The sequence below is a fragment of the Pedobacter agri genome (assembly GCF_032678665.1).
GTDB lineage: Bacteria > Bacteroidota > Bacteroidia > Sphingobacteriales > Sphingobacteriaceae > Pedobacter > Pedobacter agri_A.
The window spans coordinates 575788-691130 of the sequence record NZ_JAVTSH010000001.1 but is presented as its reverse complement, the minus strand read 5'-3'; the positions used below and the strand labels follow the sequence as shown (position 1 = coordinate 691130).

Below are 115343 nucleotides of genomic sequence, written 5' to 3'. Positions count from 1 at the left end.
GATGAAGTAAAAGTAGATAATCGTGCTTTGAATGGCAGAAGTACAAAATCTTTCCGGGCTGAAAATCGTTGGCAGCCCATACTTGACCAGCTAAAAGCTGGTGATTATGTTTTTATAGAGTTTGGCCACAACGATGAAAAGGTTGATAAACCAACGGTGGGTGTTACCCTGGACGATTTTAAAATTAACCTGGTTAACTATGTAAACGAAACCCGAAGTAAAAAGGCCATACCGGTTTTGCTCACGCCCATCTCGAGAAGAAGTTTCAAAAACGGGGTATTAGTTGATTCTCATGGTGGTTATCCGGCAGTAACCCGAAAAGTTGCAGATTCTTTGAAAGTTCCGTTAATCGATATGCTGTTGAAAACCGAAAACCTGCTTAATCGTTTAGGCGATCAAGGCTCCGTTAAATTGTTCCTTCATGTTGATTCCGGTCATGTAAATTATCCTAAAGGAAAGAAAGATGATACGCATTTAAGCCCCGATGGCGCTAAAGAAATTGCAGGCCTCGCAGTGCAAGGGATGAGAGAAAGCAAATTAGGTTTAGCGAAGCATTTGAAATAAAGACCACGGTATCTTTGGGAGTTCGATGGCTTGAACCGAATTTCACCGAGGATAATGCAAAGCAAAAAGCCACAAATTCGCAGTTTTAATCTGCAAATTTGTGGCTTTATTTATTAGTACACCTTCTAGAAAATATACTTCGTACTTAAGAAATTGGAATCATTTCCATTCACAATTTCATTTAATAACTTCTTGTTGTCATCTGTAAATTTAGTAGCCACTAACGAACGGATGGAGAACGAACGTAAGGCATCTACCACAGAAAGTGTTCCTTCGGCACTATCTTTACGGCCTGTGAAAGGGAATACATCCGGCCCACGTTGGCATTGGCAATTGATATTTACGCGACTCACCTGATTCACCAAAGGATCAATCAATGATGAAATTACCGCAGCGTTGTTGCTGAAAATACTCACCTGCTGGCCATGAGGAGAACCGATGAGATATTCGATTGGCTCTTCCAAATCATCGAAAGGCACTACCGGAACAATCGGACCAAATTGCTCTTCACGATATAATTTCATGTTGCTGTTTACAGGGTAAACAATAGCTGGGTACACAAAAGTTTCGAAAGTTTGTCCACCGTTTTTATTTACCACCTTTGCACCATGAGCAATAGCATCGTCGATACAATCTTTCAGATATTCAGGTTTATTTAATTCTGGCAGCGGAGTGAGGTTTACACCTTTTTCCCATGGCATACCGAATTTTAATTTTTCTACTTCGGCAGATAAACGTTTTAAAAATTCCTGCGCCAAGCTGCGGTGTACATAAACAATTTTCAACGCTGTACAACGCTGTCCGTTAAATGAAAGTGAGCCCAAAACAGTTTCCGAAACGGCTAAATCCAAATCAGCATCTTTAGTAATGATGGCTGCATTTTTAGCATCTAAGCCTAAAATTGCTCGTAAGCGATTTACTTTTGGATGCAGTTTCTTTAACTCATTGGCTACTTTACTTGAGCCAATTAACGTCAACACATTAATCTTTCCAGATTTCATCAAGCCCGGAACAATGGTATTTCCACGGCCGTAAATTGTATTTACAACGCCTTTTGGAAAGCTGGAACGGAAAGCTTCCAATAACGGATAATGCAATAACGTACCATGTTTAGGTGGTTTGAATAAAAGCGTGTTGCCCATAATCAAAGCAGGAATCAAGGTGGTAAAAGTTTCATTCAAAGGATAATTAAAAGGACCCATACACAACACCACACCAAGTGGAGAGCGGCGAACCTGCGCCACAATTCCCTGCTCAATTTCAAAACGTGAGGATTGTCTGTCGATATCTTTCAAGGCATCAATCGTAGCATAAATGTATTCTACCGTACGGTCGAATTCCTTTATTGAATCAGCATAAGATTTACCAATTTCCCACATAATTAACTTGGCAACAATTTCTTTTTGCTCAAGCATTTTGTGCGTGAAATTTTCTACGCAGGTAATGCGGTCTGCCACGCTCATGGTTGGCCATTGCCCACGACCATTGTCGTAAGCAGCTACAGCTGCATCCAATGCTTCAGTTGATTCCTTCTCGGTACATACCGGAAAACTACCAATCCGTTTGCGTTTATAGCCTTCAGGCGTTTTCACGCAAACCGGAGAAAAGACCTCATTGAAAGGCCCGGTCCATGTTTTCATTTCTCCATTGGAGAGAAACTCTTTTTGATTGATTTCTTCTTTGAGCCGAAATTCCTCCGGAATCTGGCTTTCTTCAACGAAAATACTTTCGAGATTTAAAGTTGTGCTCAATTTGGTTGGTTATTAGGTTTATAATTGTGTTAATCCATAGTTTAACTATAGATTTATTTTAAGGCTGAAGATTCGTAGCCAGTTTAGCCCGGATCTTCAGTTATTTTTTAAGCGAGTTCTATTACTTTATATTTTGGTACCAGTGTTTTCATTACCGTCCACCCGATAAGGTAGCATACCGCACAGATTGAAAAGATGATGAAATAACCAGCTTCTTCTCCCTTGAAACCCATAAAAACGATTTCATTTTTGCCGGTGTAATCAAATAGTAAACCTGAGCCTTTATTGATGATGAATGAACCAATACCGCCAGCCATACCGCCAATACCAGTGATGGTTGCAATTGCTTTTTTAGGAAACATATCGCCAACGGTAGAAAAAATATTGGCCGACCAAGCCTGGTGTGCTGCACCTGCGATACCGATGATGATCACGGGAATCCAATAAGTAATGTGACCAAGTGGCTGCGCTGCTAACGCTAAAAGCGGGAAAAATGCAAAAATTAGCATCGCTCTCATTCTACCTTCGTAAGGATTCATTCCTTTTTTATCTACGAAATAGGTTGGCAACCAACCACCGATGATTGAAAGCAAGGTGATCATGTAAAGTACAAACAATGGCAAGGCGCTTTGGGTAGAATCCATCCCGTAAACAGATTTTAAGTAAGCCGGCGTCCAGAATAAAAAGAACCACCAAACACCATCCGTCATAAACTTACCGAAGGCGAAAGCCCAGGTTTGTTTGTATTTAAAGCAATCAATAAAAGATACTTTTTCTTTGGTTTCCTCCACGTAATCGGCCATTTTCCTGTCGTTGATTACATCCTGCTGAATGTAGGCCAATTCTTCCGGACTAACCCTTTTGTGCAATTCAGGTTTGTTGTAAACAAAAACCCAAAGGCCCATCCAAACAAAACCTAAAGCACCAATAATGATGAAAGCCATTTCCCAGCCGTAAGCCTTAGCAATGAAAGGGATTGTAATTGGAGCGGCTAATGCCCCAACGGTTGCACCTGCATTGAAAATACTGGTGGCAAATGCCCTGTCTTTTTTAGGGAAATATTCTGCTGTGGCTTTAATGGCCGCAGGAAAATTCCCGGCCTCTCCAACAGCTAACACAAACCTGGCGAAGATGAATAATGTTACACTTACTGATACCACCATTCCGGTATCGTTGATTTTTTCGATCACATCTTTTGCGCCTTCAAAACCTACAAACCAGTCTCCACTGATAATTCCAGCAGTTGCAATGCCGCAAAATGCGTGTAAACATGCCCCGACCGACCATACACCAATCGCCCATAAAAAGCCTTTTTTGGTGTCTAACTTATCAACTAAACGGCCAGCAAAAAGCATGGATACGGCATAGAAAATGGAGAATAATGCTGTGATATTTCCATAATCGTTATTATCCCAGTGAAATTCCGGTTTAATAAAATCTGTCCATGTTAACGAAAGTACCTGTCGATCTAAGTAATTTATGGTGGTAGCAAGAAACAGGAGTAAACATATCGTCCATCTGTAATTGCCTACTTTAGGTTGGTTCATTTTGGTTAGGTGTATTAGGTTATTTACTTTGCTTTATTAACTCAAGCGCTAGTTTTGTATTTTCGGCCAATTCATCGTAAAGACCTTTTGTCATTACATCTTTGCTGATTAATTTGCTGCCCATACCAACAGCACAAACGCCGGCTTTAAACCAGGTTTTCAGGTTATCCAGATTAATTTCTACCCCACCTGTTGGCATAAATAACTGCCCGGCAAAAAGATCTTTAATCGATGAAATGAACTCCGGACCTAAAATGTTAGCCGGGAAAATTTTGATTAACATCGCTTTGTGCTCCTGAGCAATGCTGATTTCCGTTGGTGTCATGCAACCCGGAATCCAAAGCATTCCAATTTTATTTGCAATTTCAGCAACTTCAGGGTTTACAATTGGTGCTACGATGAAATCGGTTCCTGCCTCGATAAATGCATTCGCATCAGCAGCTGTTTTAATCGTTCCAATTCCTAAATAAAGATCAGGCATTTCGGCATCGCGGATTTCCTTTAACTTTTTAAAGTTTGGCAAAGCCGATTTCCCACGGTTGGTATATTCAAAAACGCGAACGCCGGAATTGTACAAAGTGCGTAATATTTCAATACTTCCAGCTTCACTATCCTGATAGAAAAGTGGAAGCATTCCTTGCTCTAAAATGGCATCTAAAATCTTGTGCTGGTTACTTATCATGGCGTATAATTCTTTTTTCTATGTCTGCTACGGTGCTGGTTGTCGCATCGCTTGCTATGTATAATTTATCGTAGGCAGCTGCAGTTGCGAAGTTTAATGTTTCATCAACGGGTAAGTGGTTGTAAAAACCATAAATCAAACCAGCCATGAAACAATCGCCACTGCCCACTTTATCTAAAATTTCTTCTGAAACATATTCTTCAGATACGGTGAGCTTATCTTCCGTGTAAATTGCGGTGTAATACCTGATGCCTTTTCCATGATCAAAACGGAAAGTATTGGCTACAGCCTTACATGCCGGAAACAAACTTAATATTTCTTTAGCCGTATCCGTTGCCTGTTGCAGTAACGTTTCCTTTGCATAACCTTCGGTAGGTAACAAATCTTCGTGAAGTGCCGTACCCAACATTTTATTGGCTGCCCATACATTTCCCATAATCAAGGTGCAATATTTGGCCAGTTCTGGTAAAATATCAATTGGATCTTTACCATACTTCCAGAGTTTAGCACGATAATTTAAATCCAATGATATCGTAATATTCCGCTCGCTGGCTGCTTTTAAAGCTTCCAGGCACACATCGGCAATGGATTGGTTAATGGCAGGACAAATGGCACTAAAATGGAACCAGGTTACACCATCAAAAACTTCGTCCCAGTTAATCTGGCCAACCTTTAAATCAGCATAAGAAGAATTTGCCCTGTCGTAAATTACGCCGGCATTTTTTAAATCTTTTCCTTTCGGGAGATAATATAAACCCAAACGATCGCCATCAAAAACCATTGGCGAGGTATCGATATTGCGAACCTTTAAGTAATCTTCAATTTCCCGGGTTACAGAATTATCAGGCATGGCCGAAAGATAAGCTGATGGAACGTTCCAAAGTGCCAAAGCTGTAGCCACATTTAGCTCAGCTCCACCTACATAAAACGGCAGTTTACTTTCCTTTAGCCATTGCCCATCCATATCCGGACAGATACGCAACAGGATTTCTCCAAAACTTAAAACTTTTTCTCCTTTTTTTGCTAAGGATAATATTTGGTCACTCATTTTTGTGTTTGATCGGTTTTGCTTTGATGCGTGTTTCCACGAACCATGTATTATTGCGGTTCGTGATGACACGAACCAGGGCAATAACTAAAATGTAAAGTAATTTTTTGCGTTAAAATACGAAATATCCTGCACTATCTTACCTACCCATTCGATATCATTTGGCAATTCGCCATTCTCAACATCTTCGCCAAACAGGTTACAAACGATCCTTCTGAAATATTCATGGCGAGGGAAAGACAAGAAGCTGCGTGAATCTGTAAGCATACCAACCAGACGGCTCAAAAGCCCCATGTTTGATAATGCGTTTAACTGTTTGATCATGCCATCTTTCTGATCTAAAAACCACCAGGCAGAACCAAACTGAACTTTGCCAGCAACAGATCCATCATTGAAGTTACCGATCATCGTGGCGATTAATTCATTATCTGCCGGATTTAAGTTGTAGATAATGGTTTTCGCCAATTTATCCTGGTTATCCAGGCAGTTTAAAAATTTAGAAAGCATTCTGGCCTGACTAAAATCCCCGATAGAATCCCATCCTGTATCTGGACCTAACTGGCGCAACATACGGGCATTGTTGTTACGCAAGGCACCTAAATGATACTGTTGCACCCAACCTTTTTCGTGATCCCACTCGGCAAAATAAATCAGCATGGCTGATTTGAATTTCAGGTTTTCTTCGTAAGAGATATCTTGTTTGCTACGGATTTTATCAAAGATCGAGCTGATTTCTTCGTCAGTATAATCTTCAGCATAAATTTGCTCCAAACCGTGATCGGAAACCGAACAACCGTTTTCAGCAAAATAATCATGGCGGCTTTTCAATGCGGAAATATAATCCTGAAAATTGGAAATGGATGTATTTACAACACCTTCCAATTTATCGATGTATTCATTCAAGCCAGCAACATCATCGCTGTTCATCGCCTTATCCGGACGGAAAGCAGGCAACATTTTTAAAGCCACACCTTCTGCCGCCAGTTGCTGATGAAAGTTTAAACTATCTAACGGATCATCAGTAGTACAAACAGCTTCCACATTCATTTTAGCCAACAATCCACGAACGGAATATTCTGGCGTTTGCAATTTAGCCGAACATTCATCATAAATTTTACGGGCGGTTTTGCCAGATAAAATATCAGTAATGCCGAAATATCTTTGCAATTCTAAATGTGTCCAGTGGTATAAAGGATTGCGTAGTGTGTATGGAACAGTTTCAGCCCATTTCTCAAATTTTTCAAAATCAGAAGCATCGCCGGTAATATATTTTTCATCTACGCCGTTGGCACGCATGGCTCTCCATTTGTAGTGATCGCCCGCCAGCCAAACCTGGGTAATGTTCTCAAATTGCTTGTCATTTGCAATTTGCTCAGGGATTAAGTGATTGTGATAATCGATAATGGGTAAGGATTTTGCAAAATCATGGTAAAGCTTTTCAGCAGTTTCGTTTTGCAAAAGGAAATTTTCGTCTAAAAAAGGTTTCATTCTTTTGAGATTTGAGACATTAAACTGGCGATTGAGTGTTTCAAATCGCCAGTCTTTTATATCTTATTTTTAGATGTGGTTTGTGAAGACACAGCCCACAGATTTTTGTTTTAATTGTACTGTCGTCATTGCGAGAAACTAAGCAATCTCATTCAGTAATAAAGATAACTTCGTCGTACCTCCTCGCAATGACGGTTTGTGAAATTTGGACTTTCGACTCTAGACTTCGGACTCCTGACTCCCAGCTAAAGACTCACGCCTCTTTTCCATGGAATAAAATCATCCTGATTAAGCAAAACTGCTTTTGGAATCACTTCGCCGCTTGCCGCTTTGATGCAATACTCCAAAATATCTTCGCCCATTTGTTCGATGGTTTTTTCGCCTTCAATTACCGGTCCGCAGTTGATGTCGATGATATCGCTCATGCGTTTGGTTAAAGCATTGTTCGTTGATACCTTAATCGTCGGACAAACCGGGTTTCCGGTTGGTGTACCTAATCCAGTGGTAAACAGAATTAAAGTAGCTCCTGAAGCCGCCTTACCTGTAGTGGCTTCCACATCGTTGCCTGGCGTACAAACCAAATTCAACCCTGGTTTTGTAGCTGGTTCTGTATAGTCTAAAACATCTTCAACAGGCGATGTTCCGCCTTTTTTAGCTGCTCCGGTACTTTTAATGGCATCTGTAATTAAACCATCTTTAATATTTCCCGGCGATGGATTCATGAAAAATCCAGAGCCTACATTTTCGGCAGCCTGGTTATAAGCCGTCATTAACTGAATAAACTTACGGGCCGCAGTTTCATCTTTTGTACGGTCGATTAATTGTTGTTCAGCACCACAAAGTTCAGGGAACTCTGCTAAAAGAACAGTTCCACCTAAAGCCACCAATAAATCAGAAGTATAACCCACTGCCGGGTTTGCGCTGATGCCGCTGAAGCCATCGCTACCACCGCATTTTACGCCTAATACCAACTTGCTTATCGGTGCAGGTTGACGCTCAATTTTATTAATCTCTGTTAAGCCAATAAAGGTTTTCCGGATGGCCTCTTTAACCAATTGCTCTTCGCTTTGCGATTGTTGCTGCTCGAAAATAAATAAAGGTTTATCGAAGTTGGGAGAACGTTGTTTTAAGTCATCCACAAAATCTTTAACCTGCAAATTCTGGCAACCCAAACTTAAAACAGTAACTCCGGCCACATTCGGGTGATCGGCATAAGCAGCTAAAAGTTTGCTTAACACCGCTGCATCCTGACGGGTTCCGCCACATCCGCCCTGGTGGTTTAGGAATTTAATGCCATCAACATTTTTGAAAACACGGTTTGCCACCGGGTTTGCCAGTCCGATTGAGCTTGGATCAGCTTCTTCTAATGTTTCACCGTTTTTATAAGCCTCTACCAACTGTTGGGCATAAGATTTATATTTATCGGTTACCGCATACCCCAGTTCATTGTGCAAGGCTTCGCGGATCACATCTAAATTGCGGTTTTCGCAAAAAACGGTTGGAATAAATAACCAGTAATTTGCTGTGCCTACACGACCATCGTTACGGATATATCCATTGAAAGTTCTGCCTTCAAATTTCGATACATCAGGTGCATGCCACTCGTAATGGTACGGACGGAATTCATAAGGATCTGAAGCATGTTTGGTGTTTTCAGTATCCATTAATCCGCCTTTTAGGATAAAGTGTTGTGCCTTTCCTACCAAAACCCCATACATAATGATATGGTCGCCGGCATTCATGTCTTGCATAAAAAACTTATGCTTAGCCTGAATGTCGTCTTGTAAAGTATATTCATGACCATCGTGAATAATCGTTTCGCCTTTTGCCAGGTTTTGCAGGGCAACAAGCACGTTATCGTTCGGATGGATTTTTAAAATTCTAGTAACCATTTTAATTTGTTCTTTCTTCTGTATGCAAGTTACTTAAAGTTTCCTTTGCACCTTTATTTTGTAATAATTCAACATACGATTTAATCGCTGCGTTGAAACCAGGGTAGTTGTTTAAATTTTTATCCCACAAACGTCTATCGCCTAAAGTACTGTCTACTACCGTTTCAGGGTTCTGCCAGTAATGGTAAAGCACATCAGCAAACTCATCTTGCGCCGGGAAAGCTTTGCCATTTACATGGGAGATATATTGATCGCCTTCTTTCTTAACATTCATGAAAACGATGTAAGCGGCAACGCCTAAGGCAGTGAGTTGAGGAACTTCGTTTTTTAACGCGTAATATCTTCTGATTAAAGGCATGTTACGCATCTGCAATTTCTGCGTGTAGTTCAAAGTAATGGCATGCCATTGGTGCGCCAAAGATGGATTACTGAAACGATCGATTACGCTTTCGGCAAAAGCAACGGCTTCTTCTTTTGTAATGTCGCCACTTTCTACCACCGGCACAATTTCTTCTTTCATCAATTTTAACACATGATTGGAGAATTCTTTATCTGCCATGGCTTCTTTAACGGTATGGAAACCTGCTAAAATTGCCAACCCACAGCTAATGGTGTGTGTGCCGTTAAGCAAACGAAGTTTAAGCTCTTTGAATTTATCAATAGATGGAACAATGAAAACACCTTTATCGGCAGATGCGAAAGATAATACTTCTTTCACCTTTTCGCTGGCAGATTCAATGGCCCAAAGTCTGAAAGGTTCAGCCATGATCATCAATCCGTCGGTATAGCCTAATTCATTTTCAAGTGCTTTTTGTGAAGCTTCCGGAAGTCGCCCGGGAACAATTCTATCCACCAAGGTTTTGCAAAAATGATTAGCTGTTCTTAACCAGTTTTCGAAATCCCAGCCCAATTTGTTCTGAACGGCTAAATCTAAAACAATCTCTTTTAATTTATCAGCGTTATCGCTAATCAATTCTGTGGGTACGATTACCATTCCACTTTCTTCTGAACCATTGAAAGCTTTATATCTTTCGTGTAAGAAAGCCAGCAGTTTACCTGGAAAAGATTGCGGTGGTGTGTCTGTAATTTTATCTTCGCTTTTCACAATGCCTACTTCTGTGGTATTTGAAATAACTACTTTAAGTTCAGGCTGATGTGCGGCTTTTAAAATTTCAGCCCATTCTGAAGTTGCAGATAACACACGACTGATTGAAGAGTTGATCATGTTTTCTTCTACCTCAACGCCGTCTTCGATGCCTTTAACACTTAAAGTATACAAATTATCCTGATCAGCGAAATCATCAACGCCAGCTTTAGAAGTGGTTTTAACCACCACGATTCTGCCGTTGAAAATGCCCTGATGATTGGCTTTATCGATAAAATAATCAGGCAAACCGCGTAGTAAAACGCCAGTGCCAAACTGAATTACCTTTTCTGGTAACTCCAACATTTCAGCAGTTGGTTTAATTACCTTTTCTCCGCTGATGTTTTTTAAATTTTCTTTGTTTAAAAGCATGTTAGTGTTGTTTAACCACCAAGGCACCAAGGCACGAAGTGTGATTTAATTATTATTTACCGTTAGCAGCTAACCACTTTGGGTATTCTTTTTCTATAATTTTTTGTCCCCAGTTACCGTACCAGGCATAACCATTTCTTCTCTCCGGACTCAACTCTTCGAGTTTCGTTTTAATGCTGTTATCACGATCGCCAAATATTGGAACGTTTTTCTCCAAGTCGTAAAAACGAGCCCAGGCCATGCTGGTATTGTCGGCGATTAAGGATGCTGTTTTGCCTTTTTCTCTTTCGAAACGATAACCTGATATTTTATAGGTATCGAACCATTTTACAGCAGCAGCAATTGCTTTTTTTACTTCTGGCGTTGGATTTTTAACGTCCATCAGGAAGCGTAGAATTCCCGCTGATTCGCCTGTGGCTAAAGATGCAGGTTCGAATGCCCTCGCCTTTGCAGGCAACATCGAATCTTTATCATATTGTGCCGCCCAGATGGTTGGTTCACCTTTTTGCTTTACCTGCGTTTTTAAAATGCAGTCGATGCCCTTCGACACCGCTTTTTCTGCCTTTTTAATGTATTGCGGATTAACTACTTCAAAATCATTTTTTTGTGTCGCGATATCCTGAAGAATAGTCAGAACATTAATCATTGCATCATCATTGTAGGTGATTTCCGAACGATAGGAAGATTGATCAGGATAATATTGAGGCCAGCCACCATTTGCATATTGCGCTGCCAAAATATAGTCTAGACCTTTTTCTGCTGCCTTTAAGTAGGCTTTATTTTGTGTCTTTTTATAGGCTTTTACCAAATAAACTACCTCTCTACTGGTGGCCTTGTTATCAAAAGTGGCATGCAAATCTTTGGTTGCTTTAATCTTGGCAAGCAATTCTGGCGTTAAACTGGCGCCGTAATTTACCACGCTTTTGTCTTCCAGTTGCTTAGGCCAGCCACCATTTCCTAACTGATAAACCAGCATTTTTTCTGCAGTAGAATCTGTTGGCAGTTGGGCATAACAAGAAATCAGCAAGCTGCTGCAGGCAATAGTGAGTAATGTTTTAATTCTTATCATGTTTGTTAGGTCTTGTTATTGTAAAGCCAATATAAATTCTTTGAATTTGAGTCGGTGGAAATTTAAGTCAATAGCATAATTTTGGCTAAAGCCGATATCCAAATCTTTTAACAGGCAGCTAAAGCAGACTGCAATGAATTCAAGTATTTCTTTATATTGCCGTTGGTTTTAACCAACGGATTATTTTTATTTCTTTCCCGGAACCTGCTTAATCAGCCAGTTCACTAAATCATTTGTGGCTTTATAATTTTCCAGATCCTCCGGTAGTTTTCTGCCGTCGATATATTCATTGTAAAACCATGGATCGCCAACGGCGAAAACTGTTCCTTTACCGTATTTTGCTGTCGCGATAAGTACATCGCCGTTATCTGTTAAAGCGGAAACCGCAGGACTTTTAGCAACTATGGTCGATATCTCTTTGATGTAAACCTTTTTCGCTGTTTTAAAAATTGCGTTTCCTGCAGGGATTTTTACCGCTCCCTGCTCAAAGTTTGTTACCTGAACCTTGTTGCGGCTATCTTCATTAAATTTTATTCCGAACAGTTCTGGCAATACGTTGAATTTGGTGATCTCACAGTTGCCTACATCATTTAACAAAAGCACCAAAACACCACCAGCTTTAACCCATTCAGCAACTTGCTTGGCGTGGTCAGCATTCATGAAGTTCGGGTTAGCCGTTTCCTTTTGCGTATCCGGATCAACAATAATATAAATGTTGCTGCCTTTTAAATTTGCAGTAGTAGGCGCCGTTTTTAGCGTAGCTGTCTTTACGCCGGCATCGTTAAATACTTTTCCAAATAAAGAGAAGCCATTGTTATCATCTTCCTCCCATAAATAGTGGAAAGGAATTTTATCGCCCGCCGGGCCAGTCATGTATTCGTTGTTGAAGAAATTATCAACGGTAACCGTTAATCCTTTTCCTGGTTTCGGCAAAGCCGCAACTTCCATTTCGGCAGCTGCACAAATGAATGCGCCCATGCCTTTCGGATCGTTCGTAATTACTTTCTCACTGATGTAATACTCAAAACTTCCATCGCGGTAACGTGGTTTTCCACCAAGGCCAGAAACTGAAACTGTTTTGGTTAGGTTAATGCGTTCGTTACCCGCTTTTTCAACAAATTCTTTTTTCAAACCTGCATAACCTTTGTTCGCGGCAGCCATAAAAGATTGTGGCAACCAACCATTGCGAACGCCTTTTGCTAAACCATAAACAAACATGCTTGATGCTGAACTTTCCAGGTAATTTCCTTTTCGTGTGGGCATATCTAAAATATCCCACCAAACACCTGATTTTGCATCCTGATATTTTACTGTAGCCGTTGCCGTACGGTTTAAAATCGCTAACAACTCTTTATACTTTGGATGTTCTTTTGGGAAATTATCCAACACATCAACCAAAGCCATGATGTACCAGCCCATTGCTCTTCCCCAGAAATTCGGAGAAAGACCGGTTTTTTTATCTGCCCACTTTTCTTCCCTGCTTTCATCGTAGCCATGGTAAAGTAAACCGGTTTTTACATCACGGGCATTTTTTTCCATCCAGATAAACTGATTAGCGATATCGTCGAAATCAGCATCTTTTTTCATCAGCTTCGCGTATTCTGCATAAAAAGGCTGGCCCATGTATAATCCATCAAGCCACATTTGGTTAGGATAAATTTTCTTATGCCAAAAACCACCTTCTTTTGTACGTGGTTGCGTTTTAATCTGATTGTACAATTTATTAACTGCCAACAGATACTTCTGTTGACCCGTTACTTTATACAACAATAATAAAGCACGGCCATTTTTAATGTTATCGATATTAAAATCTTCTGATTTATAGGTAGCGATGTTTCCTTCCTTATCCAAATAAGCATCCATTGAACTCTGGATGTATTTGAAATATTTCCCATCACCGGTATTGCGCCAAACCGCTGCAGCACCCTCCAAAACTACACCCATGTCATAAGACCATCTTGGACCTTTTGGCCCTTTCAGAACGGTTGTATCCTGCCATAAAGTTTCCATCGCTGTGAGCGTTAACTGCTCAGAGAGTTTCTTTTGGGCAAATAAACTTTGAGCTGAAATGGTAAAACCCAATAATGCAACGGCTGTATATAAAAATGATTTCTTCATGTTCTTATTTTGAAATTTCCAAAGCTTTTTTAGCTACTTCAGTTCCGATGTTTGATTGTTTTTTAGCCTGTGAAACGTTCGTTCCTGAAACCTTAACACCTTTTGTTTTTTCTCCGGTAATATCAAACAATAATGCCGAACCATCTTTGTATTTAAAACCATTAAAGTTGATGTTATTTCCATTCTGGATTTTCACCACTGGGTTGGTATCGTCGGTAATCACGTTTACGTTTTTCAAATAAATGCCAGTTCCCTCAATAATTTCTACGCCCTTCTTTGCCTGAATAGTTACATTTTCCAAATAAATATCCTTGATGTTCATTTCAGGCAATCCACGTACAAAAATTGCTTTTTCAGCGCCGTTGGCTACCACATCTTTGATATAGATATTTTTGAACTGCGGTGTTGCCTCCGTAACCGGAACCACCACGGTTTTAATGGCTTCGCGTTTTTCTCCAGCCAATACAATTGGATCAACCGCAGCGTAATACATGTCGAACAAAATGGCCTCGCCAGGAATATCAATCATGTTGATGTTATTGATGTAAATATCTTCAACCACACCCCCGCGACCGCGGGTAGTTTTAAAACGGATGCCGATATCAGTGCCAATAAACGAGCAATCGTAAACCCAAATGTTTTTGGCTCCACCGCTCATTTCACTTCCCACTACAAAACCACCGTGAGCATGATAAACCACATTATTTCTGATGATTACATTTTCGGTTGGCTTGCCACGTTTGCGCCCTGCTTCATCCCTGCCCGATTTGATGCAGATTCCATCATCGCCGACATCGAAAGTGCTGCCTTCAATTAATACATTTTTGCAGGATTCTACATCAACACCATCGCCATTTTGTGCAAACCATGGGTTTTTAACCTGCAAATTTCTTAAGGTTAAATCTTCACAAAGCAACGGATGCAAGTTCCAGGCAGGTGAATTTTGAAAAGTTACGCCTTCTAAAAGAATCTTTTTGCAATTGGTTAACACCAGCAAGTTAGGGCGAAGAAAATCTTTAATGCTTTCCAAATCAGCAGCACTTTGTCCTGCCGCAACTACGCCTGCATTTTTGGTTTTAGACCCTTTAAAAGTTTTCTCTGATGGATACCACATTTTGCCATCTTCGCTTACCAAACCACCAGAGGAGGTTAATTTTTTCCACTGCGATTCAGTTAACTTATCGCGTTTAACCATGCGCCAGGCACCACCATTTCCATCGATAATACCTAAGCCTGTAATGGCGATATTCTCTAAGTCGGTTCCGGATATAGGACTTTGGTTACGCCATGCCGGCTGACCTTCCCAGTTTCCTTCTACTAACTTATATTGATTGAAATCATCGGTAAACTGAAGCAAAGCATCGCGTTTGAGGTGCAGGTTTACGTTGCTTTTTAATTCGATCGGGCCGGTTAACCATAATCCACCAGGAATTAAAACCACACCACCACCTTTTTGGCTCACTGCAGCAATTGCCTTATTAATGCTTTCAGTATTTAATGAAACGCCATCGCCTTTCGCACCAAAGCTTACAATACTTGTGGTATCAGCCTTAATGTTTACCTGTTGAATAACGGGCATATTGGTTTTCTTTTGTGCGATTGCTGCACCTGCCGAAAACAAAAAAATACATGCAAGGGCTATTTTAGAACGGTATAAATGACCAGAAATATGTTTCATTAGTTGCGCTGTTAAATTATACTTGGTTATCGTAATAACAAGTGTACGTTGTTTGCCGCTAAAAGCGAAGAGAAATCTATGCAAACGTTGCCGGAAAAGAAAGCAGAAATGAATAGCTGAACTGTTATTGATTAACTGTAAATCAGAGCGTTATCAAGCTTATTTTCTTTCCGGATTCCATCCCCGGAAAACGTTTTCCAAAATGTAACTTTTATACTCGTTTTCAGTAAGCTGATGTGACCAGGGAACCCTATTTTTTGGATTTGCACCCTTGCCGCTGCTTTTGTATTCGGCGTAATAGGCTGTTTGCTCATTGCTTTCTTTACCCCAGTTGTTCCAGCCCTCCGGGCGGATTAATGCTGGCAACTCACAATTCAGGAACACAACTTTGGCGAAAGGTCTCCACGGGCGGCCCAGGTAAAAGCTATTTGCGGGGGCATCGCCTTTAATTTTACATTGATTAAAAACGTAACCGTATTTTGTGGTATCTGCTGTTGAAGCTGCTGTAATGTAGCCTTGTTTCTTGCAAAATAGCGTACAGTTTTCAAACCAGGCCGTGGCGGCACCAAAGATGTAATCTACCGTTCCTTCAATGTAACAGTTTTTAAAATACTGGCGATTGTTTGCACCATAGGTATAAAGCGTATCTTGAAAGCCCAGAAACCGGCAATTCGTAAAGGTTGATTTATCGCCGCCTGCCCAAACCGCTACTGCTTGCCCTACCGGACCAGATGAATTTTCAAAGGTGATATTTTCAGCAGAAAAACCTTCGCCATAAATATAAAAGCTTGATGATCCTGATGTTCCTTTTTCCTCTCCAAAGGTATTTTTCTTTTGCGCCCAGTCGTCATAAGTTAAAATGGTTTCGTTCAAACTTTCCCCAATAAATTTGACATTCTTTTTTGACGCGGCAAGAATTAACTTTTCTTTGTAAACCCCTTTTTTAATAAAAATCGAAGTAATTTTATTTCTAAAATCAGGCACTGCATTAATGGCCTCCTGCACCGTTTTGAAATTTCCGGTTCCATCGGCTGCTACAACAAAATCAGCTTTAGTTTCAAAGGCATTTGCCGTGAACGAAACTATCGTAACTAAAAATAAGAGAATTGCTTTCATCAATTTGGTTAGGCTTAAATTAACACCGGCCAAATAAAAGTATAAAACTTCGAAACGCAGTCATCATTTAAGTGATTTGATGAACAAGTTTAAGCATCAAACCTCAGCGAATCACACAAAAAGTATCGCCAAAATGCTGCAAACGACATTGGGAACGTTTGCACTTAAAGTTTTGGCAGAAATTAAAAAGAGGCTTAATCTTGTTAATAAAGCAAAAGTTATCGTGCTTCACAATATCTTGATCGCTTTTCTAACCAATAAAGATTGATCATGAAATTTCTATTTTCTTACATTTTCACCTTTAGCCTTTGCCTAAGCTGTTTAGCGCAAGCTCCTCAACCTAATTATGTTTCAAAAGTTTGGGTTGCTGATCAGGGAAATGGAACCTTTAAAAATCCGGTAATCAACGCTGATTATTCCGATCCTGATGCCATTCGTGTTGGCGATGATTTTTATATGATCGCTTCCAGCTTCGATGCCATTCCGGGATTACCGATTCTGCATTCAAAGGATTTAGTGAACTGGAAAATTATCGGCCATGCCTTAAAACGCCAACCGCCATTCGAGCATTTTGAAAAAACGCAGCATGGAAACGGCGTTTGGGCACCATCTATCCGTTATCGAAATGGAGAATTTTACATCTATTATCCTGACCCTGACTTTGGAATTTATGTTACGAAAGCTAAAACAATTACAGGTGATTGGTCTGCTCCAAAATTAGTTGCCGCAGGCAAAGGTTTGATTGATCCTTGTCCGTTTTGGGATGAGGATGGAAAAGCTTATCTGGCTTATGCCTATGCGGGAAGCAGAGCCGGAATTAAAAGTGTTTTGGCCATTATGCCGCTTACAAATGATGGTTTAAAAGCAACGGAAACCGGAAGAATCGTGTATGACGGGCATGAACTAGACCCTACAATTGAAGGGCCTAAAGTGTATAAACGAAACGGCTATTATTACTTGTTTGCGCCTGCGGGAGGGGTTTCTACCGGATGGCAACTGGTTTTGCGAAGCAAAAATATTTACGGACCGTATGAGAGAAAAGTAGCCATGGACCAAGGAAAATCTGCAGTGAATGGTCCGCACCAAGGTGCCTGGATAAATACCCAAACAGGAGAAGATTGGTTCCTGCATTTTCAGGATAAGGATGCCTATGGAAGAGTGGTTCATCTACAGCCTATGAAATGGATCAATAATTGGCCTGTTATCGGAATAGACAAAGATGGAGATGGTATTGGTGAACCTGCTTCCACTTACAAAAAACCCAATGTTGGTAAAACGTATCCGATAGAAACGCCTGTAGAAAGTGATGAATTTGGATCTTCCAGGTTAGGTTTGCAATGGCAATGGCAGGCTAATCCGCAAGCCACATGGGTTTTTACTGATGCAAACAAGGGAATGCTTAAACTTTATACGGCTAAAGTTCCTGAAGACGCTAAGAACCTTTGGGACGTTCCTAATTTGTTAATGCAAAAGTTTCCTGCAGATGAGTTTTCGGTTACCACAAAGGTTAACTTTAAACCCAATTTAAAACTTGAGAACGAGCAAACCGGTTTGGTGGTAATGGGTAGAAGTTATGCTAAAATCAGTATCAAAAGTAAAAAAGATGGCCTATATCTGATTTTCGGTCTTTGCCAAAATGCCGATAAAGGAGAAGCAGAAAACGAGAAGGAAATCGCAAAGCTGAAATCAGGTAACGTTCAGTTTAGGGTGAGGATTTTAAACGGTGCAAAATGCCAGTTCAGTTATAGCGAGGATGGAATAAACTTTACCAATGTTGGCGATGAGTTTCAGGCAACTGCAGGGCAGTGGATTGGGGCAAAAGTTGGCATTTTCGCAATCAGAGATACCCAAACCAATGACTCCGGCATTGCCGAATATGATTGGTTTAGGGTAGAGAAATGACGATTAAACCTATTGGTTGGTGAGCCGCCAAGCCAACAGGAAAAATTCACTGGTAAATTAGCCAACCATCAACTTAGAGGTAATGGCAATCCTGTTCCAGGCATTAATGGTTACAATGGCCATAATGATTTGAGATAAGGTTTTTTCATCGAAAAAGCTCGCTGCTTTAGCATAAGTTTCATCCGAAACATGGTTGCTGATTAAGGTTACTTCTTCAGTTAAGGCCAGCACCGCTTCTTCTTCTTTTGTAAACAATGTAGTTTCTCGCCAGGCATTGAGCAGATATAAACGCTGTTCGGTTTCGCCAATTTTACGGGCATCAACGGAGTGCATATTTAAGCAAAATGCACATCCATTAATCTGCGAAGCACGCATTTTAATCAGCTCTAAAAGGATAGGATTTACGCTACTGGTTGATAAATATTTTTCTAAACCGTACATGGCCTGGTAAGCTGCTGGTTCTGCTTTTTGGATGTTGATTCTATTTTCCATTTTATTATTTTTTGATTACGATGTAAAGTTCCACATCCTGATAATCAAAAAACTTAATGTAGTTTAAGAAATGATTTTAACTGTAAAGATTAAAGTTTGCGCAGGATTTCTTGCACTTTAGTCTTTACGTTGCTGGTTTAACCTATCTTTTAGCCCTGATTTTACTTAAAAACTCTGGCGTAAAACCCAGGTACGAGGCCAGCATATATTGGGGGACCCGCTGAACAAACTCTGGAAATAACTTGTTAAAGTTGGTATAACGCTCTTCAGCGGTTTGGCTGTATAGGTATTTGATGCGGATTTGCGAAGCCTGATGCAGTTTCTGATAAATGGATCTGAAATATTTTTCCAGCTTGGGTATTTTCTCTAAAATTTCATCGTAGTGCCGATGTTCAATTGCAATTACTTCCGTTTGTTCGGCAGCCTGAATGTAAAAATCTGATGGTTTTTGAAAAATGAAGCTCGTTAAATCCGAAATCCACCAGTTTTCAATGGCAAACTGAGTGGTTTGTTCAGCACCTTTAATGTCAACAAAATAAAGTCGTAAGCAACCTTTCACCACAAAATAATTTGCCCGGCAAATATCGCCAACCTCATGTAAATAGGCTTTCTTTTTAAACGAGAATGATTTGAGTAGCGATGCAAGAATTTCTTGTTCATCACTACTCAAATCGATAAATTTATTAATGTGATTATAAAGTGCGCTATACATTTTTGAATATACAATTATGCTAAATTAACATAATAATAAATCAAATTAGCTATAACGAAAAGGCTTTAAAAATAGGATGTGCATATTCGCCCCAGTTTTTCATCGCCGAAAGTAAAATTGCTTTTAAGCCCTTGTTATCTGTAGGTTTTCCTTTCACTGGTGCAGTTAAATCCTTTTCCGGCACCGTTGTTTCCGTAACTTTTGTGGCAAACCAGGTTACGTTTTCATGAGGTAAAGCCAAACCTAAAATCATGCCCGGCAAACCTGTAAATGTTTCAGGACCACCAGAAACCGCGATTTGGTTAGAGTAATAAGCGACAACGTAAACCGAATCCATAATAATGGCATTTGCCCGGCGACATTCGTAACCGGCGATGTCGCGTGTTTCATCAGTTATTTTCCAGTTGATTTTACGTACACTATCTTTTACCAGGTACACATCCTCATAAACATTTTTCTGTATGATGCTGCTCTGGGAATCGAAGTTTGTAGCAACGGTATTTTTTAAGTCGGCAAGCACATCTGTACTTAACCAATTATTGTTCATGGGTTCATCAACAGTTGGCCATTTATACAAACTTTTGTCTTTATTAAAATTCAGTATGCTTTTGGATACCTTAAACTGGGGATTGTTTTTTTTGTATTGATCAAAGGCTGGATTGAGATACGTTTCGTTATCCTTGTTAATTTTCTTTTTAATTAAGGCATACATGTTCGATCTTTTTTCAAACTCAATGATGCCGTTTTGTACAAAATGTACATTTTGTGCCTGTAGCGTTTTGCTGATGAAAATAACAGCAAATAAGGTGATATATTTAAATGTAGTTTTCATGATGATTATTTTTGAGTTTTAATACCGCCGCCCATTTTGTTGAAATCCCAAATTACGGAGAACAAAAAGTAACGCCTGATGGTGGTGTAGCTGCTCTGCGTAATATTTCCATTGTAAGCTGTTCGGTTGAAGCCAACATTTTGGTTCAGGATGTCGTTAACCGTCATCATCAGTTTCAGGTTTTCTGATTTGAAAAACTTTTTAGTTAATGAGGCATTCCAAAGAAAACGAGAGAAGGTTTCATTGAAAGTTTGTGTGGTTCCGCGGTATTCATATTGTGCATCGGTTGTTATCTCAAATTTGGCCGGGAGTTGAACATTACCGGAAGCATAACCGTTCCAGCCCCAACCATCGCTATTTCCAAAGCTTCCAATACTCGCTCTTGATACGTTATAAGTCGGTCCGCTATTGATGTAGAAACTATACTTTTTCTCTACATACTTGTTCAGATTAATGCCCAGGTTATAGCTATAGTTTTTAGTGTTATTCAATTCCTGGTTGATATAGTTATAAGATGAACTACCATTTCCACTTAAACTAATACCCGCATTTAAATCTATGCCCTTTATTTTTCTACTGGTTTGAGCATAAGCGTAAAAATTTGTAGCCATTTTATCGTTAATGTTTACCGATCTGTATGTACTTCTGCCTGTTAAAGCATCAGTAGACACATCGCTCACAATTGGGTTATCCGTAAAACTGTACGATGCATTTAACCAGATAGATTGATTGGTTAATACTTTGTATGAGTTAAAATTAGCGTTAATGTTGCTTCTAAAAGATGGTCTTAAATCTGGATTACCCAATGAAATATTTAATGGATCGGTGTTCACCCTAACAGGTTGAATCTGATCGAGTGATGGCTGGTTCGTATTACCGTTGTAACTTAACCTAAAAGATTTCTGTTGCGAAAAACGATATTGATAAGATGCCTGAGGCATATAGTTTACAAAATCGCGATCGTAAGTTTTGTTGTTGTAAAGATCGGTTTGCTTGAAATTAACCCCGCTAAACTTGGAACCGAAGTTGATAATGGTTTTACCTTTTTTATAGTTGAAGATGGCACCACCCTGATTGATGATTTGATCCAGTTCATAATCATTACTAAATTCAGTATCTAAGATATCGTAATTGCCACTGCCTGATCTGTTGAACGATTTACGGTCTGATTTTCCGTTCATCAAACTTAAACCATAATTTACAATTACCGTGAAGGTTTTGGATAACGGTTCAGTATAAGCCAGATTAGATTTGAAAGCACTGTTGGTGATATCATTTACCTTATATTGATTGATCAAACTGTCTCTTCTGCCCGTAGTTTCGAAATAACTGTTTGCTGAATTTAAGTAACCATCGCTATTGCTCTTCGTAATGGCCTGGTTAAAGTTAAGTGATAACGTTCTGCCTTTTTTCTGAAAGCGTTTTGTAAATAAGGCATTGGCGTTAAACATCTGTTCATCCACTTTATTGGTAAGTGTTCTGTTGGTGGTATTCAGTAAACTATCGAGCCCGTTTGTGCTTGAGGTATTGTATTGATTATAGGTATTGCTCTTTTTTAAAGTTCCATCAATGTTAACTTTTAAGGTTAAAGTTGAATCTAACTTCACTTCATAGGTTGCATCCAGCTTTTGCCTGAACATATCATTGTCGTTGTATTGATCAGATATGTTATTGATTACGCCAGAACTTAAATTGTTTTGGCTGATGGTATTTCGGTCGCCACTCACCCTGATCGACCCTATTTTATAATTCGTATTGAGTGATTCTTTGTCTTTGTTCCATTTGCTATCGAAATGTAATCCCCCGGTTCTGGCAACTGGCAAACCCTGGCCATTATACTGACCGTCGTAACTGTCGAAATCATCTGAGCCACTGGTGCTAAAGTACATCCCGCCATCGTCGGTCATGGTCATACCGCTTGAACCACCATATTTATCCCTATCATCCCAACCCAAACCCACAGTTCCGGTATTTCCGAAAATACCATAGGCAGAGAATTTCTTTTTACCCCAAAACTTATTGAACATCAATTGGCCGGTATAAAAATCGTCAGTGCCATAACCTGCCTGTGCTTTTCCGAAATAACCGTTTTTCTTATCCTCTTTAAGCTTAACGTTTAGCGTTTTTGTTTTTTCGCCATCATCAATCCCCGTAAAGCTGGCCTGATCACTTGCTTTATCATACAATTGAACAGATTCAACCATATCAGCACGAAGATTTTTCGTTACCAGTGTAGGGTCATCGCCGAAAAATTCTTCACCATCAACCAATACTTTTTGCACAGTTTTTCCCTGAGCGGTAATTTTCCCGTCTTTATCTACTTGTATCCCCGGAAATTGTTTAATCAAATCTTCCACTTTGGAGTTGGGCTCGATATTGTATGCTTTTGGATCAAATTCTGTTGTATCACCCTTAATTTTAATGGCATTGCGGTTTCCTTTAACAATTACGTCGGCCAGGATTTTGGCCATGCCTGTTAAATTTATTTTGCCATAATCTTTTACCTGTGTTGTAGAGTCGAGCGTAAAATGATCAACAAAATCAGCGTATTTTGGATAAGAAACCAGTAAGATAAATTTACCGTTTTTAATACCGTTAAGCTCAAATGAACCATTTTCGGCAGAGCGGGTAAATTTGACTAGTGTTGAATCTTTTGCATTTAAAACAGCAATGGTTGATCCAGATAAGAGCGTTGTTGATGCCGTATCTATTGTTCGGCCTTTAATAATGTGCTGCGCTTGTGCTTTTACGTAAGATGAGATAAAAAATAGAAAGCACACCGAGAGTAGTAGTCTTTTCATGGGAGCGGATTTGGATTAGTTTTGTTTGCCGAAGATAAAACTAATATGTTAGTTGTATGTTATGCCTTAACGTTTTTTAACAAACGTCTCTAAATCATTACAATTTGCGCCACGATTCTCGAAATATCTCGGATGAATTGAGCAATTTCGCTGCTATGATGAAATGAAAATAGACTATTTGAAGAAAGTTTTTATACAAAACAGAAAGAGGTGCTAAAATTAATTCGCACCTCTTTCTATTTATGGATTTGTAGACCAAACTGAAGCATCTTTTATAAAAACTCTTCGGTTTAATTTCAGTTGAGAAACAATAAGTTCAGCCAGATCTTCGGGCTGCATTACCTTGTCAGGATTACCGTCTGTTAATTTTAAATCGATAGCCATATCTGTAGCGGTAGTACTAGGTGCCAAAGCCGTTACGCGAATATTGTGTTTCCGCATTTCTTGCATAAGTGAAACAGACAAAGCATTAATGGCTGCTTTTGATGCCGAATACGCACTGGTTACTGCTGCCGGACTAAATGCCGATGAGCTGGAAATATTGATGATATCTCCACTTTGCTTTTCAATCATTTCTGGCACCACCGCTCGGGTAACATAATAAGTTCCCAATAAATTAGTTTGTATCACGTTTTGCCAATCTGTTGGTTCCATTTCTAAAAACTTCGCAAATTTTCCTACACCGGCATTATTGATCAAAATGTCAATAAACCCCAATTCAGACTGTATCGACTTAACCGCTTCGTTTACAGAATCGATGTTGCTTACATCCATCGTGGCTACTGCAATTTTAACATGATATTGTTTTAGGTCTGCAGCCAGTTCATCCAAACTGCTTTTGGTTCTGGCGACTAAACCAACATTTACGCCTTCTTTAGCTAATGCAATGGCAATCGCTTTCCCGATGCCTTTACCCGCACCGGTAATTAGTGCATTTTTTCCTGATATGTTTTCCATGATAATTTTACTGTTAGTGGAGTTACTAACTTTTTTGAAGTTAGTAACTCTAATTGATTTCAGCCTCGTTATGAAATTTAATATAGCTTTCTTTACCACCAAACCATTTGATTACTCTATCTTTTTGTAGAAAACTAGGCTTGTCGATCAATATCCTATGATAAGAACTCCATTTCCATTTCCTAAAATCTGCGATTAATCCATGTTTTTGAGGGTTAGCGTGAATGTAATGGATAGTTTTTGTAAGGTAGTTTTCTGTATCAATCAAACTTCTCTTAAATGGCTTCTGAAATAATGAGCCTATCCTTTGGTGCTGTTTATTAAACGCCATAGCATAGGATTGAAAAAATTTTTGAAGCTGATGGGCAATGATGTCATGTGCAGACTTCTCTTGAATTTCATTTACAGATGATAGAAATTCCTCATCTTTAATTCTAATCAAAATATGAAAATGATTTCCAAGAAGGCAGTAAGCATATGTGTCAACAAAAGGAGTTAAATATTTGTTGTACTGATTCAAAAAGAATAAGTAATTCTCGTCACTTCGAAACAGCAACTGTTTATCTATTGTTCTGCTATAAATGTGATAAAAAGATCCATATTCTAATTTTTGATTGTAATGTTTCTTATCTGCCATGATTAAAGTTACTAACTTTTTAAAAGTTAGTAACTTACCGTAAAATATTTTGGTTACAAATCAAACTTAATCCCTTGCGCCAATGGCAAAGTATTCGAATAGTTTATCGTATTGGTCTGTCTACGCATATAGGCTCGCCACGCATCCGAACCACTTTCTCTGCCGCCTCCTGTTTCCTTTTCTCCGCCAAAAGCGCCACCAATCTCTGCTCCAGATGTACCAATGTTAACATTCGCAATTCCACAATCAGAACCTTTGGCTGATAAAAATTGTTCTGCTTCCCTTAAATTTAAGGTCATAATGGCTGATGATAAACCCTGTGGCACACCATTTTGTAAAGCGATCGCTTCATCCAGCGTTTTATATTTAATCAGGTATAAAATCGGCGCAAAGGTTTCGTGCTGCACAATTTTAAAATCATTTTGAACCTCGGCAATGCAAGGTTTTACATAACAGCCGCTACTATAATGATTGCCGGTTAATACACCACCTTCTACTACAAATTTCCCACCTTCGGCTTTACATTTTTGTATCGAATCAAGATAGGCTTCAACTGCATCAGTATCAATCAGCGGTCCTACGTGATTATTTTGATCCAACGGATTACCAATGCGCAATTGATCGTAAGCTTTTACCAGCTTTTCCTTAAACGCATCATACACACTTTCGTGGATAATTAATCTTCTTGTTGTGGTACAGCGTTGTCCTGCAGTACCCACAGCGCCAAAAACAGCGCCGATTAAACTCATATCTAAATCTGCATGCTCAGAAATAATGATGGCATTATTTCCGCCAAGCTCTAGTAAACTTTTACCTAAACGGGCACCTACAGCAGCACCAACCTGTTTGCCCATACGTGTTGATCCCGTTGCTGAAATCAATGGTACACGACCATCGTTGGTCATTAATTCGCCAACGGTTCTGTCGCCGATAATAAGGTTACAAACACCTTCAGCTACATCATTGGCTTTAAAAACTTTAGCGATGATATGCTGGCAGGCAATGGCTGTTAAAGGTGTCTTCTCCGAAGGTTTCCAGATGCAAACATTTCCGCAAACTAATGCCAATGCAGAGTTCCATGCCCAAACCGCCACAGGGAAATTAAACGCTGAAATGATCCCCACAATACCTAGCGGATGCCACTGCTCATACATGCGATGGCTTGGCCGTTCACTGTGCATGGTTAAGCCATAAAGCTGTCGCGATAATCCCACTGCAAAATCACAAATGTCGATCATCTCCTGCACTTCTCCAAAACCTTCCTGTAAACTCTTTCCCATCTCGTAGGATACCAAAGTACCCAGGGCGTCTTTATTTTCTCTTAAAGCATCACCAAACTGACGAACAATTTCTCCTCTTTTCGGCGCCGGAACAGTTTTCCAGTCTGCAAAAGCCGACTGAGCCTTAGCAATAATTGTTTCATAATCTGCTGAAGTAGCTATTTTGCTTTCGCCAATAAGCGCACCATCAACCGGAGAAAAACTTTTCAATGTTTCTGCATTCGATTCGCCTCCCCAAATACTTCCAGTGCTGAAAGCGGCATTACTTTCTGCGACGCCAAGTTTGTTTAAAATGGATTGAATATCTGTATTCATATATCTAACGATTTACACAAAAAAACAAAAAATTACCATAAAGCAAGTTACATTTGACTCGATACTTTATCACAATTCTTAATATCTTGCTTTAAACGCAACTGACTTATTAAATTATAAAATATGAATAAAAAATTTTTGGCTTGTAGTGCAATGCTTGTCTCTTTATTTGTGGCAAACACGCTATCTGCACAGGAAAAAGCTGTTGAAAAATCAGCAAAGTTATCTGTTTACCGTGTAACACCAGCGAAAATAAACGACCTCGTTCATACCAAGCTCGATGTATCTTTTGATTACGCAAAACGATATCTATACGGCAAGGAGTGGGTTACACTAAAGCCGCATTTTTATGCCACAGATTCATTAACGCTTGATGCACAGGGCATGGATATTAAAACGGTTGCGCTGGTTGGCGCAAAGGGAAACACACCTTTAAAGTACGATTATCGCGACAACAAACTTTACATCACTTTAAACAAGAAGTACACCAATACCGAAAAATATACCGTTTACATCGCTTACACGGCAAAGCCGGATGAACTAAAAGTTCAGGGAAGTGCGGCAATAACAGATGCTAAAGGTTTGTATTTCATCAATCCTGATGGAACGGATAAAAATAAACCAATCCAGATCTGGACACAAGGTGAAACCGAATCTTCATCGGCCTGGTTCCCAACCATTGATAAGCCAGACCAAAAAACCACTCAGGAAATTTCCATGACGGTTCAATCGAAATATACCACCTTATCTAATGGTAAACTCGTTAGTCAAAAACCTAACGCCAATGGTACACGTACCGATACTTGGAAGATGGATTTACCTCACTCGCCCTATTTATTTATGATGGCGATTGGCGATTTTAAAATCACGAAGGATACCTACAAAGGCAAAGAGGTTAACTACTACCTGGAACCAAAATATGCGCCATTTGCCAAACAAATTTTCGGTAAAACGCCTACCATGATGAAATTTTACAGTGATGTTTTAGGCGTAGATTACCCGTGGAATAAATACGCACAGGTTGTGGCAAGAGATTATGTTTCGGGTGCGATGGAAAACACAACCGCAACACTACATGGTGAGCACATCCAAAAAACTGACCGTGAGTTACTGGATGGAAACGAAGAAGGTACAATTGCGCATGAACTTTTTCACCAATGGTTTGGCGATTATGTTACAGCAGAATCATGGTCTAACCTAACGATGAATGAATCATTTGCCACTTTTGGCGAAATCATTTGGCATGGATATGATGAAGGAACAGATGCAGAAGATAAATCACGTTATGAGAAATTACAATCCTATATCAGCTCTACAAAAAACGGGGAAAGCCCAATTTTAGCCCGTTTTTATTACAATGATAAAGAAGATATGTTCGATAATGTGAGCTATGCAAAAGGCTCAGTGATTTTATATGCCATGAAAAATCAAATGGGCGATGCTGCTTTTTATAAAGGCTTGAACAAATATCTCACCACCAATGCTTTTAAAAACGGCGAAACACATCAGTTGCGCTTGGCTATGGAAGACATTACCGGAAAAGATTGGAGCCCATATTTTAATCAGTGGTATTATGCAGGAGGACACCCAATTTTGGCAGTTGATTATGGTTATGAAAACGGAATGGCTACCATCAAAGTAAAGCAAACGCAGGATACAGCCGTGCAAACATTTACTTTGCCTGTTAAAGTTGTGATTTATGCTGGCGGACAAAAAATAACAAAAGAGATATTAATCAATAGCCGCGAGCAAACTTTTTCTTTTGAGGTGAGCGCCAAACCAGAATTAATCAACTTTGATGCTGATAAAATCATTGTTGGCGAAATTAACGACAATAAGGTTGCAGAAAACTATTATTTCCAATACAAAAATGCACCGACTTATGCCAACAGGATCGAAGCTTTACAATTTATTATGCAGAGCAAGGCCAAAAGTGGTCAGCAGATTTTGTTAGCTGCTTTGAAAGATAAATCTGGTGATTTGAGGGCTTTAAGTATTGAAGGGTTAAACTTAGATGATGCTGAAGTTAAAGCTGCTGCATTGCCTATATTGTTGCAAATGGCAAAAACGGATAAAGATACAGAGGCCAGGGCTGCGGCCATTACTAAACTGGCGGAAACAGGGGAGCAAACTTATAAATCACTACTGCTGGATGGTGTGAAAGACAGATCGTACAGGGTAATTGCAGCCTCGGTTGCTGGTTTAACTAAAATTGCACCGCAAGAAGGATTGACAGCGCTATCTTCATTGGATCAGGATACAAAAGACCATATCGCTTCTTCTATCGCTTCGTTGTACATCAGCGATCCGAAAGATGAACATCAGGCATTTTACGAAAACATCATGGCCAATGGCGATCGCAATAAAATTTTCGCAGTAATTGGCCAATATTTTCAATATCTAAGGGCCAATACCAATCCTGTTGTTACCGAAAAAGGTGTGAATGGAATTAGTGCCGCCATTGAACGTTTGAAATTGCAAAATTATTTAAACAAGCAACTTTCAAGCGCATATACGGCTACTGCCCAGGGTAAATCGCAACAAGCTTCATCGGCAAGCGGAGAAGTTAAATCAAATTTAAATAAGCAGGCTGAAATATTTAAAAAAGCAGCGGCTGAATTAGGTAAGGAATAAAGCTTCTAACCTGCTTTAAATAGAAAAGCTCCACAGATTGAGAATTTGTGGAGCTTTTTAAATATCAGGATGATTTCTTTTCTAGTGTGATTGCACCAATATTATATGCGTAAACTGCCGCAGGGAGAAATGTTAATTCGACATCATCAATTTTTTGGTTCCCTGAAATGTCAATACTGGTAACGAGTGAAGCTTTAAATCCATTCTTTTTGCAGAAAAAGATGAGGCTATTGAGTTCCTTCGTTTTATCAAAATAACGATTACTCCACTTTATCTCAACACACCACTGGGGCTTAAAAAGTTTATTGTCTATTGATACCATATCTACCTCACCCTCCGATCTTCCCATTTTCCATCTCGCATATTTAAGATCCATGTTTTCCCTGTGCATCCACTGAGAAAAGATCGCAGTTTCTATCATATTGCCTGTTTCCTTGTCAGTTTCTACAATAGGAGAAAACAATGCAGTTCTTAGCGATGGGTTAGTTAAATATACCTTAAAACTTGTAATCCTTTTAAATTTCTTTGCGTTGTCATCAACTTTATAAATTACCTTAATTAAAAAAGCAGCTTCAAGATATTCAAGGTATTTCTTAATGATTTCTTTTTGAATCCCACTTTCTTTAGCTATTCTCTCGAATGAAAATTCATGACCTGTATTGTAAGCCAGATAACTAAAAAAGCTATTTAATTCCTGAACATCTTTAATTCCATATAAACTCGGCAAATCTCTCAAAAGTACTTTGTCAACAATATCATTTTTTACATATCTACCCATATCATTTTGGATTTTTTCAGATAATACAACTTCAGGGTAACCACCGAAATTGAGGTAATGGAAAAATTCCTTATTTAAAGCTTTGTTATCATGCGTTGTGTAATAAGGTATCTTTTTTCCGGCATATAATATTTCTCTTAACTGAATAAGATGATTTAGTTCCTTCAAATGGATGTATTCATGGAATGTTAATGGGGGGAGCATAAAGTCAGTAAATCGACCCGCACCACTTTCTGAGCTTTGTATTCGCAAGGCGGCTGCTGCTGAACCTGAAACTATAAATTTTGTTGTCGGATATCTATCTACCAGAACCTTTAAATGGCGTTCCCAATCTTTAAGATATTGAATTTCATCAAAAAAAATAAAACATCCATCAAGTGAATTGAGTTGAACTGCTTTTTGTGATAGAATGAGGAGATCTTCCAGGCCCAAATGCATGTATATAGGATTGTCTATACCAATGAAAACTATCTTTTGAGGGTTTGTTTTTTCTTTAATTAACTGATCAACAGTATGAAACATCATTACTGTTTTACCCACTCGTCGTGGGCCCATAAGCACAAGAGCCCGCTTTATTTCGATTTCTTTTACATAAGGGTAGAACAAATCAAAATATAGGCGCCGTGACATATTTTTATAAATAGCTTGAACTTCTCCAGTTCTCCACCAGGGATTTTCATACTGCAAACGCTCAATTCGCTTTTCTGTTGGAATAGCAAAAGTAAAATCCATAGAAATTGGTTATTTTCACTCAAATGTAATAATAAGTATTTTAAATTACGCTTATAATCACATTTTTGTTTGATTAGTAATGTTTTTACTGCTAAAATAAGCTATTGTCACTTTATAATGAATTTTCTAATGAATGTATGCTTTATTTTCGCTGAGTTAAATGCTCAAATTTTATACAGTCACGATTAGATACGTTGATCGTAGTGCAATCTTATTTAACCAACACGCTACAGTTATCCTTCCTCCTGGTATCAATTAAATAAACAATTTGCCAGCGATTATCTAGCTTAGCCAGCTGAAAAGAATTTACGCCGCAATGGCTAAATTTATCATCGATGTAAAACTTGTAATCGGTCCATACAGTGGCAAGCGGCCCATCGATTAAAATCTTTGAAAATACAATTCTTTCATCAAATTTCTCTTTATGTGGTGAACCAATAAACTTAATAAAATCGTCTATCTGCTCTGTTCGGACCGATAATTTTTCGTTTTTATTTACAATGGTTTGCATGATACAGTTTTTCGCAAATGCTGATCTTGTGAGTGCACTGTCTCCGGTTTTCATTCCCGAAAACAGATGTGTTACAACGGTTTTAATTTTATCCTCCTCACTTTGCGCAAACAATTTTGTACTTAAAAAAAGTACGATGAAAGCTAATATTGTACATCTTTTCATGACTTGTTGATTACGTTTCTCCAATAAATTTATATTATTTTTGTGAAAGAAGGGGAAAGGAACCGCGATGTTGATAAAATACTAGCATAATTCACACATCTTAATCACAAGCAAGAAGCTTTATTTTCAGCCATTTACGTTTGTTTTAACAATGTATGTTAATAATTATTTATAAAATGAATAATTAAAATCGGTAAAATTATAATGTGTTTTTCTGCTTAATGGCACGGTTCTTTAATAGTTATTAGATATGGAAGAAGAATTCTTTTTTGAATCCAACGAAGATGCACAACGCTCTGTAGAACGTTACGAAGAAATGCTCCGTAATCAGGATCAGTATTTTTTCGACGCTGGCGCTTTCGAATATATTGTAGATTTTTACATTGAGAAAAATGATCCGGTTAAAGCATTGCAGGTAGTTGATTTTGCCATCAGCCAGCATCCCTATGCCACTGTTTTTCTTATTAAACAAGCACACCTTTTTATTTTAACCAATAACAATGAGCAGGCGTTCATCGCTTTGCAAAAAGCAGAGTTATTGGAGCCATCAGAACCAGATATTTATCTTTTACGTGGTAATATTTTTCAAAATACCGAACGGTTCAGTGAAGCGTTAGAAAACTATGATAAAGCTCTGGGTTTAGCTGAAAGTACGGATGAAATCCTTTTGCAAATGGCTTATGTATATCAAAGCATGGGCGATTATGAAAGTGCAATCACCTACATCAAACTAAGTTTAGAACAAAACATGGAAAATCAGGATGGTTTGTACGAACTGGCCTTTTGTTATGATGTGTTAGATAAACAGGAAGAAAGCATTAAATTTTACCAGCAATACATCGATACTGATCCTTACTCTTATGCCGCATGGTATAACCTAGGAAACAGTTTCCACAAACTTAATCTTTTCGAAAAAGCGATTGATGCTTATGACTACGCTATTTTGATTAAAGAGGATTTCAGCTCTGCTTATTTCAATAAAGGTAATGCATTGGTTCAATTGGATAAATACGATGAAGCCATTGAGGTTTATAAACAAACTTTTGAGTACGAACAACCTAATGCCGATACCTATTGTGCAATGGGTGAATGTTACGAAAAGTTGGAAAAAATGGATGAAGCCCGTTCTTACTATAAAAAGTCAGTAAAAATGGATCCGAAAATGGCTGATGCCTGGTTTGGAATTGGCGTAACATTAAACCACGAAGAACGCTATTTTGAATCGTTACATTTCTATAAAAAAGCGATTGATTTAGAAGCGGAAAATGCTGATTTCTGGTTTGCCATGGCTGACGCTTACTACAAACTTGGGCAGATTGAAGAGTCAATTGCTGCTTACGATAAGGTTTTAGAATATAATCCTTTGGATATTGAAGCATGGCTGGATTTCAGTACAGTGCTATATGAACAGGGAAAATTGTTAGAGGCATCAGAAACAATGGCTGAAGCAATCAAAAATAATCCTGAAGCTGCAGAACTGTATTATCGAATGGTAGCATATCTTTTTGCAATGGGTAATTATGCCGATGCATTGGGATATTTGGAAACTGCTTTAACTACCGATCCGGATAAACATTATATTCTGTTCGAATATTTGCCACAACTGCAGGATAACAGCGCCATTATCAGTGTTATAAGCCGATATATCAAGTAACAGTCTTGTGAGAAAAATTTAACAAATAAATCTCAAAATTTTTTTCACTTTTGTACGCATATGAATTACCCATTATTAAACGTTCCTGAACGTCCGGAAAAACCACGCCAAAAGGGCTATACAATGGTTATGGACAAGGGATTAAGCCTGCGCCAGGTAGAGGATTTTATTGAAGTCGCCGGCGTATATACAGATATCGTAAAATTAGGTTGGGCAACATCACACGTTACACCAAACCTTAAAGAGAAATTAGCTTTATATAAGAGTGCCGGGATTCCAACCTATTTTGGAGGAACATTATTCGAAGCATTTATCATCAGGAATCAATTTTCAGATTATCAGCGTGTTTTGGATCAATACGGGATGGAATATGCCGAAGTTTCTGATGGGTCGATCGAAATAGAACATGATAAAAAGTGTAATTATATCAGCGAATTATCTAAACAGGTAACTGTAATTTCTGAGGTTGGAAGTAAAGATGCTGCAAAAATTTTCGCTCCATACAAGTGGATTAAGTTAATGCAAGCCGAAATACAAGCGGGATCGTGGAAGGTTATTGCTGAGGCACGTGAAGGTGGAAATGTTGGAATTTACCGTGGAAGCGGCGAAGTACGGGAGGGATTGGTAGATGAAATTTTAACGCAAATTCCGGAGGAAACCATTATTTGGGAGGCGCCACAAAAGGAACAACAGGTTTGGTTTATCAAACTTATCGGATCAAACGTAAACCTGGGGAACATTGCTCCGGCGGAAGTGATTCCATTAGAAACCATTCGTTTGGGCCTACGTGGAGATACTTTCGACTATTTCCTGAATCAAACAAAATAAAATATATCGTTATTGCGAGCCACGAAGCAATCTTACAATGTTAGTTTATTTACTACCGCTGTAAGATTGCTTTATGCTTTATAAAGATACCTTGTGCTTATGAAAACATACGGTCTAATCGGATTTCCACTCTCACATTCATTTTCTAAAAAATATTTCACCGAAAAGTTTCAAAATGAGGGGATCACCGATCGTCAATATGAACTTTTTCCAATAGAAAATATAAAATCGCTTGCAGATTTACTTACTGAAAATCAATCGCTTTGCGGACTAAATGTGACGATACCGCATAAAGTTGGCGTTTTACCATTTCTAAATGAAATTGAAGAAGCAGCGGAGAAAATCGGTGCAGTGAATTGTATTTGTATTAAGCGATTTGAAGGAGAAACATATTTAAAAGGCTTTAATACTGATGCATACGGTTTTGAAGAATCAATGAAACCTTTATTAACGGCCAACCATCGGAAGGCATTGGTTTTCGGCGATGGTGGTGCAGCGAAGGCGGTTAAATATGTACTGCAAAAGTTGGGTATTGAATATCAGGTTGTGGTTCGAAAAGCAACCGACGGAGCTATTTTATACAGCCAGATTACGCCAGAGTTATTAGCTAGCCACAAGCTGCTAATCAACACTACACCGCTGGGCATGTCGCCTCATACAGAAACTTTCCCTGAAATCGATTACACTCAACTCGGAAGCGATCATTTAGCTTACGATTTGGTTTACAACCCGTTGGAAACTGCATTTCTCGCTAAAGCAGCTGAACGCGGTGCGCAAATCAAAAACGGTTTAGAAATGTTGTATAAGCAGGCAGAAAAAGCCTGGGCCATTTGGAATAAATAACATTCATCTGTCGTTATTGCGAAAACGATTACCGATTTTCGATATGGCAATCTTTTAAGCTGGTTATTTTATGAAATTAAAATCTTTTGTCTTTCTCCCATTTTTGCTGCTCTTGTGCTTTTCCGCTTGTCAGAATAATGACTATAGCCCAAAGCCTAAAGGTTATTATAGGATTGAGTTTCCGAAGAAGGCATACACAGCATTCACCAAATCTGTTCCTTACCAGTTTGAATATCCCGTTTATGCCACAATCGAGCAAGATCAAAGCCGCGATGCGAGAGCAAATTGGTATAACCTGCATTTTAAGCAGTTTAATGGCTACCTGCACCTTACCTATTATGATGTATCAGCCAAAGGTGAATATGATCAAATGGTAGAAGATGCCCGGAAACTGGCTTTTAAACATACTATAAAAGCAAGCGCAATTGATCAGCGAATCATCAATTATCCTAAACAAAAGGTTTACGGAATTTATTATGCCATCGAAGGGAATACAGCATCCTCTGTTCAGTTTTTTCTAACTGATAGTGCCAAACATTATTTCAGAGGAGCTTTATATTTTAATGAGCGCCCTCAGTATGATTCCATTGCTCCAGTTGTTAAATTTATCAAAACAGATATCGATACTTTGATTTCCACTTTTAGATGGAAAAATTAGGTATTTACGATTATCTCTATTAGGCATCACACACTATGATTACCATAAAAATATTCACCTTTAACGCTTATAGCGAAAATACCTACGTTCTTTACGATGAAACAAAAGAATGTGTCATCATCGATCCGGGCATGTATGAAGGCTTCGAACAGAATGAGCTGGTTGCTTTTATTAAAGCGCAAAACCTAAAACCTGTTTTGTTATTAAACACCCATTGCCACCTTGATCATGTTTTCGGCAACAAGTTTGTTTTTGATACTTATGGGTTAAAGCCAAAATTTCATAAAGGAGAATTGGTGGTATTGGAAGCCGTTCCAGGATACGCTCCATCGATGGGATTTTACAAATACGAAACTTCGCCCCTTCCGGATGAGTTTCTGGCAGAAACCGGTACCATCACGTTCGGTAATAGTACATTAGACCTAATTTTTGCTCCTGGCCATTCTCCGGCACACTTATGTTTTTACAGCAAAGCTGATGATCTTTTGATCGGCGGCGATGTATTGTTTTATGGTAGCATCGGCCGAACAGATTTGCCAGGTGGCAATCATCAACAACTCCTTCAAAACATTTCTGATAAACTATTTGTATTACCAGATGAAACGAAGGTTTATCCTGGCCATGGTCCGGCAACAACAATTGGTTTCGAAAAACAAAATAATCCGTTTTTTTAAATCTGAGCTGTATGAGCTAATCTGGGCGTTTAAAGTACCGTTTTACATGATACATCTTACATTTTACCTATCTTTGCACCTGTGAATACGCCGCTGTACATTGCCAAACGCTATTTGTTTGCCAAAAAATCTACCAATGCCATCAATCTGATATCTGGAATATCAATGGCCGGCGTAATGGTTGGCAGTGCGGCACTGATTATTATCTTATCGGTATTTAACGGCCTGGAAACAGTAGTGCTGGGGATGTTTGATACGATCACCCCTCAAATTGCAATTACACCTGCAAAAGGTAAAACATTCGATCCCAATACAACCTACTTCAATGCATTAAGAAAAAATAAAGATGTATATGCATTTTCTGAAGTTTTGCAAGAGAAGGCCTTACTAAAATACAATGATAAACAGGCCGTGGGCTTAGTTAAAGGCGTTAGTGCTGATTATTTGAAGAATACCAAGCTAGATAGTACAATTAAAGAAGGGCGATTTATACTGCAGAACAAGAGTGGTTTTAGCAGCGTAATGGGATCAGCATTGCAAAGTTACCTGGCTGTGAACACCTTAGATCCTTTTACCGAGCTAGAAATTTATTCGCCAAAGAAAACGATCTCCGTGAGTTCTTTAAACCCTACTGATGATTTTATTGCTAAAAGCATTCGTGTAAGCGGCGTGTTTGAGGTGCAGCAAGATTTTGATAACGGCATCATCGTTCCGTTGGAATTTGCAAGGGAGTTGTTGGATGAAAGCAAAAATGTTTCATCTATAGAAATCGATTTTAATCAAAATGTAGACGTCGATCAGTACAAAGACGAAATTGCAGAAAAGCTTGGTAGCGGTTATGTTGTTCAAAACCGGGCAGAACAAAATAGTTCGCTACACCATATATTTAATTCCGAAAAAAGTATGGTGTATATTATTTTAACATTCATTTTAATAATTGCTATATTTAATGTAGTTGGCTCCCTAACCATGCTTGTTATCGATAAAATTAAGGATATCGCCATCCTGAGCAGCCTGGGCGCCAGCAAAAAATTAATAAAACGTATTTTTCTTTTTGAGGGAATGATGATTACCATGTCTGGTTGCGTATTGGGTTTAATTATAGGTTTGCTTTTCTATTATGTTCAGCACACATTTGGACTAATTAGCATGGGCGAAGGATCTATGATAAATGCATACCCCATTGGATTAAAGTGGCAGGATTTTGTTTTAGTGTTTATTACAGTGGGTATTTTTTCATTTTTGGCATCTGCTTTGTCATCAAATTTAAGTGTCAAAAAGATCGATCAAATTAATCAATCAATATAGAATGAAGTTATTTAAACAAGCAATTGTATTTGTTGTGCTACTTGGCGTGGCGGCTACCGCTTGTAATAGAACGGAGAAAGCTGAGGGCGAAAAAAGTAAATTAAAAGTGGTTAAAGGGCTTTATAGTTTTGGCCCTGAAATGAAATCTTTTACCCTTTGCGAAGATGGCAGAGAATATTGGGTAACAGACAGTGTTAAAAACCTGGAGCTTTCTTACAGCAATTTAGGCTTCGAAAAACCTTACGAACCTGTTTACGTAGAACTGGAAGGTTATATTGCCAAATCAGATACGGCAACCGTTTCAGCTGATTTTGATTCGACATTGGTGGTTACCAAAGTGATCAAAATCAGTAAAGAAATTCCTGATGGGCCTTGTGCACAATAATTTATTCTTTTTCAGGAACGGTTACCCACCAAACATTTCCCCAGGCATCTTCAAAACCTGCACTTAAGCCATATTCCCTTTGAGCAGGTTCCTGTATTGATGTTGCATTATTTGCAAGGGCTTTATCGTAGAAACTCATTGCATTTGGCGAGTGTATAAACATACCGGCCGGAAACGGCGGGAAATCATCATTTGCATTGGTGAACATCACGGTACCACCCTCAATCACAGCTTCAGCATGCATGATGGTGCCATCCTCCCTGGGTACGACTAACTTTATGTCGGCATTAAAAACTGCCTTCAAAAAATCTATAAATTTCTCTGCATCCTTTACCACGAGGTAAGGCATAATTGTCTGGTAATAATCTGGTGATTTCATGCTAAATTAGTTTATTAGTCATTTGAAACCGCTTTCCGTTTATGTCTATTAGGAAACAAAGGAATATCGCAATTGTTGAGGCGATTTTAATGTGCTAACGTTCGCCGTTTGATTAAAGTTATCAATTTTATCTCAAAGAGTGATAAATAAACACGCTTCAAACTTTGTCTAAAACTTAGCCCACGCTCGTTTCAAAGGAGCGTGAAAATAGCTTTTCGTATTTTACGAATATTAATGGCGATTAAATCGCTTTTTTATTGATGCGCTCGTTTGAAACGAGCGCAGGCAGGAATGCTTCAACCTTTGCCAACGCTTGTTTTAAACGAGCGCTAGCAGGAAAGTATTTCTAAAAAAAAGGCTTCCTGGTTTTACCAGAAAGCCTTATCTACATTATGTTTTTTATCTACCAGAAGATAGAATAAAGTGCTACCAGAATACCACAAACCAATAATGATCCAACGGCGAAACTAGGATGAACTTTAAACATGCTGGAATCAATTTCTAAACCATTTGATTTATCACCTTTACTATTTTCGATCATACTGATCGCAAACATCACTACGATACAAATCACGAAAACGAAGCCCATTCTATCTAAGAAAGGGATTTCATAAATACCTTCTGCGTTCGCTACTGAGAAACCGAAATCATGTAAGAATGATAAATCCATCATTCCAGGTAAAAATTTAAGTAAAACGGATAAACCAAAGCCGCCAATGGTAGCAAATAATGCTGCATTGGAAGTGGTTTTTTTCCAAAAGAAACCTAAAATGAACATGGCAAAAATACCCGGACTCACAAATCCTGTGTACTCCTGAATAAATTCAAATCCACCTTTTTTATCGATACCTAAGAATGGAGAAATTGCAATTGCAATGGCCATCGCAACAATAACAACCAATCTACCAGTTCTTACCAGGCTTTTCTCAGAAGCTTCTTTTCTGATGTGTTTCTTAAAAATATCTAAAGTGTAAATGGTTGAGATACTATTTATTTTACCAGCAAGAGAAGCTACAATCGCCGCAGTTAGTGCTGCGAATGACAAACCTTTTAATCCTGTGGGTAAAATATTTAATAAAGTTGGATAGGCACGATCGGGGCGAAGTTCGCCACCTGGCATCATTGAATTTACATCAATACCGGTTTTTTCCTGATATAACATGTAAACGGCAATACCTGGTAAAACCACGATTAATGGCATTAAGAGCTTCAAAAATGCGGCGAATAAAATACCTGCTCTGGCAGTTTTTAAATCGGCACCTAAAGCACGTTGCGTAATATACTGATTACAGCCCCAATAGTTTAAGTTTACAATCCACATACCGCCCAATAAAACCGTCATACCCGGTAGGGAAGCATAATTGGCACTGTCTTTTTTGAAAATCATGTGGAAATGGTCTGGAGCTTTTTCTCTCAAAAATGCTAAACCATCTAAAACACCATCTCCGCCAAAGTGATCACTCACTAAATTCAGCGCCAGATAAGTTGTGGCTAAACCTCCAAAAATTAAGAAAGCTACCTGGATAACATCAGTATAACCGATAACTTTCATTCCGCCTAAAGCAATAATCACGGCGAAAACGGCTAAGCCAATCATACAATACCAGAAACCAATGCCAGATATACTACTTACGGCTAAAGCACCTAAATAAAGTATCGAGGTTAAGTTTACCACCACATATAATAATAACCAAAACACAGCCATAATCATGGCAACTGTACCATTATACCGCTGACTCAAGAATTGAGGCATGGTATAAATTTTGTTTTTGAGGTAAACGGGGATAAAAAATGTAGCCACAATAACGAGTGTTGCAGCAGCCATCCATTCGTAAGTGGAAATGGCTAATCCCATTTTAAACCCATCACCACTCATGGCTACAAACTGCTCAGCGCTAATGTTCGAGGCAATTAATGATGTACCTATGGCCCACCAGGTTAATGATCCTTCAGCAAGGAAGTAATCCTTACTGCTCATTTGTGCTTGCTTTTTACGGTGGTAAATCCAGAAACCATAGATTGCCACAACAGCAAAATAGGCTAGAAAAATAATGTAATCTGTTACTTTCATTTAAGTAAGTTATTTGGTTTAGAAGGCTAAATGTAGTGAAATCAAAAATTAAATTTTAATTTTTTTAACTTAAAAATGTTAAAACGACATTTATTATTTTCCAATGCTGCCAATTAGATATATCTGTTGATCAAATTCTCCAGATATTCCTGTTTTCCACTTCTCATTTCAGGTTCTCCATTTTCGGCTGCGAAGTTTCTCAGGTCTTCTAAAGTTAATTTGCCTTGCTCAAATTCTGCTCCTTTTCCACTATCAAAGGATGCGTAGCGATCGGCTCTGATTTTTTTGTAATCTGATTTTTGAAGAATGGCATCTGCAGTGATTAAAGCCCTCGCGAAAATGTCCATTCCGCCAATGTGGGCATAAAATAAATCTGCAGGATCTGTGGAGTTTCTGCGAATTTTTGCATCAAAATTTACACCGCCACCCTGTAAGCCGCCGCCTTCCAAAATAATCAGCATGGTTTCTGTTAATTCATTGATGTCATTTGGAAACTGATCGGTATCCCATCCATTTTGGTAATCGCCACGATTGGCATCTATGGAACCCAACAGTCCGTTATCAACTGCTACCTGTAGTTCGTGTTGAAAGGTATGGCCAGCTAAAGTAGCATGGTTAACCTCCAGGTTCAGTTTAAAATCATTTAATAAATCGTACTGCTGTAAAAAGCCTTTTACCGTAGCCGCATCATAATCATATTGGTGTTTAGATGGTTCGCATGGTTTAGGTTCAATAAAAAAAGTGCCCTTAAACCCTTGTTGACGGGCATAATCTTTGGCGGTATGTAAAAACCTAGCCAAATGTTCCTGCTCACGTTTCATGTTGGTATTCAGCAAACTCATATAACCTTCTCTACCTCCCCAAAAAACGTAATTTTCACCGCCAAGAGCAATCGTGGCATCTAACGCCGCTTTCACCTGTGCAGCGCCATGTGCCAGTACATGAAAATCGGGATTAGTGGAAGCCCCGTTCATGTAACGTTTATGACTGAATAAATTTGCAGTTCCCCAAAGTAACTTTACGCCGCTATCTGCTTGTTTTTGCTTAGCATATTCTACCAACGTTTGTAATCTACGCTCGTTTTCCGCTACATTATCGCAATAATCAACAACATCAACATCGTGAAAACAGTAGTAAGGCAATTGCATTTTTGTGATAAATTCAAAAGCGGCATCCATTTTATCTTTTGCCCGTTCAATGACATCGCTTTTTTCATCCCAGGGAAATATGTGCGTGGCGCCACCGAAGGGATCAGCTCCGTTTCCGTTAAACGAGTGCCAATAAGCACATGCAAATTTGAAATGCTCATTCATGGTTTTACCAGCAACAATCTTGTTGGCATCGTACCACCTAAAGGCTAATGGGTTATCACTTTCTAAACCTTCAAATTGAATTTGGTTTATCCCTTTGAAGAACTCTTTTGCTCCTGTTACTACTTTTGTCATTGTATATTTTTTTTGTGGTTCTATTTTAAAGTTTTCATTAGTAACGATTTCCATTCCTGGTAGATCGGCTCATAATCTGCAGAATTTTTTGGATCGAGTGTGGTAACCACTTCGTGATGCGTAAATGCATCTTCCGCAGATTTGAAAATGCCTGCACCAATGCCCGCTCCTAATGCTGCGCCGACACTACCATCATTTTCGTAAAGTTCGATCCGAACGCCGGTAACATCAACAAAGGTTTGTGCAAAGACATCGCTTAAAAAAAGATTGGCCCTGCCTGCCCGGATTACTTTCGGCTCCATTCCAATTTCACGCATAATATCCAGCCCATATCTAAATGAAAAGGCTATGCCCTCCTGTACGGCCCTGAAAATTTCTGCCTGGCTGTGAATATTTAAATCGATACCTGAAAGCTGGGCACCCGTGTACTTGTTATTAAGCATGCGTTCTGCTCCATTTCCAAATGGCAATACGTTTAGGCCTTTGCTGCCAATAGGAGCTTTAGCTGCTAAAGCGTTTAACTCCTGATAATTTAAATGAGGGGCAAAGGTGTTTTTTGCCCACCGGTACATACTACCGGTACCATTAATGCAAAGCAATACACCAGTATTTTTTTCTTCGGGAGAATATGTTACATGCGCAAAGGTATTTACACGCGACTGCGGGTCGTATGTCAGGCTATTACTCACGCCGTAAATCACACCCGAAGTGCCAGCTGTTGCAGCAACTTCGCCTGGCTTCATTACATTTAAAGATAGCGCATTGTTAGGTTGATCTCCTGATTTATAAGTCACCGGGATTCCTGCAGTTAAGCCTAATGATAACGCAACCTCTTCAGTTACTAATCCGTGTGAGGAAAACAAATCCGTTATTTCAGGAATAAAATCATCGTCCAAACCATAATAATCCATTACCGCTTTGGAAATTTTGTCTTGTTGAAAATCCCAGAAAATACCTTCAGATAATGCTGAAATACTCGTGGTAATATTGCCGGTCAATTTCATCGAAATGAAATCTCCGGGTAGCATGATTTTATCTATCTTTTGATAAGTATGAGGTTCATTCTGTTTGATCCAGGCGAGTTTTGATGCCGTAAAATTACCCGGAGAATTGAGCAGGCTGCTTAACGCATTCTGGTGGCCAATCTGATCAAAAGCTTTTTCACCTATTTCTACGGCCCGGCTATCACACCAGATGATGCTGTCACGCAATACGTTTTGATTTTTATCAACCACAACTAAACCATGCATTTGGTAAGCAATGCCGATAGCCGCAATATTTTTCGGGTTAAATAAATTTGTTGCGTTAAGCTTGATAATTGCCTGCTTGGTATTTTCCCACCAATCTGCAGGAGATTGTTCTGCCCAGCCAGGCTGAACAGATTTAATTTCTGTTTCCTCTTCGGGATATTGAACGGTTGCAATGCTTTTCTGTGTTTTTACATCAACAACTGCAACTTTGATAGATGATGTGCCTATATCAATACCTAATAAATACATTTGGAGGGTTTAAAATATCTGGTTATGCAAACGGTTGCATAAATATAGGCCTTAAATTCAAAAACGCAAATTTTTGTCTGTTACATTAAGGTTGCAGATCAATCGATAAGCCTGCAAACATTAAGGCTGCATTAGCTTAAAACCTAGCCGGCACCATACAATAATTGAAGCATAATTGATACTTTAGCTGCATAAAAATCAAAATAAGAAATAATGGAAGTAATTACATGGGATGATTTTGAGAAGGTAGAACTGCGTGTGGGAACTATTATAGCAGCCTTCGAGTTTCCGGAGGCCAGAAGGCCCGCTTATAAGTTAAAGGTTGATTTCGGGAGTTTTGGGATTAAAACGAGCAGCGCTCAAATTACCAAACACTATACGCTGGAGGAGTTGCCGGGAAAACAAATTGTGGGGGTAATTAACTTCCCGAAGAAACAAATTGGCAAGTTTATGTCAGAGTTTTTAGTAACAGGTTTTGCTGATGAAAATGGTGATATTATTCTGACAGCTGTAGATAAAAAAACGCCCAACGGAAGTAAACTGATTTAGGTTGTCAACGGAATTAGCGCTGTAGCGGGGATTGGTTTCTTGCTGATCCTTTGTTTTTAGCCCTGATTGAAATGGCAGCCCCCGATTTTCTCGGGGCTATAATGTAAAGCAGGAGGACAGTTTCCAATAAGCAATAGCGCTGCGCTCCCCTATGCTCTTAAGCAAATTCAATAGCTAGCGACTCCTAAATCTGCATGAAAACCGTTCTAATTTGCGTTAGATTAAACAATAGTGGTTTCATGCCTTTCGTTATCTTTGCGCTATGAGTTTTTACAATTTCGAAAATACCAACCCCGAGGAAGAAGATATTCACTACATGAAACTGGCTTTGGAAGAAGCTAAGAAAGCGCTAAGTGAAGATGAAATTCCGATTGGTGCGATTGTGGTAAGCAAAAACCGCATTGTTGGCCGGGGTTATAATTTAACCGAGAAATTTAACGATGTAACAGCGCATGCTGAAATGCAGGCCTTTACTTCTGCAGCTCAAACTATTGGTGGGAAATATTTGAGAGATTGTACATTATATGTTACCATTGAGCCCTGCGTAATGTGTGCCGGAGCCAGTTACTGGACGCAAATAAGCCGCATTGTTTATGGCGCCAGGGAAGAAAAACGTGGATTTATTTCGAAAAACGCAAATCTATTGCATCCAAAAACGGAGCTCAAAGGTGGTGTTTTGGCAGAAGAATCGGCCTTGCTTATGAAAAACTTCTTTGCAAAAAAGAGATAGGCCTAAATGGCTTGTTAATTGGAAACTTTTCGTGAAAAAAGATTTGATGATAATTACATGAACAAATCTTAACCTACGAATGTTATATTTGCTATTAGAAACATTTTAAAATCTAAAAACATAATACTATGGCTTTTGAATTACCTGCGTTACCGTACGCAACCGATGCATTAGAACCGCATATTGATAAAACTACCATGGAAATCCACCATGATAAACACCATCAAGCTTACGTTACTAACTTGAACAAAGCTGTTGAAGGTAAGCCTGAAGCAAGTTTAAGCATCGAAGAAATTGTAAAAAACATTTCTAAATATCCTGCTGCTGTAAGAAACAATGGTGGAGGTCACTATAATCACTCTTTATTTTGGAAAGTTTTAGGTCCGAATAAAGGAGGTGAGCCAACTGGCGATTTAGCAAAAGCGATTAATGAAACATTCGGTTCATTTGCTGAATTAAAAACTAAATTACAAGATGCTGGTGCAACTCGCTTTGGTTCTGGTTGGGCTTGGTTATCTGTTGGTGCTGATAAAAAACTTCAGGTTTCATCTACACCAAACCAGGATAATCCGTTAATGGATGTTGCAGAAGTAAAAGGTACACCAATTTTCGGTATCGATGTTTGGGAGCACGCTTACTATTTAAAATATCAAAATAAACGCCCTGATTATTTAGCGGCTATCTGGAATGCAGTAAACTGGGATGCAGTTGCAGAACTTTACAAAAAAGCTTTGTAAGCAACCTTTTATAAAATTTAGAAAGTCCCGTTGAAAATCGGGACTTTCTTGTTTTAAGATAATTAAGTAACTTCGCAGCTATTAAAATGTTCAAAATGAAGCGGATTATATTTTTATTTTTAATGGTGTTCGGTTTAATTAACCTTGTAAATGCTCAGCAAAACAAAATGCCGACGCCAGATGAGATTGCAAAGAAAAATGTAGAGGATTTGGATAAACGATTGAAGCTGAACGATACGCAGAAAAGTGTAATCTATCGTTTCACTTTTAATCAGGCTAAGGAACAGGCAGACTTAATAAAAAGGCAACAAGCTGGTAATTCTAGGGAAGAGGATGTAGATAAATTTTATAAACTTCAGAACGAAACCTCTAAAAATATCCGTAACGTATTAAAGGGAGAACAGCAAACCGAGTACGACAAAGTGATTGAAGAGCGCCTAAGCGGAAAATCGAATAAAGACAAAAAGAAAAAGAAGAAAAAAGGCGAGGAAGAAGAAGTTGAAAGTGATATCAAAGGTTTACTTTCTGCACCACCGCTGGTTCCTCAAAAACAATAATTTTTCACCATGCCTGAAATTATTCTCGGCACAATTGTGCTGGGTTTATTGTTGTCGCCACAGTTACTGGCTGGTTTTTTAGCTAAACGCACCGGCAGAAATTTCTGGTTCTGGTTTCTGATTTCTTTTTTAATTCCAATTATTTCTTTGGTGATTCTTATTTTTCTGGAAGATAAAAATCCGAAAACAACAAGTTATCAATTGGCTGACCACGTAGATAAAAAATAGGAAGATTAATAACGCTAGTTCTTAGATCCCAACAATATCTTTCTTCTTTTTCTGCTTCATTGTTTTGGGGATAATGGCCAAAATTTCTTCTTTTAAAGCATTTAACATTCGCTTTTTGATGAAGTTTTTATGCGTAACCAAACTGATTTCCCTAACCGGTTCAGGAGATTTAAAGTGACGGATTTTGTTGGTTTGTTTGGCATTTAATTCTGCAATGGCCAGCTCGGGTAATAAAGTAGCTCCACCGTTTAAATCAACCATTCTTACCAGGGTTTCTACACTTCCGGTATTATATTCTAAACCTTGCAGTCTGTTATTTTTAGTCGAACGGCAGATATTTAATACCTGGTTTCTCATGCAATGCCCTTCATTCAAAAGCCAGATATTTTCGTCATTTAAATCTTCCGCATCAACTGCTTTCTTTTTATAAAGCTTGCTGTTTTTGCTGATATAACTTACAAAGTTTTCATAGTACAATGGCGTCTCTGAAATGTTAGCATCCGTTAACGGAGTAGCTAAAATGCCACAATCTAACACGCCGGTTTTTAGATGATGAATAATGTCTTCAGTAGTGTATTCCCAAATTAGAAGTTTGAGTTCGGGATATTTTTCCAGCATCGCCGAAATCACCTGTGGCAATAAATATGGTGCTACCGTTGGAATTACACCTATTCTCAGTTCACCCAATACATCCTGCTGCTGGCTACTGATGAGTTCCTTTACCTTTCCACTTTCCTGTAAAATAATTCTCGCCTGAGCAATAATTTGAGAACCAATCTCTGTTGGAGATACAGGCTGTTTGCTTCTGTCGAAAATTTTAACGCTCAGTAATTCTTCCAGCTTTTGAACTTGCATACTTAGCGTAGGCTGAGTGACAAAACATTTTTCAGCAGCGGTAACAAAACTTCTGTAAGTATCTACAGCAACAATATATTCGAGTTGAACTAAAGTCATATAGCTAAAATTGATTTATCTTTTCAAATATATAAATTTTAACTATCTTATTTTAATATCTGCTTTGGAAATCCTGGTAGGCTAATTCAATACCTTCTTTTAGCTCAATTTTATGTTTCCAGCCCAGGTTGTGCAGCTTGGTTACATCCATTAATTTTCGAGGTGTACCATCGGGTTTTGTCGTGTCGAAAACGAGTTCTCCTTCAAATCCCAACACATCTTTAATTAATAAAGCCAAATCTTTTATGGTCAGGTCGTGTCCGGTACCAATGTTAATCAGGTTTGGCTCATTATAGTTTTGCATCAGGAAATAACATGCATCAGCCAAATCATCGGCAAATAGGAACTCCCTTAGTGGCGTTCCTGAACCCCAAACGGTTACCTGCTTTTCATCATTCACTTTAGCTTCATGAATTTTTCTGATCAGTGCCGGTAATACATGCGAATTTTGCGGATGATAATTATCGTTATAACCATAAAGATTTGTCGGCATTACCGAAACGAAATTACATCCATATTGATCGCGGTAAGCATCACACATTTTAATGCCGGCAATTTTGGCAATAGCGTAAGGCTCATTAGTATGTTCTAAAAGTCCTGTTAACAGATAATCTTCCTTTAAAGGTTGTGGAGCTAATTTTGGATAGATGCAGCTTGACCCTAAAAACATCAATTTTTTGACGCCTGTTAAATAAGATTGATGAATTACATTGTTTTGAATGGCAAGGTTTTCGTAAAGGAAATCGGCTCTGTAGGTATTATTGGCAACAATACCGCCCACTTTTGCAGCTGCAAGAAAAACATATTCCGGACGTTCCTGTGCGAAAAAATCGGCAACAGCTTGTTGACTTCTTAAATCTAATTCTTCGGATGTTTTGGTTACTAAATTTTCGAACCCTTCTTTTTGAAGCTTACGATAAATTGCTGACCCAACCATGCCGCGATGACCTGCAATATAAATTTTGGCGCTTTTTTCCAATGTGATGTTTCTTTAAATCGATTGCAAAAATACAATTGATTAACTAAAAACTGGCAAGATAGGCATGCAAAAACCTGCTTTCATAATTGATTTAATTGTAAATTTGCGGAAAAAAAACTTTTGGGTAAAGATAAACTTAGACGTTTCGCCGAGATAGAGACCTTTGCAAACGTATATCAATTAGATCAGGGGAAAACCCTAAAGGGCAAATGGGCTGCTGAACATTTTAAAAATTCAAATCCGGTTGTGTTGGAGTTGGCTTGTGGAAAAGGTGAATATACCGTAAACCTGGCCACATTATTTCCGGATAAAAATTTTATTGGCGTGGATTACAAAGGGAACAGAATTTGGCGTGGGGCAAAAACAGCAATTGAAGATGGGATTGACAATGTGGCCTTTTTAAGAATTCAGATTGAAAACCTATTGGATTATTTTGCTGAAGGCGAAATCGATGAAATATGGATCACCTTTCCAGATCCTCAGCCACAAGATAGCAGAGAAAAAAAACGCTTGACTTTTCCAGTGTTTTTAGAGCGTTATAAAACGGTATTGAAGCCTGGAGGCAAGGTAAACCTTAAGACAGATAATGATCAGCTTTATGCCTATACTTGTGAGAAAGTTGAAGCGCTTGGTTTAAAGGTTCATAAAAATACAGATCATTTATATACATCGGATTTAGTTGATGAAGTGTTATCGATTAAAACCTATTATGAGAAGAAATACCTGCTTCACGATAAAAATATCAATTACATTCAATTTTCGTTTGAATAATAATGAATACCAACTTTTACGAACAGGTTTATGAGGTTGCCCGGTTAATTCCGAAGGGAAGAGTAACCTCCTATGGTGCCATCGCTAAAAGTTTGGGAGCTGCCAAATCATCAAGAATGGTAGGCCATGCAATGGCTTATGCAGGAACGGCTCATCCGAAAGTGCCTGCGCACCGGGTGGTAAACAGTAGTGGTTTACTTACCGGGAAATTTCATTTTGAAACACCAGAAACGATGGCTGAACTTTTATCAAAAGAAGGCGTTGAAGTTAAAAATGATAAGGTTGTAAATTTTAAAAAGGTGTTCTGGAATCCAATGGAAGAAATTAATTTTGAGGATTAAGGGCGTAAAAATTTCGGGCTTAACGCCAACTCATTCATTCATTCACTCATTCAAAAATCACTCAATCAATAATTAATTAATATGGGAAAACTAGTAGAAGAATTTAATGGCTATCGTGAAAAAATGAACGATAGAATTATGGAAACTGCGAATACCAATATCAAACGTTTTTTTGCGCTTGACACCACTTCATATGCCGATGGTGCCCTGGATGTAAAAACAAAAGAAATGCTGGGATTGGTGGCGTCGATGGTTTTACGTTGTGATGATTGCATCAAGTATCATTTGGGTAAATGCCACGATGCAGGCGTAAACAGCGATGAAATGAATGAAATTTTTATGATTGCCAATCTGGTTGGGGGAAGTATCGTGATTCCACATTATAGAAGAGCGGTGGAGTATTGGGACGAGCTGTTGGCTGGTTAGGAGTTTTATTGAACAATCTGCTTCCGTTCGTCATGCTGAATTCATTTCAGCATCTCTTGCAACTAATTAAGATCTTGAAAGAAATTCAGGATGACGACAGCTTATATCATATCATTTTCTTAAGTTTTATAATGCAGACTCCAAACTCAAAACGCCAAACTCAAAACTCAATTCGTTGCTCCTGGGCTGGCTCCGATCCGCTCTACATTAAATACCATGATGAAGAATGGGGAAAACCGGTTCATGATGATAAAACCTTATTTGAGTTTTTAATTTTAGAAGGTGCTCAGGCAGGATTAAGCTGGATCACTATTCTTCGCAGGAGGGAGCATTACAGAAAGGCTTTTGCTGATTTTGAAGTGAGTAAAGTTGCCGCTTTTAATGATGAGGACATTGATCGGTTAAAAAATGATGAAGGAATTATCCGGAATCGCTTAAAAATAAATGGCGCCATCACTAATGCTAAATTATTTATCGAAATTCAGAGAGAATTTGGTAGTTTTTCCAAATACATTTGGGCTTTCATTCCCAATGGGAAACCCATTGAAAATAAAATTGAAAAAATGAGTGATGTTCCGGCCCGAACAGCATTATCAGATCAGATTAGCAAAGACATGAAAAAGCGGGGTTTTAAATTCTTTGGCACCACCATCTGTTATGCTTTTATGCAGGCCACCGGAATGGTAAACGATCATTTACTAAATTGCTGTGCGAGATAATCAAAACAAAAAAGAAAACTGATTTACTTTCATTTAAATCAATTAATCCTCCATAATCCTGGTTTATTTTTTTGCCGCATTGTATTCCTTTACCCACTCAATTACCTCCCGACTATTAAACTCAGTACCACTTTCCACTTTGGCTTTCAAGCTCAAATTATCGCTCATTTTTTGAAGCAAGATTGCTTTAACACTCTCTTTCTTATCTTCATCGGTTATAGCTTTCATGGGCACCTCTTGTAGAGGACCTGTCCCAGGTTTTTCAATAAAATAACGAACAACAGGAGCTCCGGCAGGGCGTTCTGGCTCTGCACTTCTTCCACCTCCAATACTAATTCCGCCGCCCATTCCCATTCCGCCAAAACCACCGGTTCCGGTGCCAATACCAACTGAAGGCCTGAACTTCACCTTTTTCTCCTTAACTGCGGGAACAAGCGTTCCGCCACCAAAAGAATATAGGTTTACTGTTCCCATCTCGATCAGCTTTACAAAACGGTATTCGAAATTTTTTCCGTTTGCAAAACCTTTGCTTACAAAACTGTTTCCATTCCAAAAGAAATTTTTCACATCTTTTGCAGGAAGAATTACATCTGCTTCGTCATTAGCACTGATATAAACCGAAAAATAATCGGTTCCTTTTATGGTTCCGCGAATTACATCATCATTATTTTTAACAATAAAATCCTGAGCAAAACCCAAATTAACGAAAAGAAAAAGTATGAATGTAAAAAATGGAAATTTCATATCAATAAGGCTTAATACAAATAACGCAACAAATTTTTAAATCTTGCTAGTTCAAATTAATTTTGATATTTCCAACTTCTACATCAGGATGCTTTTGCTGAAATTTTAAGAAATCTGATTTCATTTTGTTATAAGCGTATTGCGACCCATCGCATAAAACTTATGTAAAATGTAGGCATTAAAAAGATAGTTTTTTAAATCATTACTGGCCTGGGTATCCGTCATCATTTTGCGAAGATGTTCTTTATTAACAAGGGCACCAATACCGAATTTCATTGCGACGTAATTCATTTCCTGTTTCACAGCTTCCCGTTCCAGATAAGGATCAGATGATGCATTAAGTTCTTCTATTTTTTTAAGGTGAGGAGCAATATCTTTGGCCAAACTTTCTTTGTTTACCAACACCAATCCTTCTGGTATATAGAAAGCGGAATCTAAGTGATAAGGGTCGACAAAAATTGTTACCACCGCTTTAGTGGAAGGATTTGTCAAGGTATAACGATCAACAATTCCACTTTTGCCACTGGTACTGCTTCTTTTCGAAAAATCAATTGCTGAGCCGTCAGGCCATCTGAAAGAATTTTCCAGCTTTGCCATACGAAATTTGTAGCGCACCGCGATCTGCTAAATTTACAAAGGCACCAGAACCAACCGGGCGATCTATGGAAGTGCCGTATCCTTTACTATAACCCTTCAGGTTTTCGAAGGTGATGTAGGTAATTAAGGTGTCTATTGGCTGTTGGGCTTTCGCGAAGCTTAAAACTAAACAGAAGATAATGGTGTAAAATGTTCTCATTAGGCGTTTTAGTTTGATGATGATGAAAATACCAGAATTCAATAATTAATTTTAGTTTTTTTGTTGAAAAAGCAATTTAACCTTATCGCTAACTTTAGCTACTTTTATCACATGAATAAAAAACTCTTTCTTCTAGATGGAATGGCGCTCATGTACAGGGCACACTTTGCATTAAGTAAAAATCCTCGTTTTACTTCTACTGGGATTAATACATCGGCAGTAATGGGCTTTACCAATACTTTGCTCGATGTGCTGAAGAAAGAAAAACCCTCGCATATTGCTGTCGTTTTTGATACAGAAGCACCTACTGAAAGACATACTTCTTTCGAAGCGTACAAAGCACATAGACAGGCAATGCCTGAAGATTTGGCTGCTGCGATGCCATATGTGATTAAGTTAATCACTGGATTTAATATTCCGGTAATCACTTCAGATGGTTACGAGGCAGACGATATTATTGGTACGCTTGCAAAAAAAGCGGAGGCGAAAGGTTTTCAGGTGTATTGCATGACACCGGATAAGGATTTTGCCCAACTGGTTTCTGAAAATATTTTCATTTATAAACCTGCCCGAATGGGTAACGATATGGAAATTTTGGGCGTGAAAGAGGTTTTGGCAAAATGGGAAATTGAAAACGTATTACAGGTTATCGATATTTTAGGTTTATGGGGCGATGCCGTGGATAACATTCCTGGAATTCCGGGGATAGGTGAAAAAACTGCAAAAGCTTTAATTAAACAATACGGTTCGATGGAGAATATCATTGCGCATTCTCATGAACTTAAAGGAAAACAGCGGGAAAATGTAGAGAACTTTGCGGAGCAGGGATTAATTTCAAAAAAGCTGGCAACCATTTTATTAGATGTTCCGGTAGAACTTGATGAAGCAAGTTTGGAACTTTGCGATCCAAGTCGTGACTTGTTGGAGCCACTTTTTACGGAGCTGGAGTTTAGAACATTAGGTCGCCGTGTTTTTGGCGATGAGTTTTCTGTTACCACAGCCCGATTTGGAGAAGGCACACAAACCGATCTTTTTGGAAATCAGTCTGGCGAAACCATTCAATATACCAATACCTTAGAAGAAGAGCCTGCTGAAAAATTACCTGCCAAAACAATAGAAAATACTGCGCATGATTATGTTTTAGTAGAAACGGCAGCGCAACGTACTGATTTAATAAAGCTATTGCTTACGCAGGAGAAAATATCATTTGATACAGAAACCACAGGAACTGATGCGAATATGGCAGATTTAGTGGGCCTATCTTTTTCAATAAAACCAGGAAGCGGCTACTATATTCCGGTTTCGGAAATAAGAGAAGAAGCTCAGGCAATCGTGGATGAATTCCGTGTTGTACTTGAAAATGAAAATATTGAAAAGATTGGTCAGAATACCAAATACGATATTTTAGTATTGAAATGGTACGGGCTTCAGGTAAAAGGCAAACTTTTCGATACCATGCTGGCACATTATCTGATTGATCCTGATACCCGCCATGGCATGGATGTACTTTCAGAAAACTATCTGGGTTATTCACCAATATCAATTACTAAACTGATTGGGGCAAAAGGCAAAAATCAATTAACCATGCGTGATGTTCCTGTAATTGATGTAGTTGATTACGCCGCCGAAGATGCGGATGTAACCTTGCAATTGGCTCATGTTTTTGAACCAAAATTAAAGGAGTTAAATGCTGCTAAATTGGCTGATGAGATTGAAAACCCATTGGTGTATGTTTTGGCCGACATTGAAAAGGAAGGTGTTCGCATAGATATTGAAACACTGAAAGCATATTCCAAAGAGCTGGAAACTGATATTGTTAAGTTTGAACAGAATGTTTATGATAAGGCTGGCATCAAATTTAACCTGGCATCGCCGAAACAACTGGGTGAAGTATTATTTGATAAACTTCAGCTCGATCCAAAAGCAAAAAAAACCAAAACCGGACAGTACCAAACCGGCGAAGATGTACTAACGGCTTTGGCAAGCAAAAGTGATATCGTTCAGGATATTTTGGATTTTCGCCAGTTGCAGAAACTAAAATCTACTTATGTTGATGCTTTGCCACTGATGGTGAACCCAAAAACTGGTCGTGTTCATACTTCCTACAATCAGGCTGTAGCTGCCACGGGTCGGTTAAGTTCAAATAATCCTAATTTGCAGAATATTCCAATCCGTACCGAGCGTGGAAGGGAAGTGCGCAAAGCCTTTATCGCAAGAGATGAAAACCATATTTTGTTATCAGCCGATTATTCGCAAATTGAACTGAGGATTATTGCAGAGATTAGCAAAGAAGAGAATATGCTTGACGCTTTCAGCAAAAACATCGATATCCATACCGCCACGGCAGCAAAAGTGTATGGCATTGCCATTGAAGATGTAGATAGTACACAACGTAGAAATGCAAAAGCCGTAAACTTCGGTATCATTTATGGTCAGTCTGCCTTCGGGTTATCTCAAAATTTGGGCATTCCACGTAAGGAAGCGGCAGAAATTATTGAACAATATTTCGCTCAGTACCCAGGCATTAAGCGTTATATGAGTGATACAATGAACTTCGCCCGTGAAAACGGATTCGTAGAAACGATTATGGGCAGGAGGCGCTATTTAAGAGATATTAATTCGGCTAATCAAACGGTTCGTGGTTTTGCGGAACGAAATGCCATTAATGCACCTATTCAGGGTTCAGCTGCGGATATGATTAAAATAGCAATGATTAATATTCACAAAGAAATGAAAGCACAAAACCTACAATCAACGATGACCATGCAAGTACATGATGAGTTGGTTTTTGATGTAGTAAAATCAGAAAAAGAGGTTATGAAAGCAATTATTCAAGATAAAATGGCCAATGCAATTAAATTAACCGTTCCAATTGTAGTTGAAATTGGTGAGGGAGAAAATTGGCTGGCAGCACATTAAAATGAAAATAATTTTAATATTTATTTTAAGCATACTTTCATTTAATGCCATTGCTCAAAAAAGCGATACGTTGGTTACCTATAGTTTGAATGGAACATTAACTAAAAAAGCAGATAAAGCCACTTTAATTTATAAGGTTTTTAAAAAAGATAGTGTAAGTTGGGTTAGGATCACATCAAACAAAGATCTCATTCCTATTTTTAAAGAAAGTTTTTCTGACTCATTACTAACCACGTTAAATGGAATTTACCTTGAGTACGAAGGTGGGAAAATCTATAGAAAAGGATTTTACTTAAACAATGAACGGGTAGGAATGTGGATAACGTATGATACTATTGGAAGTGCGACAAGTTCAAAAATGTATGCTTCAAATAATCTAAACGGACTATTTACAACTTATTGGGATAACGGCAATATTCAGGAACAGGGAAATTATGTTGATGGGAAAAAGGTTGGGGAATGGAGGATAATTTACCAAACAGGTGAAATTGCACTAAAAGAAACTTTTGACTTAAATAGTAAAATTGTTGATAGTGCTTATCTGGATTTAAATGGGAAAGCCATCTCGAAAGATAGTATTTTCAAAGCACCATCGTATCCTAAAGGCATTCAATCTTTCTATAAATATCTTGGTAGTAGTGTTAGGTATCCAGTTCAGGCAAGACTAAATAACATCCGGGGGAAAGTTTATTTGCGATTTACGATTAACAAACAGGGAGAAATTGTAGACATTATGGTGGTATCTTCGCCTGATCGTTCCCTGAGCGAAGAAGCCATCCGGGTTTTGCAAAGTTCCCCAAAATGGATTCCAGGACGTGTATTTAATAAACCCACAAATGTAGAATATGCCATAAATATTAATTTTTGGTTTAATTAAAATAAATGAATTCCCTATCTTCATTGAAACTTCATCCCGATTAATCAATTTTATATTAACAAATTTAAAAAACGAGTATGAAAAAATTATTGAGTTTAATCGCAATCGCAGCATTTGGTTTAACCACGGCATTTGCACAAACACCAGCAACAACAGCACAGGCTAAACAAGTTGTTAAAAAGGAAGTGAAAACAACTACTGCGCCAGTAAAAGCGAGTGCAAAACAAGAAGCAAAGAAAGTTGAAACAAAAACAACCACAACGGCTGCAAAACTGAAAGCAGATGGTACGCCAGATATGCGTTTCAAAGAAAATAAAACAAAGGCAGTAACTAAGGTTGTAGGTCCTACAAAAAAAGACGGAACAGCTGATATGCGTTACAAAGCAAACAAAGCGGCTGCTAAAAAGAACTAGGTTTAGATTTATAGTTTTGGAAAAGGGGATGATGTGAATCAATCCCCTTTTTTGTTTTATAGTGCTATTGTTTCACCAATTTGAGGGAGCCACAGCGTTTTACTTTCTCGTTTAAACTTTGCTGTAGCATCTTCGGTATCAATACTAATCGGTGGGAAAGTATTGTAGTGAACTCCAATAATCTGATCGCAATCGATATATTTCGAAGCAATAATCGCATCATCAACGTCCATGGTGTAATGCCCACCAATTGGTAAGATGGCGTAATCTAAATTGTATAATTCAGCCAATAGTTTCATTTCAACTGTTAAAGCCGTATCTCCGGCGAAATAAACTTGTTTGCCTGCTAGTTCCAATACAAATCCGGCTGGATTTCCACCATAACTACCATCGGGATTTGAGCTGCTGTGCACTGCCCATACTGTACGGAGTTTGCCGAAAGATAATTTTTGCGTTCCAAAGTTGATGTCTGTTACTTTTTCTACCCCCTGTTCTTTAATCCACTTGGCAACCTCTACCATGGCAATTACTTCAGCATTGGTTTGTTTGGCTAACTCAACCAAATCTGCAACATGGTCACCATGGCCGTGGCTAACCAAAATATAATCAGCTTCAATTTTAGAAGTATCTACATCTTTCGCCAGTGGATTTGATTTAATAAATGGATCGAACAGGAATTTCTTGCCATCTGCCTCAATTAAGAAGCACGATTGGCCATAATAAGTATATTTCATGTTATGTTTTAAGATTGAATAATTGAATGAGCAGATAAAGGGAATGCTTATTGACCAAACATTCCGCCTAAACCGCCTAACATATCTTTCGCAGAGGCTTGCATTTCTGTAGCGCTCACTTCTTCAGCATTTGCCAGGGCTTTGTTTATCGCAGTTTGTAGTAATTCTTCCAGCTCTTCTTTATCAGCATTTTTAAAAAATTCTTCATCAATTGAAACTCCTGTAATGGCTTTGTTAGCAGTAGCGGTAATTTTGATGGCCCCGTTTTCAACCTCGCCAAATACCGAGATGGTATCTAAACGTTTCTTAATCTCTTCGGCTTTTTGTTGTGCCGCGAATAATTTATCGAACATAATTTGTTGTTTTTATTATAAAACGAATTTAAGCTAAATTGTTTTTTACTAAGGTGTTTTTATGTAGATCAATATCACTTAAAATAGAAAAAACCTCGAAAATCAAATCTTCGAGGTTTATATTTTTTAGTCTTCATCGCTTCCCGGTAAACTTCCATTTCCGTGGTAAGCTCCTTTGCGGATAATTGGCATATTTAAATGTTTATACAAATCATCAAGATGCATCAAACTTCCATTGGTTAAGTTACCCAAGAAAATTACGATAATATTTTTATCTAAATCGCGTACGTAAATATGGCGGAAACCATGCCACCAACCCGTGTGGTAAACAACTTTATCCATTTTCTCGCCATCAAACATTCTCCAGCCATAACCATAATTAAAATGACCATTCACGGGTTTGTTGCGGCCCACATAAGATGAATCTGTGCTTTTTTTGGTTAGTAAACGACCATTTTTTAAATATTTATCATAAAGTACCAGATCATGAACAGTACTGTAAATTCCTTTATCGCCTACAGGTCCATCCAGAAAATTTTGGGCTACAGAATACCTCCAGGTGCGGTCATGGCCAACCACATCAACCGGAATTTTTTCGTATTCGGTGGTGCTGTAAACATGGGTATGTTTCATGCCTGCTGGTTTAAAAATATGCTCCATCATATACTGAGAGAAACGTTGACCAGTAACTTTCTCAATAATGGCGCCCAATACCATGAAGTTAGAATTATTGTAATGAAAGCGGTTATCGGGTTTTACGTAAGGATTAGGTTTGCGTTCGGCAATTACATTCATCACCTCCTGGTTGCTTACGCCCTTTTTCATATTGCGTTTCTCTTTCCGCCAGATGTCATCAATGAAATAAACATAATTCATCATTCCACTACGGTGCGTGAGCAAAAGTTTAACCGTTATTCCATCATATGGGAAATTTGGGAAAAATTTCTTTACATTATCATTCAGTGAAAGTTTACCTGCTTCTACCAATTGCATAATGGCCGTTCCGGTAAAAGTTTTGGTTATGGATGCCAGTTCGAACTCAGAAGTGATTTTTAAGCTATCGCGATGAAGATAATCGGCCCACCCAATCGCTTTTTCATAAAGAATTTTGCCATCTTTAGCCACCAGCATATTGCCATTAAACCCGTACTTTTTATGAAGATTTTGTACAAAATCGGCTATCCATTTATCTCCCTTAGCTGGATCGTAGGCGATTAACAGACTATCCGCTTTGTCATCTTCTTTAACACGGATTTTGGCGTCAGCTGCTTTTTGCTCTTCTGCTTTTTTGCTGTTGCAAGCGGTGAAAACTGTTAAAGAGAGTGCTAATGCTGAACATATAAATCTAAAATTCATTAATTATAAGGATAGTGTATTTAAAACCCGAAAATTAAAGAATTTTAGACGGTTAAATGGAAAGAGTTTTAAACATTTGCGCAATTTTGCTTGTACCAGCACTCAAACAAATGACCTTTACTGCCGTACACAGGATCATTATCGGGGTTTTTCACCTTGGCAATATCTTCATCAGCTTCCGGACGTTCCTCTGCTTTGCCATATTTCAGGTTATAGTCTGATCCATTAGGATAAGCACCAACAACGGTAAAATCATCGCTTGAATTTAATTTCATATGTGCTACGCCAGCTGGAATTACTACAACATCGCCCTTATCTAATTCTATGCAAACCCCATGATCGCCACCGAATTGTACATCGGCCTTGCCGCAAAATACCCCCATCACTTCATGCGTATTGCTGTGGTAATGTTGGTAATCAAAAATGCTATCAACCCAGGCATTGGTATAGCCATTCTGAGCGAAAACTTTTTTAATTACTTCTTCTGTTTCATCAGGATGAATTAAGAACGCACCTTTGTAAATCATCAAAGGCAAATTGGGATTGTTGGGAAAATTTCCGTTCTCTTCTATTTTATGTGAAACAAGGTAAGCCTCTTGAATTAATTTTTCTTTGTCCATGATTGTGGGGTTTCAATATTAACAAAGTATTAGGGAAAGGGTTTAGGATTTGTTTGTTTCCAGAGTTGAAAGATTACACAGGCTCTATTGTTGTTTATATTACTATGGTAATTCAAAGCTTTTTCCTCCCGCAGATCCATTAGATTTTCGCAGATTTTTCTTAATTTGGTATAATCATCCGAATGCGAAACTAATTATTCAGCTATGGATGAAAATGAAATTTCTTATATCATTAGAGGTGCAATATTTACCACCTATAATGCTCTTGGTCCCGGATTATTAGAATCAGCTTATGAAGTGGTTCTTTGTCATATCTTACTAGAAAAAGGCTTAACTGTTAAAAGGCAGGTTCCAGTACCAATTATTTTTAATGGTATGAAGCTCAAAGTTGGCTATAGAATTGATTTGCTGGTTAATAACCTGGTCATAATTGAATTAAAATCTATTGAAATGCTGGCCGCTGTACATCACAAACAAGTGCTAACCTACTTAAAATTATCAGGCATTAAATTAGGTCTGCTTGTTAATTTTAATACTGTGAACATTGCCGAATCTATTCATAGAAAAGTGAATGGACTATAGCTATAATAATCAATCAGCGGAAATCTCCAAGATCTGCGGGAGTGTCTTTTACGCAATATTTATTTAGTTTTAATGATCAATTTAGCACCAAAATCTGGCTCAATCCGTAATAATGGACTATAAAAATATTATGATCAATTGGCGAAAATCCTCGAAATCTGCTTGAAAACCTTTTAACCAAAAATGCCACTCCTTTTCAGGAATGGCTTTAATATTATTTAAAATCCTTCGACAAGCTCAGGATGACAGCTTATTAAGCTAATAGTCTAATCGGCTCTTCTAATAAACCTTTTAACGTTTGTAAGAATTGTGCTCCGGTTGCACCATCAACCACACGGTGATCGCAACCCAAAGTCAATTTCATTACGTTACCAGGAACAACCGCACCATTTTTAACAACAGGAACTGCCTGGATAGCACCTACTGATAAAATTGCACCATCAGGAGAGTTGATGATTGATGTAAACTCATCAATACCAAACATACCTAAATTAGAAACGGTGAAAGTAGAACCTTCCCAATCTGCAGGTTGTAATTTTTTAGCTTTTGCTTTACCACCGAAATCTTTTACTTCAGCAGAGATGTGTGATAAAGATTTACCATCAGCAAAACGAACCACAGGTACTAATAAGCCATCTTCAACAGCCATAGCAACACCAATGTTAGTATGTTCGTTGAAACGGATTTTATCGCCACCCCATGATGAATTAACCGCCGGGTGTTTTTTCAAGGCAACAGCAACCGCTTTGATTACTAAATCGTTGAAAGAAACTTTAACAGGAGCAACTGCATTGATTGCCGTACGGGCAGCCATTGCGTTATCCATATCAATACTTACGGTTAAATAGAAATGTGGCGCAGTAAATAAACTTTCAGCCAAACGTTTTGCAATTACTTTACGCATTTGCGAAACAGGTTGTTCCGTAAATTTAACCTCACCTACAAATGTTGGAATTACAGGCGCAGCAGCTGAGCTACCAGCGCTTTCAGTTTTAGGTTTTGCGCTTTCTGCTTGTGCAGCAGCTGGTTTGAAGTTTTCAATATCTTTTTTAATGATACGGCCACCTTCTGCACTACCTGCAACTTGCGATAAATCAATTCCCTTATCTTTAGCAATTTTTTTAGCTAAAGGCGAAGCTTTCACACGGCTATCAGAAGAACTTTCTGCAACAGGAGCAGATGAACCAGCATCAGCAGTTGTTTTAGGCGCTTCTTCACTTTCAGCTTTAGGCTTTTCGCTTTCAGCTTTAGGAGCAGAACCACCCGCTAAAATTCCACTAACATCAGTTCCTTCAGGACCAACAATAGCAATAATGCCGTTAACCTTAGCCGCCTGACCTTTTTCTACACCAATGTGTAATAAAGTTCCGGTTGCATAGCCCATTACTTCCATAGTCGCCTTGTCGGTTTCTACATCAGCTAAAACATCATCATCCTTAACTTTATCGCCAACTTTTTTATGCCATTCAGCAATAACGCCTTCAGTCATGGTATCGCTTAACAAAGGCATACGAATTACCGTAACACCTTTTGCTGCTAATTCTTCTTCACTTAAACCACCACCTTGAGCAGGAGCAGCTTCTTCTTTTTTATCTTCGGCTTTAGGCGCTTCGCTTTCAGCTTTAGGCTTTTCGCTTCCAGCTCCTTCAGCATCTAAAGCAGCCTGAAAATCTTCACCCTCTTTGCCGATAACGGCCATTACAGCATCAACCGGAACAGCTTCACCTTCTTTTACACCAACGTATAAAAGTGTACCATCCCAATAAGATTCCATGTCCATTGTTGCTTTGTCAGTTTCTACTTCTGCCAAAACATCGCCGCTTTTTACTTTATCACCCACTTTTTTATGCCACTTCGCCAAAACCCCTTCGGTCATGGTGTCGCTCATTTTGGGCATTTTAATTACATCAGCCATTATATCTAATTAATTGAAATCTTTTTAAAATTAGTCCATTACATAAGGGTAGTTCTCAGTCATGTATACATCTTTGTATAATTCAGATGCATCTGGCCATGGAGACTCTTCAGCGAATTTCACCGCCTGATCTACAGTAGCCTTAACTTTAGCTTCTACTTCTTCAATCCAGGCTTGGTCTGCATACTTTTCTTTAAGAATCGTTTCTCTTGCAAGTTCAACCGGATCTTTTGCTTTATAATCTTCTAATTCTTCTTTAGTACGATATTTTGCAGGGTCAGACATTGAGTGACCACGGTAACGGTAAGTTCTCATCTCTAAGAAAGTTGGTCCTTCACCTTTACGGGCACGTTGAATTGCCTCATCCATTGCATTGTGTACGGCAACCGGGTCCATACCATCAACCGGAGCACATGGCATATCGAAACCTAAGCCGATTTTATAAATATCAGTCATGTTGGTAGTACGTTGTACCGAAGTACCCATTGCATAACCATTGTTTTCGCAAACAAAAATTACCGGCAATTTCCACAACATGGCCATGTTAAAAGTTTCATTTAATGCACCCTGGCGTACAGCGCCATCGCCCATATAACAAATGTTAACATTATCAGTTCCTTTGTATTTTTCTGCAAAAGCAACACCAGCACCTAGTGGAATCTGACCTCCAACAATTGCATGGCCACCATAAAAATTATGTTCTTTGCTAAACATGTGCATTGAACCACCTTTGCCTTTAGAGCAACCAGTAGCTTTACCATACATTTCTGCCATAATGCTATCGGCACTAACACCTAAAGCTAAAGCATGAGCGTGATCACGGTAAGTAGTAATCATCGAATCGCCTTTTTGCATTGCAGAAATTGCTCCTGCAACCACAGCCTCTTGCCCAATGTATAAATGACAAAAGCCACGAATTTTTTGTTGTCCGTATAATTGGCCAGTTTTCTCTTCGAATTTGCGCATCAGCAACATCGATTCGAACCATTTTAACCAAGTATCTTTATTTATTTCTACTGCACTCATTTTAGGATATTTGTTTTTTTGCGACAGCAAATCTAATTTTTTTATTGTAATTTTTGGCACTTTTCAGTGTAAAAACATCATACACTTTCATACAATTGTAGAATTAATAGTTGTTTTGCCGAAAAAACTTCTTCACCCTGCCTATTTCACTTAAAACGTCGATTTCACATATTTTAATTTCACAGTTTATCAAAGTAATGGTTTCTATAAATGATGAAATATAATTCTGTAAAATAGCCCATTACCGTAATTTATATATTTTTATTTGGAAGGCAATTACAGTAGCTTCTATGTTAGCGCAGTCCCGCCATTCGCATTATCTTTTTTGTGAATTTCTTCTGAAATTGAAAGATCTTGCAACAAAAAAGGATAATTGCTGCTGTCGGGCTTAAGTTACCAGGGTCATTGCGAGTGATTAACTCTGGTTTAACCACCCCCGGCCCCTCCTTGAAAATAAGGAGGGGAGCAGGTTCTGCAGAACAAATTTATATTTGAGCTTTTATTTATCGGTTGGTATCCTACCAAACGAAATAGAGAATGGTTGGTGAAGACACCAACCATTAAATAGAGTTGCTAGGGTCATTGCGATTGATTAATTCTGGTTTAAACCACCCCCGGCCCCTCCTTGAAAATAAGGAGGGGAGCAGGTTCTGCAGAACAAATTTGGCGGGGTTGGTTATGTTCCCAAGGACAACAAGCCAATAAACTTAAACCTGATGGGACGAAAATACTTTTGAGGCAGATGCTTTTAAGCTTGGAATTAACGATCGCAAAAGATTGCAGGGATAGCAGGACTTTCGAAACCGATAGTCACAGACACTGATTTTCGAAATAATATTTCAATCTAAATTTCGTTTCCTAACAAGTCGAAATCGTTAAAATGTTAATAACTTTCACTTTTTAACAGGTAACATTTGGATAACATTTGTATAATCAATACTTTTGGCAACCAACAATAAGCCCATGTGGTTTACGTTACTGTGTAAGTGAATACCCAAACATAACTGTATAACATGATTAAAAAATTTTTGTTTTCATCCCTAATCGCTATTTGCACGCTCTCAGCCGCATTTGCGCAAACAAAAACAAAAGAATCTGGTAAAGAATTAAATGATCCCGACAACTTAGCCTCTCAATACTTCTCGCAGGTAATGGGTGTTGCCGTTGATGCGACTTCAAACTTGAAATTATATAAGTTTGTGTACGAATGGATCGGAACGCCATATAGCTACGGCGGATCGAGCAAAAAAGGGATTGATTGTTCGGCTTTTACAAAGGCGATTTACGACAAAGTTTTCAACACCACCATCAGAAGAAATTCACGCGATATTTTTAGTATGGTTGACCCACTAGCTAAAGATGATTTGAAAGAAGGTGATTTGGTTTTCTTCAAAATAAAAAGCAGAAGTATTTCTCACATTGGTATTTACCTGGGAGATAACAGATTTGCTCATGCATCCAGCTCACGCGGTGTGGTTATTAGTAATTTAAATGAACCTTATTACAGCCGCTACTTTTATAAAGGCGGAAGGATTTTAGAATCGTTTAAAAAAGAATTTACTGTAGAATAAGCCAATTTGCGATTGTAGGAATACGATTTTAGATTGAATAGATATAATCCTCCTTAAGCAATTTTGGAGGATTTTTTTTACCATAAAAGTTATAAATGAAATTAACCAATAGCATAATCTTATCCTCCCTTATTGTAATCGTATTTTTAAGTTGTACCAGTAATAGCGCTCAAGTAGCAGCCCCTGCTGAAAAACAAGATACCGTTATCAGAAAAATAAAAGATACGATTTCCATCACCGCTGTTGGCGATATCATGTTGGGTTCTGCATTTCCATCTAAAACGAATTTACCACCAGATGATGCTGTAAATAGTTTTCAAGCGGTAGACAGTTTGCTCAAAGGAGATATTGTTTTCGGAAATTTAGAAGGTTGCTTTTTAAACTCAGGAAATTCAAATAAGTGCAACGGCATTAACCCAAATAATTGTTATGCTTTTAGAATGCCCGAACGTTATGCCGGAATTTATAAAAAGGCAGGTTTTAATGTGTTAAGCATTGCCAATAACCATGTTGGAGACTTTGATGCTAAAGGCCGGAAAAATACGACCCGAATTTTGGATTCACTACGAATTCATTATGCCGGACAACTGAACAAACCCTTCGAAATATTTGAGAAAGACAGTGTTAAATACGCTTTCTGTGCTTTTGCTCCAAATGAGAACACGGTTTCAATTAATAAAATTGATAGTGCCAAAGCCTTGGTTGCCCGCCTGAAAAAACAGGTAGATATCGTGATTGTTTCCTTCCATGGCGGTGGAGAAGGCGCCAGATTTGAGCATGTACCACGCAAAAATGAAATTTTTTACAACGAAAACAGAGGAAATGTTTACAAGTTCGCTCATGCAGTTATTGATGCAGGCGCAGATGTGGTTTTAGGCCATGGTCCTCACGTAACCCGGGCTGTTGAGGTGTATAAAAACAAATTTATCGCTTACAGCCTTGGTAATTTTTGCACCTATGGTATGTTAAGCTTGAAAGGCAATAACGGCATTGCACCGCTGCTTCAACTCAAAATCAATGCAAAAGGTGATTTTCTTTTTGCTGATGTGGTTTCGGTACAGCAGGATAAAATTAACCGTTTAACCGTGGATGGAAATAACAGGGCCTTTAAGCGCATAAAAGAATTAACGAATATCGATTTTATCGGCCATCAGCTTCAGTTTGAGGATAACAGAATATCAATGAAAGAACAATTAAGCTCAAACGGTGAACCTCAACCTTAACCTCAGTCTCAGCCTCAACCTTAACTTTAGCCTCAATCTCAAATGAAAAAAGGATTAATTCTCCATTATATTATTGCCATTTCTGCAGCAATCTTAGTGTTGGTTGCAGCCTATTACATCAATGAAAACCCAAAAAATATCTGGTCTGCTGGAATTATAATATTGGCTGGATGCCTGGTGGCTTTCAGCCAATATCAAATTATAAGATATAAGAAAAAGCAGTAATTTGCCTGTTAACTTTCATCTTTGGTATTTTTAACCAAGCCAATTCCCGATACGAAGAATATCAAACCGATTACACCGTATACCAGCAATCCTCTGGTTTGTTGGCTGTGATTTACAAAGCCCCAGCCTGCATAAATTAGCCCAATAATGCCTAAGATGGTAAGTACTGTTCCGAAAGTGCGTTTTACATTCATGATTAGATTTTTAAGTAGTATATAGACAAAAAATAAATCCTTTTGTTTTGCAGCGCTTTAAAGGGTGATGTTTGTATTTTATTTTTTATAACTTCATAAAAAAATCTAATTATGCAATACACTATTTACATTCTCGGTTTTCTCCTCCTCATTATTCTGTTAAGCTCCTTTGTTACGGTTAAACAAGGTACGATAGCGGTGGTAACAGTTTTTGGAAAATACCGCAGACAACTTCGCCCGGGACTAAACTTTAAGATTCCTCTGATTGAACAAATCTACTCCCGCATTTCTATTCAAAACCGTTCGGTAGAATTATCATTTCAGGCCGTTACTCAAGATCAGGCCAATGTTTACTTCAAGGCCATGCTGCTATATTCTGTGGTTAATCAGGATGAGGAAACCATTAAAAATGTAGCTTTTAAGTTCGTAGATGCAACTAATTTAATGCAGGCATTAATCAGAACCATTGAAGGCTCAATTCGTGCTTATGTGGCTACGCAAAAACAAGCAAATGTATTGGCGCAACGTAATGAAATTGTATTACACGTTAAAGAGCAAATTGATCAGGTTTTAGATGGATGGGGTTATCACTTACAGGATCTTCAATTAAATGATATTACTTTCGATGAAGAAATTATGCGTTCGATGAGTCGCGTGGTGGCATCCAATAACTTAAAAGCGGCTGCCGAAAATGAAGGTCAGGCATTATTAATTACTAAAACCAAAGGTGCTGAAGCAGATGGTAATGCCATCAAAATTGCGGCAACGGCCGAGCGTGAAGCTGCACAGCTTCGTGGCCAAGGTATTGCTTTGTTTAGAGAAGAGGTGGCAAAAGGTATGACCAATGCAGCGCATGAAATGCAACAAGCCAACCTTGATACTTCGGTAATTTTATTCACCATGTGGACAGAAGCCATTAAACAGTTCGCTGAGTATGGTGAAGGGAACATCATCTTTTTGGATGGAAGCACTGAAGGCATGAATAAAACCATGAAAGAAATGATGGCCATGCAATTGAGCCAGAATCCTATAAAGAAAGATTAATAGCTTTTTTACTCGCTAAAAGACTGTTGCAAACAAAAGCAGCGGTCTTTTTTTGTTTTAAACGATAAGCGATTTGGCTAAATCAAAAGTAGATTAGCCTAAACTTCTGCAATTAAATTGGTTGAATTTTGTATGGTGATGTAGATGAGCATTCATCTACAATCGAACATAAATATTTAATCATTAATAATCAATTATGAAAGTTTTTGTAACAGGGGCAACCGGATTTGTAGGTTCAGCCGTAGTAAAAGAATTAATCAATGCTGGTCATGAAGTGTTAGGCCTTGCCCGAAATGAAAAAGCAGAAAAGGCATTATTGCTGGCAGGAGCTGAAGTACACAAGGGAGATCTTGAAGACCTGGAAAGTTTAAGGCAAGGGGCAAAAGCTGCCGATGGTATCATTCATACCGGATTCATTCATGACTTTACCCGTTTTGCAGCAGTTTGTGAAATTGATCGCATCGCAATAGAAACCATGGGAGATGCATTAGCAGGAACTGATAAGCCTTTCATTGTAACTTCAGGAACACTGGTTGTTAATCCTGGTCATTTGGCAACTGAAGAAATGTTGCCAAATTACAACGGACAAAATCCCAGGCTTGCATCAGAAAAAGCGGTAGATAAGCTTGCAGAAAAAAATGTTCGGGTAGCAGTAGTACGGTTGTCGCCATCTGTTCACGGTGAAGGAGATTTCCATGGTTTCGTACCCATGCTCATTGATATTGCTCGTAAAAAAGGCGAATCAGCCTATGTTGGCAAGGGAGAAAATCAATGGACGGCAGTTCACCGGCTTGATGCCGCCGTACTTTACAGGCTGGCTTTAGAACAAGCGACACCTGGTGCCCGTTATCATGGAGTTGCTGAAGAATCGATTACGCTTAAATCAATAGCAGAGGCCATTGGTAAACAACTTAACTTACCTGTGGTGTCTAAATCAGGAAATGAGGTAACTGAGCACTTTGGTTGGTTCGAACATTTTGTGAGTGTAGACGGGCCTGCATCGGGGCAACTAACCCGTAAACGTTTGAACTGGGAACCTAAACATTCTGGTTTGATTCATGACTTGGAGAATGGTGTTTATTTTCAGTAAATTGTAAAATGGAAGCTTCAAACCGATATCGTTTCAAAACCATATCAGAATATCATAAACTCGCCGGGCTGCCCAAACCAGGGCATCCGCTGGTGAGTGTTGTGAATATGGACGATGTGCGCATGCCGTTTAATGGTCGATCAAGAACAATGATTTTTGATTTTTACTCCATTGCGCTTAAACGTGTGCCGGATGCGAAAATAAAATACGGGCAGCAAATGAGCGACTTTGAAGATGGCGTTTTATTTTTCATGGCGCCCGGACAGGTTTTTACCGTAGAAACTAATGAAAATAACGTACATCATTCAACGGGTTGGATGATTCTCTTTCACTCCGAATTTTTATGGCATACACCATTAGCCAGAACAATTAAGAATTATGAGTTTTTTGATTATTCATTATTTGAAGCTTTACATGTATCCGAAAATGAAGAAACCGTTTTAAATGCAATTGCTCAACTAGTGAAAACCGAAACCAATAGTAATATTGATCACTTTACTCAAAATGTGGTGATTGCGCAACTGGAGCTCCTGCTCAATTACGCTCAACGTTTCTACGGCCGACAGTTTATTACACGCAAAGCTATAAACCACCAGCTATTGGATCGTTTGGAAGATATTGTGAAAGAGTATTTTGAACAGGACGACTTAGTGAAAAAAGGATTGCCAACCGTGGCGTATATCGCCGAAAAACTTAACGTTTCGCCAGGCTATCTTTCAGGTTTATTAAAAACACTTATCGGGCAGAATACACAACAATACTTACATCAAAAACTGATTGATTTGGCAAAAGAAAAACTATCAACAACAAATCTTTCTGTGAGCGAAATTGCTTACGCGTTAGGCTTTGAACATTTACAATCCTTTACCAAATTATTTAAATCTAAAACCAATCTCACACCTTCCGCTTTCAGGCAATCTTTTAATTAAATTCATAAACAATTGTCTATAAAAAAAGCGAGCCACCTGATTACAGGTGGCTCGCTTTTTTTATAAATGTATTAATTAAAGCTTAGGTGAGGTTGCAAGGCCCAAATTCATTACGTAATTACCAGATTGTTGCATGAAATCGCCCATTACTTTTAATGATTCATCTTCAATAAAATCAAATGAGTCCTGTTTAGTAACCTTTTCACCTTTTTTAATGGCAGGTAGACCTCGCAAAGCTCTTAATTCGTTCTGTCTGGCTAACGATTTTGCCTCTTGTGCATCACGCTCTGATTTTAATTTGTTCTCGTTTAAAGTAACTGAAACTTCAGTATCGCGTTTTTTCAACTCCGCAATGTCTTGTTTTACATATTTAAAATCCAAAGAATTAGCAATACGTTGCTCACTATTCTTAATTAAACCTGCTTTAATTGCGTTTAAATTGGCAACAGCTTTAAAATTGGAACTTGGAATCACATCCCAAGGTAGAGCAGATGGTTCCGTATCTTCTCCGATTTTATCCATTGGATAAAGTGATGGGAAAACGATATCAGGTGTAACGCCTTTGTGCTGTGTACTGCTTCCGGCTACACGATAAAATTTAGCCATTGTTAAATTAATCTGGCCAAGATTAATATCGGCAGGATTAGCGGTACTGGGCGAAGTTCCAATAGTTTTATCTCTGGTAACTAAGCCGGCTATTTTTTGAAGCATGCCTGGGTTAACCAGTTTATTTAAATCGATAGAAGACTGAACGGTTCCTTTTCCATAACTCTGGCTACCCATCACAATGCCCCGGCCATAATCCTGAATTGCACCAGCGAAAATTTCAGATGCAGAAGCACTTAAACGGTCAATCATCACGCCAAATGGACCATCCCATGCTACGCCTGATGTTTGATCTTCATCTACTTCAATTTTTCCTCTTGAATCTTTCACCTGTACCACAGGTCCTTTATCAATAAACAATCCTGTAAGTGAAATTGCTTCAACCAATGAACCACCACCATTGCCACGTAAATCCATCACAATTGCATCAACTTTATCGATGTTCTTTAACGAATCAACAAGCTTTCTTACGTCACGTGTGGTGCTTTTATAGTTTTTATCGCCAGCATTTGCGGCTTTGAAATCTGCATAAAACGCTGGTAACGAAATGATGCCGATTTTATAATCTTTACCATTTGTATTGATGGTTTTTACTTTTTTCTTTGCTGATTGATCTTCCAGAATGATCTTCTCTCTAACCAATTCGATAATTACCGGTTTAGAAGACATTTCTTTTCCAACTGGAATCACTTTTAACCGCACTTTAGTTCCCTTTGGGCCTTTTATTTTGGTAACGGTAACATCTAATCTCCAGCCAACCACATCAACAAATTCTCCATCAGCTTGCGCAACCGCAATAATTCTATCGCCAGCACTTAATTGTTTTCCTTTAAAAGCAGGACCACCTGGAATAATTTCTGATATTTTAACCACTTCATTTTCCAGCTGTAATCTGGCACCAATACCTTCAAATGAGCGAGACATTTCCTCGTTAAATTCAGTAGCTCTTGTTGGTACGAAATAATTGGTATGTGGATCTACAGACTCTGTAAAAGCATCCATCAAGATTTGAAATACATCCTGATTATTGGTTTTAGAAGTTTGCGATTGGAGATTTTGATAACGTTTGGTGAGTGTTTCTACATTTTTATCCTGAGCCGTTCCTGCTAAATTCAGGTTGATCAATTCGTACTTTACTCTTTTTTTCCAGGTTTCGTTTAAGGCTGTTGATGACGCTGCCCATGGTAATTTCTCCCTATCGTACACGTAGGTATCGTTTTGGTTGAAATCGAATTTGCTTTTAATCTGTACCAATGAATATTTAAAATAATCATTTAACCTTTTAGCATAAACGTTGTAAATATAAAATGGACCACTTAAATCACCATTTTTGAAATCGTCATCAAGTGTAGTTCTGTATTTTTCAAATTCTTTAATGTCAGACGCCAGAAAATAATTTTTCCCCGGATCTAAGGATTTGATGTATTTATCCAGAATTAAAGATGAGATAGAATCGTTGATTTGGATTTTTTTATAGTTGTAACTTTCAATGAGATTTACAACTTCCTTAATTACCAACTTTTGTTGCTCATCAGGCATCACATTTGTAACGCCCTCCACAATAGGTTGTGGCTTAGGTTCAGCATGGCAGGCAAGTACTGCTGCTGTAAAAATTACAAAAAATATTCTCTTCAACATCTCTTTAAACGATTTAAAATCCATTTTCAATTCTATATAGCCAATATGATACCATTTTAACGAAAAAACAAAAAAGAGACAGCATTATTACTGTCTCTTGTTAAAATTTTATCAAATCTAGCTAAAAGCTTTTTATTTAACAATTCTTGAAATTTAACGAAATATAATGGCTTTTGTTTTGACAACATCGCTGTAAGCTATTCTGAAATAGAATATTACAATTGCATTATTTACCAGGAGGGAAAGGGATTAAACGAGGTAGTGGGCCTTTTTAAGATTTTTTTAGTGAAGTCTTATTTGCAATGGCTTCCCTGGCATCACTTATTTGTCCTTTGTATTGCGTAGATTTAATTGAGCTGGCCAGCCATTCAGCCGTTTTCAAATCTCTCAATGCAAGGGTAAAATCTTTCTTTTTAATTTTAACCTGAACAATACCCAAAATAGATTCTATATATGAATTATTGCTTTTTAGTTGTTTTGCCAAAATACCCTGTTGGGTATAAAACCACATCGATTGGGTAGATTTATTATTAGCGAGGTAAACTTTCCCCAAAAGGTTATAGGTATTCATCAAGCCACTCCTGCTACCCATTTTCGAGTAATTTTTAAGGGCAACATTAAGCAGAATTTGTTCGGCATCACTGTAACGGCCTAACTGGTAATGCATGTTGCTCATTTTAATAATCGCCTGACCGTATTTATTGAAGTTCTTAGCTGCATTATACTCAAATGCTGCTTTACCAAAAAGGGTAAGTGCTTCGTTAAAATCACCTTTTTTTTCTAAATCTTCAGCATCTTCAAAAAATGAATTTCCTTCTTCCAGATCGAACTTAGAAACAGAGATTGTAATCGCACTTCCTCCGTTTGGCTCCTGGAAATCAGCTTTATCAATGTTTTGCGCTTGCAGTTGAAATGAGGCAAAAAGGCTTACCAAAGCCAATACATATTTGGACATGCAACAAAAATAATACTTTATATTCAATTTTAGCTAAATACCTGTAAATTAACGTCGAAAGATGCCCAAACCATATACGGATGTGAATCGCAGTGGTAAATTTCCCCTAATGATGAAATGCCCACAACCCCTGCAAAACCGTCAAAGGCTTTAAGTTCTGTAAACGTTTTATCACAAGCATCTTTTAAAGAAAATCCATCCGTTACCCGGGTTACAATTTTAGCGGCGGTGGCGTTACTCACAATATCTTCGCCCACACCTGTACATGAAATTCCCGCGTATTGGTTGGCATAGTTGCCAGCAGCTGTAGCAGAATCACTTACGCGACAAGGAATTTCAAAGCCTTTGCCACCTGTTGAAGTTGCTGCTGCAAGGTTACCCTCATCATCCAAAGCAACACAGCCAACGGTTCCTTTATTATTTTGTTGATTTAACTTGGCTTCGTATTCCGATTGGCGTTGTGCCGTTATTGGATTAAAGAACACATGCCCGTTTTTTCGGGCGAAGTTTTGAGCACCTTCTCCACTTAACACACGGTCATCGTAATTGATTAAATCTTTTGCAATTTCAATAGGGTTTTTCACATCTTCCACATTGATAACGCCGCTAAACTTCTCCGTTTTGCCATCCATCAGCGATGCGCTTAAACGAACTTTGCCGTCACTTTGAATTTGTGAACCAATACCGGCATTGAAAAGTTCATTATCTTCCAGTAAGGCAACGGTGTAAACTACTGTTTCTAAGGCACTATGTGTTTTTAAATATTCATATCCAAGGGTAACAATTTCAGCTAAAGCATCTTGCTTTGCCTTTTTTGTCTCCTGGTTGGTAGATGACTCACTGAAAAAGCCACCGTGTATAATTAGTTTCATTTTTTTAGTATCAAGGTTCAAAACTGAAAACTCCCTACTGGAAACTTATATTATCCTATCGGAACAACTTTTGGATGGTGGATCACCAGGCTATGGTCTGTCAAATCATAAACATCGCCATCGCACATCACGTGTACTACCATGTTTTTGATAGATACGGGCTGCCCCATCTCTACATCAGTAAGATTGGTATCGGCCATTTGACGACCATCTACCAAAATCACCATCCCAGATCCGATGGCTTCCATCACATGTCCGTCAGAAATAAACAAGCCAGTATCTTCACCTAAGCCAATTCCTAAAATACCTGGATTACTTGCCGCAGCATATAATAAACGGCCAATTCTTCCGCGTTGAACAAAGTGTGTATCAACAATCACATCGTCGATAAAACCTAATCCACCGGTAATTTTTACTTCGCCTTTAAGTAACGCATCTTTACTACTGCCCTGATAGATCATGTTTTTTGAACTTGCAGCGGCTCCGGCAGATGTTCCTGCAATAACCACAGGTTCATTTTTATATTTCTCCAATAAAATTTGATGAATTTTCGTACCACCGAAAATCGATGATAAACGCAGTTGGTCTCCACCGGTGAATATAATTACTTCGGCGGCAGCAATACGGGCGCAATTCTCATCAGAGTTTGCCTCTTCTCGGTTGGTGATATTAAGAACGCCTAAATTATGTACATCTAGTTGAGCATAAGCTTTAATGTATTCTTCGCCAACTTTTTCAGGCATCAAAGAAGCCGTTGTGATAATTTCAAAACGCGATTCGATGTCTTTTACCGATTCTGTGGTAATCCGTTTCAGAATGCCACGTTCGAAAAAATTCATGTTCTCAGGCAATCCAAATTGCGTTTCAGCAAAGCTGCCTGTGTTTATTGCTCCACCAATGATGATAAGTTTGCCCTTTGGAACCATTCTTTGTGTATTATTATTGTATCAAAAAGCCCAAATATATCAGCTTAAGATAAAAAACACGACTTTTTTTGTCAATAATTACTCAATTATTAACAATCGTTGAAATAATTATTAAGAAAATCGGCTATTCTACAGGCTGATATTAAAACAAATACCCTTTTATTTTGATTTAGCTATTTGTGATGTCAATTTTAAAAATAAATGTATAATTTACAATCATCAATTTTATTCTTAAAAAATTGAATTAAATGGCCATCCCAACGCTTGTTTAACATAAAAAACGACAAAATATTACATGAAGATATCAAACATACAAGTACTAAGAGGGCCAAATATATGGTCGATAAGTCGCAAAAAACTGATTCAAATGCGCCTGGATTTGGAAGATTTGGAGCAGCGACCAACCAATACCATTGAAGGATTCAGTGAACGCATTGAAAAACTTTTGCCAAGCATGTTCACACACCGTTGTTCTAAAGGTGTTGAAGGTGGTTTTTTTACGCGTGTAAAAGAAGGCACATGGATGGGGCATGTAATTGAACACATTGCTTTAGAAATCCAGACCATCGCGGGAATGGAAACCGGGTTTGGACGTACCCGCCAAACCAAAACCGAAGGCATTTATAACGTGGTGTTCAGTTATTTGGAAGAAAAAGTTGGTGTTTATGCAGCAGAGGCAGCAGTGCGAATTGCAGAAGCTTTAATCGAAAATCAGGAATATGATTTAGAGCATGACATCAGAAGAATGAAAGAAATCCGTGAATTGGAAGCTTTAGGTCCAAGTACGGGGTCTATTGTGCAGGAAGCGGTAAGCAGAAATATTCCCTGGATCAGGTTAAATAAAAGTTCGTTAGTACAATTAGGTTATGGCAAAAACCAGGTACGTTTCAGGGCTACAATGACTGAAAAAACGAGTAGCATTGCTGTTGATATTGCCAGCAATAAAGAAGAAACAAAACGTTTGCTAACGGAGGCAGCCATTCCGGTTGCTTCGGGTGTTACCATTTCCAACCCTGATGATTTAGAGGCATCAGTTAATAAAGTTGGTTTTCCATTAGTTTTTAAACCATTAGACGGGAACCATGGAAAAGGTGCAACCATTAACGTGAAAACGATGGAAGCGGCAAAAGCAGCTTTCGAATACGCCAAAACCTACTCACGCCGGGTGATTATTGAGAAATTTATTACCGGATACGATTTTCGTGTTTTAGTGATCGACCATAAAGTGGTTGCAGCTGCACAACGTGATCCTGCCCACGTTATGGGTAATGGCATTCATACTATTCAGGAACTGATTGATAAAGAAAATGAAGATCCACGTCGCGGTTATGGCCATGAAAACGTGCTGACTGAAATTTCTGTTGATCGGGATACTTTAGATTTGTTAGCCAAAAAGGAATACACATTAGAAACGATTCCTGAAAAAGGTGAAATTGTTTATTTAAAATCTACGGCCAATTTGAGTACTGGTGGAACGTCAATTGATGTTACCGACATTGTTCATCCGCAAAATATTTTTATTTGTGAGCGAATTTCAAGGGTAATTGGTTTAGATATTTGCGGTATCGATATTATGGCCCAAAATCTTACCCAACCACTTACTGAAAATGGTGGAGTAGTTTTGGAAGTAAATGCAGCACCAGGTTTCAGAATGCACCTTGCACCAAGCGAAGGTTTGCCTCGAAATGTTGCCGCTTCGGTTGTAGATATGTTATACCCGCAAGGCAGATTATCGCAAATTCCAATTATTGCGGTAACCGGAACGAACGGAAAAACAACAACCACACGATTAATAGCCCACATTATCCGCAGTAATGGTAAACGCGTTGGCTTTACCACCAGTGATGGCGTATATGTTCACAACACGATGTTGATGAAAGGCGATACTACCGGGCCAGTAAGTGCCGAGTTTATTTTAAAAGACCCGACTGTCGAATTTGCGGTGTTAGAAACTGCCCGAGGTGGTATTTTAAGAGCCGGTTTGGGATTTAATGCTTGTGATATCGGCGTGGTAACCAATATTCAGGAAGATCACCTGGGTATTTCTGATATTCATAACCTAGATGATTTAACTCGGGTTAAGGCTGTAGTAATTGGTGCGGTTAGAAGGAAAGGCTGGGCGGTTTTAAATGCCGACAACGGTTACTGCGTAAAAATTGCCCGTGATGCCCGTTGTAATGTGGCTTATTTCAGTATGGATGAAAATAATCCGGTGATTAAAGACCATTGCAAAAAAGGAGGAATTGCTGCCATTTATGAAAATGGTTATATCACCATTAAAACCGGCGATTGGAAATTGAGGGTTGATAAAGCTACGCACATTCCTTTAACCTTTGGAGGATCAGTGAATTTCATGATTCAAAATGTGTTAGCTGCAACATTAGCCGCCTATTTATGGGGATATAAACCTGAAGATATTCGTTTATCACTGGAAACATTTATCCCTTCCGCAGCACATACGCCAGGACGAATGAATGTGTTTAGATTCAAAGATTTCAAAGTGCTTGTTGATTTTGCGCATAACCCTGACGGCTTTAATGGTGTGAAAGCTTACCTTGCCAGTGTTGAATCTACCGAACATGTTGGAATTATTTCCGGAACTGGTGATAGAAGAGATGAAGACATAAGGGAAACAGCCCGAATTTCTGCTCAAATGTTTGATAAAATCTATATCTGCCAGGAAAAATATTTACGTGGCCGCGATCAGCAGGAACTGATAGATCTTCTGGTGAGTGGTATTAAGGAAGTGGATCCAAACAAAGAAATTATTATCAATAATAAGAGTACAGCTTGTTTGCAAGACGCAATCGACAACGCAAAAAAAGGTTCGTATTTAACTATTCTAAGCAATACGATTGACAATACCATTCAACGCGTTACGGAACATTTAGACAGAGAACTGGAATCATAAAACAACCAGCTGTTAAACGAAAATGCTCTTGATAGATTTTATCAGGAGCATTTTTTATTTTAAATTAAGCTAATCCTAAGCTTGAGAATCACGCAATCTTTTAATCTCATCATGCGATACTCTTAACGATGCTTTTTGATCAGCAATCAGTTCTCTGATGTTTGAAGGTAAATCTTCTTCTTCCAAAGCCATTTTATAGGCATTTTGCGCTGCATCTTCCCCAAACTCGCAATTGTTCAAAACAGTTTGACGATCGTGACCTGTAAATAAAGCTTTCACATCCATCCAGCCTCTGTAAATTTTACCAGATGTAGTGGTGCCGGTTTCAATATCTTCGCCAGAAGCTGCAACCTCTGTTGCTAAAGCCATTTTATATTTTTGGCTTTCTTCAATCATATTTAAGAATAACGATTTCAGATCTGCATCACCATCTTTTAATTCTTTACGTGCTTTTTCATATCCTTCAATACGGTCATTATTAATTTGAACCAGGTCGTTTAAAACCTCTGCTATTGCTGTTGTAGTTTTCATGTTTTTATAAGTTTTGATGTTATTATTTCAACATGAGCAAGCTTAAAAGGTTTGGCTTTTTTGATAATATATTGCTTTCTCCATTTAAAAGAAGGTGTGTGTCAAGAGCAGCTGTTAAAGGTGTTTCCTCAACATTAAGCCTAAGTCGCAAAGTTTTTACGCAAAGAATACTACAATCACCTTCGATTTTAGTTTTATAAGTGCAGATTGCAAACTCAAAAGATTAATAAATATGAGCGCTTTAATCCAAAACCCTCCTGATGGCGGAACAACTTACACAGAAACGAATTTGGATAATTTATTTCCAGAGCCATTAAACACCATTACAAGTTTTTTCTTTTTGATGATTGCGATTTATTGGACATTCAAATTGTGGGGGAACTATAAAAAACACACATTTCTAAGTATAGCGTTGGTGCTTCTTTATATCGGTGGAATTGGCGGAACAACCTATCACGGTTTGAGGCGATGGCCAATATTTATTATGATGGATTGGATGCCGATTATGTTGCTTTGTCTTTCGGCAGGAGTTTACTTTTTAGCCAAATTAACCAAGTGGTATTATGCTGTTTTGATTGTTGTGGTTTATGCTTTCTTCCAATTCTATGTCAGAAGGCTTTTTTCAAACGGTGATTTTCAGATTTTCATTAATATTAACTATGCATTTATGGCTGCATTGGTGTTGTTCCCGGTTTTTGGCTATCTTATGAAAACCGAATGGCGTAATGGAAAATGGGTAGGCTTTGCGTTACTGGCTTTCATTTTTGCGCTAACTTTTCGTATTGCTGATAAGTGGGAAATTTTAGACATTGGCACCCATTTTTTATGGCATACTTTTGGCGCAGTGGCTGCCTTTTGCATGCTGAATTACATTTACCTTGTTAATTATAAAGTGGCTGATCATTAAACTTTGATTCCAATGGCGTAAATGTATTGCCCTGATTATTATATGAATTGTTTAAGCTGCTGATAACTGCGAGATTCATTTACACATTGAGAATACAGCCATTACTTTTTCTTACCTATTGCATAGGTAATGCCACCATAAAGATGCTTGAGAAACGTTTCATCTGTCCAGGTTTCTTTTAAATGCCCCATAGATGTGTAAAATGCCCTCCCGCCATCATAATCATGATACCAGCTAAACGGGTGAATTTTTCCGTTTTTCCCGCCCTCATATGAGCTTTCGTCGATAGTTAAAAGCACCTTAATGTCAGGGTTAATATTTTTAAAATTGTAAAGCTCGTCTTTGTGCATCCAGATTGAATCTGTAAAGAAACTGGTAGAGGGATGTTTTTTATCCTTCACTACAAATCGGGCCTGCTGAACAACGGGGTGACTGATGAAATATGCGCCTGCTAGTTTTCCATACCAGGGCCAATCATATTCGGTATCGGTAGCTGCATGTATACCTACGTAACCGCCTCCGGCTTTAATATAACTTTCAAATGCGGTTTGCTGTTGATTATCTAAAACATCGCCAGTAGTGTTTAAAAAAACAATCGCTGCATATTGTTTTAAATTGTCGCTTGTAAAAAGAGCAGCATTTTCGGTTGTATCAACAAGAAATTTCTTTTCTTTTCCCATTTTCGCAATGGCTATTTTCCCGGCATCGATAGAATTGTGCCTGAAACCCTTAGTTTTCGAAAAAACTAAAACTCGCGGAACTTTTTTTAAAATCGTATTACTTTGAAATACTAAAAATGCTGCAATAAGGATACAAAAGGAAAGCGCTTTCTTCATTTTTTAATGGTTTGGTTAGTCGTTTTATAACGGTCACTAAATTAAGAAAGTTGTTTGATAATTTCTTTACATCTGTCTTCAACTTGTTTACAAACAGGTTCAAATAAGTGATTATCCCAGTATGGGTCAGTTACTTCGTCTTCCTCCAAAAATAACCTTACTTTATTTCGCTCTGCATCAGTTTTAGCTAAATGTTGAACGTCTTTTAAGTTATTTCTATCCATAACCAAAATGAGGTCGAACTGGGCAAACATACTGTGATCAAATTGCTGCGCCCTTTGCCCACTAATATCATAGCCCAAAGCACTGGCTGCAGAAATGCTTCTGGAATCTGGCATTTTACCAATATGCCAGTTGCCGGTGCCAGCAGATGCAATTTCCCAATTGAGCTTACCTTGTTTTACGAGGTGACGCATGATACCTTCTGCCAGTGGAGACCTGCAGATATTGCCCAAACAAACCATTAAGATCTTCATTGAAATTTATTTCGCTCCATAAATACGTACCAATGTATAGGTACTGCCTCCAGATGTAAACGTTGTAATTTGAATAAGTTTATTTCCTTTAAGAGTATATGGCGCACCTGGTGCCGAAGAAACTTTTATTTGATCGTTTTCACGCGTCCAGGTTACTGACTTTCTATTTGGATCATAAAACATATCACATAAGGCACCGTTTGCGCTAATATTAAATATGCCATCTTCTGAAAACGTTAAGGTTGTTGTGGCTTCGCAACTTGCAGCACCCATTTAGCTCCAAATAATTGGTGCCCGATTTTGATCCGATAGTGATTGCTGGATTGATTGTTGCCGATTCAATTTTCCAGTCATTGCTGGATAGTTTTTTGTCTAAATCTTTCTTGCAGGAAAGCATAAAACAAAGTGCGAACATTAATAATAAATTTTTCATCATATTTTTTAAATGATAACGATTGAGAAGATAATTTCGCTACAGTTAAAGTATAAATTTTCTATAATACAAAAGCCCCATAATTTGCATATGAGGCTTGTAAATTAGTAGGTTTCGCTATCTGGCGGAATGCCATAATCAACGAATTTCTTTGCTTTTTGTACTTTCTTTTTGCCAAACCAGCCTTTAACTGAATTGAAAATTGCTGACAGATGTTCGGCATCAAGTGATTTGCCGACTTTACCTGATACCAATCCAACAGCGGCTTTGGTTAAAAAGCCCGCACCTCTAAAAAGTGTTTTGTTCATCACCATTGGAAGAAGCAATGACATTGCTGTGCCACTAATGTTCAGCTTCTCATCTGCCTTAAACAGATTATTTGGTGTAGCATATTTTTTAATCAGGGCGCCGATAGTAAATTGCTTTAAAAATGTTTTTCCATCACTTTTAAGCATATTCTGTTTAAGGGTATATTCTACTTTCAGCTCTAGCTTAGCGGCCTTCAAATCTTCCAGAGTTCTGATGTTATACTTTCTCATCTTCTTCCTCCTTATCTGCAAGTTTGTCGAAATATTTTCTAATTGCAACGTTTATAATTGCTTTTTCAATGTATTTATCTTTTGTTAGATAAACAATAACAGCAAGTAAAAGGTAAATGCCCGAAACGCAGCCAAAACCTCTGGTATAACTACCTAAAACATCTGATAAAAAAAGTGCTAAAGTTACGCTACCAAACAAAAAAGCCAATATGAAACATACAATCACCGCAGTGTTTGTAACTAAATCGGCAAATATTTTGGATACCTTTTCTACAAGGTAAAGTCTTGTATATTCGATTCTTGCTTCTAAAAACCCTTTGGCGTCTTCAACAAGATCTTCAATACTTTTATCTTTATTTTCTTGCATAGTTTAGATGGAGTTTAACTGAGCACAGTAATGTGCTCAGTTATTATTTATTTTTAAGCGTGCTCAACGTCATCACTGTATTCTTCTTCAACACTTCTCAGTTTAGTTTTGATAGAGCTTACCACTTTATCTTTAAGGCTTGATAAATTATTAATTTCATCTGCTGCCTTATCTTTAATAGAATCGCCCAAATCTTTCAGAGATTGACTTAATTTGTCGCGTGTTTCTTCACCTTTATCAGGTGCAAATAAGATACCTAAAGCGGCACCAGCAGCTAAGCCTGCCAATAGAGCAACTACAACTTTTGAGTTATCATTCATAATAATGTATTTTAAGGGTTTAACATTCACAATATAAGAACTACTATATTATTTTATTGTTAAGCTATAAATTATAACTCATTATGCTCATTATTTGTTTTAATTCTTTCCAATCTTTCTGAAGCCAGTGTACTGGTTTCGTAAATTTTAACAAGCAAAATAAAATAAGATATGAGTAATGGGCCAAAAACCAGGCCTAAAATTCCGAATAAAGGAATACCAATAATTACGCCAATTACCGTAATTATGGGATGTATGTTGCCAACTTTTTTCGCAATGACAAATCTTAGCACATTATCAATATTAATAATTACCACGAAACCAAAAATTAACATTGCCCAACCTGCAAAATTATTTCCGTTTGCAATTTGCAGAATCGCTGCCGGCACAAACACTACCGGCGGACCCAGGATAGGAACAAAGGAGATGAATGTTGTAATTATGCCCCAAAATACCGGGTCTTTATAGCCTAAAATATAAAAAGATAAACTCACCAAAGATCCCTGAACCAGGCAAATCAATCCCTGTCCGAGCACATTTGCGTATGTGGTATTCCGCATTTCATCTCCAAAACGAAGCGCATTTTGTTCTCTCAGCGGCGCATACTTTATCAGCGACCGTTCAAATACCTTGCGTTCGATGAGCATAAAGTATAGTAAAAAGTACATCACTAAAAGACTAAGTATAATATTTACCGCACTGGAAATTAATGAAGGAAACAAATCGGTCGCCCAGCTGCCCAGGCGATTTAATCCATCCTGTATCAGGTCTTCGTTAATTTTAAATGGTACTAAGTGTTGAAGTTTTACCAGTAAGTTTTTAAAGAAAATTTCATTGTTTTTAAGCTCTGATATTTTGCTGATTACCATACTGCTTAATGCATAAAACGGCAATACAATTAATACAATACTTATCGTAATAAGAAAAATGGCTACAAACCTTTTATTCCAGCCTTTTACTTCAGCTAAATGAATATAGGCTGGCCGCATGATGGTGTAAAGTACAAGCGTACTTAAAATGGCACTGAAAATTCCCTGTAACGAATATGCAATTAATAGCCCAAGTGCTATTATGATAAGCAAATTAATGTTATTACGCTGTTTGTAAGAGAATACCGACATAAAATAGATGTTTGGTAATCTTCTAATGTTAAAACGTATGCTTTTGTTTTCTCAGTTGCAGAAAATATTTCTATTCCTCAAATTTAATGGCTTTTATTTTGTTGTAAAGCGTCTTTCTATCAATTTTTAATATTTGGGCCGCTTTTGTTTTATTAAAGTTTACCTCTTTCAGTACTCTTAAAATGGTATCATACTCAGCCTCCTGAGCTGCGTTCTTTAAATCCTTAGGTTTGTCGACTGCTTTAGGTTTCATTTGTTTTAAAGACTCTTCATTGTCGAAATCTTTAATATAATTTGATAGTTCGAGCGGCAGCACATCAACCTGGATTAAGTTGCCATCAGTAAGTAGTGCAACTCGTCTGATGACGTTCTTTAATTCACGTACATTTCCCGGCCAGCTGTAGTTCAGAAAGCAATTTTTCACTCCTTCAGAGAAACCTCTGATATCTTTATTAAGTTCTTGATTTGCTATGGCTAAAAACTTATCTGCAAAAATAAGAATGTCATTTCCACGTTTTTTTAAAGATGGAAGGTGAATGGAAAATTCATTGAAGCGGTGATATAAATCCTCCCTAAAAGTACCTTTACCAATATTATCTACTAGATTTTCGTTAGTGGCAACAATAATGCGAACATCTAAATCAATTTCTTTTGTACTGCCAATACGCTTCACTTTACGTTCCTGAACAGTTCTCAGTAACGTTGCCTGTATTTCGTAAGAGAGGTTTCCGATCTCATCTAAAAACAGTGTGCCCCCGTTTGCTTGCTCAAAGTGACCTATTTTTGTGTAAAGTGCACCCGTGAAAGAGCCTTTTTCATGGCCGAAAAACTCACTTCCTGCTAGTTCTTTAGTTAATGAACCGCAATCCATCGCAATAAATGGCTTATCTTTTCTTAAGCTGTTCAAGTGAATCGTTTTGGCCACACACTCTTTCCCTGTACCACTTTTTCCTGTTAAGATAATACTGTAAGATGTTGGTGCAATTAACTGAATCTGTTTTAAAAGCGTAGCCGAAACCTCGCTATTTCCATCAATGTATTCCGTGAAGTTTACATATTCAGAATCAGTTTCGTTTCTTTTGCCTGAAGAACCCTTGTTTTCATTTAAGGCTCTTTGGGTTTCGAGTGCCTTATTAATGGTATTTAAAATTTCATCAGGGTATAATGGCTTCGTGATATAATCGTAAGCGCCTAACTTAATGAGTTCTACCGCTAGTTTTATATCAGAATAACCAGTAATGATGATTACTCCGGTGGTGGGATAGTTTTCTTTTACCTTAATTAATATTTCGCGACCATCAGTATCATCTAACCTATAATCGCATAAAATTAAATCGAAGGTTTCATTCGACATAATGTCTAAAGCCGAAGAACCGGTAATCGCATTTTCAACTTCAAAACCATTCCTGGTTAAAAATTTAGAAAGCAATAAACCAATGTTTACCTCGTCGTCGACTATGAGAATCTTCTTTTTCATTCAGAATAACCTATTTAATAAACTATAGAATCCCCGAAATCAACAAGAAAATGCACTTTGCAGAGAGTAATATAGACAGTACATAATTAATTAAAATTTTTGAAAACGGGAAATTTTTTCTACAGTTATTTTTCCCGTCTATAGAATTAATTAGACTTAAGTATCACTTTCCGGAAAACTTTGGCGATCTTTTTTCTATAAATGCCGATACGCCTTCTTTGAAATCATTAGTCTCAAAACAGTCTCCAAACGCTTTTATTTCAGTCTCGTAGCCCATATTGCTATTTACAGATGCATTTATCGATTTGATAGCTGCGCTTATAGCAAGTGGAGCCCTTTGTTTCACTAAATCTAAAATCTCTTTGGCTTTACTCATTAAATCGGCTTGAGGTACAGTATAATTTACTAAGCCAATTTTTTCAGCTTCAGTTGCGCCAATCATGTTAGCTGTGGTAATCAGTTCAATCGCTTTACCTTTTCCAACCAACTGCGTTAATCTCTGTGTACCGCCATAGCCCGGAATCAATCCAAGTGTTACTTCTGGTAAGCCTAATTTTGCATTGTCAGATGCAATCCTGATATGGCAAGCCATTGCCAATTCCAATCCTCCGCCCAATGCAAAACCATTAATGGCTGCAACAAAAGGTTTAGCAGCATTTTCTATTGCATTAAAAACATTTTCTTGTCCTTTTCTGGCTAATTCTTCTCCTTGTTTTCCACTGTAATCAGAAAATTCCTTAATATCTGCACCGGCTACGAAAGCCTTTTCTCCAGCTCCAGTGATGATTATGCCCCTAACATCGTCGGTTTTACCGGCGAAAGCAATTACATCAGCCAACTCTGTAAGCGTAGCTGCATTTAACGCATTTAATGCTTTTTCTCTATTGATGGTAACATAAAGTATGTTTTCCTTAATTTCTGATAGTATGTTCTGATATGCCATGTTTTAAAAATTTCTGTTTTCTGTAACCCAATTTTGAATATATTCTACAATGCTGGCCATAGTTGTTCCTGGCGGAAATAACGCTCCAACACCCAAAGCGGCAAGTTTAGCCCTATCGGCCTCCGGAATAATTCCACCGCCGGTTAATAACACATCATCAAGCTGTTTTTCTTTCATGAAATGAATAATTTTAGGAAAAACAGTCATGTGTGCGCCTGACAAGATCGAAATTCCTATGGCATCAACATCTTCCTGTAAAGCAGTATTTACTACCATTTCAGGCGTTTGGCGAAGGCCTGTATAAATTACTTCCATGCCTGCATCCCTAAGAGAAGTTGCAATTACTTTGGCGCCCCGATCATGGCCATCTAAGCCAACTTTAGCTACCAATACACGTATTGGCCGGTTTAATACTTTGCTCATAATGAATATTAAGTTGAAGTAAATGTATCGAATTTTATTTTTAGGAAATAGAGAATTGATTTTGAAGTTATCTGTTGATGTGAAATATGAAATAGGGAATTGATTTTGAGGCTACCGTTAATTAGTGTTAACGGGGAAAAGAAATAGGGAATTAATTATGTGATCATTCTTATGGCTTAAAAAACTGTGCAATGGGAATACAAAAGAGGTTTTTCTCCATTTCCAATTTCCTATTGTCATAGCACAAGGTGAAACAGAAATGCATCATTTCATCGATTACCCATTCCCAATTTTCTATTCCTCTATTTCCCACTATTCTATTTTCTAATCGTTACTTAATTACGCTCAATCTTTTTACCTTTGCATTCCTAATTTACAGGTTTTTATGAGTGAAGAAAAGTCATTGAACTTTATTGAAGAAATTGTTGAGAACGACTTAAATAGTGGTAAGTATGAAACTTTGGTTACGCGTTTTCCGCCTGAACCTAATGGTTACCTACACATTGGCCACGCCAAAGCAATATGCTTAAACTTCGGACTAACACAGAAATACGGCGGCTATACCAACCTGCGTTTTGATGATACCAATCCGGTAACAGAAAAAACCGAATACGTAAACAGCCAGCAAGAAGATATTAAATGGTTGGGTTTTAACTGGAAAAATGAGTTATATGCATCAGATTATTTTGATGAGTTATATTCTTTTGCCGTTAAGCTGATTGAAAAAGGTTTAGCTTACGTTGATGAAAGTTCTGCAGATGAAATTGCAGCTTTAAAAGGTACACCAACAGAACCTGGTCAGGATAGCCCATACCGCAACCGCAGTGTTGAAGAAAATCTGGACATTTTTACTAAAATGAAAAATGGCGAATTTGCTGACGGTGCATATATTTTACGTGCTAAAATTGATATGGCCAGTCCGAATATGTTGATGCGTGATCCAATTATTTATCGCATTAAACATGCTGAACATCATCGTACCGGCAACAAGTGGTGCATTTATCCGATGTATGATTTTGCCCACGGACAAAGCGATAGCATCGAAAACATCACACACTCCATTTGTACTTTGGAATATGTTTCGCACCGCGAATTGTACGACTGGTTTATTGAACAGTTAGAAATTTTTCCATCTAAACAATATGAATTTGCCCGTTTAAACCTTACTTCTACCGTAATGAGTAAACGGAAGTTGTTACAATTGGTGAATGAAAATCTGGTGAGCGGCTGGGACGATCCACGCATGCCTACCATCTCGGGTTTGCGCAGAAGAGGTTTTACGCCAAAAAGTGTTCGCGAGTTTTGTGAGCGCATCGGTATTGCCAAACGCGAAAATCTGATAGAATTGAGTTTGTTGGAATTCTGCATCCGTGAGGATTTAAACAAATCAGCAAATAGAGTGATGGCTGTATTAGATCCAATTAAATTGATCATCACCAATTATGATAAAGGAACGGAAGATTTAATTGGCGAAAATAATCCCGAAGCAGAAGATGGAGGCGGTACACGCATTATTCCTTTCAGCAATGAACTTTGGATTGAGCGTGAAGATTTTATGGAAGTTCCGGCGAAGAAATGGTTCCGTTTGGCACCTGGCGCAATGGTTCGTTTAAAATTCGCTTACATTGTAAAATGCGATGATTTTGTGAAAGATGAAAACGGTAACGTAACCGAAATTTATTGTACTTACATCCCCGAATCGAAAAGCGGAAACGACACCAGCGGCATAAATGTAAAAGGAACCATTCATTGGGTGAGTGCACAACATGCAAAGACTGCTGAAATCCGTTTGTACGATCGCTTATTTACATCAGAAACACCAGATGCAGAAGAAGGCGATTTTAAGGATTACCTAAACCCTGAAAGTTTAACTGTTCTGCCGAATGCTTATATCGAGCCAGCTTTAGCAGATGCGGATTTAGACAGTCGTTATCAATTTATTCGTAAAGGTTATTTCTGCCTTGATAAAGATTCAACTGAAGATAAATTGGTTTTCAACAGAACGGTTACCTTAAAAGATACGTTTAAGAAACCCAACTAAGGAGCATTTTTTAAACCAAAGCAATTAACACGGATGAATGTATTTATCCGTGTTTTTTTATGCTTAAAATTTTCTTTGCTGGCTTTAAGGCATTAAAACGTTTAGCATTTTTTAACAAATAACTAAACGTTAGTTGATTACCTTGCATTAAATAATCATTATCTATGAAAAACATCTCAACCGCTCTACTCCTGTTTTTAGGATGTACGTGTTTCGCCCAATCGCAGCGACAAATTGAAAATCAAATGGCCTTTGCTAAATTTTACGGTTACGTAAGGTATTTTTATCCGGGCGATGATGCGGCAAAAATCGACTGGGATAAATTTGCCATCTATGGTGCTCAGCAGGTAGATCAATGCAAAACAGATGAAGCGCTTAAAGAAAATTTAAACGCGATGGCGCAGATTTTAATGCCAGGCGTAAGTATAGTGCAAGGCAATGAAAAAATTGTTTTCCCCGCTAACTTGAAACCAAAAAATTTAAACGGTTATCAGGAGATTACCTGGCAACATTTAGGTGTTGGTTTATTGAATGATAAAAGAAGCTTATATCAAAGCGCCCGAACAAATAGAAAAACCGTTTTTAAAAATAAATTTACAGGCTTTGGTAATTTAAGTACACTATTGCCCGCTAAGGACATTAAGGGAAAAAGCTTCGTTTTATCAGGCAGAGGAAGAATGCTGAGTGATGATGGTCAAGGACAATTCTGGCTTAGGGTTGACAGAGAAAATGGGCAGATGGGATTTTTTGAGAATATGGATAGCCGCCCAATCAGAAGCAAAAGCTGGCAAAATTTCGAAATCAAAGGCACAATTAATGAAGATGCAAAGCAAATCCTGCTGGGTGCTTTTTTAGTTAACCGCGGAAAATTTGCGATAGACGACTTGATCTTAAAAGTTGATGGAAAAGAAATTTACCACAGGGATTTTGAGGATGAAACAGTTGGCAGCGAGCCAAAAACAATTTCGGTTTCTACAGGCAGGTCGAGTGTTGAAAATGCTAAATATGTATTTGCCGCGAATGTAGCGCAACAAAATAAGTTTGTTGAAGTTGCCAGTCCAACAATTGTTGAAAGCGAAAGCCTGGACATCAAGCCTTTTGGGCGGCGTGCTCAGTTTGGTGAATATATTGAAAAACCAATTAGTAGTAATTTAAAAGTATTTGTGCCAATTGTACTCTACGGTACCAAAACCCAAACTTTTCCTTTCACGGATAGTGTAAAAGTAAATAAACAATTATCAGCAATAAATTCACTATCGGCAGATAAATTAACAGTGAATAACCTTTACATGCGAATAGGAAATATTACCAATACATGGAACATATTTTAACATTTCTATCCTTATTTCGATGTCGCAAAAACCAACTGGACTGCTGATTTGGAGCAATCGTTAAAGGCAAGCTATCAAAGTACTTCAGACGCAGAATATGCCAATATCTTGAAAAAGATGACTGCAAAATTGAAGGACGGGCATATAAGTGTTTGGTATACCGGAAATAAAAGCCAATATTATCCTCCATTTTCATGGGATTGGATCGAAAACAAGTTAGTGATCAAATCTGTAATGGATTCTACACTAAAGCTTAAAAAAGGTGATATCGTTGAAAAAATTAATGGCCAGGATGCCGGTAACTATTTTCAGAAAATATATGAACATATTTCTGCTGCTACTCCTGGCTACCTCAATCACCGGGCAAAAACCGAATCGTTAATAGGAGAAAAAGATACACCATTCAATATTGTTCTTGCAGGCGGGCAGCAAGTAAATACTTCTCGAAAAATTCATGCGTCTTCTTATAACGCTGATGCTTCCAGGCAGGAAGCCATAAAATCATTAGGTAACGATATTACCTACATCAGTATTAGTAATGCAAAGATGAAAAAGATTGATGAATCGATTGAGTTGTTGAAAAGCAGTAAGGCCATTATTTGCGACTTACGGGGTTACCCGACTGACAACACTGGTTTAATCGAATACCTGATGGTTGGTGACGATACCTCATCTAAATGGATGCAGATTCCTCAAATTATTTACCCAGATCAGGAAAAATTAATTACCTATCAAAACGAGCGGTGGCCACTAAAAGCCAAGGCCCCTCACTTAAATGCCAAAATATTTTTCCTTATTGATGGCCGAGCGATCAGCTATGCAGAAAGTTACATGAGTTTTATTGAACACTACAAACTGGCTACAATTATTGGGCAACCAACTGCTGGTACAAATGGTAATGTGAACTCCATAAACCTTCCTGGTGGTTTTAACATGTGGTTTACCGGGATGAAGGTGTTAAAACACGATGGTTCACAGCATCATGGAGTTGGCATTATTCCAAATATTTATGTGAATCAAACCGTAAAAGGGATAATTGAAGGCAGAGATGAAATATTAGAGCGGGCGATTGCCGAGGCTTCTAAATAGAAATAACGCCCTTGAATTATCTTCAAGGGCGTTGTTTGTTTAATATTTTGTGTAAACGTTGTACAATACCAAAATATCAACAGGTGTTAGTTTTGGCGTGATATCAGTTTGAATAAAATGGCGTTTAAAAGCTGTAATGGTTGCGCCAATGTCGCTCGTATCGTAGCCCATCAGTTTTAGCGCATTTGTAGTATCAAAATTCGCAGGCGGATTTTTTAGTATATCATCATACCAAAAACCAAAGCCTTTTAAGGCAAGTTTCTTCCATGGAAATTTATTTGGATCAGGTTTACGCTTTGGCGCAATATCAGAGTGACCAATAAAATTTGCCGTTGGTATGTTATATTTCTTTTTTAGCGTGGTTAATAATTTGATCAAACTATTAATTTGCGCATCCGTCCAGATATCGGTAGTGCCATTGTTATCCAATTCAATACCAATTGAAGAAGAGTTCAGGTCTGTATCTTTACCCCATTTGCTTACACCGGCATGGTTTGAGCGTAGGTAATCATTCACCATTTGTACCACTTTTCCATCCCTGCTCACCACATAATGCGCACTGGTGCCTGCTCTGGTGGAATGAAATGTTTTAACGGTTTGCGCCAAACTATCTTGTGCGGTGTGGTGCAGAATAACAAAATTTGGCTTGCGTATTCCAAAATTTACAGAACCAATCCATTGCTGGTTTGTTGGGTTTAAAGTGTCGTAAAGCTGACCCTGTGGCGGTGTGCTGGTTATAATTTTTGCGAACTCCTTGGTTTTTTCTTTGTAGATTTTCTCGGTGGCGGCATATTTATTCGAACTACAGGAAGAAATAGTAATCACCGTTCCAAACAGAAAAGCAGTTTTAAGGCATGTTGATTTAACTGAAAACATGTTTTGATTTAAGTTGATGGATTACAAAGTTAGGTTAAATTCATTCATTACATCAAACTTTATACAAAGCCTTCAAATTTTACTAATTTAGTCGCGATATACATTAATAATGAAGAAACTATACAAATCCCTCTCATATTTATCTGCATTGGCTATCTCGGCAGGATTATTATCTAGCTGCACCAATACCGATAAAGCAGAAAATAATAATAAAGCCACTGTTCAAACCGATAGTTTAATTGATTACGTAGCACAACGTTTGCCTATTTATGAGAAGGTTAAGCTTTCCACAAACCTGAATCAACTTAGCATTAACGATAGAAAAATTTTACCATTGCTGATACAGGCTGCCGAAATTATGGACGATTTGTATTGGAAACAGGCTTATCCGCAACGCGATAGTTTGCTGGCAACCATTAAGGATGAGAAAACCAGGGAGTTTGTAAACATTAACTACGGTCCATGGGATCGATTAAATAATGAAAAACCGTTTGTTGCTGGTGTAGGTGCCAAGCCAGAAGGTGCTTCATTTTATCCTTACGGGATTACAAAAGCTGAAATTGAAAAATCTGATTTGGCTGATAAATTTGGTGCTTATTCTGTAATCCAAAAAGATACTGCAGGTAAGTTAACCACTGTTCCTTACCATGTTTTATTTGCTGCAGAATTACAAAAAGCAAGTTCTTTGCTAAAGCAGGCAGCATTAATTGCGGAAGATGCTGGTTTGAAAAAATACCTGAACTTAAGAGCTGATGCTTTGGTTACCGATAATTTTACCGCAAGTGATTACGCCTGGTTAGATATGAAGACCAATGGTTTGGATATCATTATTGGGCCAATTGAGAATTATGAAGATAAACTTTTCAATGCCCGAACCAGTTACGAAGCTTATGTACTGATTAAAGATAAAGAATGGAGCAAGCGTTTGGCGAAATACGTAAAAATGCTTCCAGAATTGCAGAAAAACCTCCCTGTTGCGGCTAAATATAAAACCGAAACACCAGGAACAGATTCTGAACTGAATGCTTACGATGTGGTTTATTATGCCGGTGATTGCAATGCAGGATCGAAAACCATTGCGGTAAACTTGCCAAATGATGAAAAGATTCAGCAGGAAAAAGGAACGCGAAGATCACAATTGAAAAACGCGATGCAGGCTAAGTTTGATAAAATTCTGGTTCCCATTTCGAAAGAGTTAATTGATGCTGATCAGCAGAAATATATCAAGTTCGATGCTTTTTTTGCCAATGTGATGTTCCACGAAGTAGCGCATGGTTTAGGAATTAAAAAAACCATTACCGGAAAAGGTTTCGTACGTGAGGCTTTGAAAGAACAATATAGCTGGCTGGAAGAAGGCAAAGCAGATGTTTTGGGATTATATATGGTTACTGGCCTTTTGAAAAAAGGAGAGTTAACGGGCGACATTAAAGATTATTACACCACATTCATGGCTGGCATTTTACGCTCCGTTCGTTTTGGAGTTTCTGAAGCACATGGCAAAGCCAACATGCAATGTTTTAATTATTTTCAGGAGAAAGGTGCTTTTGAACGTACGAGCAAAGGAACTTACAAAGTAAATTTTGAAAAATTCGCAACAGCCATGAATGAGCTAAGTGCTTTCATTATCACCCTTCAAGGTAATGGTGATAAGGTGGCCGTAGAAAAAGCACAAAAAGAAAAAGCGGTTATCTCTGCAGAACTTCAAAAAGACCTGGATAGATTGACCAGAAAAAATATTCCTGTTGATGTTGTTTTTGAACAGGGAGTTGATGTTTTAGGCGTGAAATAGAGCTTCGGTTTTATAAAATATAGCCGCAGATTCGCAGGATTTTTTCTGTTAGTCTGCGGTTTTTTTGTGTACTGTTTTTTGTTTCATAAGCCTGACAGAAACGAAAATACTTTTAAAAGGTTGCACTACTTTCGTTATCCCTCAAAGGTCACCTTTTAAAAGATTGTAGTAAATGGCAGGGCTACAGCGGCCATTTTCAGTGCCTTTAACTTTCTAATCATTAAAGCGCTTTTAGCTACGCTATTTTCACTTTTTTTCATCCTGCTGTAACCTTTCCAAAAAACCATCGTCTTACTGATAACTAAACAATGGGAACCGTTCGTTTCCGAACTAAACTTTAAAATAAGAAGGCAAAATTTGAAAAGCGCTAAATAAGTGGCTATGGAATTCTTTTGCCCAAATTTTAAACTATTTATACTAGAAAAGATGAAAACCTTTTACAAATTATCACTTATCATATTAGCCATTTTTACTTCTTTTGAGGTTACGGCACAGACTACTCCTAAAGCAAATATTACCGGAATTATTCTTGATGAAAATAAAAAACCTGCCGATTATGTTACCGTTGTGCTTTTTAAAGCAGCTGATTCAAGCATTGTAAAAACAGCATTTACCGATCAAACCGGGGCTTTTGGTTTTGCAGTAAATACGAAAGGCAATTACTTTTACAAGGCGAGTAGCATGGGTTACAAAACCTTAAAAAGTAAAGTTGCAACACTTGATGATAGCCAGAAAATTGATTTTGGTTTAGCCCAGCTCAGCGCTGCCAGTCAAAGTTTAAAAGAGGTTACCGTTGCGGCCAATGTTCCATTGGTAGAACGAAAAATGGACCGGACGGTGATGAATGTGGCCAGTAGTTCAATTGCTTCGGGATCTACTGCGTTAGAGTTATTGCAGAAAGCACCCGGTGTAAATGTTGACCAGAACGATAACATTTCGATGCAGGGCAAACAAGGTGTGTTGATTCAAATAGATGGAAAACAAACTTACATGAGCAGCGGCGATGTGGCTAATTTACTTCGGGGCATGCAGAGTTCGGAGATTGAAACCATTGAATTGATTACCAATCCATCGGCAAAATACGACGCTGCGGGCAACTCGGGTATCATTAACATCAAAACCAAAAAGAACAAAGGTGGCGGCACCAACGGAAGTTTAACAGGTGCTTTTGGTCGCGGTACAAAATTCAGATCGAGTGCGGGTGGAAGCATCAATCACAGAACAAAATCTTTGAATTTATTCGGGAATTATAACTATTATCAAAGAGATCGGGAAACCTTTATGGAGATTGACCGGATTGCAACCGTATCGCCGAGCAACCGTTATTTCTCTCAAAGAAGTGATTTTAGTAAACGAAACCATGGGCAAAATTTTAAAGCTGGTGTAGATTATTTCATTAATAAAAATAACACGATTGGCGTTTTGGTAACTGGTTATGAAGGCAGCAATAAAGAATTTTCGGTTAACAGAACCCGCATTGGCGGATCTTTTACTCAACAAGATTCTTCAGTGTTGGCCAACAATATCATCAGGAATAAATACAATAACTTATCTTATAATTTAAACTATAAATCAGTTTTAGATAGTGCCGGACAGGAATTAACCATTGATTTGGATTATGGAAGATACAAAGGCAACGATGATGCTGATTATGTGAGCGATTACTTTTTTAATAACGGAAGTTTGATTCGGCCAACAGTAATTACCAGAAACATTACCCCATCTGTAATCAACATTAAAGCATTTAAAATTGATTATGCACTTCCGTTAAAAAAACAGATGAAATTGGAGGCCGGCTTGAAAAGCAGTTGGGTAACAACGGATAATAATTTAATTGCCGAGCAGTTTTTAAATAACAACTGGCAAAACAATAAGTTGCTCAGCAATCAGTTTGTGTACGATGAAAATGTAAATGCAGCTTACGTGAACTTTAACAAGCAGTTCAAAAAAACCAGCGTTCAGTTGGGTTTACGGGCTGAGCAAACTACATCAAAAGGAAATTCGATTACCACGAATAAAGTTATTGAGCGGGAGTATTTAAACTTCTTCCCGAGTGTATTTGTTAACCAGACTTTGGATAAAAATAACGACATCAGTCTTTCGTACAGTCGCCGGATTGACCGCCCGAGCTATGATGCGCTAAACCCTTTTGTTTATTTCCTGGATCAATATACCTACAGCCAGGGAAATCCATTTTTAAATCCTCAATACACGAATAATTTTGAGTTTACTTATTTGCTGAAAAAGAAATATTCGGTAACCTTAAATTATAGCAGAACGATTGACGTAATTACAGAAGTAATTTTGCCTGATAACGAAAAACAGGCTTTGTATCAAACCAATCAGAATATTGCTACACAAAATGCATATTCAATGGTGATTAATGTACCGGTAAGTTTAACGAAATGGTGGAGCAGCAATAACAACCTGAATTTATTTCATATTGGTTTTAAAGCGCCAGATATTGCCGGGCAAAAGCTGGATAACAAAAGCACTTCATTTCAATTTAAATCACAGCATAGCTTTAAAATCCAGCCTGGTTTATCAGCTGAATTAAATTTTAGCTATGATAGTCCGGTTACTTTTGGCGTAATGGAAATTGGAACGCGTTATGGATTTGATGCAGGGGTTAGCAAGTCGCTACTAAATAAAAAAGCAAGTTTGAAGCTTGCTGCAAATGATATTTTCAATACGCAGATTAACAATATTAACAGTGCATTTCCCGGTTTATATTACACACTATACGGTGTTAACGATAGACAATACGTGAGTTTAACATTTACTTATCGTTTTGGTAAAAATGAAATCAAGCCTGCCCGTAACAGGAGCACAGGTTTGGAAGCCGAGCAGGGAAGAATGAAGAATTAGACTGATCCAATCACGAGCCACCAATTAATCATTGGTGGCTTTTTTGTGGAATGTAATGAATGGTTTCATCATAAATTTGAAAACAAAATACAAAGCATTAACTTCATGCCATGGAAACCGATTTAATCATTTCAGCGATTGATGCATTACATAAACAAGAAGACACAGCTTTACAGGCGAAAGATGCAGATGGCTACTTTTCTATTTTTGATCCTTCCTTTCAATACACGGGTACAAATTCGGTCACATTAAATTTGAGGGATTATAAGGCGGATATTCAGCGCCTTTTTAGAAATTCAAAAAGTATTGAAACAAGTCATTACCGGATAAAATCATCTTTCGAAAACGAAATTTTTACCGAAAAAATAGCCCGTAAATCAATCATCATTAAACCTAATTTATTGATCTTCTCTAAAAAGCAAACCATCCAAACGGAAGAAATTTATCAATGGAAAAATATTGGTGGCGAATGGAAGGTGTTGGCTATTGAAATAGTTTTGGAGGAAAAGTATTAAAGTTCCAAATCTTCTAAGCCTGCCGTCATTGCCAAGATATTACGGATTTTTCATTGGTAATATTTTCGCAATCTCTTTTGATTTGTGATCGAAAAAGAGTCCAGATCTAGTTGCTTTCAATAGCATCCATAAATTGTGATTGATTTAATCAGCTAAAAATTTCATTAAATCTTCTTTTAAAAACTTTAAAACAAATTCGGTATTTTTGCCGCTTAATTTAGATTACAATATATGTTAAGAACAGTAACTTGTGGTGCACTTACCCTCAATAACTTAGGCGAAAGTGTAACCCTGTGTGGTTGGGTACAGAAATCAAGAGATTTAGGCGGTATGACTTTTATCGATATCCGCGATCGTTATGGTATTACACAACTGGTTTTTAACATGGATGATAACCGTGAACTTTGCGAAGCAGCACGTTCATTAGGTCGCGAGTTTGTAATTAAAACTACGGGTACTGTTGTAGAGCGTAGTAACAAAAATCCAAAAATGTCAACCGGTGACGTAGAGATTAAAGTTTCTGCTTTGGAAATTTTAAACGCTGCAAAATTACCTCCATTCATGATCGATGATGAAACGGATGGTGGCGACGAGTTGCGCATGAAATACCGTTACCTGGATTTACGCCGTAACCCTGTTCGTAATAACCTGGTTTTGCGTCATAAAATGGCACAATCGGTTCGCCGTTATTTAGATGCTTTAGATTTTATCGAGGTTGAAACGCCTGTTTTAATTAAATCTACACCAGAAGGAGCAAGAGATTTTGTGGTGCCTAGCCGCATGAATGAAGGCGAATTTTACGCCTTGCCTCAATCGCCACAAACCTTTAAGCAATTGCTAATGGTTTCTGGTTTCGACCGGTATTTCCAGATTGTGAAATGTTTTAGAGATGAAGATTTAAGAGCCGATCGCCAGCCTGAGTTTACACAAATCGACTGCGAGATGTCATTTATCGAGCAAGAAGATATTTTGAATACGTTCGAAGGTTTGATCCGTACTTTATTTAAAGAAGTGCGCAATTATGATTTACCTGAAGTGCCACGTATGCAATACGCTGATGCAATGCGCTTGTATGGATCTGACAAACCAGATACTCGTTTTGCCATGCAGTTTGTAGAACTGAACGATTTGGTAAAAGGTAAAGGCTTCCCTGTTTTCGATAACGCTGAATTGGTGGTGGGTATCAATGCAAAAGGAGCAGCAAATTACACCCGTAAACAATTAGATGAGCTAACCGACTTTATCAAACGTCCGCAAATTGGTGCTACAGGTTTAATTTATGCCCGTCATAATGAAGATGGAACCATTAAATCTTCGGTTGATAAATTCTTCAATGAAGATGACTTGAAACAATGGAGTGAAGCATTTGCTACTGAAAAAGGCGACTTGCTTTTAATCCTGGCGGGTTCAACAGATAAAGTGCGCAAGCAATTAAACGAACTTCGTTTAGAAATGGGTAACCGTTTGGGTTTACGCGATAAAAATACATTCTCGGCACTTTGGGTGTTAGATTTTCCGTTGTTGGAATGGGATGAAGAAACAGAACGCTACCATGCCATGCACCACCCGTTCACTTCACCAAAACCAGAAGATATTGCTTTGTTAGATACCGATCCGAAAAATGTTCGTGCGAACGCTTACGATATGGTAATTAACGGAACTGAAGTTGGTGGAGGCTCCATCCGTATTCATGATCGGGAATTGCAAGCTTTAATGTTCAAACATCTAGGCTTTAGCGCAGAGGAAGCACAAAAACAATTTGGTTTCTTAATGGATGCTTTCGAATTCGGTGCACCTCCACACGGCGGTATTGCATTTGGTTTCGATCGTTTAACGTCGATTTTTGCCGGTTTGGATTCGATTCGAGATGTAATTGCGTTCCCTAAAAACAATTCTGGCAGAGATGTGATGATTGATAGCCCAAGTACAATTGATGATAAACAATTAAAAGAATTGAAGATCAAAACTGATTTATAACAATACTTAAGTCGTCACCCTGAATTTAGTTCAGGGTCTTAATTAGAAGGGATGCTGATCCCGTACATACGGGATAGCATGACGATTTGCTTAATAAAAAAGAGCCCTAATTAACATCTATTAGGGCTCTTTTTTTATCCGTAAATATCATTCAGCATTTTCGCTAAACGAACGCCACCTTTCAGTAATTGCTGATTTAAGGTATCAACCCAGTCGAAGTTGTAACGGTAACTTAATTTCGAATCTGGCTTTGTGGTTTCGTAAATTTTATTGCAAACCAGATAAGATTCGTAAACATTTTCTTTTAAGCTGGTATTTTGCCAGTTGTACAACTGCACTGCAGAAGGATGATTAATCGCTTTTGCGTATTCCGTATAACTTAATTGTTGATACTCGATCAATTGTTCATCCCAAACACGGTGTAAATTCGATTTCTCGTTAAACCATAACACAGAAACCCTGTTGCCGCCTAAATCTTCTTTACGGGCAACATGCATCGGTTGGCATAAATCACCAGCCATGTGTACCAACATGCGTAATGCCAGTTTCTTTTCATCAGCTGTGCTGCTTGGCTTTTTCAAAACAGCGGTTAACTCCAAAATTTTGTTATATAAGTTTGGCGATTTTTCTGTTTCCAGGAAGTTAAAAATTCCTTCTTTGCTTTGTCCGGCTGGTAAGTTTACAAAGTGCCAGTTATATAAGTAGTTGTAGGTAGAGTCTGATTTAATAAAATCGCCCCAGTTTGCCGACATGGCAAGCGTTTCTGAACCCAAAATTGCCTGGATGGCTTTGCGGGTTTTGGTTTTCAAATAGCTATCGGCAATTTCGCCCACTACGCGGTGGCCAATCATGCCCCAGGCGTTTGCCTGCATTGGTAAATAAGCCAACAGACCTATGGCAGCGGCAGTAGCCAACTTTTTTTTAATTGATGTAAATTTCATTTTATAATTCTTTTTGTACGCAGGTAACTTTTTCTTTTAGGGATAATGTAATTTCTCGCTGATCGCTCATGCTTTCTAAAACCAAGGTATCAGCAGATTTTTTTTTGATCAGGAAATTTCTCTCGTATCTACCGATGCGATAGCAGCCTGAAATTTTTTGTTTGTAATTGGCATGGGTAAAGGTAGCGCCCACAATTAAAGTATCGCCTTTAACCCCATAAACACCTTTCGCATATTCTTTCCAAATGCCGTTGTTGTAACAAGAATCTTCGTAAAAATTCACTTTGCTGTGGGTTTCAAAATCAATGTAAACCGAATCGCAGCTGAACTTAAAATGATGTTTGGTGTAATTGCTTAATTTGTTGCTGTAGGCTACAGAATCCTGATTCCACACACCTTGCATAAAAGCTTCTCCCTTGCCCTGAACATTTGGCAAGCGGGTACAGGCGGCTAAAAAAGATAAAAGGTATAAGGCGAAAGGTAAAAGGTAAATACGCCTTAATGGAATAAATCCCCTGTTATTTTCTAGTGGATTAAATGTGATATTTGTGAGCATACTATTTAAACTCATTCGGGGGGAATTTACTTGGAAAGTTTTTATTGGCGTTTAAAGTATTGTTAATTAACATGAATAAACCCACTGAAAAACATATCCCGGCGAAAAAGCCAATTACTCCGGCAATGGTATAGTAACTTGTGACATCAACCATAGAAAGACCATTATTCTGCGTGAAATATGGCATCACAAAGTGGTAAAATATTGTTAATAACAATGATATGCCAGATCCAATAATCAGCAGTATCGAATCGGCTTTTACCTGCTTCGAAATGTAATAGCAGCAAGCAATAAAACCGATTATTTGTGGAACAATCGAAATGAAACTGAATAGTGTTGTGGTAAATGAACTTCCCATATTTTTAACTTGTTTCGTTTGCGCCATACAAACTGAGTTTGAATTGCTGTATTGTGTTAAATAAACCCGATTGACGCGGAAAGCTTTTTGTATTTAAAAGTTACTAACGCTACGCTGCAATTGGCCCATTAGCGTTAGTAACTTTACAAAAACTTGTAGCAAAAGCGGGGCTTTCGTAACCGATGCACTAATGGCCCTGCTTTTCTAAATGTTATTTTAAACTACCAACCATATCTTCCGGACGAACCCACTCATCGAATTGTTCGTTGGTTAATAGGCCTAATTCAACAGCCGCAGCTTTTAATGTTTTATTTTCTTTATGCGCTTTCTTTGCAATTTTAGCAGCGTTTTCATAGCCAACATGTGGATTTAAAGCCGTTACCAACATTAACGAATTTTGCAAATGTTTCTCAATTTCTGGCAAGTTAGCGGTAATGCCTTCCGCACATTTAACCGTGAAAGAAACGCAGGCATCGCCAATTAAACGGGCCGACTGTAAAACGTTTGCCGCGATTAAAGGTTTAAAAACGTTCAACTCAAAATGGCCAGACATGCCGCCAACTGAAACCGCAACATCGTTACCAATTACCTGAGCACAAACCATAGTCAACGCTTCTGGTTGTGTAGGATTCACTTTTCCTGGCATAATTGATGAACCCGGTTCGTTATCTGGAATTACAATTTCACCGATACCACAACGCGGACCAGAGCTTAACATGCGTACATCATTCGCCACTTTCATTAAAGCAACTGCAGTACGTTTTAAAGCACCCGAAAGTTCAACCATTGCATCATGCGCAGCTAAAGCCTCGAATTTATTTGGAGCCGTAACGAAGGGTAAACCTGTTAAATCGGCAATTTTTTGTGCCACTAAAACATCGTAACCTTTTGGTGTATTTAAGCCAGTTCCTACAGCTGTACCACCCAAAGCCAACTCAGCAACCATTACCAAAGCATTTTTAATGGCCCTGATGCTGTTGTCGATTTGCTGAACATAGCCAGAAAATTCCTGTCCTAAAGTTAAGGGCGTAGCATCCATAAAGTGGGTACGACCGGTTTTGGTAATGCCAGAAAATTCCTCAACTTTTTTAGCCAAAGCATTACGCAATTGCTCTAAACCAGGAATGGTATTTTCTACCGTTAATTTATATGCTGCAATATGCATTGCAGTTGGGTAAGTATCGTTTGATGATTGAGATTTGTTCACATCATCATTCGGGTGAAGCACTTTTTTATCATCAGCCAATGCACCGCCGTTGATGACGTGGGCACGGTTTGCAATTACTTCGTTTCCGTTCATGTTACTTTGCGTACCAGAACCGGTTTGCCAGATTACCAGTGGAAATTGGTCGTCTAAATCGCCGGCAATAATTTCATCGCAAGCTTTAGCAATTAAATCAGCTTTATCTGCAGAAAGTACGCCAAGTTCGGTATTTGCTAAAGCCGCAGCTTTTTTCAAGTAGCCAAAAGCATGAATAATTTCTTTAGGCATTGAACCTTCAGGACCGATTTTGAAGTTGTTGCGTGAGCGTTCGGTTTGTGCACCCCAATATTTGTCGGCAGGCACCTGAACCTCGCCCATGGTATCGTGTTCTATTCTGAAACTCATTATAATTTGATTTTTGTTGTCGCAAATTTAAGTTTTTTGCCTATAAAGCAAGGTATTATATTCGATATTTACTTCAGGCTAGTGCCTTCGGGTTGATTGCACAGATTTAGGGATTACACAGATTAGATTTGGAAAGGTGCTGAAGTATTTCTGGCGTTGGTTCGGTCCCGCTGATTCGCTTCAATCTTTTTAATTAGCTTTTGTCATGCTGAGGTACGAAGCATCGTTTTCATCGGTTGCAGATGCTTCGTGCCTCAGCATGACAATATTTTGAGTTGCTGCGAATTAAAAAGTATTTCCGCTGCCATCGGGTTTAGCTACTTACTGTTGTAGTTCTTGGTTGTGGCTTGTTTAGCGAGTGCCATATTCTGCACACTTTCCATCATTGCGAGGAACGAAGCAATCTCATTAGTAAAAAAGGAGATTGCCGCAGTCGTGAAATACTCCCTCGCAATGACGACCGCCTTCTAACCATGGAAATTTAAATACTGTCCGAAACCATTCAAATGCTAGGTTGATGGTTTCATTTACTATTTTGGGGTTTTGTAAACCAGCTTTTAAGCGGAGGTTTATGAAAAATTAAAAGTTATGAAAAAGTTAACCTTAACATTTCTCAGTTTCATTTTTGCGATATCTACAACTTATAGTCAAAAAGGCATAGACTTTAATAAGAAATATCCCGGCGGAGGAAAATTACTCATGTCAGTTGATAGCTCAGCCAAAAATATCTTTTATTCAATTGTATTTCCAAATCAACCAAATGCAACATTTAATTATTTGCCAGAAGTTAACAATATAAATTTTCAAATAAATTTTAGGAAGACAAATAATATAGAAAATTATCGGTACACAATTTTAATAGATGATAATCCCATAGCCGTAAATAAATCGATCAACAAAGCACAACTCATCGAAACTCATGCTGGAGGAGATGAAGAAGTATTCAATTCGCTAACACTTGGTAATTTCCCAATAAAAGGCAAAGTGATTACCGTATTGGTATACAGTGTGGAAAAACCATTAGATATCGATAAATCTGTTTTTTATGCAAAGCCGATTCCTAAAGCTAAAATCAAAAGTTTTTCAAAGCGTTTTAAAACTGATAAAGGTGTGGACTATAGCTGGATTCCCAACCCAAAAGAAAATACTGATCTTACTTTTTCGGAAGAAGATGATGAACTAACCATAGTAAAAGAAAGATCAGAGATAGATTATATTTATAGCACATCAATAAAAGATAAACAAACAAATAAAATAATTTTCAATTCTACAACTTGGCAATATGGAGGTATTGTGGAAAGAAATGACTTTTTACCATATTTAAAAATCGATAGAAGTCTCTTTAGGGAGTCAGGTGATTATGAAATCATTATTCAGCCCTCGATAAAATTGGATGGTTGCCTTAATTGTGATATTTCTGCAAAGGAAATCGAAGAATATACGGCTAGATATAAGCTTTCTGTAACTTTAGAAGAGGAAAAATTTTTCTCCACTAAACAACTCTTTACTTACCTTGGCTATTTTGGTGCACTAATAGGGTTAGTAGTTGGTCTGATTGGTGTATACATTAAGCGCAAAAACAAACGTAAAGTAAAATACGAACAACATCAAAAGGAATTAGCCCAACTCAAACTCGATTCCGTTCGTTCGCAGTTAAATCCACATTTTTTGTTTAATGCTTTGGCTGGCATTCAGAACCTGGTGAATAAAAATGAAATCGATCAAGCTAATCGTTACCTGAGCAAATTCGCCCGATTAACCCGCAATGTTTTGGATAGTAAAGAACTTATCAGTTTAACAGAAGAAAGAACACTTTTGGATGATTATTTACAGATGGAACAATTACGATTTGGCTTTCAGTACAAAATAAATGCTGCTGCAGGATTAGACACTGATAATATCGAAATACCAGCCATGCTTCTGCAACCATTTGTTGAAAATGCAGTTAAACATGGCATAGCAGAGAAAGGAAATGAAGGTAAAATTGAAATTAGTTTCGAGAAAAATGAAGCAGACTTAATTTTGAAAATAACTGATAATGGAAAAGGTTTCGATACCGGCCAAACTTACAATGGTTTAGGTTTGGCGCTAAGCAAAAACCGAATATCTTTACTGAATACGATTTACAAAGACACGCCTTTTGTTTTAGGTATTCAATCTAATTCCAGTGGCACAACAATAACAATTACATTAACACAATGGTTATAAAATGAGGGCGATTTTAGTAGATGATGAGCTGGCGAATTTAGAGAACCTGAAGGTTTTGCTGGCAAAGCATTGCCATGAAGTTAAAGTAGTCGCTATTGCCGATAATATTGATGATGCGTTTGAAAAAGTAAATTTGCACCATCCAGATTTACTGTTCCTGGATATTCAAATGGGGAAAAAGACGGGGTTCGATTTGTTAAACCAGCTAGGCGATAAAACTTTCGAAGTTATTTTTGTTACAGCATACGACAGTTATGGGATTCAGGCTGTAAAGTTTGCCGCATTGGATTATTTGCTAAAACCTGTCGACCCCGATGAATTAATAACAGCGGTTTTGAAAGCCAAAGAGCGAATTGCAAATAAAATGAATGGCGAGCAACTGAGTTTTCTGCTCAATCAAATCAAAAGAAGTGAACCTGCCGTTCCAAAAATTGCATTACCGCAGCAACATGAAATCCGTTATGTTTCTATTGATGATATTATACGTTGCGTTGCAGATAATACTTACACCTTTTTCTATCTATCTAGTGATGAAAAAATTTTAATCTCCAAACCGCTAAAAGAATATGCTGATCTGCTGAAACCGCAGGGCTTTGTTCGGGCGCATCAAAGCCATTTGGTTAATCCCAAATTTGTAAAAAGCTGGTTGAAAGAAGACGGCGGAATGTTGTTGATGAATAACGGAGATAAAATCCCCGTTTCAAAACCGAACAGAGAAATGGTAAAAGCTGTATTGGGGAAATAAATGGTTTTTCGGCAGGTGAGGACACCAGCCGATAGATGAATCTTTTTTTGATTGTCAGTCTGGACCTGCCGAAAACCTGAAACAAAAAGTATTTCCGCTGCCATCGGTTTAGTTGGCATCGAAACTGCTACGATCAACACTTGCCAAGTGCAGATTTTGGCTAAAGCCTATACAGTTGGATTTTAAAAACCGTTGGTTGAAACCAACGGCAAGGAATAAAACATTGCATATCTGCGTCAAGCTTATTCATTGCTGTTCGGCTTTAGCCAACGGTACTGGGTGTGTTAAGTCTGTTTTAGGGAAGTGAGATTAACTCACGTTTCAATTTATTCATTATATTTAAATCATGAAAACGCTAAAATCGCTCTATTTAACTTTCTGTTTAGTTTGCTTAATAAACTTCGCTTACGCAGCAATGCTGGGCACTCCCGAAATAATCATACTTCTTGTGGTTTGCATTTTATTAATGGTTCCAGTCGGATTAATCGTTTGGTTGATTGTTTATCTTGTGAGAAGGAACAACCGCTAAAATATTCATATTTTCCGATTTCTTTATGCAATAACATTACCGTCATTTCCACCGAAGCGGAGAAATCTTTGTCATTAGCATTGCAAATCATTGCGATCGCATTAGGATTGCTTTCCCGAAAAATCGGGATAAACTGTGCTTTGCAATGACGATTGCTTCCACCAGGCGATAAAAATATTATTAGCTAGAACAAACCTTGCAGGTTTTGAAAACCTGCGAGGTTTAAACATACATTTTTGTACTTTTGCGGCTATGTCAGTTATTAAACCCTCATTAGCAAAAGGTACCCGCGATTTCACACCCGTTGAAATGGTAAAACGCAACTTTATTTACGATACCATTAAATCGGTTTTCAGGAAATATGGTTATGCGGAAATTCAAACGCCAAGTTTTGAAAACCTTTCTACCTTAACCGGGAAATATGGCGATGAAGGCGATAAACTGATATTTAAAATCCTGAATAGTGGTGAGTATTTAAAAGATGCCAAAAAGAAATCCTTCGATTTCGCTCAGGATGATAATAGTAATACTCTCATTCCGCTAATTTCCGAAAAAGCACTTCGTTACGATTTAACTGTTCCCTTCGCTCGTTATGTAGTGATGCACCAACATGAAATCACTTTACCTTTTAAACGTTTTCAGGTACAACCGGTATGGAGAGCCGACCGGCCGCAAAAAGGCAGATACCGTGAATTTTATCAATGCGATGTTGATGTAGTGGGTTCTGAAAGTTTGCTAAACGAAGCTGAATTTATCCTGATTTACAATGAAGCCTTGGCCAGATTAGGCTTGAAAGATTTCACCATCAAAATTAATAATAGAAAAATTCTATCAGGCATCGCCGAGATTATAGGTAAACCTGATTTAATTATCGACATGACGGTTGCCATCGATAAACTCGATAAAATCGGTTTGGATGGTGTGAGTAAAGAGTTATTGGAACGTGGTTTCACAGAAGATGATTTAGAAAAACTTCGTCCGGTAATTTTATTGGAGGGAAGCAATGAGGAAAAATTGGCAAGTTTAAAAGAAGTTTTAGCAACTTCTGAAACTGGCTTAAAGGGTATTGCCGAAATTGAACAGGTTTTTGAATATGTAGAAAGTTTGATTTCTTACGGTTTACCATTAACCGCAAAGCTTGAACTGGATATTACTTTGGCTCGTGGCTTAAACTATTATACTGGCTGTATTTTCGAAGTTAAAACCAATGAAGTAGCCATGGGCAGTATTGGAGGCGGCGGTCGGTACGACGATTTAACGGGCATGTTTGGCTTGAAAGATTTAACAGGGGTTGGGGTTTCGTTTGGTGCTGACCGGATTTATGATGTACTGGAAGAACTGAATCTTTTTCCTGCATCAGCAGAAGTAGGAACGAAAGTTTTAATCAGTAATTTCGATGCTGAAGCTGAAAAATATGCCCTGCCGATTTTGCAGCAGCTTAGAAATGCCGGTATTGCGGCAGAACTTTATCCATCATCAGCAAAGCTGAAAAAACAAATGGCTTATGCCGATGCTAAAAATATTCCTTATGTTATTTTAATTGGTGGCGATGAAATTGCGAGCGGCGAATTAACCTTAAAAGATATGCAAAGTGGTGAGCAAAAGAAGCTGACGGTTTTGGGTATTTTGGATGTGTTGAAATAGGGGTATAACCGCAAAGGACGCCAGGTTTTCCGCAAAGAAACGCAAAGCTGAAAGTAAAAACTAAACATCTAACTTTGCGTTTCTTTGCGCTTTTATCTTCCTTTCCTTTGCGGTTAAACCTATCTTCCTATCCGCAACAAGATCGGGAAATGAACATCCTTAACCGCATCATTACCCCAGGCTTCCTTTAATTCTGTAAACATATACTCCAAAGGGTTTCTGTCATTTGCTTTTTTATAATGCTGCAATGACGACCATGTATTCAAATATCCAATCATCTGGTTAAAATTCCATGATGTTTTAATTTGGAAATGTGGTGCAGTAATCTCCTCGAAAGGAAATGGAATGGTTTTATAACCTTCTTCAATATAACGGCGTTCGCTATCCCAGTATTTCCCCAAAATATCTTCATATAATTTATGGATTGCCTGGTCAACTTTTTTATCAATAAACATCAGGCCGTAACCAATAACTGCTATCACACCATCTGGTTTTAGCGTACGCTTTACTTCTCCGTAAAAGGCATCAAAATTAAACCAGTGGATAGCTTGCGCAACCGTAACTAAATCGAAGCTTTGATCAGGAACATTTGCTTTTTCTGAAGATTCTACCTGGTATAAAATGTTAGGCAGTTTCAGCGCCTGGTTCAATTGTTTCTCGCTGATGTCAGTTGCATAAACACTTTGAAAATGTTGCGCTAAAACCCGGGCAACCTGACCGTTCCCTGTCGCACAATCCCATGCAGCATCCTTATTTTTTACTAAAGAAAAAAGATAATCATACAACTCTTGTGGGTAAGTTGGACGGTAAATGGCATATTCGGCCGCTTGAGTAGAAAAGTTATCTTTCATGTTACAGGATTGAATTTGAATAAGTGATTTTTTGAATACGATCTTGCAAATCAATTAATCTAGCACTATCTTACAAATAAACAAAACTTATCTATTAGTGTTTAAATCACTTAAAAAATCAATTTTCTAAAACGCATGAATAAAACCTCGAAAGATTTTAAGCCAGATGAAATGAGTGATGTGAAATATAGGCTAAAATCCATTTTTGGAGGCTCGGTGGGCAACCTGGTAGAATGGTACGATTGGTATACATATTCGGCATTTGCTTTATACTTTTCGCCTATCTTTTTTCCAAACAGTAATCCAACGGCCCAATTACTAAATACAGCCGGGATTTTTGCGGTAGGGTTTTTAATGCGGCCAATTGGCGGATGGCTCTTTGGCAGCATAGCTGATAAAAAAGGCAGAAAAAAATCGATGGCGCTTTCGGTATTAATCATGGCAATCGGCTCGTTAATTATTGGCTTAACACCAGGCTACAAACAGATCGGAATTGCCGCTCCTTTGTTATTGGTATTTGCCAGGTTAATTCAGGGTTTAAGCACCGGTGGTGAATATGGTACTTCAGCCACTTACTTAAGTGAAATGGCCAGCCAGAAGCATCGGGGTTTTTATTCGAGTTTCCAGTACGTAACATTAATCGGCGGGCAATTATTAGCCTTAGGAATTCAATTGATCTTACAAAACTGGTTGCTCACGCCAGAAGAACTAAGTGCCTGGGGTTGGAGAATACCTTTCTTTATTGGTGCAATTTTATCCTTCATTGCATTGTATCTAAGAAGGCACATTGCTGAGACGTCGGCCTTTAAAAGCAAAGATAAGGAAGAGAAAAAAGGAGGGATTGCAGTGCTCATGAAATATCCAAAAGAAGTTTTTACTGTTGTGGGATTGACCTTAGGCGGAACCATCGCCTTTTATACATTCAGCACTTACATGCAGAAGTTTTTGGTCAATACCGTTCATCTCAGTAAAGAAACCTCAACAACGTTATCATTTATCTCGCTCCTGGTTTTCGCAGTTCTACAACCACTATTCGGTTTATTATCAGATAAAATCGGCAGAAAGCCTTTGCTGGTTGGTTTTGGGGTATTGGGTACGTTGTGTACTGTTCCTATTTTAACGGGCCTTGCAACTGCCACCGATACCACCATTATTTTCTTGTTGATGATTGGCGCACTGATTATTGTAAGTGGATATACCAGTATTAATGCTGTTGTCAAAGCAGAGTTGTTTCCTGCCGAAATCAGGGCTTTGGGTGTGGGTTTGCCTTATGCGTTAACCGTTGCCATTTTCGGCGGCACCGCAGAATATTTCGCTTTGTGGTTTAAAAATATTGGTCACGAAAATTATTTTTATTGGTACGTTACTGCCTGCATTTTAATTTCTCTAATTCTATATACCACTATGAAAGATACCAAACACCATTCGAAAATAGAGGATTGATTTAGGATTATAATGGCCGGATTAATTATGTCAAAGGAAACATGTAAACATCGATAAGTTTGGTTGGAGAAACTCAGATTTTGAAGATATAAAACTTCAATACCACATTGAGTTTTCTGGCTAAAATTTGTAGCAAAAAGCAGCTTTTAGAACCTCAATTTTTCTATCTTTACCATTATGCAAAATCAAGCTCCATTAGCCGAAAGAATGCGCCCTCAAAATCTGGATGAATATGTAGGGCAAAAACATTTGGTTGGAACTGATGCCGTTTTGCGTAAGGCGATTGAAAGCAGTCAGCTCCCGTCAATGATATTTTGGGGGCCTCCGGGTGTTGGGAAAACAACCCTTGCCTATATTATTTCTCAGGCTTTAGATCGGCCATTTTTTAACTTAAGTGCCATCAACAGTGGTGTAAAAGATATCCGCGAAGTAATCGATCGGGCAGCCCAGCTTAAAGATAGTTTTTTGGGCTTGCCGATTTTATTTATCGATGAGATTCATCGTTTCAGTAAGTCGCAGCAGGATAGTTTGCTCGGTGCTGTAGAGCGGGGCTTAGTAACGCTGATTGGCGCTACCACTGAAAATCCATCTTTTGAAGTCATTTCCGCTTTGCTTTCCCGCTGCCAGGTATACATCCTCAAATCCCTCACGGAAGATGAGTTGGCTGGATTACTTCAAACGGCGATAAAGAAAGACTCCGTTCTGGCGCAAAAAAACATCACCATTAAAGAACATGAAGCATTAATCCGATTGAGTGGCGGTGATGCCCGCAAACTTTTGAATGTTTTAGAAATTGCGATCAATGGAATTGGCGGGAGTAAAATTGAACTGACCAACGAAAATGTTCTTGCACATGCGCAACAAAATCTGGCACTATATGATAAGGCTGGTGAGCAACATTACGACATCATCTCGGCATTTATTAAATCCATTCGCGGTAGCGATCCTAATGCGGCAGTTTACTGGCTAGCCAGAATGATTGAAGGTGGTGAAGATCCGTTATTTATTGCCCGCAGACTACTCATTTTATCATCAGAAGATATTGGTAACGCCAATCCGAATGCTTTGCTTTTGGCCAATAATTGTTTTACTGCCGTAAATGTAATTGGTTATCCCGAAGCCAGGATTATCTTATCGCAATGCGTTACCTACCTGGCCAGTTCTGCAAAAAGCAATGCATCTTATGAGGCCATTAATCATGCTCAGGCACTAGTGAAGCAAACAGGTAATTTGCCGGTTCCACTTCACATTAGAAATGCGCCAACCAAACTGATGAAAAATATTGGTTATGGAAAAGATTACAAATATTCTCATGGTTATGAAGGAAACTTCGAGGCCCAGGAATATTTTCCTGATGAGTTAAGCGGAACAAAATTATACGATCCGGGAAAAAACCCTGCAGAAGAAAAGCTGCGTGAAAAGTTAAAACAAAACTGGAAAGACAAATACAATTATTAGTGTAACATTTCGCTGCAAATGGCTACTAATAAAAAGAACTAATACTAAACTTGTAATATGCTGAGTACTTTTTTAAGCCATCAAAGGAAATCTTTCTGGCGTTCGCGAAACCGGGGTGGCAGTATTGTTGCTCAGGTTGTTCTGGGCTTTTTTATGCTTTATTTCCTGGCTGTTGCCGTTGGAGTGGGTTTTGGAATGTCGGTTTTTTTGCCAGAAATTTTTAAAGGTGTTGATATTCTAACCAGTTTTAATGGAATCATTTTATATTATTTTGCGTTCGACTTTGTAATGCGTTTACAGCTTCAGGAGCTCCCGACTTTAAGCATCATTCCATATTTGCATTTAAAAGTTCCAAAAGGTAAAATCATCAGCTTTTTAAATATAAAGGCACTTTTTTCAGCTTTTAATATTTGGCCGATTTTTCTGTTTTTTCCTTTCATTTTCATGGAGATTATTGATGAGTATGGCGGTTTTGCGGCTATTATGTATATTGTTTCCATCATTTCGATTACTTTATTTAACAACTACCTTATACTTTATATCAAGAGAAAATCGATCACAAATGTGTTTTACACACTAGGAGGTTTTATTATCATCGCCATTTTTGCCGCCCTGGAGTATTTTAAAGTTATTTCGTTAATCAACGTATCTGATTTTGTTTTCCGTGCCATTGGAGAAAGGCCTTATTTAGGATTTGGCTTTACGTTGGCGGCTTTTGCTGTATTTTATGTCAACTCCAGTTTTTTACGAAGTAATTTATATATCGAAGAGCTTGGTTCAAAAAAGGAGAAAAAAGTGAGTACAGATTATGCTTTCTTAAATCGTTTTGGTAAAGTTGGGGAGTTAGCAGCATTAGAATTAAAACTGGTTATTCGCCATAAGCGCCCACGAAATTCGGTACTCATGGGATTTCTTTTTCTGTTCTACGGGTTTTTCTTTTACAAAAAACCGATGATTGATGCCGACTCTTTCGGGATGATGATTTTTGCAGCAATTTTCATGACCGGTTTCTCAATCTTAACCTACGGACAGTTTATGTTTGCCTGGCAAAGTGCTCATTTCGATGGCTTGCTCGCTAATAAAATCGATTTAAAAAATTTTATAAAAGCTAAGTTTTTACTCTTTACAATTGCATCTACCGTAATTACATTGTTGGCGAGTTTTTACGGATTTGTAAGTCCAAAACTATTATTGCTGCATCTGGCTGCCTTCTTATACAACATTGGTTTTGGAACGGTCATCGTGTTGTACTTCGCTACATTAAATTACAAGAGATTGGAAATTAATAAAAGCGCAAGTTTTAACTGGCAAGGTGTAGGCGCCACACAGTGGATATTAGGTTTTCCATTCCTATTGTTTCCCATATTGATTTATCTGCCATTTGGTTTAACAGATAAACCCTATTGGGGCTTGTTTGCAGTTGGAATATTTGGATTAATCAACCTATTCATGCGGGGTTTCTGGGTAAACCTGATTACAGCAAAATTTGAAAAACAACGTTATAAAATAGCCGAAGGCTTTAGAGAATAATTATGATACTTGAAATAAAAAGTTTGAAGAAAGTTTACGGCGATAAAACAGTTGTAAACATTGATCATCTACAAATTCAGCCAGGTGAAACGATTGGTCTGGTTGGAAACAACGGCGCCGGAAAAACAACATTTTTCAGGATGTTGCTGGATTTGATTCGCCCGACAGATGGTGCCATTTTATCAAAAGGTGAAAACGTAATGAATGGTGATGGCTGGAAAGATTATACAGCTTCTTTTTTGGATGAAGGCTTTTTGATCGATTACCTAACACCTGAAGAATATTTCACATTTATTGGCAGCTTAAATAATTTAAGCGTAGCCGATGTAGGGACTTATTTGACTCAATATGGGGAGTTTTTTAATGGTGAGATATTAAATAGTGGGAAATATATCCGCGATTTTAGCAAGGGCAATCAAAATAAGGTCGGTATTGCTGCAGCATTGATGCAAAAGCCCGAACTGCTAATTCTGGATGAACCATTTGCCAACCTCGATCCAACAACGCAAATCAGATTAAAAAAATTATTAAAGGAATATCCCGGCAACATGACCACCTTTATCTCCAGCCACGATTTAAATCATGTAACCGATGTGTGTAACCGAATAATTTTGGTTGAAAAAGGCCGGATCATTAAAGATTTTGCAACAGATGAAAATACACTTAAAGAATTAGAGAGTTATTTCTCTGCTTAACATTTGTACTAAGAATGATACAATCTAGAAGAGCTTCAATTAACGGAGGCTCTTTTTTTATGCGCAACAACTTTTTTGAGTACGCCGCAACATTAAAATTTAATTAAAAATTCAACAGTGGGTTTTTTGGCATTGTGTTTGAATACGAGTTGTAGAATTATAAATCTAGATTATTATGAGTATTTCAAAAGTAAAAATAGCAACATTAAGTATAGGATTAGCAGTAGGTTCAATGGCATTCCAAAGTTGTGATAGTTTAACTAAAACACAAAAAGGTGCGGGTATTGGTGCTGCGGCAGGTGGTGTTGTTGGTGCATTAATTGGTAAAAAAGCTGGTAATACGGCTGTTGGTGCATTAATTGGTGGTGCTATTGGCGGTACAGCTGGAGCTTTTATTGGTCGTAGAATGGACAGACAGGCTGCAGAAATTCAAAAAGCAATTCCTAACGCTGAAGTTATTCGCGAAGGAGAAGGTATTATTGTAAAATTTGATAGCGGTATTTTATTCGACTTTGATAAAACAGCACTTAAAGACGCTGCGAAAACAAACGTTCAGAGCTTAGCTGCTTCATTAAATCAATATCCTGATACTGATATTAAAGTAATTGGGCACACAGATAGCCGCGGTACTGAACAATATAACCAGGGATTATCAGAAAGAAGAGCAGCAGCAGTTAAAGCTTATGCGGTTTCACAAGGTGTACCAGCTTCAAGATTGGTAACCATTGGTAAAGGTTTTGCAGAACCAATTGCTGATAATGAAACTGATGCAGGTCGTGCAGCTAATCGCCGTGTAGAAATTGTAATCGTTGCTAACGATGCTTTAAAAAACACAGCAAAAACACAAGGATAATATTAAAAAATTCCCTCTACCTATGAGGTCATTATATATCCAACCCTGGTGCAAAACACCAGGGTTTTTTTATTTTCGGTGCCATCCAAGGCAGTAAAAAAATTATCCAGTCATTTGTATAAAATGATTGTTTCAGGGGCAAAAAATAGGGTATAATTTTTATCTTCGCATGCACAACGAAGGTTTCCCCATGTCCGAAAATTACATCGCCGAACAAACATTTGATAGAGAAGATTTCACCATAAGGCCTTTACCAAAGGCAGAATATGAAAACTGCAAGTTCATCAATTGTAATTTTTCTAATGCTGATTTAAGCGGCATAAAGTTTCTTGATTGTGAATTCAGTTCCTGTAATTTAAGTATGGCGAGTTTAACCAAAACTGCGCTAAACGATATTTATTTCAGCGATTGTAAAATGTTAGGCCTACGTTTTGAAAATTGTAATGATTTCGGTTTAGCCTTCAGTTTCAATCACTGCAAACTTGATCATTCTTCTTTTTACAAACTCAAACTGAAGAAAACTGCCTTTCAAAATACGCAGTTGCACGAAGTTGATTTCTCTGAAAGCGATCTATCCAACTCATCTTTTGAAAACTGCGATTTATCGGGAGCAACTTTTGATAGGACGATTTTGGAAAAAGTTGATTTTAGAAGCGCTATTAACTTTTCTATCGATCCAGACAAAAACCGGATTAAAAAAGCCAAATTTTCGCAGGCAGGATTGGGTGGCTTGTTGCACAAGTATGATATCGTGATTAGTCAATAGTGTCTTTCTAACTGGCTCAAACGCTATTATCTTTCTTCCCTAAAAATGTTACACTTCTTTTGATGTAATCCTAAAATATTGTAAGTTTAGAGTTTTTTAAGCGGTTAGCTTATAAAAATTTTATTCCCCATCAATGTTACGCGTCGATAGTTCTAAAGCTTGTAAAGTGGTGTACTCCTTGTGCAAACATGAGTATTTAGGCTATTTAATTGAACCTCACATTGTTCAGTTAAATCCACAAGGTGATTTTTCATTTACCTATCAACGGATTTTTACGCATACAGCTGAAGAATTCGGCGCTTGTTTAACAGATACCGATTACAAGCTGATTAAAATTTTAGACGATATTGAACAAGATTCGATCATCAAAAAATATTATAAAAAATTAATCAGGCCAACGGAGTTCTTTACAAAGATTTTCGACACCAAGTTTTATGAAAACGTAAGGCCGAAAATTGAAAAGAAACTCGCGGAAGCACTTGAGATACTTAAAATCAAAAATGAGCTTTATGTAATGGATAAAGACGGCTGGCCGGTGGAGCGTAAAATAGAACTGGCAACCGAACCCGCGTCCATCCTTTTTCATTTCCGCAGAAACGAGACCGAAACGAGGTATTTCCCTACCATCAAATATCAAAACCTGCGGATCGAATTCATGTTTAAGGAAGCGCAAATCATTAGCAATAAACCAGCCTGGTTATTATTAAATGATGTGCTTTACTTTTTTGACCAAGATATTGAGGGGAAAAAACTTCAGCCATTTTTAGCAAAACGATATATTGCGATTCCAAAGTCAACTGAGGCAACTTATTTTGAGAAATTTGTAGCGCCATTGATTGAAAAGCACCATGTTTATGCCGAGGGATTTGAAATCAGAACAGAGCAGTTTGAAGCTACACCGGTAATCAAAGTTTTGTATGTAGATGGTGGGCTATCGCAAATACAGTTATTCTTCAAGTATGGAGAATATACTTTCCCTGTAGAAAATGCACATAAGGTAACGGTACGTTTAGAAAAAACTGCTGATAATTATATTTTCCACCGCATTAAAAGATCGGCAGACTGGGAAAAGAAACAATTCAATTTGCTCTTATCGCTTGGGTTAAAAAAGACAAGTTCGCTTTTTAGCAATCTGGAGGTTGCTACCGAGGAAGAAAATCCAAGTTATGCCGCAATTAACTGGGTAAACGAACATATTGAAATACTGCAAGCTGCAGGTTTTGAAATTGAACAATCAACTGGCCAGAAACGCTTTGTTTTCGGTGCCAATAAAATAGATTTAGAAGTTAAAGAAGGTAACGATTGGTTCGATATTAATGCTGTGGTGTGGTTTGGTAAATACCAGATTCCGTTTTTATCTTTAAAACAACATATTTTACATAAACGCCGTGAGTTTTTATTGCCCGACGGCGAGGTGGCCATTATCCCGGAAAAATGGTTTACGCAATATGGTAGTTTGTTTAGTCTTGCCGAAACGGGTGCTAATCTGAAGCTTAAGAAACACCACATCGGTTTAATTAATGACCTGGCTGAAGATAGTTTGGCCAATGTGACTTTAGAACGTAAACTTCAACGGTTAACTGATTTTGAGGACATTGCCGATACGCAGATGCCCATCCATTTTAAAGGCAGTTTGCGTGATTACCAGAAAGCAGGTTATAACTGGTTTAGCTTTTTACGGGAATATAATTTCGGCGGTTGCCTGGCTGATGACATGGGTTTGGGTAAAACCATCCAAACTTTGGCTATGCTGCAAAAAGTGAAAGAAGATGACCAGGCTAAAGGTTTGCAAGCAACTTCGCTGATTATTATGCCTACTTCTTTAAT

The 115343-nt window shown here is 38.1% G+C and carries 105 protein-coding genes (2 of these 105 only partly in view); 48 read left to right on the top strand and 57 right to left on the bottom strand.

Annotated features, from left to right (window positions below; all coding sequences use genetic code 11):
• A protein-coding gene (locus tag R2Q70_RS03145; protein ID WP_316806204.1) for a rhamnogalacturonan acetylesterase crosses the window boundary here: on the top strand, positions 1-564 show its 3' portion. Its footprint begins 174 nt before the window's first position; only the last 564 of its 738 coding nucleotides appear in the window; its start codon lies off the left edge, out of view; its stop codon occupies positions 562-564.
• A gap of 125 nt (positions 565-689) precedes the next feature.
• Here the strand turns inward: R2Q70_RS03145 and R2Q70_RS03140 are convergent, their stop codons facing one another.
• The 11 genes from R2Q70_RS03140 to R2Q70_RS03090 form a co-directional block, all read right to left on the bottom strand.
• The gene (locus R2Q70_RS03140; protein ID WP_316806203.1) at positions 690-2315 is read right to left on the bottom strand and encodes an NADP-dependent glyceraldehyde-3-phosphate dehydrogenase; all 1626 of its coding nucleotides are present in this window, start codon (positions 2313-2315) and stop codon (positions 690-692) included.
• 107 nt (positions 2316-2422) lie between these two features.
• The gene (locus R2Q70_RS03135; RefSeq protein ID WP_316806202.1) at positions 2423-3862 is read right to left on the bottom strand and encodes an MFS transporter; all 1440 of its coding nucleotides are present in this window, start codon (positions 3860-3862) and stop codon (positions 2423-2425) included.
• Positions 3863-3881: 19 nt separating this feature from the next.
• Positions 3882-4544, bottom strand: a complete 663-nt coding sequence (locus R2Q70_RS03130; RefSeq protein ID WP_316806201.1) for a bifunctional 4-hydroxy-2-oxoglutarate aldolase/2-dehydro-3-deoxy-phosphogluconate aldolase — start codon at positions 4542-4544, stop codon at positions 3882-3884.
• Positions 4534-5592, bottom strand: coding sequence for a sugar kinase (locus R2Q70_RS03125; protein WP_316806200.1), 1059 nt, complete (start codon positions 5590-5592; stop codon positions 4534-4536). The genes R2Q70_RS03130 and R2Q70_RS03125 overlap by 11 nt, the downstream gene beginning before the upstream one ends.
• 87 nt (positions 5593-5679) lie before the next feature.
• Complete coding sequence (uxaC, locus tag R2Q70_RS03120; protein ID WP_316806199.1) at positions 5680-7080, bottom strand: glucuronate isomerase; 1401 nt, start codon at positions 7078-7080, stop codon at positions 5680-5682.
• Positions 7081-7325: 245 nt separating this feature from the next.
• The gene (locus tag R2Q70_RS03115; protein WP_316806198.1) at positions 7326-8972 is read right to left on the bottom strand and encodes an altronate dehydratase family protein; all 1647 of its coding nucleotides are present in this window, start codon (positions 8970-8972) and stop codon (positions 7326-7328) included.
• 1 nt (position 8973) lies between these two features.
• Complete coding sequence (locus tag R2Q70_RS03110; RefSeq protein WP_316806197.1) at positions 8974-10488, bottom strand: tagaturonate reductase; 1515 nt, start codon at positions 10486-10488, stop codon at positions 8974-8976.
• Between the two features lie 52 nt (positions 10489-10540).
• Positions 10541-11557 (bottom strand): pectate lyase, encoded by a 1017-nt coding sequence (gene pelA, locus R2Q70_RS03105; RefSeq protein ID WP_316806196.1) that lies wholly within the window; start codon positions 11555-11557, stop codon positions 10541-10543.
• A 186-nt stretch (positions 11558-11743) separates the two neighbouring features.
• Positions 11744-13675, bottom strand: coding sequence for a glycoside hydrolase family 88 protein (locus R2Q70_RS03100; RefSeq protein WP_316806195.1), 1932 nt, complete (start codon positions 13673-13675; stop codon positions 11744-11746).
• Between the two features lie 4 nt (positions 13676-13679).
• A complete protein-coding gene (locus R2Q70_RS03095) occupies positions 13680-15353 on the bottom strand; it encodes a glycoside hydrolase family 28 protein (RefSeq protein ID WP_316806194.1) in 1674 nt (557 codons plus the stop codon).
• 159 nt (positions 15354-15512) lie between these two features.
• Complete coding sequence (locus tag R2Q70_RS03090; RefSeq protein ID WP_316806193.1) at positions 15513-16469, bottom strand: pectinesterase family protein; 957 nt, start codon at positions 16467-16469, stop codon at positions 15513-15515.
• A gap of 270 nt (positions 16470-16739) precedes the next feature.
• Between R2Q70_RS03090 and R2Q70_RS03085 the strand changes: the two genes are divergently transcribed.
• A complete protein-coding gene (locus R2Q70_RS03085) occupies positions 16740-18371 on the top strand; it encodes a glycoside hydrolase 43 family protein (protein ID WP_316806192.1) in 1632 nt (543 codons plus the stop codon).
• Positions 18372-18428: 57 nt separating this feature from the next.
• Here R2Q70_RS03085 and R2Q70_RS03080 read toward each other — a convergent pair whose 3' ends face one another.
• The 7 genes from R2Q70_RS03080 to R2Q70_RS03050 all read right to left on the bottom strand — a co-directional run bounded on the left by R2Q70_RS03080 (position 18429) and on the right by R2Q70_RS03050 (position 26397).
• A complete protein-coding gene (locus R2Q70_RS03080; RefSeq protein WP_316806191.1) occupies positions 18429-18863 on the bottom strand; it encodes a carboxymuconolactone decarboxylase family protein in 435 nt (144 codons plus the stop codon).
• A gap of 142 nt (positions 18864-19005) precedes the next feature.
• Entirely contained in the window at positions 19006-19575 is a 570-nt protein-coding gene (locus R2Q70_RS03075) for a Crp/Fnr family transcriptional regulator (protein WP_316806190.1), read from the bottom strand.
• 49 nt (positions 19576-19624) lie between these two features.
• Positions 19625-20407 (bottom strand): GLPGLI family protein, encoded by a 783-nt coding sequence (locus R2Q70_RS03070; protein ID WP_316806189.1) that lies wholly within the window; start codon positions 20405-20407, stop codon positions 19625-19627.
• A 5-nt stretch (positions 20408-20412) separates the two neighbouring features.
• Positions 20413-23208, bottom strand: coding sequence for an outer membrane beta-barrel family protein (locus tag R2Q70_RS03065; RefSeq protein WP_316806188.1), 2796 nt, complete (start codon positions 23206-23208; stop codon positions 20413-20415).
• Positions 23209-23448: 240 nt separating this feature from the next.
• Positions 23449-24165: a 3-ketoacyl-ACP reductase gene (locus R2Q70_RS03060; RefSeq protein WP_316806187.1), complete on the bottom strand. Its 717-nt coding sequence runs from the start codon at positions 24163-24165 to the stop codon at positions 23449-23451.
• Between the two features lie 49 nt (positions 24166-24214).
• On the bottom strand, positions 24215-24802 hold the full coding sequence (locus R2Q70_RS03055) for a hypothetical protein (protein WP_316806186.1): 588 nt from the start codon (positions 24800-24802) through the stop codon (positions 24215-24217).
• Positions 24803-24855: 53 nt separating this feature from the next.
• On the bottom strand, positions 24856-26397 hold the full coding sequence (locus R2Q70_RS03050; RefSeq protein WP_316806185.1) for an aldehyde dehydrogenase family protein: 1542 nt from the start codon (positions 26395-26397) through the stop codon (positions 24856-24858).
• A gap of 123 nt (positions 26398-26520) precedes the next feature.
• Between R2Q70_RS03050 and R2Q70_RS03045 the strand changes: the two genes are divergently transcribed.
• The gene (locus R2Q70_RS03045) at positions 26521-29031 is read left to right on the top strand and encodes a M1 family metallopeptidase (RefSeq protein WP_316806184.1); all 2511 of its coding nucleotides are present in this window, start codon (positions 26521-26523) and stop codon (positions 29029-29031) included.
• Positions 29032-29095: 64 nt separating this feature from the next.
• Here the strand turns inward: R2Q70_RS03045 and R2Q70_RS03040 are convergent, their stop codons facing one another.
• Positions 29096-30541: an ATP-binding protein gene (locus tag R2Q70_RS03040; RefSeq protein ID WP_316806183.1), complete on the bottom strand. Its 1446-nt coding sequence runs from the start codon at positions 30539-30541 to the stop codon at positions 29096-29098.
• A gap of 211 nt (positions 30542-30752) precedes the next feature.
• Positions 30753-31217 (bottom strand): nuclear transport factor 2 family protein, encoded by a 465-nt coding sequence (locus R2Q70_RS03035; RefSeq protein WP_316806182.1) that lies wholly within the window; start codon positions 31215-31217, stop codon positions 30753-30755.
• A gap of 250 nt (positions 31218-31467) precedes the next feature.
• Here R2Q70_RS03035 and R2Q70_RS03030 point away from each other — a divergent pair, with 250 nt between their 5' ends.
• The 7 genes from R2Q70_RS03030 (at position 31468) to R2Q70_RS03000 (ending at position 37567) form a co-directional block, all read left to right on the top strand.
• Positions 31468-32871 (top strand): tetratricopeptide repeat protein, encoded by a 1404-nt coding sequence (locus R2Q70_RS03030; protein WP_316806181.1) that lies wholly within the window; start codon positions 31468-31470, stop codon positions 32869-32871.
• Between the two features lie 60 nt (positions 32872-32931).
• Positions 32932-33699: a phosphosulfolactate synthase gene (locus tag R2Q70_RS03025; protein ID WP_010602940.1), complete on the top strand. Its 768-nt coding sequence runs from the start codon at positions 32932-32934 to the stop codon at positions 33697-33699.
• A gap of 99 nt (positions 33700-33798) precedes the next feature.
• Entirely contained in the window at positions 33799-34542 is a 744-nt protein-coding gene (aroE, locus tag R2Q70_RS03020; RefSeq protein ID WP_316806180.1) for a shikimate dehydrogenase, read from the top strand.
• 70 nt (positions 34543-34612) lie between these two features.
• Positions 34613-35200 carry a gliding motility lipoprotein GldD gene (locus R2Q70_RS03015; protein WP_316806179.1) on the top strand — a complete coding sequence of 196 codons (588 nt, stop codon included), beginning with the start codon at positions 34613-34615 and terminating at the stop codon, positions 35198-35200.
• Between the two features lie 35 nt (positions 35201-35235).
• A complete protein-coding gene (locus R2Q70_RS03010; protein WP_316806178.1) occupies positions 35236-35874 on the top strand; it encodes an MBL fold metallo-hydrolase in 639 nt (212 codons plus the stop codon).
• A gap of 81 nt (positions 35875-35955) precedes the next feature.
• A complete protein-coding gene (locus R2Q70_RS03005) occupies positions 35956-37182 on the top strand; it encodes an ABC transporter permease (RefSeq protein ID WP_316806177.1) in 1227 nt (408 codons plus the stop codon).
• Between the two features lies 1 nt (position 37183).
• Positions 37184-37567 carry a hypothetical protein gene (locus tag R2Q70_RS03000; RefSeq protein WP_316806176.1) on the top strand — a complete coding sequence of 128 codons (384 nt, stop codon included), beginning with the start codon at positions 37184-37186 and terminating at the stop codon, positions 37565-37567.
• 1 nt (position 37568) lies between these two features.
• On the opposite strand, the gene R2Q70_RS02995 is transcribed toward R2Q70_RS03000, so the two are convergent.
• From R2Q70_RS02995 to R2Q70_RS02980, 4 genes are all read right to left on the bottom strand, one after another.
• A complete protein-coding gene (locus R2Q70_RS02995) occupies positions 37569-37946 on the bottom strand; it encodes a VOC family protein (protein WP_316806175.1) in 378 nt (125 codons plus the stop codon).
• Positions 37947-38349: 403 nt separating this feature from the next.
• Positions 38350-40017: a sodium/sugar symporter gene (locus tag R2Q70_RS02990; protein ID WP_010600482.1), complete on the bottom strand. Its 1668-nt coding sequence runs from the start codon at positions 40015-40017 to the stop codon at positions 38350-38352.
• A gap of 113 nt (positions 40018-40130) precedes the next feature.
• Complete coding sequence (gene xylA / locus R2Q70_RS02985) at positions 40131-41462, bottom strand: xylose isomerase (protein ID WP_316806174.1); 1332 nt, start codon at positions 41460-41462, stop codon at positions 40131-40133.
• 20 nt (positions 41463-41482) lie between these two features.
• Positions 41483-42961, bottom strand: coding sequence for a xylulokinase (locus R2Q70_RS02980; RefSeq protein ID WP_316806173.1), 1479 nt, complete (start codon positions 42959-42961; stop codon positions 41483-41485).
• A 213-nt stretch (positions 42962-43174) separates the two neighbouring features.
• Between R2Q70_RS02980 and R2Q70_RS02975 the strand changes: the two genes are divergently transcribed.
• The 5 genes from R2Q70_RS02975 to R2Q70_RS02955 all read left to right on the top strand — a co-directional run bounded on the left by R2Q70_RS02975 (position 43175) and on the right by R2Q70_RS02955 (position 45762).
• Positions 43175-43510, top strand: coding sequence for a tRNA-binding protein (locus R2Q70_RS02975; RefSeq protein ID WP_316806172.1), 336 nt, complete (start codon positions 43175-43177; stop codon positions 43508-43510).
• A 262-nt stretch (positions 43511-43772) separates the two neighbouring features.
• On the top strand, positions 43773-44240 hold the full coding sequence (locus R2Q70_RS02970) for a nucleoside deaminase (RefSeq protein WP_316806171.1): 468 nt from the start codon (positions 43773-43775) through the stop codon (positions 44238-44240).
• Positions 44241-44368: 128 nt separating this feature from the next.
• Positions 44369-44977 (top strand): superoxide dismutase, encoded by a 609-nt coding sequence (locus R2Q70_RS02965; protein ID WP_316806170.1) that lies wholly within the window; start codon positions 44369-44371, stop codon positions 44975-44977.
• A gap of 95 nt (positions 44978-45072) precedes the next feature.
• Positions 45073-45534, top strand: a complete 462-nt coding sequence (locus tag R2Q70_RS02960) for a hypothetical protein (RefSeq protein ID WP_316806169.1) — start codon at positions 45073-45075, stop codon at positions 45532-45534.
• Between the two features lie 9 nt (positions 45535-45543).
• The gene (locus tag R2Q70_RS02955) at positions 45544-45762 is read left to right on the top strand and encodes a hypothetical protein (RefSeq protein WP_316806168.1); all 219 of its coding nucleotides are present in this window, start codon (positions 45544-45546) and stop codon (positions 45760-45762) included.
• Between the two features lie 21 nt (positions 45763-45783).
• Here the strand turns inward: R2Q70_RS02955 and R2Q70_RS02950 are convergent, their stop codons facing one another.
• Positions 45784-46716, bottom strand: coding sequence for a hydrogen peroxide-inducible genes activator (locus tag R2Q70_RS02950; RefSeq protein WP_116168935.1), 933 nt, complete (start codon positions 46714-46716; stop codon positions 45784-45786).
• A gap of 52 nt (positions 46717-46768) precedes the next feature.
• Positions 46769-47695 carry a GDP-L-fucose synthase gene (locus tag R2Q70_RS02945; protein ID WP_316806167.1) on the bottom strand — a complete coding sequence of 309 codons (927 nt, stop codon included), beginning with the start codon at positions 47693-47695 and terminating at the stop codon, positions 46769-46771.
• 120 nt (positions 47696-47815) lie between these two features.
• On the opposite strand from R2Q70_RS02945, the gene trmB reads away from it, so the two are divergent.
• The 4 genes from trmB to R2Q70_RS02925 all read left to right on the top strand — a co-directional run bounded on the left by trmB (position 47816) and on the right by R2Q70_RS02925 (position 49952).
• The gene (gene trmB, locus R2Q70_RS02940; protein WP_316806166.1) at positions 47816-48466 is read left to right on the top strand and encodes a tRNA (guanosine(46)-N7)-methyltransferase TrmB; all 651 of its coding nucleotides are present in this window, start codon (positions 47816-47818) and stop codon (positions 48464-48466) included.
• Between the two features lie 2 nt (positions 48467-48468).
• Positions 48469-48807 (top strand): MGMT family protein, encoded by a 339-nt coding sequence (locus tag R2Q70_RS02935; RefSeq protein ID WP_316806165.1) that lies wholly within the window; start codon positions 48469-48471, stop codon positions 48805-48807.
• Positions 48808-48888: 81 nt separating this feature from the next.
• A complete protein-coding gene (locus R2Q70_RS02930; RefSeq protein WP_231425795.1) occupies positions 48889-49233 on the top strand; it encodes a carboxymuconolactone decarboxylase family protein in 345 nt (114 codons plus the stop codon).
• Between the two features lie 131 nt (positions 49234-49364).
• On the top strand, positions 49365-49952 hold the full coding sequence (locus R2Q70_RS02925; RefSeq protein WP_316806164.1) for a DNA-3-methyladenine glycosylase I: 588 nt from the start codon (positions 49365-49367) through the stop codon (positions 49950-49952).
• Positions 49953-50015: 63 nt separating this feature from the next.
• Here R2Q70_RS02925 and R2Q70_RS02920 read toward each other — a convergent pair whose 3' ends face one another.
• The 3 genes from R2Q70_RS02920 to R2Q70_RS02910 all read right to left on the bottom strand — a co-directional run bounded on the left by R2Q70_RS02920 (position 50016) and on the right by R2Q70_RS02910 (position 51492).
• Positions 50016-50696 carry a hypothetical protein gene (locus tag R2Q70_RS02920; protein WP_316806163.1) on the bottom strand — a complete coding sequence of 227 codons (681 nt, stop codon included), beginning with the start codon at positions 50694-50696 and terminating at the stop codon, positions 50016-50018.
• 120 nt (positions 50697-50816) lie between these two features.
• Positions 50817-51293 (bottom strand): hypothetical protein, encoded by a 477-nt coding sequence (locus R2Q70_RS02915; RefSeq protein WP_316806162.1) that lies wholly within the window; start codon positions 51291-51293, stop codon positions 50817-50819.
• The gene (locus tag R2Q70_RS02910) at positions 51259-51492 is read right to left on the bottom strand and encodes a hypothetical protein (protein ID WP_316806161.1); all 234 of its coding nucleotides are present in this window, start codon (positions 51490-51492) and stop codon (positions 51259-51261) included. The genes R2Q70_RS02915 and R2Q70_RS02910 overlap by 35 nt, the downstream gene beginning before the upstream one ends.
• A 111-nt stretch (positions 51493-51603) precedes the next feature.
• Here R2Q70_RS02910 and polA point away from each other — a divergent pair, with 111 nt between their 5' ends.
• The 3 genes from polA to R2Q70_RS02895 all read left to right on the top strand — a co-directional run bounded on the left by polA (position 51604) and on the right by R2Q70_RS02895 (position 55701).
• The gene (polA, locus tag R2Q70_RS02905) at positions 51604-54411 is read left to right on the top strand and encodes a DNA polymerase I (RefSeq protein ID WP_316806160.1); all 2808 of its coding nucleotides are present in this window, start codon (positions 51604-51606) and stop codon (positions 54409-54411) included.
• Between the two features lies 1 nt (position 54412).
• Positions 54413-55288 (top strand): TonB family protein, encoded by an 876-nt coding sequence (locus R2Q70_RS02900; RefSeq protein WP_316806159.1) that lies wholly within the window; start codon positions 54413-54415, stop codon positions 55286-55288.
• Positions 55289-55365: 77 nt separating this feature from the next.
• Positions 55366-55701 carry a hypothetical protein gene (locus R2Q70_RS02895; protein ID WP_316806158.1) on the top strand — a complete coding sequence of 112 codons (336 nt, stop codon included), beginning with the start codon at positions 55366-55368 and terminating at the stop codon, positions 55699-55701.
• Positions 55702-55757: 56 nt separating this feature from the next.
• Here the strand turns inward: R2Q70_RS02895 and R2Q70_RS02890 are convergent, their stop codons facing one another.
• From R2Q70_RS02890 to R2Q70_RS02875, 4 genes are all read right to left on the bottom strand, one after another.
• Positions 55758-56435, bottom strand: a complete 678-nt coding sequence (locus R2Q70_RS02890; RefSeq protein ID WP_316806157.1) for a metal-dependent hydrolase — start codon at positions 56433-56435, stop codon at positions 55758-55760.
• A 47-nt stretch (positions 56436-56482) separates the two neighbouring features.
• Positions 56483-56788, bottom strand: a complete 306-nt coding sequence (locus R2Q70_RS02885) for a YbaB/EbfC family nucleoid-associated protein (RefSeq protein ID WP_316806156.1) — start codon at positions 56786-56788, stop codon at positions 56483-56485.
• 126 nt (positions 56789-56914) lie between these two features.
• Entirely contained in the window at positions 56915-58144 is a 1230-nt protein-coding gene (locus R2Q70_RS02880) for a serine hydrolase domain-containing protein (RefSeq protein WP_316806155.1), read from the bottom strand.
• Between the two features lie 68 nt (positions 58145-58212).
• Positions 58213-58764, bottom strand: coding sequence for a cupin domain-containing protein (locus R2Q70_RS02875; protein ID WP_316806154.1), 552 nt, complete (start codon positions 58762-58764; stop codon positions 58213-58215).
• Between the two features lie 204 nt (positions 58765-58968).
• Between R2Q70_RS02875 and R2Q70_RS02870 the strand changes: the two genes are divergently transcribed.
• Entirely contained in the window at positions 58969-59346 is a 378-nt protein-coding gene (locus R2Q70_RS02870) for a GxxExxY protein (RefSeq protein WP_316806153.1), read from the top strand.
• A gap of 253 nt (positions 59347-59599) precedes the next feature.
• Here the strand turns inward: R2Q70_RS02870 and R2Q70_RS02865 are convergent, their stop codons facing one another.
• Positions 59600-61261 carry a pyruvate dehydrogenase complex dihydrolipoamide acetyltransferase gene (locus R2Q70_RS02865; protein ID WP_316806152.1) on the bottom strand — a complete coding sequence of 554 codons (1662 nt, stop codon included), beginning with the start codon at positions 61259-61261 and terminating at the stop codon, positions 59600-59602.
• 30 nt (positions 61262-61291) lie between these two features.
• A complete protein-coding gene (gene pdhA / locus R2Q70_RS02860; RefSeq protein ID WP_010600503.1) occupies positions 61292-62287 on the bottom strand; it encodes a pyruvate dehydrogenase (acetyl-transferring) E1 component subunit alpha in 996 nt (331 codons plus the stop codon).
• Positions 62288-63300: 1013 nt separating this feature from the next.
• Between pdhA and R2Q70_RS02855 the strand changes: the two genes are divergently transcribed.
• The 3 genes from R2Q70_RS02855 to R2Q70_RS02845 all read left to right on the top strand — a co-directional run bounded on the left by R2Q70_RS02855 (position 63301) and on the right by R2Q70_RS02845 (position 65306).
• Positions 63301-63858, top strand: coding sequence for a C40 family peptidase (locus R2Q70_RS02855; protein ID WP_010600504.1), 558 nt, complete (start codon positions 63301-63303; stop codon positions 63856-63858).
• Between the two features lie 95 nt (positions 63859-63953).
• A complete protein-coding gene (locus R2Q70_RS02850; RefSeq protein ID WP_316806151.1) occupies positions 63954-65081 on the top strand; it encodes a CapA family protein in 1128 nt (375 codons plus the stop codon).
• A 42-nt stretch (positions 65082-65123) separates the two neighbouring features.
• Entirely contained in the window at positions 65124-65306 is a 183-nt protein-coding gene (locus R2Q70_RS02845) for a hypothetical protein (protein ID WP_316806150.1), read from the top strand.
• Between the two features lie 8 nt (positions 65307-65314).
• Here the strand turns inward: R2Q70_RS02845 and R2Q70_RS02840 are convergent, their stop codons facing one another.
• Positions 65315-65500 carry a hypothetical protein gene (locus R2Q70_RS02840; protein WP_010600506.1) on the bottom strand — a complete coding sequence of 62 codons (186 nt, stop codon included), beginning with the start codon at positions 65498-65500 and terminating at the stop codon, positions 65315-65317.
• Between the two features lie 111 nt (positions 65501-65611).
• Between R2Q70_RS02840 and R2Q70_RS02835 the strand changes: the two genes are divergently transcribed.
• The 3 genes from R2Q70_RS02835 (at position 65612) to R2Q70_RS02825 (ending at position 68563) form a co-directional block, all read left to right on the top strand.
• Positions 65612-66544: an SPFH domain-containing protein gene (locus tag R2Q70_RS02835; protein ID WP_316806149.1), complete on the top strand. Its 933-nt coding sequence runs from the start codon at positions 65612-65614 to the stop codon at positions 66542-66544.
• Positions 66545-66740: 196 nt separating this feature from the next.
• The gene (locus tag R2Q70_RS02830; RefSeq protein ID WP_316806148.1) at positions 66741-67634 is read left to right on the top strand and encodes an SDR family oxidoreductase; all 894 of its coding nucleotides are present in this window, start codon (positions 66741-66743) and stop codon (positions 67632-67634) included.
• A gap of 8 nt (positions 67635-67642) precedes the next feature.
• Positions 67643-68563 (top strand): helix-turn-helix transcriptional regulator, encoded by a 921-nt coding sequence (locus tag R2Q70_RS02825; RefSeq protein ID WP_316806147.1) that lies wholly within the window; start codon positions 67643-67645, stop codon positions 68561-68563.
• A gap of 75 nt (positions 68564-68638) precedes the next feature.
• Here the strand turns inward: R2Q70_RS02825 and R2Q70_RS02820 are convergent, their stop codons facing one another.
• The 4 genes from R2Q70_RS02820 to R2Q70_RS02805 all read right to left on the bottom strand — a co-directional run bounded on the left by R2Q70_RS02820 (position 68639) and on the right by R2Q70_RS02805 (position 73560).
• Positions 68639-70807 (bottom strand): carboxy terminal-processing peptidase, encoded by a 2169-nt coding sequence (locus tag R2Q70_RS02820; RefSeq protein WP_316806146.1) that lies wholly within the window; start codon positions 70805-70807, stop codon positions 68639-68641.
• Positions 70808-71078: 271 nt separating this feature from the next.
• Complete coding sequence (locus R2Q70_RS02815) at positions 71079-71762, bottom strand: hypothetical protein (protein ID WP_316806145.1); 684 nt, start codon at positions 71760-71762, stop codon at positions 71079-71081.
• 29 nt (positions 71763-71791) lie between these two features.
• Positions 71792-72634 carry an isoaspartyl peptidase/L-asparaginase gene (locus R2Q70_RS02810; RefSeq protein WP_316806144.1) on the bottom strand — a complete coding sequence of 281 codons (843 nt, stop codon included), beginning with the start codon at positions 72632-72634 and terminating at the stop codon, positions 71792-71794.
• Between the two features lie 50 nt (positions 72635-72684).
• Positions 72685-73560 (bottom strand): cyanophycinase, encoded by an 876-nt coding sequence (locus R2Q70_RS02805; protein ID WP_316806143.1) that lies wholly within the window; start codon positions 73558-73560, stop codon positions 72685-72687.
• A 295-nt stretch (positions 73561-73855) separates the two neighbouring features.
• On the opposite strand from R2Q70_RS02805, the gene cphA reads away from it, so the two are divergent.
• Positions 73856-76471 (top strand): cyanophycin synthetase, encoded by a 2616-nt coding sequence (gene cphA / locus R2Q70_RS02800; protein WP_316806142.1) that lies wholly within the window; start codon positions 73856-73858, stop codon positions 76469-76471.
• Positions 76472-76546: 75 nt separating this feature from the next.
• On the opposite strand, the gene R2Q70_RS02795 is transcribed toward cphA, so the two are convergent.
• Complete coding sequence (locus tag R2Q70_RS02795) at positions 76547-77002, bottom strand: ferritin-like domain-containing protein (protein ID WP_029204518.1); 456 nt, start codon at positions 77000-77002, stop codon at positions 76547-76549.
• Positions 77003-77234: 232 nt separating this feature from the next.
• Between R2Q70_RS02795 and R2Q70_RS02790 the strand changes: the two genes are divergently transcribed.
• On the top strand, positions 77235-77909 hold the full coding sequence (locus R2Q70_RS02790; protein ID WP_316806141.1) for a hypothetical protein: 675 nt from the start codon (positions 77235-77237) through the stop codon (positions 77907-77909).
• 101 nt (positions 77910-78010) lie between these two features.
• Here R2Q70_RS02790 and R2Q70_RS02785 read toward each other — a convergent pair whose 3' ends face one another.
• The 10 genes from R2Q70_RS02785 to R2Q70_RS02740 form a co-directional block, all read right to left on the bottom strand.
• Positions 78011-78745, bottom strand: coding sequence for a ThuA domain-containing protein (locus tag R2Q70_RS02785; RefSeq protein WP_316806140.1), 735 nt, complete (start codon positions 78743-78745; stop codon positions 78011-78013).
• Between the two features lie 41 nt (positions 78746-78786).
• Entirely contained in the window at positions 78787-79221 is a 435-nt protein-coding gene (locus R2Q70_RS02780) for a low molecular weight protein-tyrosine-phosphatase (protein ID WP_316806139.1), read from the bottom strand.
• 6 nt (positions 79222-79227) lie between these two features.
• Positions 79228-79494, bottom strand: a complete 267-nt coding sequence (locus R2Q70_RS02775) for a hypothetical protein (RefSeq protein ID WP_316806138.1) — start codon at positions 79492-79494, stop codon at positions 79228-79230.
• Between the two features lie 264 nt (positions 79495-79758).
• The gene (locus R2Q70_RS02770) at positions 79759-80193 is read right to left on the bottom strand and encodes a hypothetical protein (protein WP_316806137.1); all 435 of its coding nucleotides are present in this window, start codon (positions 80191-80193) and stop codon (positions 79759-79761) included.
• Positions 80180-80560: a phage holin family protein gene (locus tag R2Q70_RS02765; RefSeq protein ID WP_116168959.1), complete on the bottom strand. Its 381-nt coding sequence runs from the start codon at positions 80558-80560 to the stop codon at positions 80180-80182. Before R2Q70_RS02765 ends, R2Q70_RS02770 begins: the two co-directional genes overlap by 14 nt.
• A 53-nt stretch (positions 80561-80613) precedes the next feature.
• Positions 80614-80880 carry a YtxH domain-containing protein gene (locus R2Q70_RS02760; protein WP_010600557.1) on the bottom strand — a complete coding sequence of 89 codons (267 nt, stop codon included), beginning with the start codon at positions 80878-80880 and terminating at the stop codon, positions 80614-80616.
• 71 nt (positions 80881-80951) lie between these two features.
• Entirely contained in the window at positions 80952-82001 is a 1050-nt protein-coding gene (locus tag R2Q70_RS02755) for an AI-2E family transporter (RefSeq protein ID WP_316806136.1), read from the bottom strand.
• A gap of 70 nt (positions 82002-82071) precedes the next feature.
• Complete coding sequence (locus tag R2Q70_RS02750; protein WP_316806135.1) at positions 82072-83478, bottom strand: sigma-54 dependent transcriptional regulator; 1407 nt, start codon at positions 83476-83478, stop codon at positions 82072-82074.
• A 163-nt stretch (positions 83479-83641) separates the two neighbouring features.
• Positions 83642-84421: an enoyl-CoA hydratase/isomerase family protein gene (locus tag R2Q70_RS02745; protein WP_316806134.1), complete on the bottom strand. Its 780-nt coding sequence runs from the start codon at positions 84419-84421 to the stop codon at positions 83642-83644.
• 3 nt (positions 84422-84424) lie between these two features.
• Positions 84425-84844, bottom strand: coding sequence for a cobalamin B12-binding domain-containing protein (locus R2Q70_RS02740; protein ID WP_316806133.1), 420 nt, complete (start codon positions 84842-84844; stop codon positions 84425-84427).
• 385 nt (positions 84845-85229) lie between these two features.
• Here R2Q70_RS02740 and R2Q70_RS02735 point away from each other — a divergent pair, with 385 nt between their 5' ends.
• The 3 genes from R2Q70_RS02735 (at position 85230) to R2Q70_RS02725 (ending at position 89305) form a co-directional block, all read left to right on the top strand.
• On the top strand, positions 85230-86885 hold the full coding sequence (locus R2Q70_RS02735; RefSeq protein WP_316806132.1) for a glutamine--tRNA ligase/YqeY domain fusion protein: 1656 nt from the start codon (positions 85230-85232) through the stop codon (positions 86883-86885).
• A 164-nt stretch (positions 86886-87049) separates the two neighbouring features.
• Entirely contained in the window at positions 87050-88216 is a 1167-nt protein-coding gene (locus tag R2Q70_RS02730; RefSeq protein WP_316806131.1) for a hypothetical protein, read from the top strand.
• Between the two features lie 48 nt (positions 88217-88264).
• Complete coding sequence (locus R2Q70_RS02725; RefSeq protein ID WP_316806130.1) at positions 88265-89305, top strand: S41 family peptidase; 1041 nt, start codon at positions 88265-88267, stop codon at positions 89303-89305.
• 39 nt (positions 89306-89344) lie between these two features.
• Here the strand turns inward: R2Q70_RS02725 and R2Q70_RS02720 are convergent, their stop codons facing one another.
• Positions 89345-90181: an N-acetylmuramoyl-L-alanine amidase gene (locus tag R2Q70_RS02720; protein ID WP_316806129.1), complete on the bottom strand. Its 837-nt coding sequence runs from the start codon at positions 90179-90181 to the stop codon at positions 89345-89347.
• A 109-nt stretch (positions 90182-90290) separates the two neighbouring features.
• Between R2Q70_RS02720 and R2Q70_RS02715 the strand changes: the two genes are divergently transcribed.
• The 4 genes from R2Q70_RS02715 to aspS all read left to right on the top strand — a co-directional run bounded on the left by R2Q70_RS02715 (position 90291) and on the right by aspS (position 97330).
• On the top strand, positions 90291-91970 hold the full coding sequence (locus tag R2Q70_RS02715) for a dipeptidyl-peptidase 3 family protein (protein ID WP_316806128.1): 1680 nt from the start codon (positions 90291-90293) through the stop codon (positions 91968-91970).
• Positions 91971-92396: 426 nt separating this feature from the next.
• On the top strand, positions 92397-94838 hold the full coding sequence (locus tag R2Q70_RS02710) for a TonB-dependent receptor domain-containing protein (protein WP_316806127.1): 2442 nt from the start codon (positions 92397-92399) through the stop codon (positions 94836-94838).
• Between the two features lie 110 nt (positions 94839-94948).
• On the top strand, positions 94949-95353 hold the full coding sequence (locus R2Q70_RS02705; RefSeq protein WP_316806126.1) for a hypothetical protein: 405 nt from the start codon (positions 94949-94951) through the stop codon (positions 95351-95353).
• A gap of 231 nt (positions 95354-95584) precedes the next feature.
• Positions 95585-97330, top strand: a complete 1746-nt coding sequence (gene aspS, locus R2Q70_RS02700) for an aspartate--tRNA ligase (protein WP_316806125.1) — start codon at positions 95585-95587, stop codon at positions 97328-97330.
• Between the two features lie 134 nt (positions 97331-97464).
• Here the strand turns inward: aspS and R2Q70_RS02695 are convergent, their stop codons facing one another.
• The 4 genes from R2Q70_RS02695 to fumC all read right to left on the bottom strand — a co-directional run bounded on the left by R2Q70_RS02695 (position 97465) and on the right by fumC (position 100794).
• A complete protein-coding gene (locus R2Q70_RS02695) occupies positions 97465-98271 on the bottom strand; it encodes a S1/P1 nuclease (RefSeq protein WP_316806124.1) in 807 nt (268 codons plus the stop codon).
• 1 nt (position 98272) lies between these two features.
• Positions 98273-98842 carry a fumarate hydratase gene (locus R2Q70_RS02690; protein ID WP_316806123.1) on the bottom strand — a complete coding sequence of 190 codons (570 nt, stop codon included), beginning with the start codon at positions 98840-98842 and terminating at the stop codon, positions 98273-98275.
• On the bottom strand, positions 98829-99212 hold the full coding sequence (locus R2Q70_RS02685) for a hypothetical protein (protein ID WP_316806122.1): 384 nt from the start codon (positions 99210-99212) through the stop codon (positions 98829-98831). The genes R2Q70_RS02690 and R2Q70_RS02685 overlap by 14 nt, the downstream gene beginning before the upstream one ends.
• Before the next feature lie 184 nt (positions 99213-99396).
• Complete coding sequence (gene fumC, locus R2Q70_RS02680) at positions 99397-100794, bottom strand: class II fumarate hydratase (protein WP_010600542.1); 1398 nt, start codon at positions 100792-100794, stop codon at positions 99397-99399.
• Positions 100795-101382: 588 nt separating this feature from the next.
• Between fumC and R2Q70_RS02675 the strand changes: the two genes are divergently transcribed.
• The 3 genes from R2Q70_RS02675 (at position 101383) to hisS (ending at position 105920) form a co-directional block, all read left to right on the top strand.
• On the top strand, positions 101383-103002 hold the full coding sequence (locus tag R2Q70_RS02675; protein ID WP_316806121.1) for a sensor histidine kinase: 1620 nt from the start codon (positions 101383-101385) through the stop codon (positions 103000-103002).
• Between the two features lies 1 nt (position 103003).
• Positions 103004-103747: a LytTR family DNA-binding domain-containing protein gene (locus R2Q70_RS02670; protein ID WP_316806120.1), complete on the top strand. Its 744-nt coding sequence runs from the start codon at positions 103004-103006 to the stop codon at positions 103745-103747.
• Positions 103748-104528: 781 nt separating this feature from the next.
• Complete coding sequence (gene hisS, locus R2Q70_RS02665) at positions 104529-105920, top strand: histidine--tRNA ligase (protein ID WP_316806119.1); 1392 nt, start codon at positions 104529-104531, stop codon at positions 105918-105920.
• 119 nt (positions 105921-106039) lie between these two features.
• Here the strand turns inward: hisS and R2Q70_RS02660 are convergent, their stop codons facing one another.
• A complete protein-coding gene (locus R2Q70_RS02660; protein ID WP_316806118.1) occupies positions 106040-106771 on the bottom strand; it encodes a class I SAM-dependent methyltransferase in 732 nt (243 codons plus the stop codon).
• Positions 106772-106906: 135 nt separating this feature from the next.
• Here R2Q70_RS02660 and R2Q70_RS02655 point away from each other — a divergent pair, with 135 nt between their 5' ends.
• From R2Q70_RS02655 to R2Q70_RS02625, 7 genes are all read left to right on the top strand, one after another.
• On the top strand, positions 106907-108214 hold the full coding sequence (locus R2Q70_RS02655; protein WP_316806117.1) for an MFS transporter: 1308 nt from the start codon (positions 106907-106909) through the stop codon (positions 108212-108214).
• 177 nt (positions 108215-108391) lie between these two features.
• Positions 108392-109672 (top strand): replication-associated recombination protein A, encoded by a 1281-nt coding sequence (locus tag R2Q70_RS02650; protein WP_316806116.1) that lies wholly within the window; start codon positions 108392-108394, stop codon positions 109670-109672.
• 57 nt (positions 109673-109729) lie between these two features.
• Complete coding sequence (locus R2Q70_RS02645) at positions 109730-111202, top strand: DUF5687 family protein (RefSeq protein WP_316806115.1); 1473 nt, start codon at positions 109730-109732, stop codon at positions 111200-111202.
• 2 nt (positions 111203-111204) lie between these two features.
• Complete coding sequence (locus R2Q70_RS02640; protein WP_316806114.1) at positions 111205-111897, top strand: ABC transporter ATP-binding protein; 693 nt, start codon at positions 111205-111207, stop codon at positions 111895-111897.
• Between the two features lie 175 nt (positions 111898-112072).
• A complete protein-coding gene (locus tag R2Q70_RS02635) occupies positions 112073-112750 on the top strand; it encodes an OmpA family protein (RefSeq protein ID WP_010602406.1) in 678 nt (225 codons plus the stop codon).
• A gap of 190 nt (positions 112751-112940) precedes the next feature.
• Positions 112941-113516 (top strand): pentapeptide repeat-containing protein, encoded by a 576-nt coding sequence (locus R2Q70_RS02630; protein ID WP_316806113.1) that lies wholly within the window; start codon positions 112941-112943, stop codon positions 113514-113516.
• Positions 113517-113649: 133 nt separating this feature from the next.
• Positions 113650-115343, top strand: partial view of a DEAD/DEAH box helicase gene (locus R2Q70_RS02625; RefSeq protein WP_316806112.1) — the 5' portion only. 1198 nt of this gene lie beyond the right edge of the window; 1694 of the gene's 2892 nt are visible here — the first part of the coding sequence; the start codon lies at positions 113650-113652; the stop codon falls past the right edge of the window.

Bases quoted from the DNA above. Each gene is read 5' to 3' on its own strand.
- R2Q70_RS03135 (WP_316806202.1), bottom strand. From the start codon at position 3,862: ATGAACCAACCTAAAGTAGGCAATTACAGATGGACGATATGTTTACTC.
- R2Q70_RS03130 (WP_316806201.1), bottom strand. From the start codon at position 4,544: ATGATAAGTAACCAGCACAAGATTTTAGATGCCATTTTAGAGCAAGGA.
- R2Q70_RS03125 (WP_316806200.1), bottom strand. From the start codon at position 5,592: ATGAGTGACCAAATATTATCCTTAGCAAAAAAAGGAGAAAAAGTTTTA.
- uxaC (WP_316806199.1), bottom strand. From the start codon at position 7,080: ATGAAACCTTTTTTAGACGAAAATTTCCTTTTGCAAAACGAAACTGCT.
- R2Q70_RS03115 (WP_316806198.1), bottom strand. From the start codon at position 8,972: ATGGTTACTAGAATTTTAAAAATCCATCCGAACGATAACGTGCTTGTT.
- R2Q70_RS03110 (WP_316806197.1), bottom strand. From the start codon at position 10,488: ATGCTTTTAAACAAAGAAAATTTAAAAAACATCAGCGGAGAAAAGGTA.
- pelA (WP_316806196.1), bottom strand. From the start codon at position 11,557: ATGATAAGAATTAAAACATTACTCACTATTGCCTGCAGCAGCTTGCTG.
- R2Q70_RS03100 (WP_316806195.1), bottom strand. From the start codon at position 13,675: ATGAAGAAATCATTTTTATATACAGCCGTTGCATTATTGGGTTTTACC.
- R2Q70_RS03095 (WP_316806194.1), bottom strand. From the start codon at position 15,353: ATGAAACATATTTCTGGTCATTTATACCGTTCTAAAATAGCCCTTGCA.
- R2Q70_RS03090 (WP_316806193.1), bottom strand. From the start codon at position 16,469: ATGAAAGCAATTCTCTTATTTTTAGTTACGATAGTTTCGTTCACGGCA.
- R2Q70_RS03085 (WP_316806192.1), top strand. From the start codon at position 16,740: ATGAAATTTCTATTTTCTTACATTTTCACCTTTAGCCTTTGCCTAAGC.
- R2Q70_RS03080 (WP_316806191.1), bottom strand. From the start codon at position 18,863: ATGGAAAATAGAATCAACATCCAAAAAGCAGAACCAGCAGCTTACCAG.
- R2Q70_RS03075 (WP_316806190.1), bottom strand. From the start codon at position 19,575: ATGTATAGCGCACTTTATAATCACATTAATAAATTTATCGATTTGAGT.
- R2Q70_RS03070 (WP_316806189.1), bottom strand. From the start codon at position 20,407: ATGAAAACTACATTTAAATATATCACCTTATTTGCTGTTATTTTCATC.
- R2Q70_RS03065 (WP_316806188.1), bottom strand. From the start codon at position 23,208: ATGAAAAGACTACTACTCTCGGTGTGCTTTCTATTTTTTATCTCATCT.
- R2Q70_RS03060 (WP_316806187.1), bottom strand. From the start codon at position 24,165: ATGGAAAACATATCAGGAAAAAATGCACTAATTACCGGTGCGGGTAAA.
- R2Q70_RS03055 (WP_316806186.1), bottom strand. From the start codon at position 24,802: ATGGCAGATAAGAAACATTACAATCAAAAATTAGAATATGGATCTTTT.
- R2Q70_RS03050 (WP_316806185.1), bottom strand. From the start codon at position 26,397: ATGAATACAGATATTCAATCCATTTTAAACAAACTTGGCGTCGCAGAA.
- R2Q70_RS03045 (WP_316806184.1), top strand. From the start codon at position 26,521: ATGAATAAAAAATTTTTGGCTTGTAGTGCAATGCTTGTCTCTTTATTT.
- R2Q70_RS03040 (WP_316806183.1), bottom strand. From the start codon at position 30,541: ATGGATTTTACTTTTGCTATTCCAACAGAAAAGCGAATTGAGCGTTTG.
- R2Q70_RS03035 (WP_316806182.1), bottom strand. From the start codon at position 31,217: ATGAAAAGATGTACAATATTAGCTTTCATCGTACTTTTTTTAAGTACA.
- R2Q70_RS03030 (WP_316806181.1), top strand. From the start codon at position 31,468: ATGGAAGAAGAATTCTTTTTTGAATCCAACGAAGATGCACAACGCTCT.
- R2Q70_RS03025 (WP_010602940.1), top strand. From the start codon at position 32,932: ATGAATTACCCATTATTAAACGTTCCTGAACGTCCGGAAAAACCACGC.
- aroE (WP_316806180.1), top strand. From the start codon at position 33,799: ATGAAAACATACGGTCTAATCGGATTTCCACTCTCACATTCATTTTCT.
- R2Q70_RS03015 (WP_316806179.1), top strand. From the start codon at position 34,613: ATGAAATTAAAATCTTTTGTCTTTCTCCCATTTTTGCTGCTCTTGTGC.
- R2Q70_RS03010 (WP_316806178.1), top strand. From the start codon at position 35,236: ATGATTACCATAAAAATATTCACCTTTAACGCTTATAGCGAAAATACC.
- R2Q70_RS03000 (WP_316806176.1), top strand. From the start codon at position 37,184: ATGAAGTTATTTAAACAAGCAATTGTATTTGTTGTGCTACTTGGCGTG.
- R2Q70_RS02995 (WP_316806175.1), bottom strand. From the start codon at position 37,946: ATGAAATCACCAGATTATTACCAGACAATTATGCCTTACCTCGTGGTA.
- R2Q70_RS02990 (WP_010600482.1), bottom strand. From the start codon at position 40,017: ATGAAAGTAACAGATTACATTATTTTTCTAGCCTATTTTGCTGTTGTG.
- xylA (WP_316806174.1), bottom strand. From the start codon at position 41,462: ATGACAAAAGTAGTAACAGGAGCAAAAGAGTTCTTCAAAGGGATAAAC.
- R2Q70_RS02980 (WP_316806173.1), bottom strand. From the start codon at position 42,961: ATGTATTTATTAGGTATTGATATAGGCACATCATCTATCAAAGTTGCA.
- R2Q70_RS02975 (WP_316806172.1), top strand. From the start codon at position 43,175: ATGGAAGTAATTACATGGGATGATTTTGAGAAGGTAGAACTGCGTGTG.
- R2Q70_RS02970 (WP_316806171.1), top strand. From the start codon at position 43,773: ATGAGTTTTTACAATTTCGAAAATACCAACCCCGAGGAAGAAGATATT.
- R2Q70_RS02965 (WP_316806170.1), top strand. From the start codon at position 44,369: ATGGCTTTTGAATTACCTGCGTTACCGTACGCAACCGATGCATTAGAA.
- R2Q70_RS02960 (WP_316806169.1), top strand. From the start codon at position 45,073: ATGAAGCGGATTATATTTTTATTTTTAATGGTGTTCGGTTTAATTAAC.
- R2Q70_RS02955 (WP_316806168.1), top strand. From the start codon at position 45,544: ATGCCTGAAATTATTCTCGGCACAATTGTGCTGGGTTTATTGTTGTCG.
- R2Q70_RS02950 (WP_116168935.1), bottom strand. From the start codon at position 46,716: ATGACTTTAGTTCAACTCGAATATATTGTTGCTGTAGATACTTACAGA.
- R2Q70_RS02935 (WP_316806165.1), top strand. From the start codon at position 48,469: ATGAATACCAACTTTTACGAACAGGTTTATGAGGTTGCCCGGTTAATT.
- R2Q70_RS02930 (WP_231425795.1), top strand. From the start codon at position 48,889: ATGGGAAAACTAGTAGAAGAATTTAATGGCTATCGTGAAAAAATGAAC.
- R2Q70_RS02925 (WP_316806164.1), top strand. From the start codon at position 49,365: ATGCAGACTCCAAACTCAAAACGCCAAACTCAAAACTCAATTCGTTGC.
- R2Q70_RS02920 (WP_316806163.1), bottom strand. From the start codon at position 50,696: ATGAAATTTCCATTTTTTACATTCATACTTTTTCTTTTCGTTAATTTG.
- R2Q70_RS02915 (WP_316806162.1), bottom strand. From the start codon at position 51,293: ATGGCAAAGCTGGAAAATTCTTTCAGATGGCCTGACGGCTCAGCAATT.
- R2Q70_RS02910 (WP_316806161.1), bottom strand. From the start codon at position 51,492: ATGAGAACATTTTACACCATTATCTTCTGTTTAGTTTTAAGCTTCGCG.
- polA (WP_316806160.1), top strand. From the start codon at position 51,604: ATGAATAAAAAACTCTTTCTTCTAGATGGAATGGCGCTCATGTACAGG.
- R2Q70_RS02900 (WP_316806159.1), top strand. From the start codon at position 54,413: ATGAAAATAATTTTAATATTTATTTTAAGCATACTTTCATTTAATGCC.
- R2Q70_RS02895 (WP_316806158.1), top strand. From the start codon at position 55,366: ATGAAAAAATTATTGAGTTTAATCGCAATCGCAGCATTTGGTTTAACC.
- R2Q70_RS02890 (WP_316806157.1), bottom strand. From the start codon at position 56,435: ATGAAATATACTTATTATGGCCAATCGTGCTTCTTAATTGAGGCAGAT.
- R2Q70_RS02885 (WP_316806156.1), bottom strand. From the start codon at position 56,788: ATGTTCGATAAATTATTCGCGGCACAACAAAAAGCCGAAGAGATTAAG.
- R2Q70_RS02880 (WP_316806155.1), bottom strand. From the start codon at position 58,144: ATGAATTTTAGATTTATATGTTCAGCATTAGCACTCTCTTTAACAGTT.
- R2Q70_RS02875 (WP_316806154.1), bottom strand. From the start codon at position 58,764: ATGGACAAAGAAAAATTAATTCAAGAGGCTTACCTTGTTTCACATAAA.
- R2Q70_RS02870 (WP_316806153.1), top strand. From the start codon at position 58,969: ATGGATGAAAATGAAATTTCTTATATCATTAGAGGTGCAATATTTACC.
- R2Q70_RS02865 (WP_316806152.1), bottom strand. From the start codon at position 61,261: ATGGCTGATGTAATTAAAATGCCCAAAATGAGCGACACCATGACCGAA.
- pdhA (WP_010600503.1), bottom strand. From the start codon at position 62,287: ATGAGTGCAGTAGAAATAAATAAAGATACTTGGTTAAAATGGTTCGAA.
- R2Q70_RS02855 (WP_010600504.1), top strand. From the start codon at position 63,301: ATGATTAAAAAATTTTTGTTTTCATCCCTAATCGCTATTTGCACGCTC.
- R2Q70_RS02850 (WP_316806151.1), top strand. From the start codon at position 63,954: ATGAAATTAACCAATAGCATAATCTTATCCTCCCTTATTGTAATCGTA.
- R2Q70_RS02845 (WP_316806150.1), top strand. From the start codon at position 65,124: ATGAAAAAAGGATTAATTCTCCATTATATTATTGCCATTTCTGCAGCA.
- R2Q70_RS02840 (WP_010600506.1), bottom strand. From the start codon at position 65,500: ATGAATGTAAAACGCACTTTCGGAACAGTACTTACCATCTTAGGCATT.
- R2Q70_RS02835 (WP_316806149.1), top strand. From the start codon at position 65,612: ATGCAATACACTATTTACATTCTCGGTTTTCTCCTCCTCATTATTCTG.
- R2Q70_RS02830 (WP_316806148.1), top strand. From the start codon at position 66,741: ATGAAAGTTTTTGTAACAGGGGCAACCGGATTTGTAGGTTCAGCCGTA.
- R2Q70_RS02825 (WP_316806147.1), top strand. From the start codon at position 67,643: ATGGAAGCTTCAAACCGATATCGTTTCAAAACCATATCAGAATATCAT.
- R2Q70_RS02820 (WP_316806146.1), bottom strand. From the start codon at position 70,807: ATGTTGAAGAGAATATTTTTTGTAATTTTTACAGCAGCAGTACTTGCC.
- R2Q70_RS02815 (WP_316806145.1), bottom strand. From the start codon at position 71,762: ATGTCCAAATATGTATTGGCTTTGGTAAGCCTTTTTGCCTCATTTCAA.
- R2Q70_RS02810 (WP_316806144.1), bottom strand. From the start codon at position 72,634: ATGAAACTAATTATACACGGTGGCTTTTTCAGTGAGTCATCTACCAAC.
- R2Q70_RS02805 (WP_316806143.1), bottom strand. From the start codon at position 73,560: ATGGTTCCAAAGGGCAAACTTATCATCATTGGTGGAGCAATAAACACA.
- cphA (WP_316806142.1), top strand. From the start codon at position 73,856: ATGAAGATATCAAACATACAAGTACTAAGAGGGCCAAATATATGGTCG.
- R2Q70_RS02795 (WP_029204518.1), bottom strand. From the start codon at position 77,002: ATGAAAACTACAACAGCAATAGCAGAGGTTTTAAACGACCTGGTTCAA.
- R2Q70_RS02790 (WP_316806141.1), top strand. From the start codon at position 77,235: ATGAGCGCTTTAATCCAAAACCCTCCTGATGGCGGAACAACTTACACA.
- R2Q70_RS02785 (WP_316806140.1), bottom strand. From the start codon at position 78,745: ATGAAGAAAGCGCTTTCCTTTTGTATCCTTATTGCAGCATTTTTAGTA.
- R2Q70_RS02780 (WP_316806139.1), bottom strand. From the start codon at position 79,221: ATGAAGATCTTAATGGTTTGTTTGGGCAATATCTGCAGGTCTCCACTG.
- R2Q70_RS02775 (WP_316806138.1), bottom strand. From the start codon at position 79,494: ATGGGTGCTGCAAGTTGCGAAGCCACAACAACCTTAACGTTTTCAGAA.
- R2Q70_RS02770 (WP_316806137.1), bottom strand. From the start codon at position 80,193: ATGAGAAAGTATAACATCAGAACTCTGGAAGATTTGAAGGCCGCTAAG.
- R2Q70_RS02765 (WP_116168959.1), bottom strand. From the start codon at position 80,560: ATGCAAGAAAATAAAGATAAAAGTATTGAAGATCTTGTTGAAGACGCC.
- R2Q70_RS02760 (WP_010600557.1), bottom strand. From the start codon at position 80,880: ATGAATGATAACTCAAAAGTTGTAGTTGCTCTATTGGCAGGCTTAGCT.
- R2Q70_RS02755 (WP_316806136.1), bottom strand. From the start codon at position 82,001: ATGTCGGTATTCTCTTACAAACAGCGTAATAACATTAATTTGCTTATC.
- R2Q70_RS02750 (WP_316806135.1), bottom strand. From the start codon at position 83,478: ATGAAAAAGAAGATTCTCATAGTCGACGACGAGGTAAACATTGGTTTA.
- R2Q70_RS02745 (WP_316806134.1), bottom strand. From the start codon at position 84,421: ATGGCATATCAGAACATACTATCAGAAATTAAGGAAAACATACTTTAT.
- R2Q70_RS02740 (WP_316806133.1), bottom strand. From the start codon at position 84,844: ATGAGCAAAGTATTAAACCGGCCAATACGTGTATTGGTAGCTAAAGTT.
- R2Q70_RS02735 (WP_316806132.1), top strand. From the start codon at position 85,230: ATGAGTGAAGAAAAGTCATTGAACTTTATTGAAGAAATTGTTGAGAAC.
- R2Q70_RS02730 (WP_316806131.1), top strand. From the start codon at position 87,050: ATGAAAAACATCTCAACCGCTCTACTCCTGTTTTTAGGATGTACGTGT.
- R2Q70_RS02720 (WP_316806129.1), bottom strand. From the start codon at position 90,181: ATGTTTTCAGTTAAATCAACATGCCTTAAAACTGCTTTTCTGTTTGGA.
- R2Q70_RS02715 (WP_316806128.1), top strand. From the start codon at position 90,291: ATGAAGAAACTATACAAATCCCTCTCATATTTATCTGCATTGGCTATC.
- R2Q70_RS02710 (WP_316806127.1), top strand. From the start codon at position 92,397: ATGAAAACCTTTTACAAATTATCACTTATCATATTAGCCATTTTTACT.
- R2Q70_RS02705 (WP_316806126.1), top strand. From the start codon at position 94,949: ATGGAAACCGATTTAATCATTTCAGCGATTGATGCATTACATAAACAA.
- aspS (WP_316806125.1), top strand. From the start codon at position 95,585: ATGTTAAGAACAGTAACTTGTGGTGCACTTACCCTCAATAACTTAGGC.
- R2Q70_RS02695 (WP_316806124.1), bottom strand. From the start codon at position 98,271: ATGAAATTTACATCAATTAAAAAAAAGTTGGCTACTGCCGCTGCCATA.
- R2Q70_RS02690 (WP_316806123.1), bottom strand. From the start codon at position 98,842: ATGAGTTTAAATAGTATGCTCACAAATATCACATTTAATCCACTAGAA.
- R2Q70_RS02685 (WP_316806122.1), bottom strand. From the start codon at position 99,212: ATGGCGCAAACGAAACAAGTTAAAAATATGGGAAGTTCATTTACCACA.
- fumC (WP_010600542.1), bottom strand. From the start codon at position 100,794: ATGAGTTTCAGAATAGAACACGATACCATGGGCGAGGTTCAGGTGCCT.
- R2Q70_RS02675 (WP_316806121.1), top strand. From the start codon at position 101,383: ATGAAAAAGTTAACCTTAACATTTCTCAGTTTCATTTTTGCGATATCT.
- R2Q70_RS02670 (WP_316806120.1), top strand. From the start codon at position 103,004: ATGAGGGCGATTTTAGTAGATGATGAGCTGGCGAATTTAGAGAACCTG.
- hisS (WP_316806119.1), top strand. From the start codon at position 104,529: ATGTCAGTTATTAAACCCTCATTAGCAAAAGGTACCCGCGATTTCACA.
- R2Q70_RS02660 (WP_316806118.1), bottom strand. From the start codon at position 106,771: ATGAAAGATAACTTTTCTACTCAAGCGGCCGAATATGCCATTTACCGT.
- R2Q70_RS02655 (WP_316806117.1), top strand. From the start codon at position 106,907: ATGAATAAAACCTCGAAAGATTTTAAGCCAGATGAAATGAGTGATGTG.
- R2Q70_RS02650 (WP_316806116.1), top strand. From the start codon at position 108,392: ATGCAAAATCAAGCTCCATTAGCCGAAAGAATGCGCCCTCAAAATCTG.
- R2Q70_RS02645 (WP_316806115.1), top strand. From the start codon at position 109,730: ATGCTGAGTACTTTTTTAAGCCATCAAAGGAAATCTTTCTGGCGTTCG.
- R2Q70_RS02640 (WP_316806114.1), top strand. From the start codon at position 111,205: ATGATACTTGAAATAAAAAGTTTGAAGAAAGTTTACGGCGATAAAACA.
- R2Q70_RS02635 (WP_010602406.1), top strand. From the start codon at position 112,073: ATGAGTATTTCAAAAGTAAAAATAGCAACATTAAGTATAGGATTAGCA.
- R2Q70_RS02630 (WP_316806113.1), top strand. From the start codon at position 112,941: ATGTCCGAAAATTACATCGCCGAACAAACATTTGATAGAGAAGATTTC.